Annotated in this window: 104 protein-coding genes and 1 tRNA gene (2 of these 105 cut by a window edge); 44 read left to right on the top strand and 61 right to left on the bottom strand. The window is 34.1% G+C overall.

Features of this window, described 5'->3' with window-relative positions; genetic code table 11:
• The 6 genes from J2W95_RS10920 to J2W95_RS10895 all read right to left on the bottom strand — a co-directional run.
• Positions 1–917, bottom strand: the 5' portion of a protein-coding gene (locus tag J2W95_RS10920; protein WP_310006849.1) for a quinol:cytochrome C oxidoreductase. It extends 460 nt beyond the left edge of the window; the window shows 917 of its 1377 coding nt (coding positions 1–917); its start codon is at positions 915–917; the stop codon falls past the left edge of the window.
• Positions 918–947: 30 nt separating this feature from the next.
• Entirely contained in the window at positions 948–1496 is a 549-nt protein-coding gene (locus tag J2W95_RS10915; RefSeq protein ID WP_310006846.1) for a c-type cytochrome, read from the bottom strand.
• 8 nt (positions 1497–1504) lie between these two features.
• Complete coding sequence (locus tag J2W95_RS10910; protein WP_111409729.1) at positions 1505–2029, bottom strand: DUF3341 domain-containing protein; 525 nt, start codon at positions 2027–2029, stop codon at positions 1505–1507.
• Positions 2022–3425, bottom strand: a complete 1404-nt coding sequence (nrfD, locus tag J2W95_RS10905) for an NrfD/PsrC family molybdoenzyme membrane anchor subunit (protein WP_077371512.1) — start codon at positions 3423–3425, stop codon at positions 2022–2024. Before nrfD ends, J2W95_RS10910 begins: the two co-directional genes overlap by 8 nt.
• Positions 3426–3461: 36 nt before the next feature.
• Positions 3462–6524: a TAT-variant-translocated molybdopterin oxidoreductase gene (locus J2W95_RS10900; protein ID WP_310006842.1), complete on the bottom strand. Its 3063-nt coding sequence runs from the start codon at positions 6522–6524 to the stop codon at positions 3462–3464.
• A gap of 108 nt (positions 6525–6632) precedes the next feature.
• Positions 6633–7970, bottom strand: coding sequence for a c-type cytochrome (locus tag J2W95_RS10895; protein WP_310006840.1), 1338 nt, complete (start codon positions 7968–7970; stop codon positions 6633–6635).
• 217 nt (positions 7971–8187) lie between these two features.
• On the opposite strand from J2W95_RS10895, the gene J2W95_RS10890 reads away from it, so the two are divergent.
• Positions 8188–8577 (top strand): SPOR domain-containing protein, encoded by a 390-nt coding sequence (locus J2W95_RS10890; protein ID WP_310006838.1) that lies wholly within the window; start codon positions 8188–8190, stop codon positions 8575–8577.
• 30 nt (positions 8578–8607) lie between these two features.
• On the opposite strand, the gene J2W95_RS10885 is transcribed toward J2W95_RS10890, so the two are convergent.
• The 4 genes from J2W95_RS10885 to rimP all read right to left on the bottom strand — a co-directional run bounded on the left by J2W95_RS10885 (position 8608) and on the right by rimP (position 14398).
• Complete coding sequence (locus tag J2W95_RS10885) at positions 8608–9363, bottom strand: 5'-methylthioadenosine/adenosylhomocysteine nucleosidase (protein ID WP_310006836.1); 756 nt, start codon at positions 9361–9363, stop codon at positions 8608–8610.
• Positions 9364–9669: 306 nt separating this feature from the next.
• Positions 9670–12576, bottom strand: coding sequence for a translation initiation factor IF-2 (gene infB / locus J2W95_RS10880; protein WP_310006834.1), 2907 nt, complete (start codon positions 12574–12576; stop codon positions 9670–9672).
• Between the two features lie 90 nt (positions 12577–12666).
• Complete coding sequence (gene nusA, locus J2W95_RS10875; protein WP_310006832.1) at positions 12667–13920, bottom strand: transcription termination factor NusA; 1254 nt, start codon at positions 13918–13920, stop codon at positions 12667–12669.
• A gap of 13 nt (positions 13921–13933) precedes the next feature.
• Positions 13934–14398: a ribosome assembly cofactor RimP gene (rimP, locus tag J2W95_RS10870; protein ID WP_310006831.1), complete on the bottom strand. Its 465-nt coding sequence runs from the start codon at positions 14396–14398 to the stop codon at positions 13934–13936.
• A gap of 175 nt (positions 14399–14573) precedes the next feature.
• Here rimP and J2W95_RS10865 point away from each other — a divergent pair, with 175 nt between their 5' ends.
• A complete protein-coding gene (locus J2W95_RS10865; protein ID WP_310006829.1) occupies positions 14574–15398 on the top strand; it encodes a universal stress protein in 825 nt (274 codons plus the stop codon).
• 95 nt (positions 15399–15493) lie between these two features.
• On the opposite strand, the gene J2W95_RS10860 is transcribed toward J2W95_RS10865, so the two are convergent.
• Positions 15494–15564, bottom strand: a tRNA-Gln gene (locus J2W95_RS10860).
• Between the two features lie 263 nt (positions 15565–15827).
• On the opposite strand from J2W95_RS10860, the gene J2W95_RS10855 reads away from it, so the two are divergent.
• Complete coding sequence (locus tag J2W95_RS10855; RefSeq protein ID WP_310006827.1) at positions 15828–19103, top strand: glycosyltransferase family 117 protein; 3276 nt, start codon at positions 15828–15830, stop codon at positions 19101–19103.
• Positions 19104–19198: 95 nt separating this feature from the next.
• Positions 19199–19849: a polysaccharide deacetylase family protein gene (locus tag J2W95_RS10850; protein ID WP_310006826.1), complete on the top strand. Its 651-nt coding sequence runs from the start codon at positions 19199–19201 to the stop codon at positions 19847–19849.
• A gap of 17 nt (positions 19850–19866) precedes the next feature.
• Here J2W95_RS10850 and J2W95_RS10845 read toward each other — a convergent pair whose 3' ends face one another.
• Together J2W95_RS10845 and J2W95_RS10840 are read right to left on the bottom strand one after the other, a co-directional pair.
• Complete coding sequence (locus tag J2W95_RS10845; RefSeq protein WP_310006824.1) at positions 19867–20163, bottom strand: thioredoxin family protein; 297 nt, start codon at positions 20161–20163, stop codon at positions 19867–19869.
• Between the two features lie 72 nt (positions 20164–20235).
• The gene (locus J2W95_RS10840; RefSeq protein ID WP_310006822.1) at positions 20236–21471 is read right to left on the bottom strand and encodes a metallophosphoesterase; all 1236 of its coding nucleotides are present in this window, start codon (positions 21469–21471) and stop codon (positions 20236–20238) included.
• Positions 21472–21602: 131 nt separating this feature from the next.
• Here J2W95_RS10840 and polA point away from each other — a divergent pair, with 131 nt between their 5' ends.
• Entirely contained in the window at positions 21603–24464 is a 2862-nt protein-coding gene (polA, locus tag J2W95_RS10835) for a DNA polymerase I (RefSeq protein WP_310006820.1), read from the top strand.
• A 238-nt stretch (positions 24465–24702) separates the two neighbouring features.
• The gene (locus J2W95_RS10830) at positions 24703–25134 is read left to right on the top strand and encodes a hypothetical protein (protein WP_310006819.1); all 432 of its coding nucleotides are present in this window, start codon (positions 24703–24705) and stop codon (positions 25132–25134) included.
• 80 nt (positions 25135–25214) lie between these two features.
• On the opposite strand, the gene J2W95_RS10825 is transcribed toward J2W95_RS10830, so the two are convergent.
• Entirely contained in the window at positions 25215–26234 is a 1020-nt protein-coding gene (locus J2W95_RS10825; protein WP_310006817.1) for a LacI family DNA-binding transcriptional regulator, read from the bottom strand.
• Positions 26235–26586: 352 nt separating this feature from the next.
• Here J2W95_RS10825 and rplM point away from each other — a divergent pair, with 352 nt between their 5' ends.
• The 4 genes from rplM to tsf all read left to right on the top strand — a co-directional run bounded on the left by rplM (position 26587) and on the right by tsf (position 29496).
• Positions 26587–27042: a 50S ribosomal protein L13 gene (gene rplM, locus J2W95_RS10820; RefSeq protein WP_077371476.1), complete on the top strand. Its 456-nt coding sequence runs from the start codon at positions 26587–26589 to the stop codon at positions 27040–27042.
• Complete coding sequence (rpsI, locus tag J2W95_RS10815; RefSeq protein ID WP_077371473.1) at positions 27042–27428, top strand: 30S ribosomal protein S9; 387 nt, start codon at positions 27042–27044, stop codon at positions 27426–27428. The genes rplM and rpsI overlap by 1 nt, the downstream gene beginning before the upstream one ends.
• A gap of 174 nt (positions 27429–27602) precedes the next feature.
• Positions 27603–28397, top strand: coding sequence for a 30S ribosomal protein S2 (rpsB, locus tag J2W95_RS10810; RefSeq protein ID WP_077371470.1), 795 nt, complete (start codon positions 27603–27605; stop codon positions 28395–28397).
• A gap of 136 nt (positions 28398–28533) precedes the next feature.
• A complete protein-coding gene (gene tsf, locus J2W95_RS10805; protein WP_310006813.1) occupies positions 28534–29496 on the top strand; it encodes a translation elongation factor Ts in 963 nt (320 codons plus the stop codon).
• 381 nt (positions 29497–29877) lie between these two features.
• Here the strand turns inward: tsf and J2W95_RS10800 are convergent, their stop codons facing one another.
• On the bottom strand, positions 29878–31116 hold the full coding sequence (locus J2W95_RS10800; protein WP_310006811.1) for an MFS transporter: 1239 nt from the start codon (positions 31114–31116) through the stop codon (positions 29878–29880).
• Positions 31117–31338: 222 nt separating this feature from the next.
• Between J2W95_RS10800 and J2W95_RS10795 the strand changes: the two genes are divergently transcribed.
• From J2W95_RS10795 to J2W95_RS10785, 3 genes are all read left to right on the top strand, one after another.
• Positions 31339–32397, top strand: coding sequence for a Ppx/GppA phosphatase family protein (locus J2W95_RS10795; RefSeq protein WP_310006809.1), 1059 nt, complete (start codon positions 31339–31341; stop codon positions 32395–32397).
• A gap of 148 nt (positions 32398–32545) precedes the next feature.
• Positions 32546–33250 carry a hypothetical protein gene (locus tag J2W95_RS10790; protein WP_310006807.1) on the top strand — a complete coding sequence of 235 codons (705 nt, stop codon included), beginning with the start codon at positions 32546–32548 and terminating at the stop codon, positions 33248–33250.
• On the top strand, positions 33247–33813 hold the full coding sequence (locus J2W95_RS10785) for a DNA-3-methyladenine glycosylase I (protein ID WP_310006805.1): 567 nt from the start codon (positions 33247–33249) through the stop codon (positions 33811–33813). Before J2W95_RS10790 ends, J2W95_RS10785 begins: the two co-directional genes overlap by 4 nt.
• Positions 33814–33920: 107 nt before the next feature.
• Here J2W95_RS10785 and aat read toward each other — a convergent pair whose 3' ends face one another.
• The 3 genes from aat to J2W95_RS10770 all read right to left on the bottom strand — a co-directional run bounded on the left by aat (position 33921) and on the right by J2W95_RS10770 (position 35963).
• The gene (aat, locus tag J2W95_RS10780; RefSeq protein WP_310006803.1) at positions 33921–34559 is read right to left on the bottom strand and encodes a leucyl/phenylalanyl-tRNA--protein transferase; all 639 of its coding nucleotides are present in this window, start codon (positions 34557–34559) and stop codon (positions 33921–33923) included.
• A 121-nt stretch (positions 34560–34680) separates the two neighbouring features.
• Positions 34681–35055: a DUF3127 domain-containing protein gene (locus J2W95_RS10775; RefSeq protein WP_310006800.1), complete on the bottom strand. Its 375-nt coding sequence runs from the start codon at positions 35053–35055 to the stop codon at positions 34681–34683.
• Between the two features lie 32 nt (positions 35056–35087).
• A complete protein-coding gene (locus tag J2W95_RS10770; RefSeq protein WP_310006798.1) occupies positions 35088–35963 on the bottom strand; it encodes a flavin reductase family protein in 876 nt (291 codons plus the stop codon).
• A 280-nt stretch (positions 35964–36243) separates the two neighbouring features.
• Between J2W95_RS10770 and J2W95_RS10765 the strand changes: the two genes are divergently transcribed.
• Entirely contained in the window at positions 36244–37389 is a 1146-nt protein-coding gene (locus J2W95_RS10765) for a sensor histidine kinase (RefSeq protein ID WP_310006873.1), read from the top strand.
• Between the two features lie 4 nt (positions 37390–37393).
• On the opposite strand, the gene J2W95_RS10760 is transcribed toward J2W95_RS10765, so the two are convergent.
• The 3 genes from J2W95_RS10760 to greA form a co-directional block, all read right to left on the bottom strand.
• Positions 37394–38560: a transglutaminase domain-containing protein gene (locus J2W95_RS10760; protein ID WP_310006796.1), complete on the bottom strand. Its 1167-nt coding sequence runs from the start codon at positions 38558–38560 to the stop codon at positions 37394–37396.
• Positions 38561–38641: 81 nt separating this feature from the next.
• Positions 38642–39031, bottom strand: a complete 390-nt coding sequence (locus J2W95_RS10755) for an HIT family protein (RefSeq protein ID WP_310006794.1) — start codon at positions 39029–39031, stop codon at positions 38642–38644.
• A 66-nt stretch (positions 39032–39097) separates the two neighbouring features.
• Positions 39098–39574, bottom strand: a complete 477-nt coding sequence (gene greA / locus J2W95_RS10750) for a transcription elongation factor GreA (protein ID WP_310006792.1) — start codon at positions 39572–39574, stop codon at positions 39098–39100.
• 167 nt (positions 39575–39741) lie between these two features.
• Here greA and J2W95_RS10745 point away from each other — a divergent pair, with 167 nt between their 5' ends.
• Positions 39742–40158 (top strand): Rieske (2Fe-2S) protein, encoded by a 417-nt coding sequence (locus J2W95_RS10745; RefSeq protein WP_310006791.1) that lies wholly within the window; start codon positions 39742–39744, stop codon positions 40156–40158.
• A 142-nt stretch (positions 40159–40300) separates the two neighbouring features.
• Here J2W95_RS10745 and J2W95_RS10740 read toward each other — a convergent pair whose 3' ends face one another.
• The 6 genes from J2W95_RS10740 to J2W95_RS10715 all read right to left on the bottom strand — a co-directional run bounded on the left by J2W95_RS10740 (position 40301) and on the right by J2W95_RS10715 (position 47396).
• Positions 40301–42517 (bottom strand): TonB-dependent receptor, encoded by a 2217-nt coding sequence (locus J2W95_RS10740; protein ID WP_310006789.1) that lies wholly within the window; start codon positions 42515–42517, stop codon positions 40301–40303.
• Positions 42518–42786: 269 nt separating this feature from the next.
• Positions 42787–43188, bottom strand: a complete 402-nt coding sequence (arfB, locus tag J2W95_RS10735; RefSeq protein WP_310006786.1) for an alternative ribosome rescue aminoacyl-tRNA hydrolase ArfB — start codon at positions 43186–43188, stop codon at positions 42787–42789.
• A 1-nt stretch (position 43189) separates the two neighbouring features.
• Positions 43190–45316, bottom strand: a complete 2127-nt coding sequence (locus tag J2W95_RS10730) for a DUF4301 family protein (RefSeq protein ID WP_310006784.1) — start codon at positions 45314–45316, stop codon at positions 43190–43192.
• Positions 45265–45900, bottom strand: coding sequence for a nicotinamide riboside transporter PnuC (pnuC, locus tag J2W95_RS10725; RefSeq protein WP_310006782.1), 636 nt, complete (start codon positions 45898–45900; stop codon positions 45265–45267). Before pnuC ends, J2W95_RS10730 begins: the two co-directional genes overlap by 52 nt.
• A 60-nt stretch (positions 45901–45960) precedes the next feature.
• Positions 45961–46674, bottom strand: coding sequence for a phosphoglycerol geranylgeranyltransferase (locus J2W95_RS10720; protein WP_310006780.1), 714 nt, complete (start codon positions 46672–46674; stop codon positions 45961–45963).
• A gap of 65 nt (positions 46675–46739) precedes the next feature.
• The gene (locus tag J2W95_RS10715; RefSeq protein WP_310006778.1) at positions 46740–47396 is read right to left on the bottom strand and encodes a 4'-phosphopantetheinyl transferase family protein; all 657 of its coding nucleotides are present in this window, start codon (positions 47394–47396) and stop codon (positions 46740–46742) included.
• Between the two features lie 223 nt (positions 47397–47619).
• On the opposite strand from J2W95_RS10715, the gene ahcY reads away from it, so the two are divergent.
• From ahcY to J2W95_RS10690, 5 genes are all read left to right on the top strand, one after another.
• The gene (gene ahcY / locus J2W95_RS10710; protein WP_310006776.1) at positions 47620–48936 is read left to right on the top strand and encodes an adenosylhomocysteinase; all 1317 of its coding nucleotides are present in this window, start codon (positions 47620–47622) and stop codon (positions 48934–48936) included.
• 282 nt (positions 48937–49218) lie between these two features.
• Entirely contained in the window at positions 49219–51537 is a 2319-nt protein-coding gene (locus J2W95_RS10705; RefSeq protein WP_310006775.1) for a patatin-like phospholipase family protein, read from the top strand.
• Between the two features lie 184 nt (positions 51538–51721).
• On the top strand, positions 51722–52255 hold the full coding sequence (locus J2W95_RS10700; RefSeq protein WP_310006773.1) for a hypothetical protein: 534 nt from the start codon (positions 51722–51724) through the stop codon (positions 52253–52255).
• A 35-nt stretch (positions 52256–52290) separates the two neighbouring features.
• A complete protein-coding gene (locus J2W95_RS10695; protein ID WP_310006771.1) occupies positions 52291–53184 on the top strand; it encodes an alpha/beta hydrolase in 894 nt (297 codons plus the stop codon).
• Positions 53185–53498: 314 nt separating this feature from the next.
• The gene (locus tag J2W95_RS10690) at positions 53499–54776 is read left to right on the top strand and encodes a PQQ-dependent sugar dehydrogenase (protein ID WP_310006768.1); all 1278 of its coding nucleotides are present in this window, start codon (positions 53499–53501) and stop codon (positions 54774–54776) included.
• A gap of 60 nt (positions 54777–54836) precedes the next feature.
• On the opposite strand, the gene rpmA is transcribed toward J2W95_RS10690, so the two are convergent.
• Positions 54837–55097 carry a 50S ribosomal protein L27 gene (gene rpmA, locus J2W95_RS10685; protein ID WP_116761547.1) on the bottom strand — a complete coding sequence of 87 codons (261 nt, stop codon included), beginning with the start codon at positions 55095–55097 and terminating at the stop codon, positions 54837–54839.
• A 22-nt stretch (positions 55098–55119) separates the two neighbouring features.
• Positions 55120–55551: a 50S ribosomal protein L21 gene (rplU, locus tag J2W95_RS10680; protein ID WP_310006766.1), complete on the bottom strand. Its 432-nt coding sequence runs from the start codon at positions 55549–55551 to the stop codon at positions 55120–55122.
• A 250-nt stretch (positions 55552–55801) separates the two neighbouring features.
• On the opposite strand from rplU, the gene J2W95_RS10675 reads away from it, so the two are divergent.
• Together J2W95_RS10675 and J2W95_RS10670 are read left to right on the top strand one after the other, a co-directional pair.
• A complete protein-coding gene (locus tag J2W95_RS10675) occupies positions 55802–57103 on the top strand; it encodes a M16 family metallopeptidase (RefSeq protein WP_310006871.1) in 1302 nt (433 codons plus the stop codon).
• A 59-nt stretch (positions 57104–57162) separates the two neighbouring features.
• Positions 57163–58545, top strand: coding sequence for a M16 family metallopeptidase (locus tag J2W95_RS10670; RefSeq protein WP_310006764.1), 1383 nt, complete (start codon positions 57163–57165; stop codon positions 58543–58545).
• A gap of 125 nt (positions 58546–58670) precedes the next feature.
• Here the strand turns inward: J2W95_RS10670 and J2W95_RS10665 are convergent, their stop codons facing one another.
• Both J2W95_RS10665 and J2W95_RS10660 read right to left on the bottom strand, forming a co-directional pair.
• Positions 58671–60215 (bottom strand): Rne/Rng family ribonuclease, encoded by a 1545-nt coding sequence (locus J2W95_RS10665; protein WP_310006762.1) that lies wholly within the window; start codon positions 60213–60215, stop codon positions 58671–58673.
• Between the two features lie 391 nt (positions 60216–60606).
• Positions 60607–60897, bottom strand: coding sequence for an HU family DNA-binding protein (locus tag J2W95_RS10660; RefSeq protein ID WP_035634379.1), 291 nt, complete (start codon positions 60895–60897; stop codon positions 60607–60609).
• Positions 60898–61030: 133 nt separating this feature from the next.
• Between J2W95_RS10660 and mutY the strand changes: the two genes are divergently transcribed.
• The 4 genes from mutY (at position 61031) to gldD (ending at position 64618) form a co-directional block, all read left to right on the top strand.
• Positions 61031–62068, top strand: a complete 1038-nt coding sequence (gene mutY / locus J2W95_RS10655; RefSeq protein WP_310006756.1) for an A/G-specific adenine glycosylase — start codon at positions 61031–61033, stop codon at positions 62066–62068.
• 219 nt (positions 62069–62287) lie between these two features.
• Positions 62288–62728 carry a single-stranded DNA-binding protein gene (locus tag J2W95_RS10650; protein WP_310006754.1) on the top strand — a complete coding sequence of 147 codons (441 nt, stop codon included), beginning with the start codon at positions 62288–62290 and terminating at the stop codon, positions 62726–62728.
• Between the two features lie 23 nt (positions 62729–62751).
• On the top strand, positions 62752–64047 hold the full coding sequence (locus J2W95_RS10645; protein WP_310006752.1) for a gliding motility-associated protein GldE: 1296 nt from the start codon (positions 62752–62754) through the stop codon (positions 64045–64047).
• Between the two features lie 7 nt (positions 64048–64054).
• Complete coding sequence (gldD, locus tag J2W95_RS10640; protein WP_310006750.1) at positions 64055–64618, top strand: gliding motility lipoprotein GldD; 564 nt, start codon at positions 64055–64057, stop codon at positions 64616–64618.
• 60 nt (positions 64619–64678) lie between these two features.
• Here gldD and J2W95_RS10635 read toward each other — a convergent pair whose 3' ends face one another.
• Entirely contained in the window at positions 64679–65059 is a 381-nt protein-coding gene (locus tag J2W95_RS10635; protein WP_310006748.1) for a heavy-metal-associated domain-containing protein, read from the bottom strand.
• 108 nt (positions 65060–65167) lie between these two features.
• On the opposite strand from J2W95_RS10635, the gene J2W95_RS10630 reads away from it, so the two are divergent.
• Positions 65168–66034, top strand: coding sequence for a DMT family transporter (locus J2W95_RS10630; protein WP_310006870.1), 867 nt, complete (start codon positions 65168–65170; stop codon positions 66032–66034).
• Positions 66035–66162: 128 nt separating this feature from the next.
• On the opposite strand, the gene J2W95_RS10625 is transcribed toward J2W95_RS10630, so the two are convergent.
• Positions 66163–66924 carry an SIMPL domain-containing protein gene (locus J2W95_RS10625; RefSeq protein ID WP_310006746.1) on the bottom strand — a complete coding sequence of 254 codons (762 nt, stop codon included), beginning with the start codon at positions 66922–66924 and terminating at the stop codon, positions 66163–66165.
• A 64-nt stretch (positions 66925–66988) separates the two neighbouring features.
• A complete protein-coding gene (locus tag J2W95_RS10620; RefSeq protein ID WP_310006744.1) occupies positions 66989–67432 on the bottom strand; it encodes a nucleoside deaminase in 444 nt (147 codons plus the stop codon).
• Between the two features lie 38 nt (positions 67433–67470).
• Between J2W95_RS10620 and J2W95_RS10615 the strand changes: the two genes are divergently transcribed.
• On the top strand, positions 67471–69255 hold the full coding sequence (locus J2W95_RS10615; protein WP_310006742.1) for a 1-deoxy-D-xylulose-5-phosphate synthase: 1785 nt from the start codon (positions 67471–67473) through the stop codon (positions 69253–69255).
• A gap of 40 nt (positions 69256–69295) precedes the next feature.
• Positions 69296–70306 carry a DUF3078 domain-containing protein gene (locus tag J2W95_RS10610; protein ID WP_310006740.1) on the top strand — a complete coding sequence of 337 codons (1011 nt, stop codon included), beginning with the start codon at positions 69296–69298 and terminating at the stop codon, positions 70304–70306.
• Positions 70307–70377: 71 nt separating this feature from the next.
• Here the strand turns inward: J2W95_RS10610 and J2W95_RS10605 are convergent, their stop codons facing one another.
• The 7 genes from J2W95_RS10605 to J2W95_RS10575 all read right to left on the bottom strand — a co-directional run bounded on the left by J2W95_RS10605 (position 70378) and on the right by J2W95_RS10575 (position 78242).
• Entirely contained in the window at positions 70378–71721 is a 1344-nt protein-coding gene (locus J2W95_RS10605; RefSeq protein WP_310006738.1) for a deoxyguanosinetriphosphate triphosphohydrolase, read from the bottom strand.
• Positions 71722–71846: 125 nt separating this feature from the next.
• On the bottom strand, positions 71847–72551 hold the full coding sequence (locus J2W95_RS10600; protein ID WP_310006737.1) for an AAA family ATPase: 705 nt from the start codon (positions 72549–72551) through the stop codon (positions 71847–71849).
• 224 nt (positions 72552–72775) lie between these two features.
• Positions 72776–75199, bottom strand: a complete 2424-nt coding sequence (locus tag J2W95_RS10595; RefSeq protein WP_310006735.1) for a ribonucleoside-diphosphate reductase subunit alpha — start codon at positions 75197–75199, stop codon at positions 72776–72778.
• A gap of 14 nt (positions 75200–75213) precedes the next feature.
• On the bottom strand, positions 75214–75342 hold the full coding sequence (locus tag J2W95_RS10590; protein ID WP_310006733.1) for a hypothetical protein: 129 nt from the start codon (positions 75340–75342) through the stop codon (positions 75214–75216).
• A gap of 144 nt (positions 75343–75486) precedes the next feature.
• On the bottom strand, positions 75487–76467 hold the full coding sequence (locus J2W95_RS10585) for a ribonucleotide-diphosphate reductase subunit beta (RefSeq protein ID WP_310006731.1): 981 nt from the start codon (positions 76465–76467) through the stop codon (positions 75487–75489).
• A 262-nt stretch (positions 76468–76729) separates the two neighbouring features.
• Positions 76730–77302 carry a DUF3109 family protein gene (locus tag J2W95_RS10580; RefSeq protein WP_310006729.1) on the bottom strand — a complete coding sequence of 191 codons (573 nt, stop codon included), beginning with the start codon at positions 77300–77302 and terminating at the stop codon, positions 76730–76732.
• A 94-nt stretch (positions 77303–77396) separates the two neighbouring features.
• A complete protein-coding gene (locus J2W95_RS10575) occupies positions 77397–78242 on the bottom strand; it encodes a hypothetical protein (protein ID WP_310006727.1) in 846 nt (281 codons plus the stop codon).
• Positions 78243–78456: 214 nt separating this feature from the next.
• On the opposite strand from J2W95_RS10575, the gene J2W95_RS10570 reads away from it, so the two are divergent.
• The 3 genes from J2W95_RS10570 (at position 78457) to J2W95_RS10560 (ending at position 79981) form a co-directional block, all read left to right on the top strand.
• Positions 78457–79035 carry a MarC family protein gene (locus J2W95_RS10570; protein WP_310006725.1) on the top strand — a complete coding sequence of 193 codons (579 nt, stop codon included), beginning with the start codon at positions 78457–78459 and terminating at the stop codon, positions 79033–79035.
• A gap of 128 nt (positions 79036–79163) precedes the next feature.
• Complete coding sequence (locus J2W95_RS10565; protein ID WP_310006723.1) at positions 79164–79370, top strand: hypothetical protein; 207 nt, start codon at positions 79164–79166, stop codon at positions 79368–79370.
• 2 nt (positions 79371–79372) lie between these two features.
• Positions 79373–79981, top strand: coding sequence for an FAD-dependent oxidoreductase (locus tag J2W95_RS10560; RefSeq protein ID WP_310006721.1), 609 nt, complete (start codon positions 79373–79375; stop codon positions 79979–79981).
• A gap of 29 nt (positions 79982–80010) precedes the next feature.
• Here the strand turns inward: J2W95_RS10560 and J2W95_RS10555 are convergent, their stop codons facing one another.
• From J2W95_RS10555 to J2W95_RS10545, 3 genes are all read right to left on the bottom strand, one after another.
• Positions 80011–81594 carry a S41 family peptidase gene (locus J2W95_RS10555; protein ID WP_310006718.1) on the bottom strand — a complete coding sequence of 528 codons (1584 nt, stop codon included), beginning with the start codon at positions 81592–81594 and terminating at the stop codon, positions 80011–80013.
• 6 nt (positions 81595–81600) lie between these two features.
• Positions 81601–82032, bottom strand: a complete 432-nt coding sequence (locus tag J2W95_RS10550) for a deoxycytidylate deaminase (RefSeq protein WP_310006716.1) — start codon at positions 82030–82032, stop codon at positions 81601–81603.
• A 90-nt stretch (positions 82033–82122) separates the two neighbouring features.
• Entirely contained in the window at positions 82123–82716 is a 594-nt protein-coding gene (locus J2W95_RS10545) for a HupE/UreJ family protein (protein ID WP_310006868.1), read from the bottom strand.
• A 189-nt stretch (positions 82717–82905) separates the two neighbouring features.
• Between J2W95_RS10545 and J2W95_RS10540 the strand changes: the two genes are divergently transcribed.
• Positions 82906–83337 carry a tellurite resistance TerB family protein gene (locus J2W95_RS10540; RefSeq protein ID WP_310006714.1) on the top strand — a complete coding sequence of 144 codons (432 nt, stop codon included), beginning with the start codon at positions 82906–82908 and terminating at the stop codon, positions 83335–83337.
• A 55-nt stretch (positions 83338–83392) separates the two neighbouring features.
• On the opposite strand, the gene fbp is transcribed toward J2W95_RS10540, so the two are convergent.
• Positions 83393–84412 carry a class 1 fructose-bisphosphatase gene (fbp, locus tag J2W95_RS10535; protein ID WP_310006712.1) on the bottom strand — a complete coding sequence of 340 codons (1020 nt, stop codon included), beginning with the start codon at positions 84410–84412 and terminating at the stop codon, positions 83393–83395.
• Between the two features lie 170 nt (positions 84413–84582).
• Here fbp and J2W95_RS10530 point away from each other — a divergent pair, with 170 nt between their 5' ends.
• The 4 genes from J2W95_RS10530 to J2W95_RS10515 all read left to right on the top strand — a co-directional run bounded on the left by J2W95_RS10530 (position 84583) and on the right by J2W95_RS10515 (position 91251).
• Positions 84583–85065, top strand: coding sequence for a GNAT family N-acetyltransferase (locus J2W95_RS10530; protein WP_310006710.1), 483 nt, complete (start codon positions 84583–84585; stop codon positions 85063–85065).
• A 57-nt stretch (positions 85066–85122) separates the two neighbouring features.
• Entirely contained in the window at positions 85123–86379 is a 1257-nt protein-coding gene (locus tag J2W95_RS10525; RefSeq protein WP_310006708.1) for an aspartate kinase, read from the top strand.
• A gap of 193 nt (positions 86380–86572) precedes the next feature.
• Complete coding sequence (locus tag J2W95_RS10520) at positions 86573–90004, top strand: hypothetical protein (RefSeq protein WP_310006706.1); 3432 nt, start codon at positions 86573–86575, stop codon at positions 90002–90004.
• Between the two features lie 155 nt (positions 90005–90159).
• Positions 90160–91251, top strand: a complete 1092-nt coding sequence (locus tag J2W95_RS10515) for a glycosyltransferase family protein (protein WP_310006704.1) — start codon at positions 90160–90162, stop codon at positions 91249–91251.
• A 2-nt stretch (positions 91252–91253) separates the two neighbouring features.
• Here J2W95_RS10515 and J2W95_RS10510 read toward each other — a convergent pair whose 3' ends face one another.
• The 9 genes from J2W95_RS10510 to J2W95_RS10470 all read right to left on the bottom strand — a co-directional run bounded on the left by J2W95_RS10510 (position 91254) and on the right by J2W95_RS10470 (position 100734).
• Positions 91254–92153: a DUF481 domain-containing protein gene (locus tag J2W95_RS10510; RefSeq protein ID WP_310006702.1), complete on the bottom strand. Its 900-nt coding sequence runs from the start codon at positions 92151–92153 to the stop codon at positions 91254–91256.
• A gap of 251 nt (positions 92154–92404) precedes the next feature.
• Positions 92405–93085, bottom strand: a complete 681-nt coding sequence (gene phoU, locus J2W95_RS10505) for a phosphate signaling complex protein PhoU (protein ID WP_310006700.1) — start codon at positions 93083–93085, stop codon at positions 92405–92407.
• Positions 93086–93195: 110 nt separating this feature from the next.
• Positions 93196–93954 carry a phosphate ABC transporter ATP-binding protein PstB gene (pstB, locus tag J2W95_RS10500; protein ID WP_310006698.1) on the bottom strand — a complete coding sequence of 253 codons (759 nt, stop codon included), beginning with the start codon at positions 93952–93954 and terminating at the stop codon, positions 93196–93198.
• 66 nt (positions 93955–94020) lie between these two features.
• A complete protein-coding gene (pstA, locus tag J2W95_RS10495) occupies positions 94021–94965 on the bottom strand; it encodes a phosphate ABC transporter permease PstA (protein WP_310006696.1) in 945 nt (314 codons plus the stop codon).
• 2 nt (positions 94966–94967) lie between these two features.
• Positions 94968–96164 (bottom strand): phosphate ABC transporter permease subunit PstC, encoded by a 1197-nt coding sequence (gene pstC / locus J2W95_RS10490; RefSeq protein ID WP_310006694.1) that lies wholly within the window; start codon positions 96162–96164, stop codon positions 94968–94970.
• A gap of 75 nt (positions 96165–96239) precedes the next feature.
• Entirely contained in the window at positions 96240–97073 is an 834-nt protein-coding gene (locus J2W95_RS10485) for a PstS family phosphate ABC transporter substrate-binding protein (RefSeq protein WP_310006692.1), read from the bottom strand.
• A gap of 181 nt (positions 97074–97254) precedes the next feature.
• Positions 97255–98571, bottom strand: coding sequence for a porin (locus J2W95_RS10480; protein WP_310006690.1), 1317 nt, complete (start codon positions 98569–98571; stop codon positions 97255–97257).
• 194 nt (positions 98572–98765) lie between these two features.
• A complete protein-coding gene (locus J2W95_RS10475) occupies positions 98766–99851 on the bottom strand; it encodes a sensor histidine kinase (protein WP_310006688.1) in 1086 nt (361 codons plus the stop codon).
• Between the two features lie 199 nt (positions 99852–100050).
• Positions 100051–100734, bottom strand: coding sequence for a response regulator transcription factor (locus J2W95_RS10470; RefSeq protein ID WP_310006686.1), 684 nt, complete (start codon positions 100732–100734; stop codon positions 100051–100053).
• A gap of 237 nt (positions 100735–100971) precedes the next feature.
• Here J2W95_RS10470 and J2W95_RS10465 point away from each other — a divergent pair, with 237 nt between their 5' ends.
• The 4 genes from J2W95_RS10465 to J2W95_RS10450 all read left to right on the top strand — a co-directional run bounded on the left by J2W95_RS10465 (position 100972) and on the right by J2W95_RS10450 (position 106964).
• Complete coding sequence (locus tag J2W95_RS10465) at positions 100972–103767, top strand: TonB-dependent receptor (RefSeq protein WP_310006684.1); 2796 nt, start codon at positions 100972–100974, stop codon at positions 103765–103767.
• Between the two features lie 193 nt (positions 103768–103960).
• Positions 103961–105376, top strand: a complete 1416-nt coding sequence (locus J2W95_RS10460; protein WP_310006682.1) for a hypothetical protein — start codon at positions 103961–103963, stop codon at positions 105374–105376.
• 132 nt (positions 105377–105508) lie between these two features.
• A complete protein-coding gene (locus tag J2W95_RS10455) occupies positions 105509–105847 on the top strand; it encodes a T9SS type A sorting domain-containing protein (RefSeq protein ID WP_310006680.1) in 339 nt (112 codons plus the stop codon).
• Positions 105848–105983: 136 nt separating this feature from the next.
• Complete coding sequence (locus J2W95_RS10450) at positions 105984–106964, top strand: LuxE/PaaK family acyltransferase (RefSeq protein WP_310006678.1); 981 nt, start codon at positions 105984–105986, stop codon at positions 106962–106964.
• A 20-nt stretch (positions 106965–106984) separates the two neighbouring features.
• Here the strand turns inward: J2W95_RS10450 and tyrS are convergent, their stop codons facing one another.
• Positions 106985–108283, bottom strand: a complete 1299-nt coding sequence (tyrS, locus tag J2W95_RS10445; protein ID WP_310006676.1) for a tyrosine--tRNA ligase — start codon at positions 108281–108283, stop codon at positions 106985–106987.
• Between the two features lie 141 nt (positions 108284–108424).
• Here tyrS and J2W95_RS10440 point away from each other — a divergent pair, with 141 nt between their 5' ends.
• Positions 108425–109414 carry an NAD-dependent epimerase/dehydratase family protein gene (locus tag J2W95_RS10440; protein WP_310006675.1) on the top strand — a complete coding sequence of 330 codons (990 nt, stop codon included), beginning with the start codon at positions 108425–108427 and terminating at the stop codon, positions 109412–109414.
• 6 nt (positions 109415–109420) lie between these two features.
• Here J2W95_RS10440 and J2W95_RS10435 read toward each other — a convergent pair whose 3' ends face one another.
• From J2W95_RS10435 to J2W95_RS10425, 3 genes are read right to left on the bottom strand one after another with little or no spacing between them, the layout of a single operon-like run.
• The gene (locus J2W95_RS10435) at positions 109421–109915 is read right to left on the bottom strand and encodes a DUF4296 domain-containing protein (RefSeq protein ID WP_310006673.1); all 495 of its coding nucleotides are present in this window, start codon (positions 109913–109915) and stop codon (positions 109421–109423) included.
• A gap of 10 nt (positions 109916–109925) precedes the next feature.
• Positions 109926–111266 (bottom strand): dihydroorotase, encoded by a 1341-nt coding sequence (locus J2W95_RS10430; RefSeq protein ID WP_310006671.1) that lies wholly within the window; start codon positions 111264–111266, stop codon positions 109926–109928.
• Positions 111267–111279: 13 nt separating this feature from the next.
• Positions 111280–112005 carry a polyprenol monophosphomannose synthase gene (locus J2W95_RS10425; RefSeq protein ID WP_310006669.1) on the bottom strand — a complete coding sequence of 242 codons (726 nt, stop codon included), beginning with the start codon at positions 112003–112005 and terminating at the stop codon, positions 111280–111282.
• Positions 112006–112105: 100 nt separating this feature from the next.
• Between J2W95_RS10425 and J2W95_RS10420 the strand changes: the two genes are divergently transcribed.
• Both J2W95_RS10420 and J2W95_RS10415 read left to right on the top strand, forming a co-directional pair.
• Positions 112106–112777, top strand: a complete 672-nt coding sequence (locus tag J2W95_RS10420) for a DUF4271 domain-containing protein (protein WP_310006667.1) — start codon at positions 112106–112108, stop codon at positions 112775–112777.
• Between the two features lie 14 nt (positions 112778–112791).
• Positions 112792–113541, top strand: coding sequence for a uroporphyrinogen-III synthase (locus tag J2W95_RS10415; RefSeq protein ID WP_310006665.1), 750 nt, complete (start codon positions 112792–112794; stop codon positions 113539–113541).
• Positions 113542–113654: 113 nt separating this feature from the next.
• Here the strand turns inward: J2W95_RS10415 and J2W95_RS10410 are convergent, their stop codons facing one another.
• The 3 genes from J2W95_RS10410 to leuS all read right to left on the bottom strand — a co-directional run.
• Complete coding sequence (locus tag J2W95_RS10410) at positions 113655–114335, bottom strand: zinc metallopeptidase (protein WP_310006664.1); 681 nt, start codon at positions 114333–114335, stop codon at positions 113655–113657.
• A gap of 92 nt (positions 114336–114427) precedes the next feature.
• Positions 114428–114613 (bottom strand): hypothetical protein, encoded by a 186-nt coding sequence (locus J2W95_RS10405; protein WP_310006662.1) that lies wholly within the window; start codon positions 114611–114613, stop codon positions 114428–114430.
• Between the two features lie 114 nt (positions 114614–114727).
• Positions 114728–115343, bottom strand: the end of a protein-coding gene (gene leuS, locus J2W95_RS10400; protein WP_310006660.1) for a leucine--tRNA ligase. Its footprint extends 2249 nt past the window's final position; 616 of the gene's 2865 nt are visible here — the last part of the coding sequence; the start codon falls outside the window, past its right edge; its stop codon occupies positions 114728–114730.

Here is a 115343-nt window from a genome sequence, read left to right as displayed (position 1 = left end):
GAATTTACATTTTCTAAATATCCTCTAGATTTTAAATATACTGTAACCATTGCAATCATTGTAATTCCACTTACAAAGAAACTAGCAAATACATACCATCCAAACAAAGTACTAAACCAGTGTGGATCGATAGACATAATCCAGTCCCAAGACATAATAGATTCAGTAACGATAAAGAAAACTAAGAATCCAGCTGAATAATTAAAATTCTTTTTGTAGAAACTATTATCATCAGACTCATCTTGAGCCAAACAATTTTTTCTTGAATAGTAACGGTATAAATTCCAACCTAACAAAAACACTGCAGCTCTAACAATCCAAAAAGGAAAATTCAAGAAACCAGCTTTTGTCTGAATAAGTTCATCGTGTTTTACTACTTCAGGATCCAACCAAATAAACAAATGATTAAAGTGTAGTCCACAAAGAACTAATATAATGAAGAATATCACTGAACCTACAGGCAAGTAAGCAGTAATTCCTTGCATAACTCTAAATAAAACCGGAGACCAACCTGCTTGTGCCACTTGTTGAATAGCGTAAAAAGCTAAAGTCCCTAAAGAAAGTAACATAAAGAAAATACAAGCAACATATAATGCCGCCCATGGTTTGTTACTTAATTGATGAAGCACATGCTCTAAATGTTCTTGGTGCTCAGTATCTGCTTTTACTTCATGCTTAGCAGCCTCAACTTTACCATGTTCCGATGCCACTGCTTCATGAGCAGTTTCAGATTCATGAGCTACAGAAGCTGTTTCATGATTTCCTTCACCATGTCCTCCATGTGAGTCAGCGGCAAGAAGAGCTTCAACTTCTTGAATATTTTTTGGTGCAGTCAAAAAACCATATCCAATTCCCAAAAGGCCAACAGCCATTAAGACGAAAGAAAAAGTTTTTAATTTACTTGAAAATGTATACATATCTATTACGATCAGTTTGTTCAACAATTATTATTGTGCTTTTAGTTTAAGAACATAGTCAGCAACTAACCAACGTTCGTGAGCACTCATTTGATTAGCATGTGATCCCATGGCATTCAAACCAAAAGTCTCCACATAAAAAATACTTCCTTCAGTAATGTCTCTGTCTTTGTAATTAGGAACACCAAGAAATTTTTCTCTCTCTACTAATTTTCCTTTACCATCACCAGCTGCACCGTGACAGCTAATGCAATAAATTTCATAAAGTTCTTTTCCTTTGTCAGAACCTCTGTCTAATGAATCCAAAGGAGACTTTAAATTAGCTTTCGCCAAAGCATATCCTTCTGGAGTATTTTCATATTCAAATGGCTCAAAACCTCTGTTTATTGAACCAACAGCAGGAAGTTGACCTTCTTTACCGTTTTTGAAAACATCAACTGGTGCAGAAGCATAAGTTTCAGCACTTACAGCTTCATACATATTTGGAAAATATTGATAATTCGGTTTATCTTTATTAAAACAAGATGAAACCGTTACCATTAAACCCAATACAAGTGTTATTTTATATAAACTTTTCATATCTACAATTAATGCTTTTCAATTACTTTAACTTCTACTGCACCTGTACCCTCAAAGAAAGAAACTAATTCCTCTTCATTATTGTTAACCGCTACTTCCATCAAAAAGTGATCATCAGTAGTTCTTACATCAGGATTTTCGGCTTCTTTAAATGGCCATAACCTACTTCTCATATAAAAAGTAATTACCATTAAGTGAGCTGCAAAAAATACGGTTTCTTCAAACATAATAGGCACAAAAGCTGGCATATTATCAATATAACTAAAACTTGGTTTTCCACCAATATCTTGAGGCCAGTCTTGAATCATAATATAATTCATCATCCAAGTACCAAAAGACAAACCACACAAACCATAGATAAAAGCACATATCGCTAAACGTGTAGGTGCAAGTCCCATTGCTTTGTCCAATCCGTGAACTGGGAAAGGTGTAAATACTTCTTCAATATGGTGATGAGCTGCACGTGTCTTTTTTACGGCATCCATCAAAATATCATCGTCATTATAAATGGCGTATATAACTTTATTACTCATGATGTGAATGTTTATTAGCTTCTCTTTCTTTAATATATTGTTCTCCTGTAGCTTTCAATATTGTTTTAACCTCGGCTTGAGCAATAACAGGGAATGTTCTTGCATACAATAAGAATAACACAAAGAAGAAACCTATTGTTCCGATAAAAATTCCAATATCAACAAATGTTGGAGAGAACATAGTCCATGAAGATGGTAAATAATCTCTATGTAATGAAGTTACGATAATTACAAATCTTTCAAACCACATTCCAATGTTTACAACAATCGAAATTATAAAAGAAAACATAATACTTGTTCTTAATTTTTTGAACCACATAAATTGTGGAGAGAACACGTTACATGTCATCATAGCCCAATATGCCCAAGCATAAGGTCCAGTTGCTCTGTTCAAGAAAGCATATTGTTCGTATTCTACTCCAGAATACCAAGCAATAAATAACTCAGTAATATAAGCAACACCAACGATAGAACCTGTAATCATAATTACAATGTTCATTAATTCGATATGCTGAATAGTGATATAAGCTTCAAGATTAATAACTTTTCTCATAATGATAAGCAAAGTGTTAACCATTGCAAATCCAGAGAAAACCGCTCCAGCAACGAAGTACGGAGGGAAAATCGTAGTATGCCATCCTGGAATAACAGAAGTAGCAAAGTCCATAGATACAATAGTATGCACAGAAAGTACAAGTGGAGTTGCTAAACCTGCAAGAACTAATGAAACTTCTTCGAAACGTTGCCAATCTTTAGCTCTACCACTCCATCCAAAACTCAAGATAGAATATACTCTTTTGTTAAAAGGTGTAACAGCTCTATCACGCAACATTGCAAAGTCAGGCAACAATCCAGTCCACCAGAAAACTAATGAAACCGAAAGATAAGTTGAGATAGCGAATACGTCCCAAAGTAATGGAGAGTTAAAATTCACCCAAAGAGATCCAAATTGATTTGGAATTGGTAATACCCAATACGCCAACCAAGGACGTCCCATGTGTATAATTGGAAATAAACCTGCTTGTATTACAGAGAAAATTGTCATTGCCTCTGCAGAACGGTTAATCGCCATTCTCCATCGTTGACGGAATAATAAAAGTACTGCAGAAATAAGAGTTCCTGCGTGACCAATACCAACCCACCAAACGAAGTTAGTAATATCCCAAGCCCAACCAACTGTTTTGTTTAATCCCCAAGTACCAATACCTGTAGACACTGTGTATATAATACAGCCTAATCCCCAAAGGAAGGCTATTAATGCGATTGAAAATACAATCCACCATTGTTTATTTGCTTTACCTTCTATAGGCGCGGCTACATCTACAGTTATATCGTGATACGATTTATCACCTATAACTAAGGGTTTTCTAATGGCTGCTTCGTAGTGAGACGACATAATCCTTTATTTGATTCTTAATTAATAATTTTTGTACTAGGTATTTCTAACTTTAACGTGGTATACAACATTTGGTTTTGTACCAACATGCTCCAATAAATGATAACTTCTTTCGTCTTCTGCTAATTTACTAACAACAGCTTCTTTATCATTTACATCTCCAAATATCATTGCTCCAGTAGAACAAGCATTTGAACAAGCAGTTTGGAATTCACCATCTTTTATTGTTCTTCCTTCGTTTTTAGCTTTCAAAATTGTTGCTTGTGTCATTTGAATACACATTGAACATTTTTCCATTACACCACGAGAACGAACATTAACATCTGGATTTAAAACCATACGTCCTAAATCATCATTCATATGATAATCAAATTCACTGTTTTTGTTGTATAAGAACCAGTTGAAACGACGTACTTTATAAGGACAGTTGTTAGCACAGTAACGAGTACCAACACATCTGTTATAAGCCATTTGATTTTGACCTTGACGACCGTGTGAAGTTGCAGCAACAGGACAAACAGTCTCACAAGGAGCATGATTACAATGTTGACACATTACAGGTTGGAAAGAAACTTGTGGATTATCCCCAGCTTTTTCCATTTCATTAAAAGTAGATAACGAACTAGACAAACCAGCTATATTATCTTTTCTTTCATTATCACCTTCAAATGTGCTTTCAGAAGAATAGTATCTATCAATACGCAACCAGTGCATATCTCTACTTCTTCTAACTTCAGATTTACCAACTACAGGAACGTTGTTCTCAGCATGACATGCAATTACACAAGCCCCACATCCAGTACAAGCATTCAAATCAATAGACAGGTTAAAATGATGTCCCGTAGAACGATCAAATGAACCCCATAAATCTACAGAAGTAGCATCAACTTCTTTGTGATCTAAAGAAACCTTTGGTTTTTCATTCCAAATTTCAGCATCTTTAGTATTGAAAATTTCAAGAGTAGTTTCTTTAATGATATCTCCTCTTCCCATTAATGTTTTCTGACCTTGAACACAAGCAAATTCGTGTTCTCCGCTAGCTTTCACTACTGAAACAGATTGTACATTATTGAATCCTGCATATAAAGCGTAAGCATTAATACCTACTTGCATTTCTTCTTTTAAAGCTGCTTTACGACCATAACCTAAAGCCATTCCCACAGTTCCAACAGCTTGACCTGGTTGAACAATTACAGGAACATTCTCAAGTTTAACGCCATTAGCAGTCAAAGTAACATAGCTACCATTTAATCCACCGTTAGCAACGATTTCATTTGTTAATCCCCATTTCTTTGCATCAGCATTAGAAACAGTTACATAGTTATCCCAAGATACTCTTGTTAAAGGATCTGGAAACTCTTGCAACCATGGATTGTTAGCTTGTTGACCATCTCCCATTCCAGTTTTAGTATACAATACTAATTCAAGACCAGCAGATTTTGCTTGAGCCAATGCATTTGCAGCACCGTTATAATCAGCAGTACCAGCAGCTGATGTTGATACAACACCAACATAAATACCATCATGCAAAACTTTATTCCAAGATGAACCTGCAATTACTGAAGCTGAAAATGCTTTCAAATAATCATAATAAGTTCCAGGAATGCCGTTAATAGACAATAAAATATCTTGTAATTGCTTTGTATTGAATAATGGACGAATAGTAGGTTGAGTAATACTATATGTTCCTTTTGTCAAAGCTAAATCTCCCCAAGCTTCCAAATAATGAGGAACTGGAGCAGCGATTGTAGACAATGAAGCAGTTTCATCTTCTTTTAATGATAATGAAACCGAAGTTTTTACTTTTTTTAATCCTTCAACAAATGATTTGCTGTCAGCTAAAGTATAAACAGGGTTAACACCGCTCATGATCAAAGTATGAACACTTCCAGCATTCATATCTTTTACTAATTGAGTAACTTTCTCATTAGATCCTTTACGGATTTGTCTAGTTCCAGAAGTAGTAAAAGCTTCACTTGCCAAAACTTGATTAATAGCAAGAACTAATAATTGAGCATTTTTATCTTGAATACCGGACACTAAAACTCCTTTAGAACCAGCAGCTTTCAATTGTTGAGCCGCTTTAGTAATATCTGCTTTGAAAGCAGCATCTAATGAAGTAGCAACAGATGATCCAGTAATTACATTAAAAATATGAACCAATGCTTGTTTTTGATTAGCAGTTGACATAGCAACACGCTTATCAGCAGCAGCACCAGATAAAGTCATATTAGACTCTAATTGTACGTGTTTTGATATTGTTTTCTTTCCAACCGTACCTGATGGAATTCTTCCTTTAGCATAACCTGAATCATATCCTCCACCTTGCCAATCTCCAAGGAAATCAGCTCCAACAGAAACAATAACTGAAGCTTTAGAAAAATCATAATCTACTAAAGCTCTTTCTCCATAAACAGTTTCAAAAGCATCTAAAGCTTCTGAAGAAGAAACAGCATCATATATTACATGTTTTGCATTAGGATTCTTTGCAACGAAATCAGCAATTAGTTTTTCAGTAGAAGGACTTGCCAATGTATTTGTCAAAAATACTACCTGCCCACCTTTTGCTTTAGCATCAACAATACTAGATTTTATTTTTGAATCAACTGCAGACCAAGTAGAATTTTTAGCATCTAGCTTTGGCTCTTTCAAACGCATATTATCATATAATGACAATATAGAACCATGAATTCTAGCATTAGCTGTAAACTTAGCTCCAGCAATAGTGTTGTTATCTATTTTAATTGGACGACCTTCACGTGTTTTTACCAAAAGGTTTGCGAAATCAAATCCATCAAAAACTGAAGTTGCATAATAATCTGCTACTCCAGGAATAATTTGTTCTGGTTGCAGCACATAAGGAATTGACAAATGCACAGGACCTTCGCACGCAGCTAAAGAAGCCGCAGCTGTACTAAAACCAACGTACTTTAAAAAGTCACGACGTGTAGTTGAAGAAGAAGACAAAGCAGCTTCATTTCCTAAAAATTCATCTGTAGGAATCTCTTCAACAAATTCGTTATTTCTAAGCGCCTCAACAATAGAACTATTTCCGTCTAGTTCTTCAACACTTTTCCAGTATTTTTTGTTTGATGACATATTATATATAAATATTAATCTTAATAATTTTTTTTAGTTTCAAGCTTTCTTTGTCTCAAGTTTCAAGTTATACAAAAACAACTTGAAACTTAAAACCTTAAACTCTTTTTAGTAGTGACATTTACCACATTCTAATCCACCCATTTGAGCAGCGGTTAACTTATCTACTCCATATTTTTTAGAAAGCTCTTCATGTATTTTTGTATAATACTCATTACCTTCCATTTTAACATCAGTTTTTCTATGGCAATTCACACACCACCCCATTGTTAAAGGAGAGAATTGTTTCATGATTTCAAATTCCTGAACTGGACCGTGACATGTTTGACATTCAATTCCAGCCACAGTAACGTGTTGTGAGTGATTAAAATAAACAAAGTCAGGTAAATTATGAATACGAACCCATTTTACAGGTTCTGTTTTTCCAGTATATGACTGAGAAGCAGCATCCCACCCCACAGCTTTATATAATTTTTGGATTTGTTCATCATAAAAAGCTTTGCTGTATTCTGGAGTTGCAGTAGTTTCAGCAACTTCACTAATACTTTTATGACAGTTCATACAAACATTCAAAGAAGGAATACCTGCAGTTTTACTTACACGTGCAGCAGAGTGACAATATTTACAATTAATTTCATTATCACCAGCATGTATTTTATGAGAATAATGTATCGGCTGAATTGGTTCGTAATTTTGATCTACACCAACTTGCATAAAAAATCCGTAAACCAAATAAGCACCTGAAAGCAATAAGAATATAGCAGATACCAAAACCAAAAACTGATTTTTAACAAAAGCCTTCCAAATTGGCAATGTAGGCTCTTTAGCAACTACTTCAATACCATTTGCAGCGGCTACTTTTCTTAATACTTTGTTGACCAAAACCAACATTACAATAAGGATTGCCATTACTAATGACAAAGCACCCAATATTACATTATTAGAAATACCATCCTCTTGAACTGTACCAGGAACACCAGCAGTAGCAGTAGTACCAGCTGCAGCAGTAGCAGCAGCTTTTGGCTCAGAAGTATAAGCTATAATATTATCAATATCCCCTTCAGACAACTGAGGAAATGAAGTCATTGGTATTTTGTTATTTTCTTCAAAAACCTTAACAGCAGCAGCATCACCAGATTTAATTAAATCCGAACTATTGTGAACCCACTTATAAATCCAAGAAATCTCATGTTTAGAAATAATATCTCTAAGAGCTGGACCCGTAGATTTCCCATCTAATTTGTGACATGCTGCACAATTGGCATTAAAAAGCTCTTTACCTTTTGCCGCATCACCTCCAGAACTCGCCGCTGGAGCTGCTGCAGTTGCTTCGGCAGCAACGGGAGCTGCATCTTGCGCAAATGAAGCTACGGAAATACTCAACATTAATGCTAAGCTTAAAAATAATTTCCTTGAATTCGAATTATGGTTACCCACCTTTTTCATATTAATATATTGATTATCTACTAAAAAATTGTTCGCTTGTTATCTAAAATTTAGAAAACAAAACGAACCTTATTTAAAAACTTGCACAAAAATACGACTTAAGAACTATTCTCAAAACCTTAAAATAATCTTAATTATAATTTATATTAAATCTAAATAATAAAATCATAACGATTTCCTGTTAAAAAACTATTTTTGCAGAATAAATAATCAGATTATGAGATTTTTAAGAAACATTAAAGCATTGTTGCTATTTATTTTATTTTTCACAATAACAAACAGAACGACAGCTCAAAACTCAAATTTAAGCATAAATCAAGACCCTAAATTCGAGCAATTATTGAATGAAAAAAGAAAATCCAACTCCAATTTATCCTATTCCGACCGTTACAAAATCCAAATTTTTAACGGAGCGAGCGACGGTGCTAAAAAAACTTTAAATGAGTTTCGCCAAGAATTTAAAAACTTAGACGGAACTATTATTTTCAATACACCAAATTATAAAGTTTGGGTTGGTAATTTCAGAACCCGAATGGAAGCTGAACGAAATCTTGTTGATATTGAAAAGAAATACAAAAATGTATTTTTAATAAAGCCAAACAAATAATCCAAAACAAAAAAACAGCCCTTTTAAGGGCTATTTTTTTAGTAATTTTTTAATGATTTCAACGCCAAATCGGGAAGCAACCTGAAAAACAAATTCTTTAAAATCTACAACAGAATTATCATTTGCCTCATCTGAAATAGTTCGAATTATTACATAAGGAATATTGTATTCAAAGCAAACTTGTGCTACTGAAGCACCTTCCATCTCAACACATAATACTTCAGGAAGTATTGTCAAAAGATTTTCCTTATCCTCACTACTCGCAAAAAAATGATCTCCACTGGCAACTTGACCAACAACCATTTTGGACTTCGACATAGAAAACATTTCTCTTTGTTTTGGAGAAAGCAAATGAATTAAACTTTCGTCCCTTATTAATTCATTAACACTCTGTATTGCCTTATCCAACATCTCTTTTGGAGGACAAAGAATTGTTTTTCCCAACAAAGGAATTTCAAATCGATTCATTATTGGACGAGCATCCAAATCATGCTGAATTAAACTATTAGCAACAACAATATCTCCAATATTTAAATCTGAATTAATAGCACCTGCAACTCCAGTAAAAATCAGTTCCGTTATCCCAAACTCAACAATTAAATGAGTAACTGTGGTCGCTGATGCAACTTTTCCCCAACGAGAAAACACCACTACAACTTCAAAATCATTTATCGTCCCTAAATAATAAGTACGCATTCCCTTTACAACTTCTGTTTTGTCCTTTAACAAAGAAACAATCCCATTTATTTCTTCCGGCATTGCACCGAGAATTCCAATTCTTTTCATAACTATTTAAAATTTTGATCTGATTTTAATTATTAATATTTATCAATTAGATAATGGCAAAAAAGTAAAAACACTGTCTTAAGCCCAGATTGAAGTGAAAATCTTTTGTGCTGGTATTCGGTACAAAAAATCACAACGAAAAACGAGACGATCACAACAAATAAGCTAAATATTTCTGATTCCAAAACTAATAATATAACTACAGTTTACTTGCTATTTTTAAAATTACCTAACAATAAAATCATCACTATATAAACAAAAAAAATCCCAACGAATTGGGATTTTTAAGTATAAAAATACGAAATATTATTTCAATTTCTTTTTGATTGCTACTTCATGGTATGCTTCAATAACATCTCTCTCTTCGATATCATTGTAACCTTTTATTTGAATACCACAATCATATCCTTTAGCAACTTCTTTCACATCGTCTTTGAAACGCTTCAATGCAAGTAGTTCACCCGTGAATACAACAACCCCATCTCTAATGATTCTGATTTTGGCATTTTTGGCAATTTTACCATCCATAACCATACAACCAGCGATTGAACCAACTTTAGAAATTTTGAATATCTCTCTGATTTCAGCAGTACCAAGTACTTCTTCTTTCATTTCAGGAGCTAACATTCCTTCCATTGCATCTTTTAAATCATCGATAGCTGCATAGATGATAGAGTAATAACGGATATCGATTTCTTCTTTATCAGCCAATTGTCTAGCATTTCCAGCAGGACGAACGTTAAATCCGATAATGATTGCATCGGAAGCAGAAGCCAACATAACATCAGTTTCTGTAATTGCACCAACTCCTTTATGAATAATGTTAATTTGAATTTCTTCAGTAGATAATTTAGAGAACGAATCAGATAACGCTTCAACAGAACCATCCACATCTCCTTTAAGGATAATATTCAATTCTTTAAATTGACCCAACGCAATTCTACGTCCAATTTCATCTAAAGTAATATGTCTTTGTGTACGTACTGATTGTTCACGCATCAATTGAGAACGTTTAGCAGCAATTTGTTTTGCTTCTTTTTCGTCTTCAAAAATATTGAATTTATCACCAGCAGTAGCAGCACCATCAAGACCTAAAACCGAAACCGGAGTCGAAGGACCTGCAACAGTAACTGTATTACCTCTTTCATCATGCATGGCTTTAATTTTACCATGGTGTTTTCCAGCCAACATATAGTCTCCAATTTTAAGAGTACCATGTTGTACTAATATAGTAGAAACATATCCTTTTCCTTTATCCAAGAAAGCTTCTACAACAGTACCTTGAGCAGCTTTATTTGGATTTGATTTTAAATCTAAAATTTCAGCTTCTAATAATACTTTTTCCAATAATTCTTTAACACCAGTACCTACTTTTGCAGAGATATCATGAGATTGAATTTTTCCACCCCAGTCTTCTACCAAAAGGTTCATACCCGCTAATCTTTCTTTTACTTTTTCAGGATTAGCATTTGGCTTATCAATTTTATTGATTGCAAAAATAATTGGAACTCCAGCTGCTTGAGCATGAGAAATAGCCTCTTTGGTTTGTGGCATGATATCATCATCAGCAGCAATTACAATAATTGCAATATCTGTTACTTGAGCACCACGAGCACGCATCGCCGTAAAGGCTTCGTGACCTGGTGTATCTAAAAATGCAATTTTTTGACCGTTATCTAAAGTTACTCCGTAGGCACCAATATGTTGTGTAATTCCACCAGATTCACCAGCGATAACATTTTCTTTACGAATATAATCCAGCAAAGACGTTTTACCGTGATCGACGTGACCCATTACAGTAACAATAGGAGCTCTGAATACTAAATCTTCTTCCTTGTCTTCAACTACTTGAATAGCCTCTTCAATATCTACAGTAATAAACTCAACTTCATAACCAAATTCATCAGCTACAATAGTTAATGTTTCAGCATCCAAACGTTGATTCATGGTAACCATGATTCCAAGTGACATACAAGTTCCAATCACTTTAGTAATTGGCACATCCATCATGATTGCAATTTCACCTACAGTAACAAACTCAGTAACTTTAATAGTTTTACTTCCTTCGTCTAAAGCTCTTTGTTCATCATCAGATTTCTGACGGTGTGTATCTCTTTTATCTCTTCTGTATTTTGCAGCTTTTGATTTACCACCTTTACCTTGAAGTTTCTCCAAAGTTTCACGGATTTGGTTTTTAACCTCTTCCTCAGTTGGCTCAACTTTTGCAACAATTGCAGGTCTATTTCCTTTTACAAATCCAGGTCTTGCACTTCTATTTGCATTAAAACCTCCACCACCAGTATTAGGTGTGATTTTGTTTGGATTTGGCGCTCCAGGAACTCCAGGAGTTGCAGGTGGTCTAGGCGCACCTGGTTTTGGAGCAATTCTTTTGCGTTTGTTTTTATTCGCATTATTAGCACCAACTGCTGCTCCAGGAGCACCAGGTTTATTAGGCGTAATTTTTGGATCCTCTTTTTTCTTTTTCGGCTTATTGAATTGAGACAAGTCGATAACTTGACCCGTTAAAGTTGCCCCAGAAAGTTTTTGATATTGAGTTGTAATAGATTCTTCGACTGGAGTTTCACCTGAAGTCGCTTCAGTTTTTTTCTCTTCTACTACTTCTTGTTTTTCAATATTTTTAACTTCCTTAAACTTTGGCTTATCTTTTACCTCAGAAACAGGAATTTCCTTTTTATCTTTTTCAACTGGCGCTTCAGCTTTGACAACATTCTCGACAGTTTCTTTTTTAACTTCTTCTTTTAGAACATGCTTGTCTTCTGGAACTACATCTTTAGGAGCAATTACTTTTTCAGCAACAACAGGTTCTGGAGCAGCAGTAGGCTTTTTAGGATTAAGATCAATTTTACCAACTTGTATTGGTCCCGACAAAACAGCTCTAGCTTTTATAACTTCTTGTTGTTTCAAACGCTCTTCTTCTAATTTGCGTTTGTCTTCCACTTCTTTTTCACGTTCAATACGCAAAGCTTCTTTTTCTTTCCTTTTCTCCTCGCCTACTTCCTTAGAAGCTTCTTTATTCCCCTTATCGCCTGCAAACTGACTTTGTAGGATATTAAATTCCTGCTCAGAAATTTTTGTGTTTGGGTTTGATTCAATAGCAATACCCTTATCTTTTAGATAATCCACAGCTCTTTCTAACGAAATATTTAATTCCCTTAAAACCTTGTTTATTCTAATAATTCTCTCTTCAGACATAAAACCTTTTTATTTTTACCTTATTCGTTGTTCTACTTATATTTTATAATAAAAATAGAAATTTATTTTATATGAGGAATTAATAGTATGTTAACTATCAAACTCTTCATTTAATATTCTCATTACATCTAAAATCGTTTCCTCTTCTAGGTCGGTTCTTCTAACTAAATCTTCTACATCATGTTTCAAAATACTTTTAGCAGTATCTAAACCTATTTTTGCAAATTCCTCAATTACCCACTCTTCAATCTCATCTGAAAACTCAGTCAATTCAACATCATCATCATCTGCAATTGCTCCAGCTACATCACCTTCACGTATTACATCCAATTCATAACCAGTCAACAAACCAGCTAAACGAATATTATGACCTCCTCTACCGATTGCTTTAGAAACCTCTTCCAATTTCAAAAACACTTCAGCTCTCTTTGTCTCTTCATTAATTTTGATTGAAGAAACTTTAGCAGGGCTCAATGCTCTAGTAATATACAATTGAACATTACTAGTATAATTGATAACGTCAATATTTTCATTACCCAATTCACGTACGATTCCATGAATACGAGATCCTTTCATACCCACACAAGCTCCAACTGGATCAATACGATCATCATAAGAATCTACAGCTACTTTCGCTTTTTCACCAGGAATTCTCACAACGTTTTTAACCATAATCAAACCGTCAAAAACTTCTGGAATTTCTTGTTCAAATAATTTTTCCAAGAACTTATCTGAAGTTCTAGACATAATAATTTGAGGTTTATTTCCTTTTAGTTCAACACTTTCAATTATACCTCTCACATTATCTCCTTTACGGAAGAAATCTGAAGGAATTTGTTTTTCTTTTGGTAAAATGATTTCATTTCCGTCATCATCCACCAAAATTACAACTCTTGGACGTACATGATGCACTTCCGCAGTATAAATATCACCAATAATATCTTTAAATTGCTTGTAAAGATTAGTATTATCGTGTTCGTGTATTTTTGAAATTAAATTTTGTCTTAAAGCTAATATCGCTCTTCTCCCTAAATCAATCAATTTGACCTCCTCAGAAACCTCTTCACCAATTTCAAAATCGGCTTCAATTTTTCTAGCTTCAGTTAATGTTATTTCTTCATTTTCAAAATCCAAATCCTCGTCAGCAACGATTACTCTTCTTCTCCAAATCTCCATATCTCCTTTATCAGGATTTATAATGATATCGAAATTATCATCTGAACCGTATTTTTTCTTCAATGCATTTCTAAATACATCTTCCAAAATTGCCATAAGCGTTACACGATCAATAAGTTTATCATCTTTAAACTCTGAAAATGAATCGATTAATGCTAAATTTTCCATGCGAATTCTTTAATTAAAATGTTACTGTAACAATTGCTTCTTTAATATCTGAGTAAGGTATTTGTTGTTCTTTTTGAACCATCTCTTTTCCTTTACCAATTTTTTTCGGTTCTCTAGCTTTCCAAGACAAAATTATAAAAAGATCATTAGCTTCAACTAATTCTGCTTCAATATTTTCGGTATTTGTCTTAACAATTAATGTTCTACCGATATTTTTTTTATACTGTCTAACCAATTTTAATGGAGAACCAACTCCTACAGAAGCTACTTCCAAAGAGTAATCTTGCTCCTCTCTATCCAAATTATTCTCAACAGCACGACTTATATCAATGCAATCCTGTAAAACCACACCATTATCCCCATCAATCCCAATAATAATTTTAAAACTGTCCGTTATGGCCAAGTCAATTAAAAAAACAGATGGCTTTTCAAGAAGAGCCTCTTCTAATACTTGCTTTACTTTTTCTTTAAATGTCATATCTTTATAAAAAGAGGCACGCTATGCGTGCCTCATTATCTAGTATATTAATAAATAACGGTGCAAATATAGTGTTTTTTTATAAATCAAAAAAATTGATTACTATTAAAAAAATTTATATCTTTAATGTACAAAATTAGTCCTGTTTTACTGAATAAATTAAACCCCAAACATCATGAAAAGAATTTTAATCCCAACTGACTTTTCTAAATATGCTGATGAAGCAATAGGAGTTGGCGCAGAAATTGCAAAAAAAAACGACTGTGAAATCATTTTAATTCACATGCTTGAACTACCAGGCCAAATGAATGACGCCATCAAAGGAGAAACAAGCATTCCTGAAATCATGCTCTTCAAACGTAAAGCCGAAGAAACATTAAAAAACATCAAAAACCGTCCTTACCTCGCCGGCATCAAAATAACCGAAGTAGTACGACTTGATAGCGCTTACCAAGGAATAAACAATTACATCAAACAAAACAACATGGATTTAATTGTTATGGGGTCTCACGGAGCATCTGGAATTAATGAAATCATCATTGGATCTAATACCGAAAAAGTAGTAAGACAATCCGAAACGCCTGTTTTGGTCATCAAAAACAAAATTGACAATTTCAAAGTTCAAAATATAATTTTTGCTTCTGATTTTTCAAAAGAAATCAAAAAACCATTTCAAAAAATGCTTGATTTCACCAAATTATTTGGATCAAAATTAAAACTAGTAATGATTTGCACACCAAACAGTTTCAAAAGCACTTCGGCTGCACGTAAAATCGTAACCGACTTTGTCGCCGATTTTGACATGCCAGAATATACATTTGAAACATACAATGAAAGCAATATAGAAAATGGGATTATTAACTATTCCAATGAAAAAAATGCTGACTTAATCGCATTTTGCACTCATGGAAGAACCGGCCTTAACCATTTCTTCACTGGAAGTATTTCTGAAGATCTAGTAAACCACGCCACAAAACCCGTATTAACATTTAGAATATAAATAAAAGAAAGCCTCTCAAAAATTTGAGAGGCTTTCTTTTTTTCGACACTCAATCAATGCCATAAAAAAAGCCCTTCAAACTTGAAGGGCTTCCGTTGGTCTACAAGGACTCGAACCTTGAAAGACTGCACCAAAAACAGTTGTGTTACCATTACACCATAGACCAGCTTTCTTGCTAACATTTCTGCTAAGCGAGTGCAAATTTAAAACAAATTCCAAGCTGTGCAAACTTTTTTTGCCTTTTTCTTCAAAAAAAATGAAACAAATTTCAATTTAAAAATCAAAATCTGATTAAAATACTGAAAGACAAAGCATTTGCCGAAACGATTATTTTCAATAAAATTATATTAATGCGACTAAACATTAAAAAAAAAAACATTTTCTTTGTAACACTTTTTAAAACACATAAAAAAAACAGAAGACTAGTATATGACATCATTCAATTTCAACAAATGGAATACAATTACAGGTTGGTTTGCCTTTTCAATAGCATTAATAACTTATACACTTACTGTTGAACCTACAATGAGTTTTTGGGATTGTGGTGAATACATCGCTACAGCCGCCAAACTTGAAGTTGGTCACCCACCAGGAGCACCATTATTCCAAATGATTGGCGCTTTTTTTGCAATGTTTGCGATAGATAATGAACACATTGCTTTAATGGTGAATATGACTTCTGTATTTTCAAGTGCCTTTACTATATTATTTATGTTTTGGTCATCAACAATGATCTTAAAAAAAATAATTGGACAGTATTCAGAAATCAATACAAACAATTCAATTGTCATCCTTGGAAGCTCTTTAGTCGGTGCTTTAGCCTATACCTTTTCAGATAGTTTCTGGTACAATGCAGTTGAAGCCGAAGTTTACGCAATGGCTACTTTGCTAATCTCTCTACTATTGTGGTTGGGATTACGCTGGGAACAAGAAATGAACACTCCAAGAGGAAATAGATGGCTTCTTTTAATTTCTCTGGTAGTTGGATTATCTTTCGGGGTACACTTTATGTCGCTACTGACTATTCCTGCAATTGGGTTTTTATATTTTTTCAAAAACTATAAAGTAGTCACCGTTAAAAACTTCATTATAGCCAACATTGTTGTGGTATCTATATTGCTTTTTATATTCAAATTATTACTTCCGTTAACGATGGCATTCTTTGGTAAAACAGAAGTATTCATGGTTAATTCAATGGGATTACCATTTAATTCGGGAACTATATTTGTAACACTTCTTCTTATAGCTTTCTTTTATTTTGGATTAAATTACACTCATAAAAAAGGATTAATACATTACAACACTCTTATATTATGTGTTCTTTTTATATTAATTGGATTCTCAACTTGGTTAATGTTGCCAATTCGTGCTAATGCGAATACGGTTATCAACGAAAACAAACCATCGGATGCTGCCGAAGTTCTTGCGTATTACAACAGAGAACAATATGGTGTAAATCCATTATTTTACGGACCACAATACACCGAAACTTTTGCAGGATTGGATCCTGACAAACCATATTTAGACAAAGCTCCCAATTACGAGAGAGATTATAAAACCGGAAAATATGTAATTGTTAACAACTACAAAAATGCCGAGCAAAATAGTGATGATAGTCAAAAAACTATTTTACCAAGAATGTGGAGTTCTGAACACATTGAAAACTACATGAATTTCACAAATCCTCCAGCATTTAGAATAAACCCTAACTATGACTATGATGAGGATTTAGTAAAATACGGATTAGATCCAAGTCAACTTAGCGAAGAAGATTATAATAAAGCTATTGCTCAATTAAAAAACGAAACTGAAAAAACGATAGCAGAGTTCAGACAGGCTTACGCGCAAAAACAAATTGACAATGAAGGTTACGTTTCATTCCTTAACCATTATAAAGACTATTTAATTGTTGAAAAACCAACTACTGCCGACAACTTCAGCTTCATGTTTGAATACCAATTCGGCTATATGTATTGGAGATATTTAATGTGGAATTTTGTCGGAAGACAAAACGACAATCAAGGAAGATATGACTACCTTGACGGAAACTGGATAAGCGGAATTACATTCCTTGACAATTTACATTTAGGCTCACAAGAGAATCTACCTTCAGATGTATTAAACAACAAAGGCCGTAATGTGTATTTCTTCTTGCCATTTATACTTGGGCTTATCGGAATCATGTATCATGCAGGCAAAGACAGAAAAAGTTTTTATGTTTTATTGGCTCTTTTCCTTTTCTTGGGAATTGCGTTGAAAATCTACCTAAACGAACGACCATTTGAACCTCGTGAAAGAGATTATGCCTTAGTCGGCTCATTTTACGTATTTGCAATATGGATCGGATTTGGAGTATATGCATTATACGAAAGCGCACAAAAATATCTTGCCCCAAAAATTGCAGGACCTGTGCTTATTGGCGGATGCTTATTAGCAGCACCAATGCTAATGGCTTACCAAAACTGGGATGATCATGATCGCTCCGGAAAATATACGGCAACCGCAATGGCAAAAGCATATCTTCAATCCTGCGACCCTAACGCCATTTTATTCACTATTGGAGATAACGACACCTTCCCTCTTTGGTACGCCCAGGAAATAGAAGGCATTCGTACTGACATCAAGATTGTCAACACCAGTTTATTCATGACGGATTGGTACATTGATCAAATGAAAAGAAAAGCATACGAATCGAATTTATTACCAATTTCGTTTACACACGATGAGTATGTTGGTGATAAACTAGACTATGTAGCATACATACAAAAAACGGAAAGCCGTTGGGATTTAAAAGATTTTATTTCATTTATAAAAAACCCAAAATCAACAGTAGAAATGCAAAACGGGCAAACTATCCATTTCTACCCTACAAATAAAATCAGAATCCCAATAGACAAAGCAAATATCTTAAAGAATAAGGTAGTTGATCCTAAACTTAGCGACTCTATTGTTCCGTATATTGATATTGATATCAAAGGAAGCGCTATCTACAAAAACAGATTGATGATGTTGGATCTAATTAGCAATAATAATTGGAAAAGACCGGTGTATTTTAGTGGAGGAGCATTTGATGCAGAAGATTATTTATGGATGAAAGAGTATCTTCAATTAGAAGGTATGGTTTATAAATTAGTTCCAATAAAAACTGCATTACCGAAGGATTCAGGTCAGATGGACATGGGCCGAATTGACACGGATAACATGTACAATAAAATAATGAAATGGGATTGGGGTAATAGCGAAAGTGATAAAATATACCACGACCCAGAAACACGCAGAGAAAGCCTTACTTACAGAATGAATTTATCTCGTTTGATGAACAAACTCATAGAAGAAGGAAAGATTGATAAAGCCAAAAACATCATTGATTTGGCTATGAAAAAAATGCCTTTGGAGAAATTTGGCTATTATTCACTTTTGGAACCATTTGCCAAAGGATATTATGATGTTGGAGAAAAAGCAAAAGCACATGATTTACTTAATAGACTAGTGGACAAATACAAGGAAAACCTTAATTATTACGCCAAATTAGCACCATCTGAACAATCTAGCATCAGCATTGAAATCATAACCGACTTAGAACGCTACAGAGGTTTATTGATTGTTATGAAAGACAGTAATGACATGGATTATTACAATTCAAGCAAAAAAACTTTCAATACCTATATCGAAATTTTTGCTCGATTTGGACGTGAAAAAGAATAATCATAAGATTTAAAAAACATCTCTTAAAAATGCAGTGTAATTAAAAAAACACTGCATTTTTTTATTTAAATTGCATTGAATTGTGCTATAGAATCATGAAACCCTATTGGATAAAAACAAATAAGCTCATAAAAAAAATATTCTCCAATTACATTTGGGACATTCCAAATGCGGAGAATAAAATCTACCTTACTTTTGACGATGGACCAACTCCAGAGATCACAGAATGGGTTTTGGAAGAATTAAAAAAGTACCAAGCCAAAGCCACCTTTTTCTGCATTGGTAAAAACATAAACAATCACCCAGCTATTTTTTTAAGAACCATCGATGAAGGACATTTCATTGGAAATCACACCTACAATCATTTGAAAGGATGGAATACCTCGACTGAAGATTATTTAGACAATATTGCCTTATGTAAATCTGAAATCGACAACCTAGACCCTGTAATCTGCAACCCACAATCTCCCCTATTCCGTCCGCCTTACGGCAAAATAAAAAAAACGCAATTTAAAGAATTGCAACAATTAGGTTATAAAATAATCATGTGGGATGTACTCAGTGCTGATTTTGACCAAACCATAACACCAGAAAAATGTCTAGAGAATGTATTACAGAATGTACAATCAGGAAGTGTAATAGTTTTTCACGACAGTGTAAAAGCATTCAAAAACTTAGAATACACACTACCCAAAACTCTGGAAATTTTAAAGCAAAGAGGATTTGTTTTTGAAGTAATTCAATAATCTAAAGAAACTAAAGATTATAATTGCTCTTGTACTAATCCAATTAAAGTATTGGCATCTAACTCCCCAGACTGCCTCCAGATCATCAAACCTTCTTTATAAATCATCAAAGTAGGCAAGCCTTTTATGCGTAAAGCATCGGCTAGTTCTTGATTTTTGTCCACATCTATCTTGATCACCTTTACTTTATCACCAAGCGCTGCGGCTACATCTTTTATAACAGGATGCATCGATACCGAAGATTCGTTCCAATCTGTGTAAAAATCTATTAACACAGGAACTTGAGCATTTATAAGTTCTCCAAATTTTGACATAAAACCAAAATATTTAATTTCTATTACTTTCGAAAAGAGATATCATCTTGCAAATTTAGCATTTTAAACTAATTATGCTAATTTTTCTCCCTTTATTAGTTGAATTACTGTTATTTCCGGCATAATCCCAACCCTACCAGGATAGGCATGAAAACCAAATCCACGATTTACATAAACGTACCTTCCCACGTTTTCATACAATCCCGCCCACTGTTTGTAAACATATTGTGCCAAACTCCATTTAAAAAAACCTGGAATCTCAATACCAAATTGCATTCCATGGGTATGGCCAGACAAAGTTAACTGAAAATGCTTGTCGTCATGTTGTACGACTTCGTTCCAATGGCTTGGATCATGGGTCATTAAGATTTTGAAATCCTCTTTACTTAAATGTTCTGATGCTTTTTTTAAATCTCCAGCCTGCTTGAAATTTTTACCCCAATTTTCAACACCAACCAATGCAATTTTATCACCATCTTTTTCGATAAAAGTATGCTCATTCAACAGCAACTGAAATCCTATTTGTCCATACAATTTTTTTATATCTTCAAAATTTTCATCCTTAGCAGATTGTGTCGGCCAAGTCACATATTCCCCATAATCATGATTACCAAGAACCGAGAATTTCCCATATTCATGTTTCTTAATTTTATTAAAAGTATCAATCCAAGGATCCATTTCTTTGGCATGTGTGTTGACAATATCACCCGTAAACAAAATCATATTCGAGTTTTGTTCGTTTACCAAATCAATAGCATAACTGATTTTTTCAGGATTATCGAAACTCCCGCTATGCACATCCGAAATTTGAGTAATTGTAAAACCATTAAAAGCATCTGGTAAATCAGGAAAATATATAGCCTGCTTTATCACTTTATAATTATATCTTCCTTCAAATATTCCATAGATCAAAGACAAGAATGGAATGGAAGCCAACCCTAAACCAATTTGGCTGACGAATTTACGTCTTGAAGGCAAAAAATCCACTTTGCTGTTATTATCTATAAAATAATTGATTGAACCGGCTGCCAATCGAAAGACATCTTCTCCTAAAAGAATAACCGTCATTACAATTTTAGGAAGATAAACCACCAACATCAGTCCCATGGTAAACATCGTCTTATGTGTTTGTCCAACAGAACGGTCAAATTGCGTAAAAGAGTAAAGAATAAAAACCAAAAGCAAGAGACTAATAACAGAATAAGCCAAAAGCATCCATCTTAGTTTTATTAAAGTTTTAACCGCTTGATAAGCATATATTTCAATAACTAAAAGGAATAAACAAAAAAACAATAACCTTAAACCCATTTTTAAAAATTTTACACAAATTAACAAATTTTAAAAAGGATAGCGATTTAATTAATTAAAAATTAACGCTAGCTATCCCCATTCAATTATGTTTGATTATTTTTACCCTTCTAAAAAATACATATTATTTTATGTCAGCTCAAAAAAGACTTTTCCTCCTCGATGCCTATGCACTTATCTTTCGCGGATATTTTGCATTTATAAAAAACCCAAGAATCAATTCCAAAGGAATGGACACATCTGCCATTATGGGATTCATGAACGCCTTGATGGATGTTATCAAACGTGAAAAACCAGACCATTTGGCCGTTGCTTTTGACAAAGGAGGAAGTACCTACCGTTACGAAATGTACCCAGAATACAAAGCCAATCGAGACGAAACTCCTGAAGCTATCAAAATTGCCGTTCCTTATATTCAGGAATTATTGAAGGCAATGCATATTCCCATCATTGAAGTTCCAGGTTTTGAAGCTGATGACTTGATTGGAACTTTGGCCAAACAAGCTGAAAAAGAAGATTTCAAAGTTTTTATGGTTACTCCTGACAAGGATTTTGCACAATTGGTTTCCGAAAATATTTTTATGTACAAACCAGCCCGAATGGGTAATGACATTGAAATATGGGGAATTCCAGAGGTTTTGGCAAAATTCGAAATAGAGCGTCCAGAACAAGTTATCGATTACTTGGGAATGATGGGCGATGCGGCCGATAATATTCCAGGATTACCTGGTGTTGGCGAAAAAACAGCCAAAAAATTACTAAAAGAATTTGGTTCAATGGAAAACCTCTTGGCCAATACTGACAAACTGAAAGGTGCCATTAAAGATAAAATAGAAGCCAACGCAGACAAAGGAATTTTGTCTAAAAAATTGGCCGCTATTATACTCGATTGTCCCGTTCAATTTAATGCAGGTGACTACGAATTATCTAAACCCGATGTTGAAAAAACGGATGAATTATTCCAGGAATTGGAATTTCGTCAAATGAAAGCCCAGTTCGACAAATTTTTTGGAACCGGAAAAGAATATGACGAAATCGACACTAACGGAAATGGAACTTCTGTTGAGTCACCACAACCTGCTAAAAAAGCCCCAGCAAAAAAATCCAACGATGATCAATTTGATTTATTTGGTTTTTCTGATGAAGAAAGCGGAGAGGTAAAATCAAGTTCGCATTATACAAATCTTGAAAACACAGAACATTTTTATCAAAGTATTCAAGGAGATTTTGCCGTAAAATTGCTTTTACAAAACTTAATGAACCAAACTTCGGTTTGTTTTGACACCGAAACTACCGGAATTGACGCTTTGAATGCAGAACTGGTTGGAATGTCATTTTCTTTCGAAAAAGGAAAAGCTTTCTATATTCCGTTTCCAGAAAACAGAGATGAAGCACAAATTTTGGTTGACAAATTCAAACCTTTTTTCGAAAATGAAAACATCGAAAAAATTGGTCAAAACGTTAAATACGATTTAAAGATTCTTTCAAATTATGGTGTTCAAATAAAAGGCAAGTTATTCGACACGATGATTGCCCATTATTTAATCAATCCTGATATGCGTCACAATATGGACGTTTTATCAGAAACCTATTTGAAATATTCGCCAAAATCCATTGAAGATTTAATTGGCAAAAAAGGGAAAGGTCAAAAAACAATGCGCGAAGTACCATTGGAAGACATTAAAGAATACGCAGCAGAAGATGCTGATGTTACTTATCAATTAAAACAAAATTTCAGTCCGATTCTCGACAAAGCCGAAACTAAAAAACTATTTGACGAAATCGAAATTCCATTAATACCAGTTTTGGCTGCTATGGAATTGGAAGGAATTAATCTGGACGTTCCTTTTTTAAAATCGATGTCGGTTGAAATGGCTTCCCAAAGCAATGCATTGGAACAAAAAATCTATGAAACTGCTGGGGAGAAATTCAATTTGGCTTCTCCAAAACAACTCGGCGATATTTTATTTGACAAATTAAAAATCGGCGGAGCGAAACAAAAGAAAACCAAAACAGGTCAATATGCCACCGGCGAGGAGGTTTTATCGTATCTGGCCAATGATAACGAAATTGTTCGCGATATTCTTGAATGGCGACAAATGGTGAAATTGCAAAGTACATATATTGATGCATTACCTAACCAAGTTGACATAAAAACAGGACGTGTCCACACTGATTACATGCAAACTGTCGCAGCAACGGGACGTTTAAGCTCAAACAATCCAAACCTGCAAAACATTCCAATTCGTACCGAAAGAGGACGATTGATCCGAAAAGCATTTATTGCCCGCGATGAAAACTACACCTTAGTTTCTGCGGATTATTCGCAAATAGAATTACGCATTATTGCAGCTTTATCTGGCGAAGAAAATATGATCAAAGCTTTTCAAAACAACGAAGATATCCACAGAAGTACAGCAGCAAAAGTATTCAATGTCCCATTAGAAGAAGTAACCAAAGAACAGCGTAGCAATGCCAAAACGGTAAATTTCGGAATTATTTATGGTGTTTCGGCCTTTGGATTAAGCAATCAAACTTCGCTTTCGCGAAAAGAAAGTGCTGAACTGATTGATGCCTATTATGCAACCTATCCAAAACTAAAATCCTACATGTCTAATCAAGTTGATTTTGCCAGAGAAAATGGTTATGTACAAACGGTTTTAGGAAGAAGACGCTACTTAAAAGACATCAATTCTGCCAATATGATGGTAAAAAGCGGTGCCGAACGAAATGCAGTTAATGCACCAATTCAAGGTTCTGCCGCCGATATCATCAAAATTGCTATGATTAACATTCATAAAAAATTAGTTTCAGAAAACTGGAAATCAAAGATGTTACTACAAGTACATGATGAGCTTGTGTTCGACGTTCACAACAGTGAATTAGAAAAAATACAGCCGATGATTAAACATGAAATGGAAAATGCCTTTAAAATGGATGTTCCGCTGGATGTTGAAATTGGGTTAGGGAAAAATTGGTTGGAAGCACATTAAGGAATACTTATACAACAGTTTTTAATATTCAGTCCAGAATCAAGAAACAAAAAAAAGAGCAGTAATCGTAAATAGAAACTTATCGATTCCTGCTCTTTTGTTTTGAACCTTACTCATAAATTTAATTCTTCCAAGATTGAGAAAATATTGATTAAAGAAATCGAAAATCTTTAAAACTATTTCACTACCTTTAATACTTTGATTTTTAAACAATTGTACCAACCAAAAAAATCTTATTATGAGAAGAACGATCAAAACGGTTATTTTGTTTTTTGTGTTTTTTATAGTAGCAGACAACTATACTGCAACTGCCCAACCACCTGCTCATGCAAAAGCACATGGTGTAAAAAAGAAATACAGATACTATCCGGAAGCCAATGTTTATTTTGACCCTATAGGTAAAAGATACACATACATGAATGGAGGTAGATGGGTTTCTGGCGCCACTTTGCCGAACACTATTCGCTTAATCGGTGCCTTTAGTGATTTTGATTTTGACGGAGACGATCCTTGGAAAGAAAATTCCCAACACAAACAAAAATACAAACCGGTTAAACAAACAAAAACAGTTAATACTGTAAATACTAGTGATGTGAAAAAAGTTGAAAAAACAATCAACAATAACTCATACGATTCAAAATCGAATAAAGGTGGCGGGAAAAAGAAATAAAACCTAGCAAAACAACACCCACTTTTTGACAATAAAAAAGGCAATCAACTTTTAGTTTCGATTGCCTTTGCTTTTTTATATTATTTGGTAGATTCTCTTTCCTTCAATTGCGTTTTAATGACAACGGTTTCATAAGGCTTGTGCTCTTCTTTAGATTCCAATCGGTCGATTAACAATTTTACTGCTACTTCACCAATTTCAATTCCGTGTTGACTTACGGTAGTCATACTAGGAGATAATCGTCTTGAAGCAAGAATACCATCAGCAAAACCAATAATCTGAAGATCCTTAGGTATTTTGTATCCTTTCTTTACTCCGACTTTTAAAGCGGCAACTGAATCATTTTCTTCTAATGCAAAAACGCCGTCCACAAGATTATTAGAATATAAGTCGTTAATTTTATCTATCAGATCTATTTCGGAATCAGTTCGTAAAATAATATTATCATTAACCGCTACATTATTATCTTCCAATGCTTTTAAATATCCATCGGCTCTTAATTTACCAACACTCAAATTATCCACAGTCGAAATTAGTGCAATATTTTTGCATCCTAAATCAATCAAACGTTGCGTTGCGTTGTACCCTGAATCGAAATCATCCACAATAACTTTGTCGCATTCCACTTCATCGGTAGTTCTATCAAACATCACTATTGGAGTACCATCATTTATAATAGAATTAAAATGACTATAATCCTGGAGTTTTTGAGCTTCTTCAGAAATTGACAGAACAAAACCGTCTATAGTTCCGTTACTCAACATCTCAAGAGTATGGGCTTCTTTATCCAAAGATTCATTGGAAATACACATAATAACATTATATCCATTTTCATCAGCTACTTTCTCAATACCGCTGAAAACTTTAGCAAAAAATGAATTTAAAATATTAGGAATAATTACACCGATTGTTTTAGTTTTTCGATTTTTAAGGTTCAAACCAATAACATTAGGCTTGTAATTTTTTAATTTAGCGTACTCTTTTATTCTAATTTTTGTTTGTTCACTTATTTCAGGACTATCGTTAAGTGCCTTAGAAACAGTAGAAACCGAAACGTCAAGTTCTTTTGCAATTTGTTTTAATGTTGCTTTTGCTTTCATTGGAGAAATGGTATTTTGTACTATATTAAAGTTCTTGAAAAAATTAGAAGAACATAGAGATTAAATTAAACTTGCCAAAATTTTACTAAATATATAAATTTTAATGGTCTTTCGAAAGGATAAAAGCGAAAATTACAAAAAAAATGCAACATCAAAAAAAATATTTTAGTAAATTATTTTAAAAAAATAAAACTCAAACTAAATGTTATTTGGCTAAATCCAAATATACAATTGATAATCAGATGAAATCCGATAAAAAAATATTCAAATAAGCTATTTGTATTTAAAATAATTAATTGTACTTTTGCAACCCCTTTATTGGGGATGGAATGTTTAATTAAAATATATTATTGTGAACGCATTAAGCTACAAGACAATTTCAACAACAAAAGCCAATTCTACAAAAGAATGGATTGTTGTAGATGCTGACGGTCATAACTTAGGTCGTCTTGCTTCAAAAGTCGCTATGATTTTAAGAGGTAAGTACAAACCAAGTTATACGCCACACGTGGACTGTGGAGATAACGTAATTGTTATCAACTCAGAAAAAATCAACCTAACAGGTAACAAACTGGATGAAAAAACATACATCCGTCACACTGGTTACCCTGGAGGACAAAGAACTTTAACTGCTAAAGTATTGCAAGCAAAAAACCCTGCATTATTAGTAGAAAAAGCGGTAAAAGGAATGTTACCTAAAAACAAATTAGGAGCAGAACTTTTTAGAAATTTAAATGTTGTTGTAGGATCTGAGCACAAACAAGGAGCTCAAAAACCTAGAACTGTTAACCTAAACGATCTTAAGTAATGGGAGTTATTCACAAAATCGGTAGAAGAAAGACCGCTGTTGCACGTGTTTATGTTTCTGAAGGAACAGGAGTTATCGTTGTAAACAAAAAACCATTCGCAACTTATTTCCCAACTGCTACTTTACAGTACAAAGTTTTGCAACCAATGTCTATGACAGAAAATGCATCTAACTTTGACGTAAAAGTAAACGTTTATGGAGGTGGTTCAACTGGACAAGCAGAAGCTGTAAGAATGGCATTGGCACGCGTTATGTGTGAAGTAAATGCTGAAAACAGAGCTATCTTGAAACCAGAAGGTTTATTAACTAGAGATCCAAGAATGGTTGAACGTAAGAAATTCGGTCAGAAGAAAGCTCGTAAGAGATTCCAATTCTCTAAACGTTAATATTGCCTGTCTTGTATTATTCATACAAGACATTCTAGAATGTATTAAAAAATTTAAAACAATGTTGTTGTTGTCCCATCGAGGTGGGAAATTAGTTTAGCATCTAAATGTATACAGCCGAGCAATCGCCATTTATACATTGCTAATTCAACAGAACGTAAACTAGTACAAAAAATGTCAAACAAAGTAGAAGTAAAAGAATTACTAGAAGCAGGTGTTCATTTTGGACACATGACTAGAAAATGGGATCCAAACATGGCTCCTTACATTTATATGGAGCGTAATGGTATACACATTATCAATCTATATAAAACTGCAGCAAAAATTGAAGAAGCTAATGACGCTTTGAAAAAAATCGCTGCATCAGGTAGAAAAATATTATTTGTTGCTACCAAGAAACAAGCAAAAGACATCGTTGCTGATAAAGCAAAAGCTGCAAACATGCCTTACATCACTGAAAGATGGCCTGGTGGAATGCTAACTAACTTCGTAACTATCCGTAAAGCTGTTAAAAAAATGGCTACTATTGATAAAATGAAGAAAGATGGTACATTCATGACCCTTTCTAAAAAAGAGCGTTTACAAGTTGATCGTCTTCGTGCTAAACTAGAGAAAAACTTAGGTTCAATCGCAGATATGTCTAGACTTCCTGCAGCATTGTTCGTAGTAGATATCAAAGCTGAACACATCGCAATAAAAGAAGCTCAAAAATTAAACATTCCAGTTTTTGCAATGGTTGATACTAACTCTGATCCACGTGAAGTAGATTATGTTATCCCTGCAAATGATGATGCTTCTAAATCAATTGATAAAATTTTATCTTTAGTAACTGCTTCAATTATTGATGGTCTTGCAAACAGAACTTCTGATAAAGAAACTGATGCTACTGAAGTTGTTGCTGAAACTGAAGCTCCTGTAGCTGAAGCTCCAGCAGTTGAAGCTGCTCCAGCTCCAGCAACTGAAGAATAAATCAAATTTTAAATTCCAATTTTAAATTCCAAATTCCATAAAAAATTAGAAACTATATGTTGATAATTTAATAAAATTGGAATTTGGGATTTAAAGATTGGAATTTTTATTTTTATAACATTAAACACATTATATTATGGCAACAATTACTGCTGCAGACGTAAATAAATTAAGACAAACTACAGGTGCCGGAATGATGGACTGTAAAAAAGCTTTAGTTGAAGCTGAAGGAGATTTCGATAAAGCTATACAAAACCTTAGAGAAAAAGGACAAAAAGTTGCTGATAACCGTTCTGACCGTGAGTCTTCTGAAGGAGCTGCTGTTTCTTTTATCAATGCAGACAAAACTAAAGGAGCTATCATCACTTTAAACTGCGAAACAGATTTCGTAGGTAAAAATGAAAGTTTCGTAGCTTTAGCTAAAGAATTGGTTGAAAAAGCGATCAATTTCTCTTCTAAAGAAGAATTCTTAGCTTCAGATTTCAACGGAATTACTGTTGCTGAAAAACTAATTGAGCAAACTGGTGTTATCGGTGAAAAAATCGAAATCGGTGGTTTTGAAATCGTAGAAGGTGCTTTCGTTGGATCTTACGTTCACGTTAACAAAATTGCTGCATTAACTGCTATTTCTGCAGCTGTTGACAATGCTGATGTTTTAACTAAAGACATTTCTATGCAAGTTGCTTCTATGGGAGCTGACACATTATCTTACAAAGATTTTGATCCAGCTTTCGTTGCTTCTGAACTTGATGCTCGTATTGCTATCATCGAAAAAGAAAATGAAGAAGCAAAACGTTTAGGAAAAACTTTGAAAAATGTTCCTAAATATATTTCTTTCTCTCAATTGACTGAAGAAGTTATAAAACAAGCTGAAGAAGATGCTAAAGCTGAATTAAAAGCTGAAGGAAAACCAGAACAAATTTGGGATAAAATTCTTCCAGGAAAAATTCTACGTTTCATCTCTGACAATACTACTTTAGATCAAGAAAAAGCTTTACTAGATCAAAACTTCATCAAAGATGATAGTAAAAAAGTTGGTGATTACGTTAAAGGATTCAACGTTGAAATTACAAATTTCAAAAGAGTTACTTTAGGATAATCAATTAGATTACATCAACGAGATTCTAATTACAGATTTTCGTTTACTTATAAAGTCCCATTTCACCACGAAATGGGACTTTTTTATGACGTTAAACTATTACAAAACCAACTCTTCAATAATATCAAATTAACACTTAAAAGGTCTTAAAAATGACTTACAAAAAAAATATCTACTGGAAGAATGATTATAACTTTAACCAAAAGTTTTAAAAAATCAAATTATCACAGAGAGTCTAAAAACAAAAAAAGTAGCAGCAAACAAAATGTTTACAGCTACTTTAATTTTTATTCTATTTTTATAATTCCACAACAACTTTTAGAATAGGTAGTTCATAATAATGCACTACAAATACAAAAGATTATCTACAGAATAATCGAACTATTTATTCTCGTTACTTTCTACAGGTATCATTCCTTCTTTCAATTCTTCTTTTGCTACCATTTTAGATAGTTTAAAAACAAGTAAAGTACCCACAACACCAAGAGTAGTCATGAACAACCAGTTGGACTCATATCCTGAATTTTGGATGATTTCCATACCTGTTTTAGCACTTAATATATGTGCAAAACTATAACTCATAGTAAAAGCAGCCATATACTTTCCTTCTTGCAATTCATAAGATCTATCCATTGCAAATGAGTTAGCAAAAGGAAAAGTCAACATTACTCCACAAGTCATAAATACCATCATAGGAATCAAAATTGCTTCCCAAGGCAACAACAGAAGTAAAAAACTAGTTGCCATAAGTAATAGTCCTAAAGAAATAACTTTATGATTATTGATTTTATTCTTGCTTACATAATTCACAATTGGAAGTTCAAAAAGTAAAATAAGTAGTCCATTTAAACTCAAAAGCAATCCGCTATCAAATTCCGACATGTTGAATCGCTCTTTATGATACAAAGGTAAAGTAGTGAAAATTTGGAAAAATAAAATTCCCGTTATCAAACATATCACTAAGTGAAGCATAAAAGGCTTGTCTTTCATAACAGAAACCTTCTTAAGTGCTTTATCATGCTTTTTCAATTTAAAAGGTATTTTCTTTTCTTTTACAAAAAACATGAAAACAATTATTGCCAAGATGCAGGTTGCGCCATCAATATAAAAGATAAATTCATATCCCAATTGCATGATAATCAAACCACCTAATACTGGTCCAAAAAGGAATCCTAAGTTAATTGCTGCACGGGTTAATGAATAGGCACGAGCTCTGTTTTCTTTTGTGGTAAAAGTCTTTAAACACACTAGCATTGCAGGTCTAAACATATCAGCAATACTCGTCAATACAAATATCCCTATACAAAGTTCTTCAAAAGTTGTTGCATATTGCAACAAAATAAACACGATACCGCTGGCAAACAAACTGAACACCATGACTTTGTAAAATCCAATCTTGTCTGATAGTTTACCACTAAGCCAAGTTCCTACAATAGAACCGATTCCAAAGAAAACCATCACCCAGCCAATTTGACTGTAACTGAATTCTAAATTTTCTTTCATGTATTTTGAGAGAAAGGGGATAACCATTGTCCCTGCTCTGTTGATGAATGTGATTAAAGTAAGTATCCAAATTTCTTTTGGAAAATCTTTAAAATTGTCAAAGTATTTTTTTATCATAATTAATTTTTTTTGGGGCAAAAAATTTATTCATTTTGGCAAAAATAGATTTTTTTTTCAATCAACCAACAATCAAGCACTTAAAAAATTTAATAATTTTATAACAATTTGAAAGCATTTTTTAGTTAAAAAAAAAGTTATTCAAAAAAAACATTAAAAAAAAGGAATTTATATATTTTTAATATAGATTTGCAACCAGCATTAACCCCAAATACAATAATTATGAAAGAAAAATTTTACTATTTAATAATAGGCCTAATCTTTACCTACACTGCACAGGCACAACTCTATGGAGGAATAGAAATTGGAAGTAAAGGTATCAAAATGACCGTTCTTCAAGTTGAGAGCATTAAAAGAAACACTTACGATGTAAAGGAATTTTGGACTGAAAACGTAGGAATAGCAGCTGGTATCGGAATTGATGGTAATCTTCTAAAAGAAGACATCGACAAAGCTGGCACAGTTGTTTACAATAACTACAAAAGAATGCTAGGTGAATACAAAATTGAAGACAAAAATATTTTCATTGTTGCTTCTTCTGGTGTGGGTCTTGCGACAAACACAGCAGATCTAGCTGCGAAAATAAAAGAGGTAACAAATAAAAAAATAGAAATCATCTCATCTTCACTAGAAGCTAAATTGCTTTTGAGAGGTTGTATTCCACCTAAAAACTATTTAAATTCTGTTATTATAGATATAGGTGGTGGAAATACTAAAGGAGGTTTCGCTAAAGACATCAATCAATCATCTGTATTTTTCCCAATATCATGTGATCTAGGAACAGTAACTTTAACTGAAATCATCAATAAAAAGTGTAAGCAAAAAACGGTATTCGAATTCAACGAAAACTTATTTGACTACTTACCTACTATGAGAGAGACTTTCAAAAAAATGTACACAAGTAGAACAGAATCACAAGAAAAAAGTAATATTTACATCTCTGGTGGTGCAGCTTGGGCTTTTTTCACACTTTTAAACGGTACTAAAGCAGAAGAAAATTTTACTCAAGTTCAATATGATGACATTCTAGCTATCAGAACAATTGCAGAAAACAATTACCAAAGATTTGTGACAAGTGCTGAAAGTAATATCGAAATGAAAAAAGTATTGAATACTTACCAACAAAAATATTTAATCGCAGCTTTCAATCTTTTAGAAACTTCACTTGAAGTAATTCCTAACATACAAAGCAAAAAGATTTACTTCGCTAAACAAGGCCAAATTGCTTGGTTAGTTAGTTATGTATTTGATAATGCTAAAGGTGTAAAACAAATATACTAGACCAAGTGTCAAAATTTATTTCACTAAAAATCAAATCCCATTCATTATATGTTTGGGATTTTTTTTTGCACTATTCAATAGTTGTTTTTGTTAAGTTTTTAAAAAATAGCTTAAATTTGAGTAATATAAGGATTATAAAACTTTAACTATGAAGAACTTTACAATACGGTTTTTATTTATTTTTTTCGCCTCACTTGCAAGTTGTGGGAGAAACGAGCCTGAAGAAATAGAAACTAATTATACAGAGACTTCAAATATTACCACTGTAACTCCTGATACAAACACTGAGAGTGAAGAATCAAATACTGAAACCGAAAACACAGGAACAGAAGAAACCTACAATGAATCCGATTCAGGATTAGCTGCAGCTATACAAAGACAAATCCCAAATTCACAAATATCAAACGAAGAAGTTCAAAACACAACTACTAATCAAGATCAAATTCAAGTCACGATTGGAACGCCTACAGCAAAAAATGCAGAAGCTATCGTCAATACTCCCTTGAGAAACTTACTGAGAAATGCCCAAGTGGGGCAATCATACACCAAAAAAGAGCTTATTGAACAATACAAATTCCCAAAAGAGGCAGTAGATCTTATAAAACACGTAACCTGTGTAGGCCCAAACAAATTGTATTTTAAATGGGGCTCCACATGGCTTGTAGAGAAAGTTTCGGATGCAGAATTCAAAAACGACACAATGGTTTTTACTTTCAAAAAAAACAAAACTTATGTATCAGGAGGAGCTATTGGTATTAAATACAATAAAAAAATATATACTGAACTGATGCTTAATAACGGATCGGCCTATATTCCAACCGTAAAAGGCTACCACTGGGAAATAAACAAATGATGCAAAAAGAACTTATAAGATGCGGCTGGTGTAATTCCAGTGAATTATATAAAAAATACCATGACGAAGAATGGGGTGTTCCCGTTTATGAGGACCAAAAACTTTTTGAATTCCTGTTACTCGAAACTTTTCAGGCTGGATTAAGCTGGATTACTATCTTAAACAAAAGAGAAAATTTCCGCAAAGTTTTTGACAATTTCGACTATAAAAAAATAGCCACCTATTCTGAAGATAAAATTCAGGATTTGCTCCAAGATTCAGGTATCATTAGAAACAAACTCAAGGTTTATTCAGCCGTTTCCAATGCCATTGCCTTTATGAAAATTCAAGATGAATTTGGTAGTTTTTCCAAGTATATATGGGGATTCGTAGATGGAAAACCTATTATAAATAACCGTAAAAACCTAAGTGAAGTACAAGCCACAACACCTCTTTCAGACATCATCAGCAAAGATTTAAAAAAACGCGGATTTAAGTTTGTCGGTTCGACTGTCGTTTATGCTCATATGCAGGCCACCGGAATGGTCGATGATCATGTAGCTGATTGTTGGAAGAGAAATTAGACCGCAGAAAATAGATTTCAGAAAGCAGTTTTTTTTCAAAATATAAAAAACACTGCACAAGCCTTAAGTTTGAAACTACCAAATAAACAACGAATTAGACACTAAAACTATTCTCTTTTCAAAATTGCCATAAAAGTTTCTCGTTCAATTTCCCTGCAACCTAAACTTTCGAGATGTTCGTTATACACTTGACAATCCAACAAACGATAATTATCATTTTTAAGTTGATTTACCAAAGCAATGAACGCCACTTTAGAAGCATTGGAAACCAATGAAAACATACTTTCACCACAGAAAATATGTCCCAAATCAATGCCATACAAACCGCCGACAAGTTGGTCGTTTTGCCAAACTTCAACCGATTTTGCTATTCCAAGTTCATTGAGTTTACAATAGGCTTCAATCATTTCATTGGTAATCCAAGTTCCTGTCTGCCCATCACGTTTTACTTGCTGGCAATTGGAAATTACATCCCTGAAATTTTGATTAAAAGTAAATCTAAAAATGTTTCTGTTAAGGATGTTTCGCATGCTTTTGGAAACGATCAAATCATCCAAGAATAATACCATTCTAGGATTGGGCGACCACCAAATAATTGGTTCTCCTTCGTTAAACCAAGGAAAGATTCCACTACTGTAGGCTAACTCCAAACGCTCCGTGGACAAATCGCCACCAATAGCCAAAATCCCATCGCTGTCGGCGTGAGAAACTGGTGGAAAGAATAAAGCTTTGGATAAATAATACATTTTTTAATTTCAAAATTCAATTTCAATGGCAATAGTAAATCCCAAAATAAATAAAAATTCCAAATTCCAATTTATAAGTTTTTAATTGGAATTTGGAATTTAAAAATTTGAATTATATTCCTTAGAATGGCAAATCGTCTGCTTCTTCTTCGTTTAAGTTGGTTGCTGGAGCAAAAGTTGCAGCAGCTGGCATTGGAGGTGCTTGTTGAGTTGGTGCATCTGCAGCCAATCTTTCAATTCTCCAACCTTGAATACTGTTAAAATATCTTGTTTCTCCTTGTGGATTAACCCACTCTCTTCCTCTCAAATTGATAGAAACTTTTACAGCTTCACCAATATTATAACTGTTTAATAAATCACATTTGTCTTGAGTAAATTCAATCAAAATGTGCTGTGGATATTGCTCATCTGTAGTAACAACCAGCTCTCTTTTTTTGAATGCTGCACTTACTTGTTGCTCTGGATTAACAACTTTAACTTTTCCTAATACTTCCATCTTCTTTTTGTTTTATTATTGTTACTTTGATTTTATTTTTTGGCTAAAAGTACTTTCCAAGCCGAAAGAACATCATTATCTAAAAGATATCTTTTGGCTTCCAAGTGCTGTTTTTCAAGGTCATCCGAGCTCAAAACAGCCTTAACTGCAAAATTTTGATTTACAAATATACTAACTTCCTCTTTAGTAGGCAAGGCTTCAATATTCCCTAGCATCCCTAAATCATTACCATCAAAAACAGGGCTATTTTTGACAAAATCAGGGATAGCATCAACCCCAATTCCGAGTGTAGTAAGAGGTTTTGGCACTTCAAACAATCCTTGATTAGATCTAGAGTACCAATTGGCCCCCAATCTAGAAACCAAGTCAATTTTATGCTGGTCGATAGCACCATTTTCATTTAAAATAGTTTCATTGATGTGAATACGAACCACTTCGCAAAGAATTAAATTCCCAGCACCACCTTCTGTTCCCAAAGGAATTATTTGAGTCACTTTGCACTCAAACTGCACAGGTGATTCTTTTACTCGGTATGGTTTCACCACATCTGAAGGAACTGGTGTAAATCCAGATTTTAAAAATTCGTCAACACCTTCGGCATATTCTGTACTAGCCAAAGAAGTTTGCTGAACCATATCATAATTCACCACATTAATAACGACTTCGGAAGTGGCTTCGGCATTGATTAAAGTATGCTTAACCGTATTATCCCTTACACGCCTTGCAGGTGAAAAAATAAGTATGGGCGGATTGGCACTGAATACATTAAAAAAACTAAAAGGCGACAAATTAGGAATCCCGTTTTTCCCTATAGTACTGGCAAAAGCAATAGGTCTAGGTCCAACTGCACTTTGTAAGTATCCTTGCAATTTTGCAGTTTCAATGCTTTTTGGATCAATGCTAATCATAAAATTTTTATTTGGACAAAAATAACAAAATAGCAGTTAGATTATAGTTAATTCAAACAATTATATTATGAAAACAAATGCTCTAGCCATGATGGTCGAATTGCTCTCGCAATTAACTTTTTTGCTCTTTTTATTTAAAAGAGACAAAAAAAGAAATAACGGACAGCTGGAAATAGCTCCAAAAACAATTACAATTAAGGTAGTGGAAGCAATCATTTTTTTGTACCAACACAATCCTACGGCTATTAATTCGTTATATTTATACCACAAATTTACTTTTATGAATTTTTCTGAAAACAGCAACCCTATACGTTGGATTATTATTTTTATATCTTTTTTGATAATTGCCATTATTCTTTGGAATACTTATACTTTTTTTCAAATATTCAAAAATGAGGAGCGAATAAAAATGAATCTTTGGGCTACAGCCGAGAAAACATTAATCAATGCACAAGAAAATACCGAAGTGGATTTACCACTTCAGATTTTCAACAACAACACTACAATTCCGCTAATACTAACGGAAAATGACAGTATTATAAACTCCGTAAATATTGATGAGGAAATTATAAAAAACAAAAAAAAGTCCATAGAATATTTAAACGAATTAAAAAACGAAAATGAGCCTATTAAAATAATTTATGCTCCTGGAAAATCCCAAGAATTATATTATGGTAATTCTTCCTTGATAGACAAACTGAAATATTATCCAATCGCTTTGTCACTAATCATCGTTTTATGCGGCATTCTTATTTACAATTTTTACCTCAGCCATAAAATGTCTACCCAAAACAAATTGTGGGCAGGAATGGCCAAAGAAACGGCTCACCAAATAGGAACACCGCTTTCATCACTAATTGGTTGGCTTGAGATTTTAAAAATGGAAAATATTGACGAATCCATAACTCTTGAAATCGAAAAAGACATTGAACGTTTACAAACTATTACCGATCGTTTTTCTAAAATTGGTTCAGAACCCAAATTAGAATTAAAAGATGCCGTTGAAGAAACCAAACAATCCTATAATTATTTGATTTCCCGTTTTTCGGACCAAATTGAATTCTCATTTAAAGCGCCATCTAAGCCCATCAGTATCTTTCTGAATCCTACTTTGCACAGTTGGACCATAGAAAATTTAGTTAAAAATGCCATTGATGCGATGAAAGGAAGAGGAAAATTGTCCATGGAAATAGAAGAAGATAATCATCACTTAAAAATAAACGTAACCGATACTGGCAGTGGTATTCCAAAAAAAGAGTTTCATCGAATTTTTGAAACTGGTTTTACCACAAAAAAAAGAGGATGGGGACTTGGTCTTTCCTTAACCAAAAGAATTGTTGAGGAATACCACAAGGGCACAATTAAAGTTCTACATTCCGAGGTGGGAAAAGGAACAACAATGCAAATTATCCTAAAGAAAACGTAGACTTTTATCTAACCGGAATTCCGAAAAAAGTCGTCTTTGTAAACATTGATTTTCTACCTGATTTGCTTTTGTTCAAATAGTCGTTCACGAATTTCTCTTGCACTTCGATTTGCTTAAGAACATCAATTATAGAATTCTTTAATGATTTTACATTAGCAATATTATTGTCATTATAAGCACCAATCTTATAAATACGGCTTTGACAATCCAATATTTTCTGTTTTGGAGATTCAATCATTTCTTTAATAGCGTCATCCGATAAGACTGGTTTAAATCTATTATTTCGATAATAAATAAAATCATTAAACATTGCTATTGCTTGATTATAATCGTCACTGATTGCTTGCATCTTATCCATTGCTTCATTGTTTTGCATTGCATCAACTTCACTCTTTTTTAAGAAAACATTCTCTTGAATCAATTTGTTTTTTATGCCGTTCTTCTCCATTCGGATTAAAGAAGTTCTAGCTTTATCCAAATCTGACATACTATTATATTCCCTGATTTGAGTAACAAAATCAAAATTAGGCTTGGCTTTATTTAATTGTGTTTTTCCATCAATAAATTCTTGATTCGTAATTGGATAATTTAAAAATTGCCATAAATAATCAAAAGGCATATGTGACGTGATAAATTGACTTGGTACAACCTTAAAATTGAGGTTGTTTATTTTCTTAAAAAACTTCTTTTTATCTACGTAACCCGCTCCCCACGTAGGGTCAAAAAGATACCAAACATTGTCAATTATTGCTGCACACCAAGCATGTGACAGTATATCAATTTTTCCGTTTTGTTTTGTATAGCCGTGTATAATATAGGATTCGACACCTGCTTTCTTGGCGATGTCATTAAAAACCTCAGCATAATGAATGCAAACTCCTTTTTTAGTAAGTACAGCATTCTTTATTTTATCTTGAGAGATTTCTTTGTAATCAATCGATTCTATGTTCTCGATATCATACCTAATATTTGAGGCAGTCCAATAAAAAGCAGCTCTTACTTTATCATTTTCAGACTTAAAATTAGCATTGATGTATTCTGCAATTCCAACAGTTGTTTTACTTAAATCATTAGGGATTTTGTCCATTTTAGCATCAACCAAATCATAGATTCCTTTGGCTTGACCAAAACCGACAATCGTAAACATCAAAAACAAAAACATGCTTTTCATAACCATTCATTTTTTAGGTATAAAAAAACACGAACCTTTTAAATTACTTTTAAAAGATTCGTGTTCTTAGCCTTTATACTTTTATAAATTCGCTTGAATACTTTTTGCCAAAGATTCAAATTCTTCTTTTGTCAAACTTACTTTGTGCTTAAATGACATTTCCCCCATTTCATTCAAAGGAATAAGGTGAACGTGAGCATGAGGCACTTCGAGTCCTATAACCGCCACTCCTACTCTTAAGCAAGGCACAGTTTTTTCTAGAGCAATAGCTATTTTTTTTGAAAAAGCCATCAAACCAAGATACAAATCATCTTCAATATCAAAAAACTTGTCAACTTCTTTCTTAGGAATACAAAGTGTATGTCCTTTTGCATTTGGGTTTACATCCAGAAAAGCCAAGAAGTTTTCATTCTCTGCTACTTTATAACAAGGTATTTCTCCGTCGATTATTTTTTTGAAAATAGTACTCATATCGATTGGTTTATTTGTTAAATTGCTTAATCCATTAAACAAATTAACTATTAAACAATTAAAAAATTATTCTCTTGAAATTTCAAGAATTTCAAATTTCAAAACACCGTTAGGCACAGTAATTTCGGCAACTTCGCCTACTTTTTTACCCAACAAGCCTTTCCCGATAGGAGAAGTAACTGATATTTTTCCTGTTTTCAAATCGGCTTCACTTTCCGCTACCAATGTGTATTTCATTTCCATTCCATTGGTTTGGTTTTTGATTTTCACAATTGATAAAACTAGCACTTTAGAAAGGTCCAAATGCGTTTCATCAATTAATCTCGCGTTAGAATGCACCTCTTCCAACTTAGCAATTCTCATTTCCAGCATACCTTGAGCTTCTTTGGCTGCATCATATTCTGCATTTTCAGATAAGTCACCTTTATCTCTTGCATCTGCTATATCTTGAGATGCCTTTGGGCGCATCACGCTTTTTAAATAATCTAATTCTTCTCTTAATTTTTTTAATCCTTCCGCTGTGTAATAAGATATTGCGCTCATAATTTCGTCATTTATATAAAATAGAAAAAATCCCATCAGGACGGGATTTCTTTCCACAAAGATACTATATTTTTGTTTTTAGTTTACAATTATATGTTAATCATAACAGATTCAAAGTTAAATAAATTAAATTTGTTTCGCTAATAGTTTATATTTAATTTTTGATAATGAAAAAATACTTTCTTTTAATTATTACATCCCTTTTTTTCTTGGGTTGCAGCGATAACGAAAACTCCAATAAAAACCCATACTTGCCAAACTACAGCTTTTCTGTCGATCTCAACCTAAATTTACCAACATATTCTACACTGAAATATCCTAGCAACGCTATCTATTATTCTGGCGTAGGAGTTAGTGGAATTATCGTTTTCAACACAGGTAGTGGCTACAATGCTTTTGATGCCGCTTGTCCAAATCAAGAAGCAGGCAGTTGTGCCGCCATGACCATAAAGGGAGTAAATGCCCTTTGTTCTTGTGACAAAAAAGAATACAGCTTATTCACCGGACAAGGAGGCACCACCTATCCTTTAAAACAATACCGCGTGCAAATAGTAAACGAAAACCTTATTCGCGTATATAATTAAGTCTACTTGGGCGTGCCACCATAAAGGAAAGGGAGCTACTCATCACATCGGTGAGTCGCTCCCTTTCCTTTATGCTGTCAGGCTGTCCGCGTTACTTCGGTAACTTGCTTCCATCCTTCACGCGTGACCAAGATATTATTTCCTAAAACTTCAAACTTAATCCAATCAAGAAATTGATTCCTGCTTGAGGATAATAACCCGCTCCTTCAATTGTTGTTATGGCTGGTGGATTACTGTAGTCATCATCATAAGTATAGAAATACCCATTGCTTACATACTTCAAATCAAAAATATTGTTAACCAAAGCTGAAACCAAAATAGATTTAAATATACTTTTAGGTCTAAACTCATATGAAATATTCAAGTCATTAACGAAATAGCTATCCAATTTTGACCCTTCAGAATCGATGTTAGCCATATACTGCTCCCCAACAAACTTAGACAACAAGGATATTTGAAAATCTTTGATCGGCGTGAATCCCAAACGATTTCCTGCCACAATTTCTGGTGAATAGGCAATATTGGTATCTCCTAAATTTTGCAGAACACCGTCTCTCGTAAAATAGAAATCTTTATTTTTATTTTGGCTCAAAGTCACATTCGGTTGCAAGACCCATTTTTCCGAAAGCTGAAAAGTCCCATCCAATTCTAAACCAAGCCTGTAACTATCACCACTATTTGCTCTAATTGGCGCACCCACATCATTCAGCTCACCAGTCAATACCAATTGGTCTTTGTATCCCATATAATACGTATTGGCGTTCAGTTTAATTTTATCCGAAATATAACGCCATCCCAATTCAAAATCATTTAGTTTTTCTGGTTTTGGACTTCCATTTTCATAATCCGTTCTGTTTGGTTCGCGATTCGCTCTAGCATATGAAAAATATAAACTATTGATTTCGTTTAACTCATAAGTAACTCCAGCTTTTGGATTAAAGAAGTTAAAGTTATCATCTACCAGACCTGTTTCTTCCGAATTCGCTTTATAAGTTACATTTCGCAATTGCAGATCTCCAAACAAACTCCATTTATCTGTTAGTTTATAATTTGCTTTCGCAAAAACATTTCCATCCGTTTTCGTCGAAAAATCATCATAATAATGATCTCCCAACTCGCTTGTCGAAGCATATCGCGCCCAAATTACCTTTCCAAAATGATCGCCTTCATATTTATTCCATCCACCGCCTAAAATAACATCCCAATTGTCTTTTTTATAATTAGCAGAAAAAGTGGTTCCGTAAAAATCATTGTCCAACCATTTTTGACGTACAAGATCTGTTGTATTAACGGTTGGAGCAGCAGTAATTGGAGCCAAACCATAATCACCAAAATCTTGATCTTCCTTGTATTCTTCGTAATATCCTTTTCCTTTGGTATAATGAAAAGATAAGTTCGTACTCCAATTTTCAGAAATTCTTTCATTCCAATGCAACTGATAATGGTCTTGTTGATAATTATCAGTTTGATTATCATAAAAACGAATGTTACCAAACTCATCGGTAAAGATTCCAGCAGGATTGAAAGTTCTATCACTTTCCAAAGTTGCAGCATCTACACCATACCAAGATTGATACGTTTTTTCGCTTCCACCAAAAGTTAACGCCTTGATCAAAGTTGTTTTCCCGACATAAGTTCCTTGAAGAAAATACGATTTCAAATCAGAACTAGCTCGGTCGATATATCCATCTGATTTTAAAACAGACAAACGACCAGCAATTTCAAAATGGTCATTCATCAAACCTGTACTGAATTTTACGGTATTTTTAAACGTATTAAAACTTCCTGCAGCACTAGAAATTTCACCCGAAGCTTTATCTGAATAGGAATCTGTCAGCATATTCAAACTAGCACCAAAAGCAGCAGCTCCATTGGTAGAAGTTCCAACTCCACGTTGCAATTGCAAACTCTGAATTGAGGAAGCGAAATCAGGCATATTAACCCAAAAAGTTCCTTGGCTTTCAGCGTCATTGTACGGAATTCCGTTGATGGTTACATTTACACGAGTAGCATCGCTCCCACGCACACGAATACCAGTATAACCCACGCCATTTCCAGCATCTGAAGTCGTCACCACCGAAGGTAGATAATTCATCAAAATCGGAATGTCTTGACCTAAATTTCGTGTTTCAATGTCTTTTTTGTCCAAATTACTGAATGTAACTGGCGTTTTTGTGGTTACCCGTACAGCCGAAACCAATACTTCATCAAGTTGATTTACCTTTGTAGAATCTTTAACTTGAGAAAAAGAAAATAGAGAATAGAAGAAAGTAAATAGAAGAAAGCAAAAAGTCTTGAAGTTAATTGACTTAAAACCTTTGTAAGATAGTACCGCAGTACATTTAATAATAGTTTTCATCTGTAAAGAATTACAAATAAAAGGGGGAATTATTCTTTTGTTAAATTAATAAAATAGTGATTTCTACAACAAATAGTTAGCGTGCACTCTAATTTTTTGTCGTTTTTTCCCTTGGCAGCATTACCCGCCCAGGTTCTTTGGGTATGATCTCAGCTCGTTATTTGGAGCACCCCTTTGAGACGGGGCAAAGGTAGGAAAAAAGTATTAAGATGAGAGTATTATGATTTATTTTTTCAACATTCCCTAACTTTCACACTCTTACCTAAAAACTAAAACTCATGTTTTTTACGGTTTTTCTTCACCTCCGACACGTTCTTTTTGTCCTTAATTCTTTTTCGAATTGCCGCTTTTGTAATTTTGGTAGGCTTACGTTCTTTGGGAACATACAATCCTTTTTTTATAATATCCAAAAACCGCTTAGTAACGATATCTTTATTTTTGATTTGACTCCGATCTTCATCGCAATTCAAAATCAACACCAAATCTGAGGTTAATCTGTTATACAAATTTACCTCCAATAGCCGTTTTTCTTCTTCAGAAAATCCTTGAGAATTTAACAAATCAAAAGTAAGCACTACTTTGGACGAAACTTTATTTACGTTTTGTCCACCAGCACCACTGCTTCTTACAGCTTTATATTTCACCTCTGAGAGGATAGTTTGAATTTCCACGTTAAATTTGTTGATGCGCTGTTTTCAATAAATCATTTACCGTTTTAACCGGGCTGAAAGTAAACAAAGGAACCTCTACAAAAACGGTCAGCCAATTCGCCATCGCTCCATTCCATAAGCCAGGTAATTCATAGGCTTTTAAATCTATTCCTCCACTATTTTTGTGTACTATGAAACCGCTATTTGGATCAACAAACTCCTTCAAGTCGAATTTCTTATTTTGATAATTCTTCAACCCGCAAACCAAATCAACTGGGTTAAAATGAGTAGCATTTCCCAAAATTTTCAATTGCGAAGCATTATTCAAATCAATCTGTGAAGTCTCCACGATTTGCAGTGTTAATCTACCGTCTGTTCCTCTTACCCAAAATGGCCCTCCTCCAGGCTCTCCCTCGTTTTTCACCATACCGCAAACCCTAATAGGCTTGTTTAAAGCTTCTTTTAATTCATTCACTTGGTTCTCTAATTTGAATTTATGAAAACCATCATTCATCTCAATATTCAGTTGTGATTTTAAAAAAGCTAAAATCTCAGTAATTTTTTCCAAGGTAATTTCTTGACTGTCCAACGCATTTAAAAACCCGAAAAGCTGACATTGTAGGTCTAACAAAACACCTGCCAATGCTTTTTTATAAAAAGAAACTTGTTCAATATTATTTTGGCACACATTGTCAATATTTTTAATAAAAACAACATCCGTATCAATTGCATTTAGATTCTCAATTAAAGCACCGTGTCCTCCAGGCCTGAAAACCAACATTCCTTTTTCATTTCGGAAAGGATTGTTTCCTGTATCAACCGCAATAGTGTCGGTTTCTTTCTTTTGATACGAATAACTAACGGTTATGGATGAATTTGATTTAGCCTCAATTTTTCCTTTTATCTTTTCAATTATTTCTTCAAATTGAGTTTGATGATTTTCGGAAACTGTAAAATGCAAATCAGATTGGTTATTAGAAGTGGCATAAAAAGCGCATTCATTCAAGTGTTCTTGAATAGGAGTTGCTATATAGCTTTCATATTTATGAAAAGGAAGAACTCCTTTGGGTTTACTCGCAAAGTCAAAATATTCTGAAGATAGTAAAGTCTTTATGAAATAATAATTTTTATAATCACGTCCCAAAGAATCAAAATCGGGATATATCTCCTTCAACTCTTTATCTACTCCTTCAAAAAAAGGAAATTTATCCATTCCAATGATAAAAAGAGCCAATTCGGCATCTTTTTTTCTATTGATATAGGCATTGATACTTTCGTTTTCAAAATCAAATTCATTCAAAAAAGCACTCAAAAATTTAAACATCCTTGTTGCAGCACCAGAGGCTGGAACAAATTTCTTCAGTTTTAGTTTTGATATATTAGCGTCAAAATAATTAACTTTTTGTTCAAAATCAGCATCTGATAATTTTAGGATTCCACTGTCTAAAGTCGCTGGATTAACCAAAACGGTTTTTTGAATTCCTTTTTTAAAAATGTTAAATTGTGTTTTTATGTTTTCTAAAGGAATGCCATGCTCATGAATTTGTAAAAAATCAAGAGATGTAAATCCCATTTGCAAAGCCATCGTCAAATCCTCAATAATTGCAACAGCTTTTTTTAAACGGATTTCCTTATCACCAGAAATGGTAATAAAAGGTTTTTTGTTATCAATTAATGATTGTTTGAATACTTCAAAAACGGTTTCTCTTCCCTCTGGACTGTCTCTCAATCCGTCGTCTTCCCAAGGCACATCAATATCTGTCAAGAAAAATAGATCGTATTGATGAGCACGAGCCGCTTTATCTAATAATGAATCACAAAAATTATAATACAATTCCGAAAACACTTTGGTTACCAATAAATTGGTGTCGCAAAAAAGATACTTATTTGCAATTAAAGCACTTTCGTTTTCCAATTTAGTTTGTCCGTATGCGATAGGCAACATATCATCAATATCACAAATACCGCGACCACTATCTAACTTTTCCTGTAGATAATCTCGTGCGAATTCGGGAACCCAAACCGTTTTATAGTATTCTGCGAGCTGTGTTGCCAAAGTAGTTTTCCCAGTAGATTCCGGTCCAAAAATGGCAATTTTTATAATTGGTGAGGCTCCAGATTTTGCGAGCTGTTCAAGATTTTCTTCCATTCTAAATAGCCATAAACGGCAATAATTGTAAATATTATATATTGAAAACTGGTAAAAGTATATCCTTTTGCAAAATAAAGAGGTATAGAAAGTAAATCCCCTACGATCCAAAAAATCCAATTTTCAATTTTTCTTTTGGCCATCAGCCACATTCCTACAAAAAATATTGCGGTCAAGAAGGTATCCACGTACGAATACCAGCTTGTAAATTTATCAAAATAAACATACACTGCAATCACAAAAATGATGGTCAATATAAAAATAACGACCGACATTGCTTTTTCCTTATTAGTCATCACCGAAACTGGAAATTCATCAACATCTCCTTTTTTTCTCGTCCAGTGATACCAGCCGTAAATACTCATTATAAAATAATACACATTAATCATGGAATCTCCTAACAAACTCCACTGCCAAAGCAAATATGCATATATAAACGTGCTTACTAATCCTGTCGGAAAAACCAAAATATTATCTTTTTTGGCAAACCAAACACTGAGCAAACCAAAAATTATGGCCACAATTTCCAATGTAATATTAAACGTGGAATAGCCTGAGTATTGAGAAAAAAAGTATTCAATCATTGGGTTAGAGTTAACACAAATTACCACAGATTACAATCTATAAAATTTGTATTTAGGTTATCAATTAAAAAATTCGGTATCGTTTTCAAAAGCGGTTCCAATTACAACTAAATCGGCTCCTGCTTCGTAGGCTTTTTGAATGCCCTGCAAATCTATAATTCCGCCACCAACAATTAGAGGTATTTCGATATTATTTGATACTTTTCTTATCATTTCAATTGGGACAGCTTTTTTTGCACCGCTTCCCGCTTCTAGATAAATGAGTTTATGACCGAGCATCTCCCCTGCTTGGGCGGTGTGCATTGCATAATCGCTATTATTCCTATCCAATGGCCTAGTGTTACTCACTCTGGCGACCGCCGTTTCACTGCCACTTTCAATTAACATATAGCCTGTCGATATAATTTCGAGTTGGGTTTTCTTTAAAATTGGCACTGCATCTACTTGGTGGTCTATTAAATAATCTGAATTTCGGCCAGAAATTAGCGAAAGAAACAAAATCGCATCGGCATTTGCAGAAATTTGGGATGGGTTTCCTGGAAAAAGAACAATTGGCAACTTTATTTGTTCTTTTAAACGAAGGATTAATTCATCCAAAATATTATTTCGTACATGGCTTCCGCCGATGAAAACATGAGTTGCTGGTGACTGTTTTATTTTTTCGATTAAATACCCCAAATTTCCCCAAACAATTTTGTCGGGATCCAGAAGAATGGCAAGTAATTTTCGGTTTTCAGTTTTGGACTGAATTATAGCATTATAAATATTTGTCATACACAGTTACACAGAGATTAACTAAGAGGACGCAAAGCTAATCAAAGATTTAAAATTATTCTCGATTATTCAAAAGCATAAACAAGAGTGAAATTTTGTTTTAAACCATTATTATCTTTTGAATCAAATTCTTCAAAACAAACATTAAAATCTTTGATTATATCATCGAAATGAAGTTCAGCTTTGGTTTTCAAATCGTTCATTTCAAAAGCTTCCACTTTAATATGGTCTCTAAAACTGATTCCTTTTTCGTTTCTGATTTTAAAAATTGCCTCTTTTGCTCCCCAAATCACTGTCAGTTTCCTGATGTATTCTATTTTTTCCTCGGGGTTCAAATAAGAAAATTCAGTGTCAGCGAATTTATCTGCAATGCGAATAATTTTTTCCCGCTGTAATTCTATATCAATCCCAACCACTTCATCACTTAAGATAATGGCCGAAAATTGATGGGAATGGGTAATTGAAATATGTTTCCCATCATGCAAATGCGGTTTCCCGAATTCGTCATAATACAAATCAAAATCCGTATAACCTGATTCTTGAAACAATTTACGAACACTCAAGAAAGCACGTTGATGTATTTCGGATTTCATGCAGGTTAATCGATTCAGGTTACTTTCGTTAAGAGCAACTGCTTCAAAAAGCTCCTGATAGGATTCGGTTATTTCCCAAACGAGGATTTGGGTTGATGAATTTAAAGTAATTGTTTTATATAATGGCATGATGTTGTTGTGGTGTTTTTAGCCCCGATAGCAGTGGAAATCCTCATGTGCCGGTGTTCGGCATATGAGATTGTAACGAATAGCGGGATTAGCTCCGAAAAATATTTATCTAATGCTCAAAAGATTAAGACATTAAACAAAACACAAATCTCGCATAAATTAGTTTATTTCTAAACTTATTCCGTAAATTTGCAAAAATTTTATAATTACAAATATACTATAAATGAGCACAACGACTTTGCCTTATGTGGCTTTCAAAGTAAAAGACATTTCTCTAGCTGCTTGGGGAAGAAAAGAAATTGAACTAGCTGAAGCTGAAATGCCAGGATTAATGGCGCTTCGTGCAGAATATAAAAACGAACAACCACTAAAAGGTGCTCGTATTGCAGGATGTTTACACATGACGATTCAAACTGCTGTTTTAATCGAAACATTGATTGCTCTTGGTGCTGAAGTGACTTGGAGTTCTTGTAACATTTTCTCTACTCAAGATCAAGCTGCTGCTGCTATTGCTGCTGCTGGTATTCAAGTTTATGCTTGGAAAGGTTTGAATGAAGTGGATTTCGACTGGTGTATTGAGCAAACATTATTCTTTGGTGAAGACAGAAAACCATTGAACATGATTCTTGATGACGGTGGAGATTTGACTAATATGGTTATTGACCGTTTCCCTGAATTGGTTGCTGGAATCAAAGGATTGTCTGAAGAAACTACAACTGGTGTACACAGATTATACGAAAGAGTAAAAGCTGGAACATTACCAATGCCGGCTATCAACGTAAATGACTCAGTTACTAAATCTAAATTTGACAACAAATACGGTTGTAAAGAATCTGCAGTTGACGCGGTTCGTCGTGCTACAGATATTATGTTGGCTGGAAAAAGAGTAATCGTTTGTGGATACGGTGACGTAGGAAAAGGAACTGCTGCTTCTTTTAGAGGTGCTGGTTCTATTGTAACTGTTACTGAAATTGACCCTATTTGTGCTTTACAAGCCGCAATGGACGGTTTTGAAGTTAAAAAATTAGATACTGTTGTTGGAAATGCTGATATCATCATCACTACAACTGGAAATAAAGATATCGTTTTGGGTTCTCATTTCGAACAAATGAAAGACAAGACTATCGTTTGTAACATTGGTCACTTTGATAACGAAATTGATATGGCTTGGTTGAACAAAAACCACGGTGCATCAAAAATCGAAATCAAACCACAAGTTGATAAATATACTATTGCTGGAAAAGACATCATCATTTTGGCTGAAGGTCGTTTGGTGAACCTTGGTTGTGCTACAGGTCATCCAAGTTTTGTAATGAGTAACTCATTTACAAACCAAACTTTGGCACAAATCGAATTGTGGAAAAACAGCGCTGCTTACAACAACGACGTTTATATGTTACCAAAACATTTAGATGAAAAAGTAGCAATGTTGCACTTAGCAAAATTAGGTGTTGAATTGGAAACATTACGTGACGATCAAGCTGCTTATATTGGAGTTGAAGTTCAAGGTCCATTCAAACCAGAATATTACAGATACTAAATCTATTTTAGATTTACAATTTTATAACCCTTGCAGTAATGTAAGGGTTTTTTTTTGTTTTAACTGTCTAGTTCTTAAATAATGATTCAATAATATCACTATAGAATAAAACCCAAAGAAAACCAACCTCCCCCAATTGAAAATTGTTACGCAGAAAAGAAATTGAATTTAAATACACTTTTTATTGTTTCAAAAACATAATTTTCAATATCTTAGTATTTATAATTAGATATACGATAACTCGTTATACACCCCTCAATTATCAACCCAAAACAAGACGCTTTGAAAAAAAAATTCCCCCTCTTCCTTTTATTAGTTTTTTTTATAGCCTCTCAAACTATTTTTTCACAAGAGAAAAAACCCAAAGTAGTATTAGTGTTAAGTGGTGGCGGTGCCAAAGGAATTGCGCATATTCCTCTTTTACAAAAACTGGATTCATTACACATTGTTCCAGACCTTATCGTTGGGAATAGTATGGGGAGCATCATCGGAGGTTTATATGCTATGGGATATTCGGGAGACAGCATTGAAAAAATCACAAAAAGCATAGATTGGGACAAAATACTAGGCGGAGGCCAATCTCTAAAAACTGTAAGTGTTGAAGAAAAAAGAGAATACGACAGATATTTGGCCGGTATTGGAATAAAAGATGGAAAACCAAATAGCCTTAGTTCTATATTGAATGATCAAAATTTAAGAGAATACCTTTCCGAACTAACCTATCCGGTTTACAATGTGAAAGATTTTGACAAGCTTCCAATACCATTTAGAGCAATGGCAACTGATTTGGTTGAAGGAAAAGAAGTTATTTTAAGCAAAGGAAGTTTGGCTTTTGCGATGAGAGCCAGTATGTCTTTACCAGCTGTTTTTAATCCCATGAACTATGAAAAAACGGTCTTGGTCGATGGAGGAGTAATGAATAATTTTCCAACAGATATTGCTAAGCAAATGGGTGCCGACATAATTATTGGGAGCGACGTAGGAGGCGGAATGGAACCTATAGAAAAACTAAATAATTTTGCAACTGTATTGATGCAAACCAGTATGTTTCCAAGCAACATTAAAAATCCAGCAAATCGAGCACTTTGTGATATCTTGGTAGATCATTTGCCTAACTTACGCTTTTCTACCGCTGATTTTGCAGAAAGCGACGAAATTTACAAAGACGGTAAAATTGCTGCTGAGCAAAATTTGCCTGCCTTAATAGCTTTAGCAGAAAAATTAAAAGGACACCCGCAACGAACGCATGAGCTCCCAAAAATGCCCAATGAATTTATCATTGACACTATTGTCTATAAAAATATCAGTAAGGAGAATATCCCTTTGGTAATGGCTAGAACAAACATCAAAACGCATACAAAATGCACCACTAAAGATCTAATTGCTGGTATTAATAGAGCCATGGGAACTAATCTTTTTAGCCAAATCACATATACCTATTTCATAACAGATCAAGATAAACTTGGAATTGCATTGACTGGTTTTGAATATGCAAAAAACCAAGTCAATGCCTCTTTGCATTATGACACTTATAGAGGTGTTGGGCTTATTCTTAATTACACGGCAAGAAATGTTCTTGCTGAATCCTCTCGCCTTGTTTTTACGGGAGATCTTGCAGAACAGCCAAAAGTTAGAATCAATTTTCAGAAAAATTTTGGAAAGAACAAAGATTGGTGGTGGGGATCTGAGCTTTATGGAGCCTTTTTAAGTCAAGAAATTTTTATAGATGGCAGTTCTGTAGACAATATGCTCTATAACGCTTTTGAATTCAATAATGAGATAAACAGAAACTTAAATTCACTAAAAAGCTACGTTGGTTTTGGTTTTAATTACCACTTCACTAATGTAAATCCAAAATACGATACTGACTACAACAATAATTTTTTCAACATCAATAACTATAATTTTAATGATTCAGAGATAAACCTGCATTATTCCTATAACGATATGGATAAAGTTTTCTTTGCTACAAATGGAACAATTCTAAAAACCAATATAAGCCGTTCTTTATTTACAAATGCCAATATCTCATTTTCTGACCCAACCTTAACAAGTATTTCTAGCGCAACAAATGGCTATACTAAATTTGGATTTTCGGTTGAAAAGAGAGCGCTCTTAAAAAAGAAAATTACAGCTATGATAGGATTTGATTCCTATTTTATTTTCCAAGATAAACTTAAAAATGACCAAGCCTCATTTTCGGATTATGGTTATGCTTCAAAATATTTCATAGGAGGAATTATACCAAGTTCCGGCAGTAGTCGCCTTTCATTTCCCGGCCTAAATGAAGATGAACTCAATGCTACCCAATTTATGGGAATTAGGCTAGGAGCACAAATAAATGCAATGGGCAAAATATATCTAACCCCTCATTTTAATGCAGCAACAGTTGGCTTTGGCAATTTTAACGAATATATTGACAATGTATTTAGTCCAAAAGGAAATTGGGATGAAAATTTAGAAACTAGTCTTGTAATGTCAGGGGGCGCTGCTATTTCTTATCAGTCAATTTTAGGCCCCATCCATTTTGATACTTCATGGATAAATAATATCGGCAAAGTAAGATTATTTTTTAGTGTTGGTTTTTCTTTTAATCCATAAAACTAAGTACCAAATTACCCTCATAAGCATGTTTAATAAATTCAAAATAACAAATGTTAATCTGCACTATTTGAGCTAATCCCAAACTACCAATACAATAAACAACTGATTTAAAGAAAATTATTAAACTTGCATGAGTAATTAACCCAAAAAACATTCCAAATATTAACATAAACCATTTCTATTGAAAAAGACATTCATAGTTTCGTTGATATTATGCACCATTATCTCCCAAGCCCAAACCCTCAAATTGGGTGGGCGCTTTCAAAAGACGCAAGAAATGTATTGGGAAAATGGTATTTCAGCCCAATATTCTTTCGCAAAATTTAAACCTAATCAATTTTTCGTTGGGTTTGACTATGTAACTTCTAGGTTAGGATCTGCCTATAATTCAAACGCCATCAAGCAAGACAATTATATCTTTTCAGGCAGTTGGCAATTCAACAAAAGTAAACCTTACCATTTTGTCACCCGATTGAATATGGGGTATTTTTACTCGGATCTAGAGGAGGAAATTTTCGATGAAATTCCAAATACCGCCTTTCTTTTTTCCCCTGAAATTGGCTTTACTTTCGATATACCACAAGTGCCGGTCTCTCTAAATTTTGGAGCCGGATATTATATTATTACAGAAAAAGAAGGCTATTCCCCTGGAACTTTGCAGCCTCTATATTTTCATCTTGATATTTATTACACACTGTTTAAAAAACATAACTAATGAATAAATCAAACCTATTTTTCGTATTCGCTATTATGACTTTATTCTTCTCATGTAGCGACCCAACCATCACGGACGATTTGCTCGATGGCAAAGTTATCTTTGATCCTTCATTATATAATCCTGAACAATTTTTGGTCTCGGCTAAATACCCTAATCCAACACCCGAAGATTTAAGTAAACATATTATATTGGTTGTTCATGGCTATTCTGCTAGCACTTTTGAATGGCAGGAATTTAAAGATTGGTCAAACGAATCTACCTATAGAATCTCTCAAGTTTTACTCGACGGACACGGCAGAGATTATGATTCATTTAAGGCCTCAAATTGGGAAGATTGGCAATCTGCCATTACTGAAGAATATGAAAAACTAATAGCGCTTGGCTATACTAAAATAAGCATTGCGGGTTCTTCAACTGGGGGGACTCTAATTCTGGCATTAGTAAAATCAGGTTATTTCAATACTCACTTGCCTCCTAAAAATTTATTTTTAATCGACCCAATAGTAGTGTCTTCCAACAAACTTCAATCTATTATTGGCATAGTTGGGCCAATGATCGTTTATGCTGAATCGGACCAAACCTCTGCAGAAAATAAATACTGGTATCGATTTAGACCCTACCAAACAATCGATGAGCTTAATGATGTAATGAAAATTGTACGCAAAGGCTTAGAGAACGGAATAACACTTCCAATAGGAACTTACTTAAAAGTGTTTCATTCTCTGCATGATCCCGTTGCCAGTACAACAAGTACCGTATTAATCTATAAAGGTCTAAAAACAAGCACAGGCGCTCCCATTGATACACAATTAATGGATTCGGACATCCATGTATTTACAAGATTAAGCTTGCGGTCAGATGTCACGCCTTTGCAACACGCTAATCAGCTGGAGGCGTTTAATCAAATAGCGAATAAGCTAAAATAATTGTAGCAACCAACTCTTTAAAACTGGATTTCGATTATAAGTTTTTAAAGCTGAAAAAATTGCTTCACATGTTCGCTATCGCTCGCGTAGCTTTTTGCAGGCATCGTTCCACTTTTAGCTACAAACGCAATTCACTAAACTCCTATAAAAATAAAAGTATAGTGAAGTAATCGGACTAAAGGGAAATATTTTGTGTTTTTGTTTTCATTCAAAGAAAAGTCAATAGCATAATTATGCAACTTATTATTTAAATAATGATATAAGAATAACTAAATTCTTTACTATCTTCATAAGTATTTAAAAATTAGATAATTATGAAAAACATATTTATTATATTCATACTTGTATTACCTTACTTATACATAGGACAAATCACTGCCCAAACAGACTCTCTTGGTTCGCCAACAAAATCTCATGGCAATTTTTCTAAAGTTGTAGGATGGAAAGATGGAGAAACCCCAATTGCACCACCTGGATTTACTGTGACCAAATATGCAGATGGTTTTGAAAATCCACGTTGGTTGTATATAACACCAAATGGGGATATTTTAGTTGCTCAAAGCAATTCTAATTACAGCTTTCTCAAGCAAATTGGGGCAACACTGAAAGGTGTTTGGAGATCCAATAATCTAAAACACAGTGCCAATGCTATTACCTTACTTCGAGACAGCAATAAAGACGGTATTCCTGACTTGAGAGAAAGTTTTCTTACCGAAGATGAAGGTCTTAATCAACCTTTTGGGATGTTGATAATTGACAATTGGTTTTATGTGGCTAACACGAATGCCATATTACGCTATCCATATAAAGCAGGGCAAACCAAAATAACTGGCAAAGGAGAAAAAATCGTCGATCTACCGGCTGGAAAACATAACAGACACTGGTCTCGAAATATCATTGCAAACAGCGACAAATCTAAAATTTACATTGCTGTAGGTTCGGGATCGAATATAGCCGAAAATGGAATTGAAAACGAGCTTCTTCGGGCTAACATATTAGAAGTAAATCCAGACGGTTCTGATTTAAGAGTTTTTGCTGCTGGTCTTCGCAATCCAGTAGGAATGGATTGGGAACCAAAAACCAAAACACTTTGGACAGTAGTAAACGAGCGTGATGGACTTGGAGACGATCTCGTTCCAGACTATCTGACTTCGGTTAAAGAAAATGCTTTTTACGGTTGGCCATATGCCTATTTTGGCCAACATGAAGATGTAAGAGTAAAAGAAATGAAGCCTGAATTAGTAAAAAAATCTATAGTTCCCGATTTTCCATTAGGCGCACATACAGCATCCCTTGGACTTACCTTTTATACAGGAACTTCATTTCCTGAAAAGTACAGAAATGGCGCTTTTATAGCACAACACGGCTCATGGAATCGGAAAAAAATATCTGGTTATCAAATGATATTCGTTCCTTTTAAAGACGGAAAGCCATCAGGTAAATCAGAAGAATTCCTTACTGGTTTCATCATAGCTCCTGAGAAGGATATCGTTCACGGAAGACCTGTTGGCGTGATAGTAACTCCTGATGGCGACCTACTCCTTACTGATGATAAGACCAATACCATTTGGCTCATTACTGCTACAAAATGAATTCAAACAAAAAACCCGCTTCTTTCGAAACGGGTTTTGTAATAATATTTAAGCTTATGATTATGCTTCGAATGGAAGTATAGAAACATAAGATTTATTATCTTTTTTCTTTTGGAAAAAAACAACTCCATCAACTCTTGCATGTAAAGTATGATCTTTACTAATGTAAACGTTTTCACCTGGATTATGTTTTGAACCTCTTTGTCTTACGATGATGTTCCCAGCAATAGCAGCTTGACCACCAAAAATCTTAACGCCTAAACGTTTTGATTCTGATTCTCTACCATTCTTGGAACTACCGACACCTTTCTTGTGAGCCATGACGTATTAGTTTATTTTGTTATTATTCTTGTGTATCTTCTTTTTTAGCTTTTGGAGCTTTTTTTACTTTAGGAGCAACTTCTGCTTCTTCTGTAGTTGCTTCAACTGCTACTTTTTTAGAAGCTGCTTTTTTAGGAGCTCCTCCAACAGTAATACCTTCAATTACAATTTGAGAAAGATATTGTCTGTGACCATTTCTTTTTTTGTATCCTTTTCTTCTTTTCTTTTTGAAAATGATAACTTTGTCTCCTTTTAAGTGTTGTAACACTTTAGCTTCTACTGAAGCACCTTCTATAGCTGGGGCGCCTATTGTGATTGAACCGTTATCATCAACCAAATAAACTTTGTCAAAAGAAACTTTTGAACCTTCTTCATTTGCCAAACGATTAACGTAAACCTTTAGGTCTTTGCTTACTTTAAACTGTTGCCCTGCTATCTCTACGATTGCATACATACTGAATTGTTTTAATAATTTTTAAGGTTGCAAATATACAATTAAATATTTACTCTGCAATCTTTACTGAAAAAATATTTCATAGCTTTTTTTATATCTATTTCATATTAATTCTGAAGCGATTACCCTTGCAAAGCAAAATAACGTTAATATATTCCTAATGATGAATTTGCTTACTTTCTACAGCATAAAAAAAGGTATTTTTGCTCCGACAAAATCAATAAACAATTACCATTAAAAATAAACAATGATGTCAAGTGCTGTATTAACATTAGGAGGAATTGCTTCAGCTCAAAAAGTAGTTTTCGAGGAATACGATTTGGATAATGGCTTACATGTTATTTTGCATGATGATGATTCTGCTCCTGTAGTTATTACTTCTGTGATGTATCATGTAGGAGCCAAAGACGAAAACCCAGATCGAACAGGTTTTGCTCACTTTTTTGAACACTTATTATTTGAAGGCACCAAAAACATTAAGAGAGGTGAATGGTTTAAAATCGTTACTTCCAATGGAGGGACGAATAATGCAAATACTTCCGATGACAGAACTTACTACTACGAAATATTCCCATCTAATAATCTGGAATTAGGACTTTGGATGGAATCCGAAAGATTAATACATCCAATAATTAACCAAATTGGAGTCGATACTCAAAATGAAGTTGTCAAAGAAGAAAAAAGAACTAGCTACGACAACAGACCGTATGGAAATATACTTGCTGCGGTAAAAGAAAATATGTTCAAAAACCATCCCTATAGATGGACAACCATCGGTTCTATGGAACATATAGATGCTGCGACACTAGAAGAATTTCAAGCATTCAACAAAAAATTCTATTTACCGAATAATGCCGTTTTGGTAGTTGCGGGAGATTTTGAAAAAAAACAAGCAAAAGAATGGATTCAAAAATACTTTGGCCCTATTCCCAAAGGAGAAGTTGTTCCTAAAAAAAGCTTCCTAGAGCAACCAATAACACAAACTATCAAAGCTACTTACGAGGACCCCAACATTCAAATCCCGATGCTTGTAGCAAGCTACCGCACTCCATCCATGAAAAGTAGAGACGCAAGAGTATTAGACTTAATATCTTCTTATTTAAGCGATGGAAAAAGCTCCAAATTGTACAAAAAAGTGGTAGACGATAAAAAAATGGCACTGCAAATTGGAGCCGTAGGTTTTAGTCAAGAAGATTATGGCATGTATATAATATATGGTTTGCCTATGGGCGATTTCACCATCACAGATATGCTAAAAGAAATCGACGAAGAAATTGTAAAAATTCAAACCAACTTAATTTCAGAAAAAGATTTTCAAAAACTAAAAAACAAGTTTGACAACAACTTCGTGAATTCTAATGCAACTATTGAAGGAGTTGCCAATAATCTAGCTACTTATTACTTACTCTATAAAGACATCAATCTAATCAATACAGAAATTGAACTGTATCATTCCATCACAAGAGAAGAAATAAGAGAGGTTGCCAATAAATACCTTAATCCAAATCAGCGTTTACTTTTAGATTACATTCCAGCAAAGCCAATTAATTAAGCAGACTGACAATACAAAAGACAATTACAATATTCATCCTTTCATTAGCAACAGGAACTATGCAAGCAAACGATCGCACGCAACCCAAACCAAGAAAATCACCCATAATCAATATAAAAAAACCTCAAACCTTTGTTTTAGATAACGGTATGAAAGTATTGATTGTAGAAAATCATAAATTACCAAGAGTATCTTTTAATCTAACCTTAAACAATGCTCCATTTACCGAAGGCAACAAAAAAGGAGTTGATGAATTAACGAGTAATTTAATTGGTAATGGCAGCAAGATAACAACAAAAGCTGCTTTCAATGAAGAGATTGATTTTTGGGGTGTAGATATAAATTTCAGTTCTCACGGAGCTACGGCAAATTCTCTTTCCAAATATAGCGTAAGAGTTTTGGAACTGATGGCAGAAGGTGTCTTACATCCGAATTTCACTCAAGAAGATTTCGACAAAGAAAAAGCCAAACTAATAGAAGGCATGAAAGCCGAAGAAAAAAGTGTTCCAGCAATTGCAAATCGCGTTGTAGATGCTTTGGCATTTGGAAAGAATCATCCTTCGGGCGAATTTATGACCGAAGAAACATTAAATAACATAACACTTACCGATGTAGAGACAAATTACAAAACCTACTTCGTTCCTGAAAATGCCTATTTAGTAATTGTTGGCGATGTCAAATACGAAAATGCAAAAGTAGTCGTAGAAAAACTATTTAGCACTTGGGAGAAAAAAAACACTCCAAAAACAACATATGACATTCCTGTAAATACATCAAACCTACAAATCAACTTGGTAGATGTGCCTAATGCAGTCCAATCTGAAATTACACTGGTTAATACTGTAAATTTAAAAATGGGTGATCCAGATTTTTTCCCTGCCGTAATTGCAAATCAAATTCTAGGAGGGGATTTCAATAGTTATTTGAATATGAATTTGCGCGAAAAAAACGCTTGGACTTATGGCGCTAGATCCAGTATAGGCGCTGGGAAACACACTTCCAAATTTTTCGCTAAATCCGCTGTAAGAAATGCGGTTACCGATAGTGCCGTTGTTGAATTTATCAAAGAAATTAAAAGAATCCGTACCGAGAAAGTAACCGAAGAAGTACTAGAAACCGTAAAAGCAGGCTACATTGGTAGATTTGTGATGCAGGTTGAAAAACCACAAGCCGTTGCAAGATATGCGTTAAACATAGAAACAGAAAAACTTCCAGCAGATTTTTACGAGAAATACATCCAAACCATAAGCGCAGTAACCGCTGAGGATATATTACGTGTCGCCAACAAATATTTCCTAATCGACAACATCCGAATTGTAATTGCAGGTAAAGGATCCGAGATAACTCCTGGATTGGAAAAACTAAAAATTCCGATGTTTCACTTTGACAAATACGGAAATCCTCTGGAAAAACCAATTTTAGAAAAATCCCCTTCCCTATAACAACAAAATCAATCTAGATTACGTAATTGCTTGCTAATTCGTAAAATTCATATTGATTTATCTATAGAAACATTTCGCAAATACACACAAAAAAACCGCCTATCTCACGAAAGGCGGTTTTTGTTTTATTCCTTTATAACATTTCCCTTTTTATCGTAGAAATGATATTCCAAATACGTGTAAGCGTCACGCGGTATGATTTTTACCCATTTTTTGTGTTCAAAAAACCATCTTGAACGCAATGATGGAAAACCTTTACTGAGGTATGCAGCCACAAATGGATGTACATTAAGCACTACTTTATTGTGGATTTTTAAAACTCTTTCCAGATCGGAAGCAATTCTATCAATGATCAATATTGGCGCTTCAATTTCACCATTTTCATTGTTTGGATCTTCCTCTCTAGTTTTTATGTTTACTTCTGGTCTTACTCTTTGTCTGGTAATCTGGACTAGCCCAAATTTACTCGGTGGTAAGATTTTGTGTTTCGCTTTATCATCACTCATCTCTTCTCTCAAGAAGTCGAATAAGACTTTACGATTTTCAGGATTAGACATATCGATAAAATCAACTACTATGATTCCGCCCATATCGCGAAGACGCAATTGTCTTGCTATTTCGGCGGCTGCAATCATATTGACTTCCATGGCAGTATCCTCTTGGTTGGTAGCTTTATTGGAACGGTTTCCGCTGTTTACATCAATAACGTGCAAAGCTTCGGTATGTTCTATAATAAGGTAAGCCCCTTTACTCATGGAAACTGTTTTCCCAAATGAAGTTTTGATTTGTCTCTCTATATTGTATTTCTCAAAAATAGGAGTGTCTTTGGACTGATAGAACTTAACAATTGATTGTTTGGACGGTGCAATCTCTTGCAGGTAATCCTTTGTTTGGTTGTACAACTCTTCATCATCAATCTGAATACCACTGAAGGTATCATTAAATACATCTCTCAATATTGAAGAAGCTCTATTGAGCTCTCCTAATACTTTGGAAGGATGATGAGCAGTTGGTAATTTTTTACACATTGCATTCCATCTGCTGAGCAGGTTCTGCAAATCTTTTTCTAATTCTACTGTGCTTTTGCCTTCGGCTACTGTGCGAACAATAACGCCAAATCCTTTTGGTTTGACTGATTGTACAAGACGTTTCAAACGTTCCTTTTCTTTTTTGTCTTCTATTTTTTGCGAAATAGAAACTCGGTCAGAAAACGGAACCAAAACAATAAATCTTCCGGCTAGAGAAAGCTCTGCGCTTATCCTTGGCCCTTTGGTCGATATTGGCTCTTTGACAACTTGTACCAAAACAGATTGATTAGCACTAATTACATCTGTAATCGTACCATCTTTATCTATTTCTTTTTCAAACTGAAAGTTTTTTAGGGAGAAATCTTTTATTTTACCTGCGCTTACAAGTTTTATGAATTTCAGTTGGGAAGCTAAGTTAGGTCCTAAATCGTGATAATGTAAAAAGGCATCTTTTTCGAAGCCAACATTTACAAAAGCAGCATTAAGTCCAGCAACGGGTTTCCTTATTTTGGCAATAAAAATATCACCTACTTGAAAGTTGCTTTTCTCTTCTTCCTTGTGTAATTCAATTAGTTTTCCATCTTTTAATAAGGCAAAATCTACGAAATCAGAACTAGATCGAATGATTAATTCTTTATTCATTTGTAAATTTTTATCTGTATTTTTAGATAAAAGAGAATAGATAATAGAGAATAGACTTTTAAAAGTCTAAAATCTGAAATCTGAAATCTGAAATCTTATTTACAGATGGATTAAACAATAATTTAACAGGTATTGTACCCGGGAGGAATCATAGATTGCAATTTTAAGAGTTTATACTGCAGTTTTACACTGCCTTCTAAAAACTGAATTCTGCGGACTATTCTTCCAAATTTCAATGAACTTAAAAAAGAAAAAAGTAGTTTAAAACTACTTTTTCTTTTTGTGACGGTTAGCTCTCGCTCTTTTTTTACGTTTGTGCGTCGCTACCTTATGTCTCTTTCTTTTTTTACCACTTGGCATATCTAATAGATTTTATGATTAATTAATAGTGTTATTTTGCTTCGTTGTTCACTTTAACTCCTTCAACAAAAACTTTTGCAGGTTTAAAAGCAGGAATGTTGTGTGCTGGAATTTTAATAGTGGTATTTTTGGAAATATTTCTTCCAGTTTTTTCAGCTCTTGTTTTAACGATAAAACTACCGAAACCTCTTAGGTAAACATTATCACCAGTTTCTAGTGAGTTTTTTACTTCGTTCATAAAAGTCTCTACGGTTGCTTGCACATCCCCTTTTTCAAGACCTAATTTTTCTGAAATTTTCGCTACGATATCTGCTTTCGTCATTTTCTTTCCTTTTTATTATGTTGTAATAATTTTTTTGAGTTTGCAAATATATGAATTTAAAAAACAATAAATCAACCTAATTCGTTAAAATTTAATTACATAAACAATTACTTTTGTTTACAATTATTTTACAATGAAATTTCACAACACATTAATTAAGTGGTACTTACAAACCAAACGCGATCTACCTTGGCGAAAAACAACCGATCCATACCCAATTTGGCTCTCCGAAATTATGCTGCAACAAACAAGAGTTGCGCAAGGAACGCCGTATTTTCTGTCTTTTACAACAGCTTTTCCAACTGTTTTTGATTTGGCAAAAGCCAATGAAGAGCAAGTTCTAAAACTTTGGCAAGGATTAGGGTATTATTCACGTGCCCGAAATCTACATAAAACTGCCCAAACTATCGCTTTTGAAATGAACGGCATTTTCCCGGATAACTATGCCGATTTACTAAAACTAAAAGGAATTGGAGAATATACAGCCGCCGCAATTGCTTCCTTCTCCTATAATGAATGTGTTCCCGTGGTCGACGGAAATGTGTTTCGGGTACTTTCGCGTTATTTCGATCTAGAAACCGACATTGCACAGGCTTCCGCCAAAAAAGAATTCGCTGCATTGGCTTTCGAACTAATGCCAAAAGATAACCCAGCACAATTCAATCAAGCCATAATGGAATTTGGCGCACTGCAATGCGTTCCTAAAAATCCAAATTGCGAAGAATGTGTCTTTAATAATAGCTGTGCCGCTTTGCAAAAGAAGAAAGTGGGTCAATTGCCTATAAAATCAAAGAAAACTAAAGTCCGCAATCGTTTCTTTAATTATATAGTAGCCGTCGATAATCTAGAGAACACTATCATTCAGAAACGCACCGCTAAAGGAATTTGGCATAATCTATATGAGTTCCCTCTGATCGAAACCGATAAAGTCGAAGATTTCGAAACCGTAGCCCAACAAATCAATCAAAACTTTTTCCAGGATAACAAAATAGAAAGCCTATTAGAATATAATGAAGATAGTATCATCCATAAATTATCGCACCAGCATTTACACATCAAGTTTTGGAAGGTAAGTTTAAAAGGCATAATCGAAAATGGTATCGATCTCGAAACAGCCAAAACTTTTCCATTTCCCATAGTGATTCATAACTTCATTGAAGAGAAGCTGTAGATTCTGAACAGAAGCTAAAAACGACGAAGCTTTCCAAACAAATACTAAATGTTCAGCAGCTTGTGGCAAAACAAATTCAAGGAAGAAGTAGCGCACTGTCAAATTTGGAGGGTTATATATTAAGGTAAGAAAAAGTGTTTATCTAAATTTATTTTATAAAAATCCAATAAAAAAAGTTTTCAAAAAATAATGTACCTTTGATATAAATACCACCAAATCATGAATGGATCATTAAATAAAGTGATGCTTATAGGCCATCTTGGCGACGATGTCAAAATGCATTATTTCGACGGAGGAAATTGCATCGGCAGATTTCAATTAGCTACAAATGAAGTCTATGTCAACAAAACAACAAACGAAAAAATCACTTCGACAGAATGGCATAATCTAGTTGTACGCAACAAAGCGGCCGAAATCTGCGAAAAATATCTTTCGAAAGGAGATAAGATTTACGTAGAAGGCCGGATAAAATCAAGACAATGGCAAGCCGAAGACGGCTCTACCAAACATACAATGGAAATTCAGGTAACTGAGTTTACTTTTTTGACCACCAAAAAAGATACCGAAAGCAATAAGGCATTAAATTCTTCGGAATCCACAAAAAACACTAACTTTGACGCTCAAAATAACGACTTGCCTATCAACGACTTGCCGTTTTAATTGTTTAACTAATTTATAAGAATTTGGACCCAGAGCCCAGTTTAGAGATTGCATCTCAAGTTGACCTTACCTTAATTTTCGGTTTTATCGGAATTATTATTTTGCTATTTTGCTCAGCAATAGTTTCAGGCGCAGAAGTAGCGTTATTTTCCTTATCACAAAAAGATTTAGATGATTCCATTCAGGAGAATAACTCCAAAGGAAGGATAATAGCCAACCTTTTGGAAAAACCAAAAAAACTCTTAGCTACACTACTAGTAGCGAACAACTTCATTAACATTGCCGTAGTTATTCTGTTCTCTTTTGTAGGAAAGGACCTTTTTTCAGCTATACAATCTCCCGTTTTAAAATTCATAACCGAAGTGATTTTAGTCACTTTCCTGTTATTGCTTTTTGGCGAAGTCTTGCCAAAAGTATACGCCAGCAGAAACAATATAAAGTTTGCCCAATTAATTGCTTATCCCGTTTCTGGATTAGATAAAATATTGTCACCAGTAAGCATTCCTATGCGTTCAATAACCCTGTATTTGCAGAATAAATTAGGGAAACAAAAATCAAATTTCTCGATAGACCAACTATCCCAAGCTTTAGAATTAACGGCTACCGATGAAACTTCGACTGAAGAACAAAAAATACTGGAAGGAATTGTTTCTTTTGGAAACACTGACACCAAACAGGTAATGAGTCCGAGGATAGACATTTTTTCTTTGGAAGTCACCGAGCCTTTTGCAACAATTTATCCAAAAATAATAGAAAAAGGATTCTCTAGAATTCCTGTTTATCGAGACAATATTGACCAAATCGAAGGCGTTTTGTTTGTCAAGGATTTACTTCCGTACATCAACGACATCGAGTTTGATTGGACCTCATTGTTAAGAGAGCCGTTTTTTGTTCCCGAAAATAAAAAACTAGACAATTTACTAAAAGATTTTCAAAGCTTAAAAAGCCATTTGGCCATAGTGGTTGATGAGTATGGAGGAACATCAGGATTGGTCTCATTAGAAGATGTCATTGAAGAAATAGTTGGAGAGATCAGTGATGAATATGATGACGCACCCGTTAATTTTTCTAAACTTGATGATAAAAATTATATTTTTGAAGGCAAAATAAACCTAAAGGATTTCTATAGGATTATTGATGTAGATGAAGATTTATTTGAAGAACGAAAAGGAGAAGCAGAAACCTTGGCAGGATTTATTCTTGAGATTTTAGGCAATTTTCCAAAAAAAGGACACAAAATAGTTTTTGAAAACTGTACGTTTGTCATCGAATCGGCGGACCAAAAACGTGTTAAACAAATTAAAGTAACGATTGAATAAAATTAAAATGCTTAAAAAAATCACAGCTATAGCGCTACTTTTTACATTCTTTTATACTGTAGTTGGATGTAAAAAAGATGTTTTACCTAAACCAGCCAGTTATTTAAGGTTAGATTACCCCGAGGCGGAATATGTTTCCCTAAAAGGTCATTGCCCATTTGAATTTGACATGAATTCCAAAGCAATTGTAAAAGAGGACAAAGATTGTGGATACTCAATTACGTATCCAAAGATGAAAGCAACGATTTACCTGACCTACAAGCCAGTAAACGGCAACATAAAAAACCTGCTTAGGGATGCCCAAAAATTAACATACGAGCACGTCATCAAAGCGGATGATATCTTAGAACAACCTTATCTAAACCCTGATAAAAAAGTATACGGAATGTTTTATCAGGTCGATGGAAATGCGGCTACCAATTCACAATTTTACGCAACTGACAGCATTAAGCATTTTGTTACGGGTTCGGTTTATTTTTATGCCAAACCCAATTTTGATTCCATTATGCCGGCGGCGAGTTATATCAAAAATGATATGCAGCGACTGATGGAAACCATAAAATGGAAATAAAGAGCATAAAAAAAGCATTCGCCAATAACGAATGCTTTTTTTTATAGAAAACCAGTCTGTTTAAGACTTGATATTAGAAACTTTATATGTTTTTCCGTCACCAGTTTCTTGAACTACTTTAGTTAAGTTTTCTGGAGTTTGAACGGTTTTGTCAAAAGTCACAGTTGCCAGTTTTTTGTCAAAATCTACTTTGGCCTCTTGCACTCCATCCAATCCAGTTAATTCTTCTTGGATTGTTTTAGCACAACCAACAGCACAAGTCATTCCTTCGATATTGAAGCTTGCAGTTTGCAGATTGGCAGCAGCAATTTCTTTTTTAACTTTTGGGGCTGCTACTTCATTTGAAGCGGTTTCGGCTTTAACTTCAGCCTTGCTATCTTTACAGCTTGCAAAAAGCAATCCTGAAAGCGCTATAATTGCGATTGATTTTGTAAAATTCATTATGCTATTATTTTAATTGATTTATTTTCTTGTGATTGGCTACAAAATTAATGAAAAAAGAGGTGGAAGTTTTTAAAATTTTCACAATTTTGCAGCAAAATAGTGTTTATTATGACAAAGCAGTTGAAGTGGATATATTTATTAGTTTTATCCCTAATTTGGGGAAGTTCTTTTATATTGATAAAAAAAGGATTAATTGGATTGACTGCTTTTCAATTGGGATCTTTGCGCATTATTTTTGCAGCACTTTTTCTGTTGTTGATTGGGTTTAAAAGTTTGTTGAAGATTCCACATCATCAATGGAAATATATTGCGCTGACTTCACTCTTCGGAACATTTGTCCCAGCTTATCTTTTTGCCATAGCCGAAACCCAAATCGACAGTTCGATTACTGCGATTTTAAATTCTTTGACACCGCTAAATACATTAATTTTAGGAGCCGCTTTTTTTGGGATTACTTTCAGAAGAAGTCAAATCTGGGGAGTAATCATTGGCCTTTTGGGGAGTATGCTTTTGGTTTTTAACGGAGCAGTAAACCATCCCGAACAAAATTACTATTATGCCATTCTGGTTTTGATTGCATCTATTTGTTATGCTGTAAACGTCAATTTAATCAAAAGATACTTATCGGACTTGACGCCTTTGAGCATTACGACTGGGAATTTTTTAATTTTGCTTTTTCCTGCTTTGGGAATTTTGTTTTTCTCTGATTTTTTTGATGTGATTCATGTCGAAAAAGTACAACATTCCCTTTGGTTTATATTGATTCTGGGAGTGGTTGGGACAGGAATTGCCAATGTAATATTCTTTAAATTAATCCAGGCTTCGTCACCTGTTTTTGCAACTTCGGTAACTTACTTAATTCCAATTGTTGCTTTTTTCTGGGGATTACTTGACAATGAAGTATTGACATTTGTTCAATGTATTGGCGCTTTTGTAATTTTGGTTGGCGTTTATTTATCCGCTAAAAAGTAGAATTTAGATATCTGATTTCTACTTTCTAAATTCTGCTACATGCATTCTGTTTTTTTTTGAGAAAAATAAAAAGGATTTCTGTTACTATCTAGGCTATAAAATTCGTTTTCAATAGAAATCACTCTTTATTAATCCAACTCATATTCTAATCGAACTGTTATTCTTGCGGTTTTATTTTTACTTTCAGTATCATTAATTCCGCCATAACTATCTTCTTCTGTTGAGCCTTGTCCTGTTATTTGAAAAACTCCCATGCTCGCATTTTTAAGTTTTCCAATTGTACCATTGGCCGTTTTTACAATTTTATTAGCACGTTCACTTGCGTCTTTGGTTGCTTTTTCAATCAGGCTTTGTTTCAAGCTAGGCAAACCAGAATATGTATATTGTACCGTATTGGAAGTTAATTCAATTCCTGAATTAATTAATTCAGAAGTTTTACTAGAGACTAATTCAATCCGTTTCATCAAATCTGGATTTTTCTTGGCTACAAATACAATAGATTGTGTTGCTTGATAACCGTCAAATATTTGCTCGTGTTTTTTATCATATTGATTTTCAGAATTTTCAATAGTAATTTGACGGTATTTTTTTTGAAAATTAACAGCCCCAAAACTAAACTCTGAAGATTTAAATCCTTTATTAACAAAAAAAGCAGAAACAATTTTTTGGTCGGATATGATCTTACTGTAAGCTTCTTTAATATCCATGTTTGCAGCAGTATAACTGCCAGACCATAATATTTCATCTGAAACAAAATCCTTTGTTCCTAAACCAATTACGGATATTGCATCCAAATTTTTATTTCTGTTTTGAAAAGAACTTCCTAATATCCAACCCGTTACAATTATTCCAAGACAAATAATTATTGATGATTTTAATTTACTTTCCATATAGTTAAAAATTAATTAGTTAGCCAAACAAATATAAGTAAAATATTATATTTAATTTCGAATTTTACTTTCTTCTAGCAGAAAAAAATCGCTTCATCAACTCTGAAGCCTCATTGGCCATAACACCCCTAACAACAACGGTTTTGGGATGCAATTTAGTTCCCATTTTCACAAAACCACGATTTTCATCGCTAGCTCCATAAACAATCTTCGTAATTTGGCTCCAATACAAAGCGCCGGCGCACATCTGGCAAGGTTCCAGTGTTACGTAAAGTGTGCAATCTTTGAGGTATTTCCCACCAAGGAAATTAGCTGCAGCGGTAATGGTCTGCATTTCGGCGTGGGCTGTGACATCATTAAGCAATTCGGTTAAATTATGGCCTCGGGCAATAATTGTATTATTAACCACAATAACGGCTCCCACAGGAATTTCGCCTTTGTCAAAAGCCATTTCGGCTTCCTGCAAAGCTTTCTTCATGAAATACTCGTCGGTGAAAGGATTTATCATAGTTACAAAAATAAGAATTCAATTCGTACATTTGCTTTATGCCTGACTATTTACTTGAACATATCAACAATCCCGTCGATTTACGCAAACTAGACGAAGTTAAACTTCCTCAATTGGCTCAAGAATTGCGCGATTTTATAATCAATATTGTAGCCACCAAAGAAGGTCATCTTGGCGCTAGTCTCGGCGTGGTGGAACTCACGATTGCTTTGCATTATGTTTTTAACACTCCTGAGGATTTATTGGTTTGGGATGTTGGGCATCAAGCCTACGGACATAAAATCCTGACCGAACGAAGAACCATTTTTCATACCAACCGCCAATTGGGTGGTATCTCCGGTTTTCCAAAAAGAAGCGAAAGTATTTATGACACTTTTGGCGTAGGCCACTCCTCCACTTCTATTTCTGCGGCTCTGGGAATGGCAATTGCCTCCAATTTAAAAGGCGATTTCGAAAAACAGCACATAGCAGTCATTGGCGATGCTTCGATAGCATCAGGGATGGCATTTGAAGGACTGAATCACGCAGGAGTTACCGATGCAAATTTATTGGTAATCCTCAATGATAACGCAATCGGAATTGACCCGAGTGTAGGTGCTCTCAAAAAATATCTCACTTCAGTAAAAGAAGGGAAAAACCCGAAACAAAATAATATGATTCGGTCACTGAATTTCGATTATTCGGGACCGATTGACGGTAATGATCTTTTTGCGGTGATCAAAGAATTAAAGCGTTTGCAAAAAATAAAAGGTCCCAAATTTTTACACCTAATTACCACCAAAGGCAAAGGCCTTCAACAAGCCGAAGAAAATCAGGTGAAATACCACGCTCCTGGTAAATTTGATGCCACAACCGGCGAAATCATACCAAAATCGGAAGAAAATTTACCTCCAAAATACCAAGATGTTTTTGGGTTAACCATTTTGGATTTAGCTAAAAAGAACGAAAAAATTGTTGGGATTACTCCTGCAATGCCTTCGGGAAGTTCTTTGAAATTTATGATGGATGCCTTTCCTAAACGCGCTTTTGATGTTGGAATCGCAGAACAACACGCTGTTACGTTATCGGCTGGAATGGCTACCCAAGGAATGATCGTGTATTGCAATATTTATTCTACTTTTTTACAAAGAGCTTATGATCAAATAATCCACGATGTGGCTTTACAAAATTTACCTGTTATTTTTTGTCTTGACCGAGCAGGTTTGGTTGGCGAAGATGGCGCCACGCATCACGGAGTTTTTGATTTGGCTTACTTGCGCTGTATCCCAAACATGATAATTTATGCACCTCTAAATGAGATTGATTTACAAAACATTTTATATACTGCGCAATTAGGCTTAAATCATCCCATTGTCATTCGTTATCCACGAGGAAGAGGCGTGACCAATGATTGGCAAAGATTGCATTTAGGCAAATACGAAAAAATCGAAATCGGAAAGGCAAAACTCCTGAATAGTGGATCAAAAACAGCTGTTTTATCTACTGGTGCAATTGGGAACAATGTCACATTAGCCCTAGCTAGAACAAAAAGCCCGGAAAATTTTGCACATTATGATTTTCCTTTTGTCAAACCATTAGATGAAAAAGAACTTCACACTATCTTTAATCAATTCGAAAACATTATAACTGTTGAGGACGGAGTCATTAAAGGTGGATTTGGAAGTGCAATTCTGGAATTTGCAGCAACTCATAGCTATAATACTACCAAAATAAATATTTTGGGAATTCCAGATGTCTTTATTGAACAAGGTTCTATTGATGAGCTACAACAATATTGCAAAATTTCCGTTGATAGTTTAGAAATAATTTTTTCAAGTTATTGAAATTAACTATTTTGCAAACTTAAAATACCTCTGAACTATTATGACTTTTCTAACCAAACCAATTGCTGTTTTATTCTTATTGTTTTCGATATGTGGTTTCTCACAAATTAAAATAATCACCAGTAAGCCAGATAACATAAACGAAAACAAGATTGATCAGGCTCTAACAACCATCATAACTTCAAAACCGGACACTATTTCATATTGGTCAAACAAAAACATTTTAGGAATAGACATTTCAGAAATTGCCTTTGTTAACTGGAGTGCTGGGGGTACCAGCTCCATAACAGGGCTAGTAAGAGGTCATCTTCAACGAGATTATAAAGACGATAATCAAATGTGGTCAAATGAACTTATTTTCAGGTATGGTATGAACAAACAAGAGGGAGTTGAACTCAGAAAAACAGATGATGTTTTTAAAATAAACTCCACATATGGATATAGAAAGGATACTTTATCGAATTGGTATCATTCTGCAAAATTTAACTTCAATACCCAATTCACTGATGGATACAATTATCCAAATACCAAAGATCCTATTTCAAAACCATTTGCTCCTGCCTACACCTTTTTAGGTATTGGGTCTGAATACATTTATAAACCCGAAAAACTAAATGTCTATTTATCACCATTAACATTAAAGAACACAGTGGTACTTGATCAAACTTTGGCTGATTCCGGCGCATATGGTGTAAAAAAAGCTGTTTATGATGAAGAAGGAAATATAATTTCCAAAGGAGAACAATCGAAAACAGAACTTGGCATACTAGTATCTTCTTATTTCGAAAGAGAAATCCTTACCAATATTACAATAAAAAATCGCCTAAGCTTGTACACTGATTATCTGAATAATTTTGGCAATATTGATGTTGATTGGCAATTATATGCTGATTTAATCGTAAATGAATATGTAAAAGCGAATGTAGGATGCAATTTAGTTTACGATGAAGATATTGATGTCATTAAAGAAGAAAACGGCGTAAAAATCAATGAAGGCGCAAAAGTACAGCTAAAACAAGTATTAGGAATAGGCCTTGAATATGTTTTTTAAATCAAAAAAATAAAATGCCCTCAAACAGTTTGTTGTTTGAGGACATTTTATTTAAACATTTCTTTCTTTATCTAACTTTTAGCTGCAGTTATTGTTTTATAAAACAACAACGCATTCCCATCTGTCAACATCGAAACAAAATGACAAATATGAAGCAATCTTTCGTATAGATTTTCTTTCTCCAAATGATGTTTTTCGGGTAGCATTTTCAAGATAAGATTATCATAATTGGACATTTTTCCTTCGTATTTATTATTGAAAGCCGTTACGAATTTATCCAAAAGCGTTTGTATGATTTGGTAACCAACGATTTCCTTCTCCACCACTTCACGGCTTTGATAGATATTTTTCACACTGATTTTGATTATATCGTCCATTTGGGCTTTGTACTTGCTTTTATCCGTTAAGGAAAAAGGGAATTTTCCTTGTAAAATAGCCTCTTCATTTTCAACAAAAACTTTTACGGCATCGTTGATTAAACTTCCGATTGCCAATGCGCGTAAATAACTGATTCTATCTTCTTTGGTTTCTAGTGTCTTGTATTTTGAAGTATCAATGCTGTCTTTTACCAATTTGATTAAATATTCCAAAGCAAAATCTTCGGAAACCAAACCTAAGTTGATTCCGTCTTCAAAATCTATTATGGTATAGCAGATATCATCTGCTGCTTCTACAAGATAAGCAAGTGGATGTCTTTCAAAACCAATATCATTCCCTGTTTTATTGGCTATCATCCCCATATCCGAAGCGACTTCCTGAAAGAAAGCTTTGTCAGTTTGAAAAAAACCATACTTTTTATCGGCTATGTTTTTAGTTGGCTTTTTAGGCAAACTTTCTTTTGGGTATTTCATAAAAGCACCAAGAGTAGCATAGGAAAGTCTAATCCCGCCTTCAACACCAGGACGCGAACTATTCAAAACCGAAAATCCATTGGCATTTCCTTCAAAATCAATCAGGTCTTGCCATTCTTTGGCTGATAATTGATCTTTGTATTTCAATCCATTTCCTATCGAAAAATACTCCCCAATGGCTTTTTCTCCAGAATGTCCAAAAGGTGGATTTCCGATATCGTGTGCCAAAGATGCCGCGGCAACAATAGCTCCAAAATCATTCATTTGGTAACCGTGAACTTCTTGTAAATGTGGATATTTTTCTAATATTTTTTTTCCAACCAATCGTCCCAAAGAACGTCCAACAACCGAAACTTCCAAACTGTGTGTTAAACGAGTGTGCACAAAATCGGTTTTGGAAAGCGGAATCACCTGTGTTTTGTCCTGTAAACTTCTAAAAGCAGACGAGAATATGATTCGGTCATAATCGACTTCAAATCCCAAACGGGTTTCATCTTGCTCGATTCTTAGTCTTTTGCCTGTATCTCCTTGTCGTTTTAGTGATAATAGTTGTTCCCAGTTCATGATGTATTTTTCGGATTTGTTTTCAAAGATAGAGAAATAGATAGATTTTAAAAACAAAAGTAATTTTACAATCAACAAATGTTTTTGTACCAAAACCTTCGAATTACATACTATTCAACTTGAAGTTATTGTTGTTTTTTAATCTCTGCCTGAATGATGTTATTTTTCACTTCTTTGAGTAAATGATTTTTCGCTTCCGCAAAAGTAACATCATAGATTCGGGTTACTTCCTGAAATTCCACAGGATATTTGGAAAGCAATTTTGTGTAGTAATTATCCAAAACATCTTTGGTCGGAGCGGTAAATTCTAGTTCCATTTCAAAGCGGCGTACCAGGGCTTCGTCTATCATCTGGATTTGGTTGGTAGCGGCCAATAATACTGAACGATTGGGAAAATTATCAATTAACTGAATAATCGAGTTCACCACCCGCTTCATCTCCGTACTGTCTTTGTTGTCATAATCCCGTATTTGACCCAAGGAATCAAATTCATCGAAGAATAAAACTGAACTTTCGTATTGCACTTCTTTGAATAATCCTTCAATATTTTTGGAGGTTTCCCCTAATTTGGAAGAAACAATTCGGGAGAGATTGACAATGATTAGCTTTTTGTCCAGTTTTCTTGCAATCGCTTTGGCAGTCATTGTTTTGCCACAGCCTGTTTTGCCGTGCAACAATATTTTATTGACCACAGGCAACTCGTATTGCTCCAAAACCTGACGGAATTGATATTCCTTCAAGAACTGATTGATTTGCTCTGAAACGGCTTCATTGAATACTACATCTTCAAGATGAACAATGCTTCGGTCTGTAAAATATAATAAACTCAAGGGAAATGGTTTTTAAATATTGCTTCTTCAGAAATGAATCCCGCAAATTTAGACAAATTTAATTATGGAAACGAATGTCTTTTAGCCCCGATTAAAGTGGAAATCCTTTTTATTTTTTCTTTAAAAATAAAAAGATTGCAACGGAAAGCGGGAAATAGCTCCTAAAAAAAAACAGCCATCATTACTGACAGCTGTTTCTCTTTATTCTAAAATCTATTTTCTAATTAAGATCCACACATTTCGCAATCTTCAGGACCAGCATTTTTAGCTAATTCAATCATTGCTCTGTATTCTTCGGTACTCATTGGAGTTGCATCTACTTCCACCGCTTCAAGAACTCTAGCTTGTGGTTTAGATTCTGGAATTGCTTCCTCTTTTTTATCGTTGTTTAGCGTAAATTTAATCGCATCTACAGCTGCTTTGGTTCTTAAGTAGTACATTCCTGTTTTCAAACCAGATTGCCAAGCATAGAAATGCATTGAAGTCAATTTAGAATAATTGGCATCTTGCATAAACAAGTTCAATGATTGTGACTGATCTACAAAATATCCTCTTTGACGAGACATATCAATAATGTCTTTCATTGACATTTCCCAAACGGTTTTGTATAATTCTTTCAAGTCTTGCGGAATGATATCAATATTTTGAACCGATCCGTTGTGACGCATGATTTCTTGTTTCAAGTTCTCATTCCACAATCCAAGTCTTACTAAGTCATGTAATAAATGTTTGTTTACCACAATGAATTCTCCAGACAATACACGTCTTGTGTAAATATTAGAAGTATATGGTTCGAATGCTTCATTGTTACCCAAAATTTGAGAAGTCGAAGCTGTTGGCATTGGCGCAACTAATAATGAGTTACGAACACCGTTTTTCACTACTTCTTTTCTAAGCGAAGCCCAGTCCCATCTTCCTGATAATTCTTCGTCTTTCATTCCCCAAAGGTTGTGTTGAAACTCTCCGTTTGACATTGGAGATCCTTTGAAAGTAGAATATGGTCCTTCCTCGATTGCCATTTCCATAGATGCGGTACAAGCTGCGAAATAAAGGGTTTCGAATATTTCTTGGTTTAATGTTTTGGCATCATCACTTGTAAAAGGCAAACGCAACATTATAAAAGCATCGGCAAGTCCTTGCACTCCAAGACCAATTGGTCTGTGACGCATATTGGAATTTTCAGCTTCTTTTACAGGATAGTAATTTCTGTCGATTACTCTGTTCAAGTTTCGAGTCACACGTTTGGTAACATCGTATAATAATTGGTGATTGAATTTTCCGTTTTCAACGAACATTGGCAACGAAATAGAAGCCAAATTACAAACCGCTACCTCATCACTTGAAGTAAATTCCATAATCTCAGTACATAAATTCGAAGAACGAATAGTACCTAGATTTTTTTGGTTTGATTTTCTGTTTGCTGCATCTTTATACAACATATAAGGAGTTCCAGTCTCAATTTGAGATTCTAGAATTTTCTCCCATAATTCACGCGCTTTGATGGTTTTTCTACCTTTTCCTCTAAATTCATAATCAGTATACATAGCTTCGAATTCATCACCATATACATCATACAAACCAGGACATTCGTTAGGACACATTAAAGTCCAAGTAGAATCTTCCTGTACACGTTTCATAAATAAATCTGAAGTCCACATTGCAAAGAACAAATCTCTTGCACGCATTTCTTCCTTACCTGTATTCTTTTTCAAATCCAAGAAATCAAAAATATCGGCATGCCAAGTTTCAATATAAATAGCAAAACTTCCTTTTCTTTTTCCTCCTCCTTGATCCACATAGCGAGCAGTATCATTAAACACTCTCAACATTGGTACAATTCCGTTTGAAGTACCGTTTGTACCGCGAATGTAAGAACCTGTTGCACGAACATTATGAATAGAAAGTCCAACTCCACCTGCTGATTGCGAGATTTTTGCTGTTTGTTTTAAAGTATCATAAATACCGTCAATACTGTCATCCTGCATTGCCAAAAGGAAACAAGAAGACATTTGAGGTTTTGGAGTACCAGCATTGAATAAAGTAGGCGTTGCATGAGTAAAGAATTTTTTGGACATTAAGTCGTAAGTTTCCAATACTGATTTCAAATCACCTAGGTGAATCCCCACAGAAACACGCATCAACATATGTTGTGGACGCTCTACAATTTTTCCGTTTATTTTCAATAAATACGAACGCTCCAGTGTTTTAAAACCAAAATAATCGTAGTTAAAATCCCTGTTATAGATAATATGTGAATCCAAATATTCAGCATTTTCCATAATCACTTTATGAACCTCTTCGGCTAATAAAGGCGATTCTTGGTTCGTTCTTGGATTGATATAATGATACATTTCATTCATCGTTTCCGAGAATGATTTTTTGGTATTTGAATGTAAGTTTGATATTGCAATACGAGCAGCCAATTGTGCATAATCCGGATGAGCAATAGTCATTGACGCAGCAGTTTCAGCAGCAAGATTGTCAAGCTCAGATGTGGAAACCCCATCATACAAACCTTCAATAACTCGCATAGCAACTTTAACTGGATCTACCAATTCATTCAAGCCGTAGCATAACTTTTTGATTCTCTCTGTAATTTTATCAAACATTACAGGCTCTTTGTGACCGTCTCTTTTTACTACAAACATACTTTTATCAATTTTTAAATTAATGAATTGTGATTTACGAATAGTAGGAATTCATAATCCATTTTTTTACTCATAGTCAATCCATAAGCCATTTCGATATTTTGTTTCATCGCATAAAATGAAATGAAACAAAACGCCGTCATTTGTCCTGAAATTAATCAGGCTGAATTAACTTAGTTTTTTTTTAGATTTGGGGATCTTACAAAAACTATTTAATTATAATTATTCTTTATTTTTTTTAATATTATCAAATACTATAGAAAATATTTGAAATTCAAAACTGCATTCTAAAAATCGGCATCAAAGCTAATTTTTTGGGAATCGCCACCTTCGGTAACTTTAACCCCTGATTTTTGGTATTCAGCAACTTTTTTCTCAAAGAAATTAGTTTTTCCTTGAAGAGAAATCATATCCATGAAATCAAACGGATTGGCAACATTGTATTCTCTGTCACAACCCAATTCTACTAATAATCTATCGGCAACAAATTCTAAATATTGAGTCATTAAACCTGCATTCATTCCAATCAAACTTACTGGAAGTGATTCAGTAATAAACTCTCTTTCGATATTCAAGGCATCAACAATAATGCTTCTTATTCTTTCTTTTGGTACTTTATTAATCAAATGGTGATTGTGTAAATGCACAGCAAAATCACAGTGAACTCCTTCGTCACGAGAAATAAGCTCATTAGAGAAAGTCAAACCTGGCATCAATCCACGTTTTTTCAACCAATAAATAGAACAAAATGCACCAGAAAAGAAAATTCCTTCTACCGCTGCAAAAGCAATAAGTCTTTCTGCAAAAGAATCAGATTCAATCCATTTTAAAGCCCAGTCTGCTTTTTTTCTAATGGCAGGAAAAACATCCAAAGCATTGAATAAATCTGACTTTTCGGTCTCGTCTTTTACATAGGTATCAATCAAAAGTGAATAGGTTTCACTATGAATGTTTTCCATCATAATTTGGAAACCATAGAAAAATTTAGCTTCAGCATATTGCACTTCATTAACAAAATTCTCAGCAAGATTTTCATTTACAATTCCATCAGAAGCTGCAAAAAAGGCTAAGATGTGTTTTATAAAGTAACGTTCGTCATCACTCAGCTTATTATTCCAGTCATTTAAATCTTGCGACAAATCAATTTCTTCAGCAGTCCAGAAACTAGCTTCCATACTTTTATAAAACTCCCAAATATCTTGGTGCTTGATAGGAAAAATCACGAAACGATTCTTATTTTCTTGTAAAATTGGTTCTATTTGAGACATTTGATTGTGTTTGTTTTTTTTTGATTTTTATACTGAAAATAGATCTGAAATCTGAATTACAAAGATTGTGAATTAATGCGGTTATTAAAAGCCAAACTTATTCACAATCCTTCATAGTTTTTAACAAATAAGAAAAATTCCTTATTTTATTATCACATAATTAACATATTGATTTACAATACTTTAATTATTACAAAAAGAAGTAAACTCCAGTAAAATATAGAAATTTTAAAAGATCAGAAATAGAAATTAGTGTTAGATTTTACAAACCTTTTTTTAAGTCTTCAGCCACTTTTTCAAGTTCCAAATACCAGTCTTCACCAAAGCGACGAATAAGGGCTTCCTTGACAAATTTGTATACCGGAACTTCGAGTTCCTGCCCTAAAGAACAGGCAGCATCACAAATATCCCATTTGTCATAGTTGACAGCTGCAAACTCAGTGAAATCTTTAACACGTATTGGATATAAATGACAAGAAACAGGTTTTTTCCAATCTATTATACCTTGATTATAAGCTTGCTCAATTCCACAAAGAGCTGTTTTTCCGTCAAAAATGACGTAGGCACAATCTTTATTGTCAATTAGAGGTGTTTCAAGATCCCCATCCGCACCATTTACCCAAGTTCCTTGAGCTTCTATGGCTTCAATTCCCTGTTTTCTTAAAAATGGTTTTACTTTTGGATATATTTCCTCCAATATCTTTGTTTCTGCCAAACTCAACGGCGCTCCAGCATCGCCATCGACGCAACAAGCTCCTTTGCAAGCTGACAAATTACAAACAAATTCTTTTTCGAGTATATCCTCTGATACGATGGTTTTTCCTAGTTGAAACATTTTGCAAAGGTAACCAAAGATTCAAGAAATAAAAACCATTCACTCAAACATAAGCTCACTAACCAGTCTAATTAACACATTGCAACAATTTTACTTACATAAATTTATAATCCGCTTTATTGAATACATAAGCACTTTTCTCCAAACTAATGCATTTCATAGTAGTCACTTTTCCTTTGTTTTTCAAATCTTTCATACTCATATCCATCAGCAACGTTTTTTCATCTGGCTTGAGATAACCTGCCAAAGCATCAGGCATTTTCCAATTTTTTTGATTTTTAAACATATCACTAAAACTCACTTTCGTCTCAGTTGTGTAATAAAAAACAATGTCATACTCATCATTTGTAGCCTGGATTCCTTTGCAATTATATCCTAGATATGTTTTATTCGGCAATGTCTTATAAGTGAATTTCGATTTCTCACCTTCTTTTTTACTCATTTCGGAATAATCCGGCATTTTGGAAGCCGAGGCCATTTTTTCCTTTCCATTACCAAAACTAGTCACCGTAATCTTGTTCTTCATATCCATGACCATAAACATATTTTGTCCTTCGCCCTGCGACACATTAAACCCAAAATAAGACACATTGGGTTCCAAAAAATAATCTGCATTCATCGCTTTTACATCATCACTTTTAATTTCCATAACGTATTTCCAGCTAAATGCATACGAATTTGGAACTTCTGAAGCATCTACTTTATTTTTGCCGTAACCCAAAATCGCTTCATTCATGTTTACATTTTGGTTTACACTCTCTCCAATAGCTTTATCTGCCTCATCTAAAGCCTTATCAGTTGCAATATCCGCTTTTTGGGAAGCTTTATTCAGAGCTTTTTGCTCTGCTGCTTTTTGAATCTGTTTCCAAAATTGAGCCTGTGAATTTTCAAAAGAAAGCAACAGAATCAAGGATACAATAACAAAACCAATCTTTTTCATAGCTCAAATATTTAAAATTACAAACAAATTTAGCAATTGATTTTCAAGTAGTTATATATTTTAACTTTTGATTTATTCTATTTTTATAATTCAATAAAAAGCAAAAAAAACTAACACCACAATCATTTAATAATAGAATTCCCAAAATGAAAAAAATAACCGTATTTTTGAAATGAAAATTTTTTTTACCCTAACTTTTCACAAATCAATGCTTATGATGGATTTCAATTTAAAGGAAATAATAACGGTAGGAATGGTACTTTTCGCTGTAATTGATATAGTCGGTTCTATTCCAATTATAGTGGGGCTGAGAGCCAAACACGGTCATATCGAATCAGAAAAAGCAGCTTTGGTTGCTGGATTGATTATGATATTGTTTTTATTTATTGGTGAAGAATTTTTAAGTCTAATAGGAATTGATGTCCATTCATTTGCAGTGGCAGGTTCGTTCGTATTATTCTTTTTGGCATTGGAAATGATTTTAGGCATTCGTATTTATCGAGACGAAGAAGCAAGTTCCGCCTCGATTGTTCCTTTGGCATTCCCATTAATTGCAGGCGCTGGAACAATGACCACTTTACTTTCTTTACGTTCACAATTTCACACCTTAAATATTGTCCTTGCAATTATATTAAATATTGTTTTGGTTTATATTGTTCTGAAATCATCAGGAAAAATTGAAAAAATGCTAGGACAAAATGGACTTGGCGTAATTCGTAAGACTTTTGGTGTAGTACTTTTAGCTATAGCTGTTAAATTATTCGCCGCTAATGTTAAAGGTTTGTTTGTCTAAAAAAAAAAATTATAAATTTACCCCCTAAATATTTTATTCGTCAAAGATTACAGCCCATTTTAAGCAATTTTATTTCAAAATTTGACTCAAAAAATACTTTGGCATTTTTTATAAAAAAAATTAAACCTATGAAAACTTTCACTAACATTTTAGTGCTTTTGGCAGTTGCGCTTCTTATTTTCAACATTACTTTAATTGATTTTCAAAATCCATTTAAAGGAGATAGCGTAGTGGCATTCGTTGGTGTAGTCGCTTCATTTTGTGCAGTATTAATTCTTCTAATTTTTAGAATGTCTAAAAAAATAGTTGAAAAAATGAACGACAACAACGCATAACTGTGTTTGATGTATTAATTATAGGCGGTGGCGTTTCCGGTATATCATGTGCTATGGTATTGGGTTCTGCTAAAAACAAAACTTTCGTTTCGTCAAAGAAAATCGGAATTTTCACTCACCAAAAGACTTCATCACTTCAAGAGGCACTTTTTAACAATGCATACGGAATTCCTGCTGGAAAATTAGGTTCGGAATTACTAATTGAAAGCATCCATCATTTATCCAACACTTATCCCCATATTGTTCAAATCGCTGAGGAAAAAGTATTGAAAATTGAGGGTCACTATCCCGAATTTACAGTTGTCACCAATAAAAACTCATACAAAACTGTCAATATCGTAATTGGTATTGGCTCAGCCAACACTTTTGCCATAGAAGGCTTAATGCAGTTTGTAGAACCACACAAAAAAGCCCTTCCCGAAAAACAAAGAATCCAACTTAAGAATATTGATCATAAAGTAGCCGATGGCATTTATGTTATAGGAACCCTTGCGGGATGGCGAAGCCAATTAGCTATTGCTGCTGGAAGTGGTGCCGCTGTCGCTACAGATTTACTTACTTTGTGGAACGAGGGAATTCAGACTCATTCTCACGATAGTATTAGAAAATAAACTACCGTAAATACTTCTTTAAATTTACTTTAGAGTTTTGAATTTTGCTTCAAAACCGATTTTATCATAGCATCTTCTTTCAAAACAACTTCATAATAATAAGTATCACCAAACAATTGTCTTGCAAACTCAGCATTGACATATCTTTTTACCAATGGTTTATAATTATCTAAATTAACCTTTAATCCATTTTTGGAAAGGTATTTCTGGAAAGCATTAAAATACGAATTTGTTTCATTGATTTTAACTTTAAATTGTTCGAAAGTCAATTTCGCAAATGCATTTCTGTCTTTGTCTAATTCTTCAAAAACAAAATGTCCTACGATTCCTGATTGCAATAAATACGAAATATTCTCTGCTCCATGTTCCGCTTCCAAAGGCACGAAAACATCAGGTACGATTCCACCTCCGCCGTAAACAATCTTACCTTTTTTAGTTTTAAACTTTAGGGAATCAACCACTTTTATACTGTCTTTTTTATAGAGCTCACCGTGAAGAAAACGAGAATCCGATTCGTTGAAATATTCCTCATTTCCTTTGGAATAAGGCTTCTGAATAGACCTTCCTGTTGGTGTATAATATCTTGCAATGGTCAGTCGAACAGCCGATCCATCATTAAAATCCATTTCACGTTGTACCAATCCTTTACCAAATGAACGTCTGCCAACAATCGTTCCTCGATCATTATCTTGAATAGCTCCAGCCAAAATTTCACTCGCCGAAGCACTGTTTTCATCAATCAAAACAAATACATTACCTGTTTCAAAACTACCTTGCTCTGTGGCATACGTTTTTTCGGTAGGCTCTTTTTTACTTTTGGTAAAAACTATTAATTCTTTGTCTTTCAAAAACTCGTCGGCAATAGCAATGGCTTCTTCCATATAGCCTCCCCCATTATCACGAACATCAATCACTAAAGTTTTAATTCCTTGTTTTCTCAAAGAAGTCAAACCTTTTTTAAACTCTTGAGAAGTGGTTCCGGCGAAACGATTAATCTTGATATAACCTGTTATTTTATCTAAAAGCATAGCAACATCAACACTTTTTAAAGGAATAACATCACGCTTTATCGTTATCTTCATTTTTTTGCGTTCGGATTTTCTGTAAACTGTCAATTCAATTTGCGAACCTGCTTCACCTTTTAGCGTAGCAAACAAACTGTCATTAGTCAATTTCCGACCAAACAATTTGGTTTTATCTGCATACAAAATGCGATCTCCCGCTTTGATTCCCGCTTTTGCCGAAGGGCCATTTTTAACTGGAGTTATAATCGCTAAAGAATCATTATGCATATAAAAATTGATTCCTATTCCCACAAAGTCACCTTTCATAGTCTCGGCAATTTCAGCCTGTTCACTTGGCGGAATATACACTGAATGAGGATCTAATTTTGCCAGAATATTGTTCACGGTAAGACTCACAATAGAATCCGTATTGACATCATCTACATATTCGTTATCAATGAAATCAATAAGTTTGTTGAGCTTTTCTTTAGTATTCTTTTTGGTCATAAAAGATTTCGACGAAGGCGTACCCGACAAACTACCAATAAAAATTCCGAGGGCAAAAATGCCTCCAATAAGTATGGGTAAATATTTGTTGTCGAATTTCATTTTCTCTTAATCTTCTAAAACGGGAATATGTTCTACTTCTATACCAGCCTTCATTAAAAATTGTATTCCAGAATCATCACGGTATCCATTATGGAACACCACTCTTTTTATCCCAGATTGATGAATCAATTTACTGCATTCCTTACAAGGCGATAGCGTGATATACAAAGTTGCCCCTTCACAGGATTGAGTTGATCTAGCCACTTTCAATATCGCATTTGCTTCAGCGTGAAGAACATCCCAACGCGTCAAACCATCTTCGTCTTCACAGCAATTTTCAAATCCTGAAGGTGTCCCATTATAACCGTCTGAAATAATCATACGGTCTTTTACAATAATGGCGCCTACTTTTTTTCTTTGGCAATAAGACAACAAACCCCATTCTGTAGCAATTCTAAGATAGGCTTTGTCGTATTTATTTAATTTAATTTTATTCATATATGTAAACCATATTTATTAGAATCGCCTTTTGTTTATTGGTATTTATTTGCAATAAACTTGTTCTTAATGGCGATTTCATATTTTGAATTATCTTTTCCAGATTTCACTCTCTATTATCATTGGCAAAACCACTCCAATTATAAATGCAGACATCACTAATGTCCAATCACGTTTTGAAAAACGAAATACCGTTTGTACAATATACGACAAAATCAACACTACAATTACTACTACAATTTGGGCAGCTTCAATTCCCAGTGCGAATTCGGCCATTGGTAATAATTTTGAACTTGGACTACCTCCCAATATTGTTTTAAAATAATTGGAAAATCCTAATCCATGGATGATTCCAAAGAAAAGTGTTATTATAAAAACCAAATTGACATTGCCATTTTTACTGTTTTTACCGGCGGTGAACAAATTATAGAGAGCCGTTATTAATATTGTAATCGGGATGAGTAATTCTACCACATTTACTTTGACAGCAATAATTCCAAAAACTGAAAGAAACAGTGCTGTTGTATGTCCTAAAGTAAACACAGTCACCAAAAGCAAAATTCTTTTCCAGTCATTGAAAGAGAAAGGAACAGACAAAGCAATTAAAAATAAAACATGATCATAGGCATGTATGTCTAATACATGTTTTAATCCTATTTGAAAGTAAATCAAAAATTCTGACATCATAAATTAATTAGTTGATATGGGATTGTAAACTTACGATTAATTTTGAAAATGGAATATTTGATTAAATAAATCATTCTCTAAAAAAAATAAAAAAATAGAGGTCAATCGTACAAAAAAGTCATTAAAAACAAAAATCATTACTAAAAAATTAATTATCTTTATATCAAACCATTAAACATCACGATTATGCCGTTTTCAGATTTATTCAACAGCGAGAACATCCAAAAAGCCAGAGGTCATTTTTCAGCAATTGTACGCGTTGCTAATGCTGGCGGCAATATCACAGAACAGGAGCAAAAATTCTTGGATAAATTAGCTGTGAGTCTACAAATTTCGGATTCAGAATACAAAGAGATTTTAAAAGATCCTTCTAAACACGAAATCAATGCTCCATACTTATATGTAGAAAGACTTGAAGCTCTTTATAAACTAGCAAGAATTGTACACCGTGATCATCAATTAGGAGATTTACAAGAGCATTTAATGGTGAAGTTTGGTTTGGCTTTAGGTTTTACTCCTAGCAATGTAAATTACATAGTTGACAAAGCACTAAAATTAGTGGATAAAGAAGTCGATGAAGAAACCTTTATATACGAAATGAAAAATATGTATAAATAAAAATAGCTCCTAAATGGAGCTATTTTTTTGGTTTAATATTTGGTTTTTACTCGGTTTAATATTTACTCAATTTTGCTTTATACATAAACTCTTCTGCCTTTTCAACCATGTTTAAACTTCCACAAAAGAATGGCACTCTTTCATGCAACTCTGTTGGTTGAATTTCCATTATTCTATCAAAACCATCAGAAGCTTTTCCTCCGGCTTGCTCTACAATAAATGCCATTGGATTGCATTCGTACAACAAACGCAATTTCCCTTTTGGAGCTTTGGAACTTGTTGGATAAATATAAATACCTCCTTTTATCATATTTCTATGAATATCAGACACCAAACTTCCTATATAACGAGAAGTATAAGGACGATCTTCTTCTTCCAACTGACAATATTTAATATAATCTTTCACTCCTTGCGGGAAATGAACATAATTCCCCTCATTGATGGAATATATATTTCCGTCTTCCGAGAATTTCATGTTGGGATGCGAAAGATAAAAAGTTCCAATAGCTGGATTCAATGTAAATCCGTTTACACCGTGTCCTGTTGTGTACACTAGCATTGTTGATGTTCCATAAATTACATAACCCGCAGCTACTTGTTGAGTTCCTGGTTGTAAAAAATCCTCTAATGTAACGGGAGTTCCTATAGGTGTTACACGTCTATAAACTGAGAAAATAGTTCCTACTGAAACATTCACATCTATATTTGAAGATCCATCTAATGGATCCATCAAGACAACATATTTATTATTATGACTGTTATCACTTCCTTCAACAGTTATAAAATCATCATTCTCTTCTGATGCTATACCACAAACAATCTCACGATTGATCAAAGTTTGGATAAAAATCTCATTGGCATAAACATCCAGTTTTTGCTGATCTTCACCTTGAATATTTTGTTCTCCGGCTGCACCAACAATATCGACTAATCCAGCTTTGTTCACTTTGTAGTTGACCACTTTCGCAGCCAAACGAATTGAGTTGATAATTCTCGACAGTTCACCCGATGAATACTGAAAGGCTTTTTGGTTTTCAATAATAAATTCCCCTAGTGTTTTGTTTCTTTCTTCCATTACGAAATCGATGTAGTTAGTTTGAAGTCACAAATATCGTTTTTTTTGTGAAATTGAAAAGAATAATACTTAGATAGTTTGACAGTATTGTATATTTGCTACATATTTCATAAAAACTAGTTACTATTTGACTGTTTTTTAATAGAATTCAAGAATAATAATACGAAATCATGAAAATACGCAAAGGAGAAAAAGAGGACATGCATGGTGTTTTAGCATTAATTAAGGAGCTGGCAGTATTCGAAAAAGAGCCAGATGCTGTTTTAATAACCGAAGAAGATTTGGTTCGTGACGGTTTTGGAACAAATCCATTATTTCATGTTTTTGTTGCCGAGGTTGCGAATGAAATTGTAGGCATTGCTTTGTACTATTACAGATATTCAACCTGGAAAGGAAAAACAATCCATTTGGAAGATTTAGTAGTCAAAGATAGCATGCGCGGAACTGGATTGGGTTATGCTTTGTATTCTGAAATTATCAAACAAGGGAAGAAAGATCTAGTTCGAAGAATCGAATGGAATGTCTTGGACTGGAACACACCAGCAATTGATTTTTATGAAAAATCGGGAGCAAAAATATTAGATGAATGGCGCGTTGCTCAAATGGACGAAAATGCAATTAACTTTTTTGTAGACAACAAATTAAAAAATTAAAATATGATTTTGTTTTAGACAAAAAATCTAAAACCTAAAATCTAAAATCTGAATAAAATGAGGGTATTTAAATTTGGTGGTGCTTCTGTTAAAGATGCAGCCGGTATCAAAAACGTTTACGACGTTTTGCAACAAGTGGGTTATGAGGATGTATTAGTCATTGTTTCGGCAATGGGGAAAACGACTAATGCTTTAGAAGAGGTTATCAAAAATTATTTTGATAAATCTCCAGAATTGAATTCATCGGTACAAGAAGTGAAAAAATACCACAATCAAATCTTATTGGATTTGTTTGAAGATGATAAAAATGAAGTTTTTACAGCAGTTAATGAGCAATTTTCTGATTTAGAATATTTCTTATCTCATAATAAATCTCCAAATTATAATTTTGTTTACGACCAAATCGTAAGCTTTGGAGAATTAATTTCGACTACAATTTTGAGCCATTTTATGTCTTTCAAAGGTATTCAAACTCAATGGTTGGACGTTAGAAACTTTGTGAAAACAGATTCAACTTACAGAGATGCAGAAGTAGATTGGGAGTTGACACAAAAAAATATTTCCAACAACGTTAAACGCAAAATCTTGAACATCACTCAAGGATTCTTGGGTTCTGATGAAAACAATTTCACTACTACTTTAGGTCGTGAAGGTTCGGATTATACCGCTGCTATTTTTGCATATTGCCTTAATGCCGAAAGCGTAACCATCTGGAAAGATGTACCTGGAGTTATGAATGCCGATCCAAGATATTTTGAAAATGCAAGTTTGCTGAATCAAATTTCATATCGTGAAGCCATCGAATTGGCATTTTACGGAGCATCGGTTATTCACCCAAAAACATTACAGCCTTTACAGAAAAAAGAAATTCCATTATATGTAAAATCGTTTATCAACCCATTATTGAAAGGAACTTCGGTTTCCAAAGGTGTTGATTTGGAACCTTACTTACCTTGTTTTATTGTAAAAAGAAACCAATTATTGATTTCATTGTCTTCGATAGATTTCTCTTTCATCATGGAAGAAAACATCAGCGAAATCTTTGGTTTATTCCACCAATTCAAACTTAAAGTAAACTTAATACAGAATTCTGCAATTAGTTTTTCGGTTTGTGTGGAAGATAAATTTGGAAATTTCAATGAATTAAATGCTATTCTTTCGAAAAAATTCAAAGTAGATTTTACCGAAAATGTAACGTTATATACAATCAGACATTTTAATGAAAACGCCGCTCAAACGGTTGAAGAAAACAAAACGGTGCTGCTAAAACAAGTGAGTAGAGAAACAATGCAAATTGTAACTAAAGAGAATTAATATACTATCCAAAAACAAATTACCATTAAAAATGGGAGCTTCGGCTTCCATTTTTTTTTAGTTTTAAATGTGCCTTATTCTCTAAAATTCAAACCGTAAAATCATTTTCAATATCTCGAATTACGACATCGACTAATTAACACATTATAAAAATAATAAACACTATTTTTGACACTTTGGAGTTATACTGTTTATGCTAAAAAAGGTATTATTTTGGGTTGTCATTTTTTATTTTTCTGGGCTTCAGGCTCAAGAAATAGATTCGACTTACACTACCAAAAAAATAGCTTTTACTACCGACACTATTCACTTGGAATCCGTAAGCATCAACTCCAGTTATTTCAAAGTATTGGACACAAAAAATCAAGTCATCGACAGTACTTTATACCAAATCAACTTTTCCAAAGGTTATCTTTTACTCAAAAACCAAAACTTCTCGCCTACTGATTCCCTAACGGTTCATTATCTAAAGCTACCGGATATTTTAACCAAAGAATATACCATTTACGACAGTAGCAAAATCATTGACAACGATGCCACCACTCAGAATTTGTACAGAATGGAGAGTATTTCGACTCCAAAAAACGTTCCATTTGATGGTATTTTAGCAACAGGAAGTCTTTCCCGAGGCGTTACCATTGGTAGTAATCAAAATGCGGTAGTCAATTCAAATCTAGATTTTCAAATCACTGGAAAAATATCCGAAAAAGTCAGTATTCGAGCTTCAATTCAGGACACGAACATTCCGGTGCAGGAAGGCAGTTATTCACAACGGCTGAATCAGTACGACAATGTTTTTATGGAGCTTTTTACCGATGATTGGAATGTTCGTGCCGGTGATGTTTTTATAGGAAACAATACTACCCGCTTCCTCACTTTCAACAAAAAAATTCAAGGATTATCGGCTACGGTCAATTTTGGAAATGAAGACCGAAAGACCAATGTTTTTGCATCGGGCGGACTTGTTACGGGGAATTATGCCAGCAGTAATTTCAAAGGACAAGAAGGAAATCAAGGGCCATATAAATTGGTTGGACAAAATGGTGAATTATATGTTTTAGTCATCATCGGTTCGGAGCGGGTTTATGTCAATGGCGTTTTATTAAAAAGAGGTGAAAACTTCGATTACATTATTGATTATAATTCTGGAGAAATTGTGTTTAACTCTCAATTCCCTATTACTTCCGAAATGCGAATAGTTGTCGAATACCAATATTCCGAGAACAATTACACGAGATTCATCACTTATGACGGCGCTAGTTATACAGACAAAAAATGGAATTTTGGAGCCGCTGTATATTCTGAAAATGATTTAAAAAACCAACCCGTCCAGCAAAATCTTTCAAGCGAACAAGCTCAAATTTTGGCGGAAGCAGGAGACAATCCCAATATGATGATTGCTCCATCAGCCGTTCCCGACACCTATGACGAAAAGAAAATACAGTATAAAAAAACCATTCTGGGAACAACCGATATTTATGAATATTCCACAAACCCCGATGACAAATTGTACAATGTTCAATTTACTTTGATCGGTCAAGCCAAAGGCAACTATATATTATCAAATCCTACCAGCGTTGATAGAATATTTGAATATGTTGAACCAATTAATGGAATCCCACAGGGAAACTATGAAGCTATCATACAATTGGTCGCTCCTGTAAAAGCGCAAGTGGCAACTTTCTTTGGAAAATACAACCCTTCAGAAAAAACGGTTGTTGATTTTGAATTAGCGGTTAGCAACAGCGATAAAAACTTATTTTCTACAATAGATGACAATAATAATCAAGGATTGTCGGGCGAAATTAACGCCAAACAGCGACTGTATTCCAAAAAATGGAATGTTGATGCGTTCGTAGATTTTCAGAGCATTCAAGCCGAGTTTAAACCCGTTGAGCGCATCAACAGTATAGAATTCTATCGCGATTGGAATGTAAACACAACATCAACTGGTGACCAAAGCTTATTGGGAACTGGCTTGAATTTTAATTTAATCCCAAGTACAGACTCAACAAAAGTTGCAACAATTACTTATGCTTTTCAGAAACTAGCGCTTACCAATACTTATTCGGGTGTAAAAAACAACCTCAACGCAGGGTTTGAATTTAACCATTGGAACATTAAAAACGACGGAAGCTATTTAAAAAGTGATGACGTAGAAAACACCTCGAAATTCCTGAGAAACTTTTCACATGTTCGTTATAATTCCAAAAAAAACTGGATTGGCAGTACGCTCCGTTTTGAAGACAATCAAGAAAAAAACAAAGCAACTCAACAATTCTCTTTGCTAAGCCAGCGCTTTTCGGAATACGGAATATATGCCGGACATGGCGACAGTACCAAAGTTTATGTCCAATTGGGTTATGCAAAAAGAGTAAACGACAGTGTTCAAAACGGATTACTTCAAAGAGTAAACACATCAAACAGCTATAATTTACAAACCAAATTATTCACGACAGAAAGTAGGGATGTATCTTTATTTGTCAATTACAGACAATTAAATTACACCGATCCAGCCCTAAAAACAACACCTTCTCTAAATGCAAAAATGTTGTACAACGACCAATTTTTCAATAAATTGATTCAAAGCAATACACTCTACCAAACCAATTCCGGAACCATGCCTTTTCAGGATTACACTTATGTAGAAGTTCCAGCCGGACAGGGAAAATATACTTGGAATGATTATAACGGCAATGGAATAAAGGATTTGGAAGAATTTGAAATCGCGCCTTTTTCGGATTTAGCGACCTATACCAGAATCTTTTTACCTAATCAGATTTATATCAAAACCAACCAAAACAGATTTTCTCAGTCCTTCATAATCAATCCTATTGTTTGGCAAAATAGCAGTCCATTCAAGAAAGCGCTATCCTATTTTTATATGCAAACTTCCTTTATTATGGATCAAAAGATTAAAAATAACGAAGAACATTTGGCACTAAATCCATTTGAATCGTCTTCTGAAGACATTTTAGGACTTATCAAAACCTTCACCAATAGCCTGTCGTACAACAGAGGAAAAAGAGACAATTCCGTTACCTATACTTTCACCAAAAACGAAACCCAAAATTTATTGTCCATTGGAACCATCCAAAACAAAAACAGTTTCCATCAACTGCAATACCAACACTTATTACAAAAAAGCTGGCTATTTGACATACTCGCCAAAACCATCCAAACCGCAACAGAATCCCAAACATTTGCCGAAAAAAACTATACAATCGAAGGTTATTTATGCATTCCTAAAATCAGTTACCTTTTCTCCGAGAAAGTCAGTTTAGACCTTTTTTATGAATACATAAACAAAGAGAATCAAATTGGCACTTTAGATACTTTAACCCAAAATCGTTTTGGCACTTCTTTTAGCTACGTTGGCACTTCCAAGTTTAACGTAAACGGAGAAATCTCATTGTACGAAAATGACTTTGTGGGCAATGAGTTTTCTTCCGCTGGATACCAAATGTTGGAAGGATTGCAAAGAGGACAAAATGTAACTTGGAGAACACTTTTTCAAATGAATCTGACTAAGTTTTTGGATTTAAATTTTGTATATCAAGGCCGAAAAAGTGAAGTAAGCGATGCAATTCACACTGGAAGTGTGGAGCTAAGAGCTTATTTTTAATCACATAATAAAATCATCTGCACTATTTTGTAGTAAAAAACAATGTATAAAATCGCATTTTTTTTAATTAAATAATCTTTTAGTAATACATTGCAAACATTAAAAAGCAAAGCATCCCGTATTTTCGCCTTACATTTAAACTGTAAGACTCACACATGAATTTAGACTCCGAAAATAAAACTATTTTGATTACTCCATTAAATTGGGGACTGGGTCATGCTACCCGTTGCATTCCTATTATCAAAGCGTTACAGGAAAATAATTTCACCCCAATTATTGCTTCAGATGGAATTGCTCTTGAGTTGCTTCGAAAAGAATTTCCCTATTTAAAAACCCTTGAATTACCTTCTTACCAAATTGAATATGCCAAAAACGGCAAAAATTTCAAATGGAAACTGATAAAAAGCCTCCCAAAAATGATTGAAGCCATTAGGGAAGAAAAAAGAATCGTAAAAAAATGGATTCAGAAATATAAAATTAACGGCATCATATCCGATAATCGATTAGGCGTTATCAGCCACAAAATTCCGTCAGTATTTATTACACACCAATTGAATGTAATGACTGGAAATACCACCTGGATTACCAGTAAATTACACCAAAATATCATCAAAAAATACAACGCCTGCTGGGTTCCCGACGTAAACGGAAAATTGAACCTAACCGGAAAGCTCGGCCATCTGGAAAGCAACTCGCTCAACTTACGTTACCTTGGCCCATTAAGCCGTATGCACAAAATGGCATTACCCATTCAGTATGACTTAATGATTATTCTGTCTGGGCCTGAACCGCAACGCGGATTACTGGAAGCTCATCTTACCGAAGAAGTAAAACGTTTTGACGGAAAAGTAGTTTTCGTAAAAGGAATTATCGAAGCTGAACAAAAAAAGGAACAAATAGGAAATGTAACTTATTACAATTTCATGAAAACCCGCCAGTTGGAACAAACCTTCAACGAAAGCGAAAAAGTGCTTTGCCGTTCTGGTTACACTACGATTATGGACTTGGTCAAGCTCAACAAAAAAGCCTTTTTCATACCCACTCCCGGACAATACGAACAAATCTATCTTGCCGAAAAACTGCAAAAAGAAGGTTTAGTTCCTTATGCAACCCAAGATAGTTTTAGAATTGAAAATCTTTCACAAATAGAACAATTCAAAGGGCTTCCGCAATTGGACAGTACCCCTAACTGGGAAGAGTTATTCAAAGTGTTTTCAAATAAAAAAAAATATTTAAGTTTTGTCTGAAATCAATGTTTTAATTTCCAACCAAAACCAGTTGAAAAAACATAATCCAATTTTTCGGTATCTTGATAAGGCTGATTGTCAAAATTTGCGTTGATGGACGCTTTTATATAAAAATCCAATGGTAAATCATATTTGAATGAAAAATCAACATCGGTTCTAAACCTACCTTTTTCAGACAAACTGGGAAACATTGAAACGGAAGTATTTATATTGATATCATCAAAATTAAACATGTTAAATTGAGTGGTAAAGACCAATTCAAATGAATTCTTATCGGTTGTGGAATCAAAATATTTTTCAATATTGTAGGTCAAACCTCCACCGGCCAGAAAATATAATTTGTTATTTCTTACCAAATAATTACCCATTCCGAAACTTGGACTAAACCTTCCTTTTATGGACTGACTCGTGTTTGACAAAAAGGAAAAATTCGAATTAAAAAACCAATTATCTCTATAATATTTTTTTGTATCCAATTCCCATTCGACCCTTTCAATATCTTCAACATCATCTTGAACATTGAATAATTGATCATATTTGACGGTATGAATCCATTTTTCGCTGATATAATTCAGTTGCAATGCCAAAGTCAATTGTTTACTGTTATTGGTTTTTGTAAAATTATATCCAAAATCAAATGAGCCTGTAAAATGTTTCCAAAACCCGCTTTCAATCTTATTCAAACTCACTATTTTACTAACCGATACATTCTGAATAGTATCTCCACTAGTAATTGTGACCTCATTATCTTTATTCGATTTTAATGTACCGTAAAAACTACTCCCATCTACCAAATAAATGGAATATTTATTGACCAAAATTAGTTTTATGATTTTATCAAATTCAATTTTAAAATCTTGATCACTGAATTTAGTTTCGGCTATTAGTATATTGTTTGACATACTTTTTACCTCACCAACCATCATTTCTTTGTTCTTAAAATACAAAGTGTCATTTTGGCCATGGAGCCCAATACAAAACAGAAAAAACAATGAAAGCAGAAAACATTTCATATAGATTAAATAGAAGTCAAAATATAAAGTTAAGCAATTGAATTTAAATAAAATAGACTCATTTCAAAAAGCAAAAAAGTCGGAACCGTTTATCAGCTCCGACTTTTTAAAATTTATAAATTTTCAACTTCTGAAAGCAACTATTCTTCGGGCAAAATATCATCCAGTTTATCATGTTTGATAATTTTGGCATTGACCGTAAAGTAAACATACTCCGCTATATTCGTGCAATGCTCCGAAATGCGCTCCAAATGCTTCAAAACAATCACCAGATTAGTCCCGGAAACCACAGCTTTGGAATTGACCTTCATTTCATTGATAACATCATGAATGGCATCCTCGCAGCTATTTGTAATATCCTTGTTTAGAACAAAAATCTCTCCGGTAGCTTTACCATCTTGTGTGGCAAAACATTTATTGGTTTTAACGGTAATCAATTCGACTTGTCTGGCAATATCGGCAATGTCGAACTTTTCGATCAAATCAAGTTTTTCCTTTATGTTTTTTGATTTTTTCATGATACTAATAGACAAATCCCCAATTCGTTCTATCTCATTACTTATTTGCATTGCAGACATAATAAATCTCAAATCGGAAGCGACAGGTTGCTGCAAAGCAAAAATACTTTGGCAAACCTCATCTATTTTGATATCTAATTTATCTATTTTATTCTCGGTTTTTTTTATAATTTTCCCTCCAGCGGCTTCAGGTTCCTGCAAAAGTATTTTGACAGCTTCGCTCACTTGACCTTCCGCCAATTTCCCGATTTTTTTAATAATGCTTTTTAAATTATCTAATTCTATTTCGAAACGTGTTGCCATTTTTTTCTAATTTAAGTATTAAAGATTAAAAAAATTAAAGATATATGAACTTATATTCATCACTAAAGGTTTTTATAATCTTTGCATTTTACAATTTTTCAATTATTTTATTATCCAAATCTACCCGTGATGTAATCTTCGGTTTGTTTCTCCTTTGGTTTTGTAAAGATAGAATTTGTCTTCCCCATTTCTATTAAATTCCCCATATAAAAAAAGGCTGTATGGTCACTAGTTCTCGCCGCTTGTTGCATATTGTGCGTTACGATAATGATCGTGTATTGCTCTTTCAATTCATGTATCAACTCTTCAATTTTTGAAGTGGAGATTGGATCCAATGCACTTGCGGGTTCATCCATCAAAATAATGTCTGGGCTTACCGCCAAGGTTCTTCCAATACACAAACGCTGTTGCTGTCCCCCTGAAAGTCCTAATGCCGAATCATCCAAACGATCTTTCAACTCATCCCAAATAGCGGCTTGACGCAAAGATGTTTCCACAATTTCATCCAATTCTGTCTTATTTGTTATCCCGTTGATGCGAGGCCCATAAGCTATATTCTCGTAAATGGATTTCGGAAAAGGATTAGACTTTTGAAAAACCATTCCAATCTTTTTTCGGATATTGACTACATCAACATTTTTATCATAAATATCGACATCTTCCACCAGCATTTTACCAGTAATGGAAACACTAGGAATTAAATCATTCATCCTGTTGATACATCTCAGAAAAGTGGATTTCCCACAACCCGAAGGTCCAATTAAAGCAGTCACCTTGTTGGCTGGAATATCCATTGTGATTTCGTTCAGCGCCTTTTTTTCACCATAGTATAGTGACAAATCATTAACTTTTATTTTTATGTCCTTCATTGTTTTTTATTGTTTTATAAAAGAGATAATCCTATAATTACCCCACAAAATCTGCAATCAAAAATTTTACTTTGCTCTTCTTCTAATTCTTGATCTAATGATTACGGCAACAACATTTAGTGATAACGTCAAAATTAACAACACTAATGTGGTAGCAAACTGTATTGGCATGGTTTTCTCCACATCCGAAGATTGAGTTGACATAATATAAACATGGTAACCCAAATTCATAAATTGGTCGCTCAAAGAACCCGGTAGCGTAGCCAAATAATAGGCTGCACCCGTAAATAATATTGGAGCTACCTCACCGGCACCTCTACTCACAGCAAGAATAGTTCCTGTCATAATTCCGGAAACAGAACCCGGAAGCACTACTTTTTTGATGGTTTGCCATTTGGTTGCGCCAAGTGCCAAACTAGCTTCCCTTAATTCGCGTGGAATAGTTTTCAAAGCTTCTTCAACAGAAACGATGATAACAGGCAAAGTCAACAAAGACATTGTTAAACTCGCCCAAAGAATATTGGGTTGTCCCCAGCGCAATTCTCCTCCATTAAAAACAGTATCGGCACCAGCTCCCAAAAATTGGATAAAAAACCCTAGCCCAAAAAGTCCGAATATAATGGATGGCACAACCGCTAAAGTACGAACCGAGAATCGTACCGCTGCTGCAAATTTGGAATTCTCGCTGGCATATTCCGTTAAGTAAAGCGCCGTAATAGTCCCGAATGGAACTGCCGCAATAGACATTACGATTACTAAAATAAAAGTACCTATCAAGGCTGGAAAAATCCCTCCCTCGGTCATTCCATTTGTAGGGAAAGCAGAAATAAATTCCCATGAGAATTTGGATCTCCCCTCGTAAATGATAATTCCCAAAATAACAAAAAGAATAGTCATAATAAGGATTACGGCCAATTGGGTCATCCCGATGAAAATTTTCCCCTTCATTTCTGAAGCACTTTTTTCACTCGAAAAAAAGTGCTTTTCTGATTCATTTATAACTTTTTCCATAATTATTTTCCTTGGAATTTTTTCAACAATTTGCCCTTTATATAAAACTCGGCTATTGCATTTAATGCAAATGAGAAAACGAAAAGCAGCGACCCTATAAAGAACAAAACACTGTAATGGGTTTCTCCAAATACCGTTTCGGCCATTTCAGAACCAATAGTTGCGGCAAAAGTTCGCACACTTTCAAAAGGATTAGCAGAAAGTAAAGCAGCATTTCCAGTTGCCATCAAGGCGATCATTGTTTCCCCAAATACTCTTCCAACTCCCAGCAACAATGCCGCAAAAATACCAGGCGTTGCCGCCGGCAAAACCACAAAAAAAGCAGTTTGCCACTTACTAGCCCCCAATGCCAGACTCGCTTCGGTATAGGTCTTTGGAACCGAAGACAATGCATCTTCTGAAATAGTATAAATAATTGGAATAGCAGCCAAAGCCATCGCAATTCCTCCGATGAAAGCATTTAATCTGGAATCATATCCAAACCCATTCTGAAAAAAACTGGCCAAAACCATCAATGCAAAAAAACCAATAACCACAGATGGAAAAGCAGCAAGCATTTCGATAATAGGTTTTATGATTTCCTTGATTCTTTTGGAGGCAAAACAAGAAGTATACAAAGCGGCAAAAACCGCCAACGGACCCGCAATAAGCATGGCTATAATAGTCACTTTCAGAGTTCCTATCAACAAACCGATTAATCCAAATCTGGGATTATCAGAAACAGGAACCCATTCTGTACTGAAAAAAGTATCCCAAGTTTTATCTGATCCTTCTTGATTTTGGGGAGCCACATCTATTGTTTCGTCTGCCGATGTAACTGTCAAGTCTACTATTGGAGTATCTCCATAGCTTTCGGGTTTAAGTTCCTCTGTAGATTCTGTCCCGTAAGATTCGGGTTTTAACTCCTCAGTTGACTCAGATCCGTAAGACTCAGGTTTCAAATCTTCTGAAGCTGCATCGTAAGATTCTGGTTTATTTACTGCAGATGCGTGAATTTCTGATTTGTTCTTATCATCGCTTCCTAGACTAAATAATGGCAATGATTCTTTGAATACAAAAATGAAAATCAAGAAAATAACCGCTATTGACAAAAAGGCAATCGATGATATGATCTTTTCTGCCAAGAACTCAGAAAGCCTGAATTGTTTCTTTAAACTTTCCTTCGTGAAAGCTTGATTAATGGGTAATTGTGAATGCATCTTACTTTTTTATAAATACGTATAGAATAAACATAAATATCCCTCACTTGTAAATGAGGGATATTTTACTTTGTATTATTTTAAAGGATAATACCCCACTTCTTGAACATAAGCTTGGCCAGCAGGACTCAAAATCCAATCAATAAAAGCTTTGGTTTCCCCTTTTGGTTTCGATTTCAAATACATGTACAAATACCTTGTAATAGGATAAGAATTGTTTTTAACGGTTGCAACGGTTGGTAAAACACCTTTGCTCTTGGCATCTTTTTTCACCTTACAGTCTTTTACCCCTTCGGCATAAGCAGACCCACCATATCCTATGCTATATTTATCTTTTTTAACTGCATTTACAATAGCTGCAGTACCAGGTAAAGTTTGACATCTTGGTGAAAAATCTGTTTTAACTACGTGTTCTTTAAAAAATTCAAATGTCCCCGAACTGCTCTCTCTTCCATACAATTGTATATTTTCATCTGCGCCACCTACTTCTTTCCAGTTCGTTATTTTTCCGGAAAAAATATCCCCAATCTGTTTTATCGTAAGCTCCGAAACAGTGTTTCCTTTATTTAAAAAAACAGATAAACCATCTTTGGCACAAGGAATTTCAATTCCCATAGTACCATACTTTTCTTTTAATTTCCCTACTTCAGAAGATTTAATTGGACGACTTGAGTTGGCAATATCTGTAGAACCATTAATCAAAGCAGCCAAACCCACTCCAGATCCACCACCTGTAACCTGTATCGCGGTTCCTGGATTTTTCTTCATATACACTTCTGCCCATTTTTGCGACAGAATCACCATCGTGTCCGAACCTTTAATAGTTATCTTATTCAATGCTGTAAACGAATATCCAACAGTCATTGTAACCAATACTATTGCCGCTATTTTTAATTTACTTTTATTCATTTTTAAAGTTTATTTAAATTTACGACAAAAGTAAAGGCCTAACGTTAACTTTATGTTAAGCCAGTATTATTCAATCTTTATCCTTTACGTGGTTTTTACAATAATTTTACAATAAAAAAACCGCCAATGGCGGTTTTTTTATTAAACAATACTAAATTATTATGATATTTATATTTTCTTTTTAGAAATTAAATTGCGCTTGTAATCGTAGTAAATTTCCTTGCTGTCTGTTATCTCTTTTGGCGCTATCCTCAAAAGTTCTGTCAGATACAACCCATTCTGCAACTAATTCAAATGCTTTAAGAGGTTGCCACTCCAATCCAAATTCATAGTCCCTTACCATATAACTTCTCGCATCTTTTTCAAATTTCTTTCCTCCATCATAATATTGAAATTTAGCAAACGGGTATAACAAATGATGCCTTGGTAAATCCCATTTGTAATTCAGTGTTATATATCCGCCCTGTAAACTTTCAGATTGTATTGTATTGGTAGTTTTGTCATAACGAGGTCCTTCTCCAATATTGTACTCTGTTTGAATCCCAAAGGGTTTTGGATATAGGACAAAACTCGCACCCACTCTTTGGTCAGTGACATACTCTGTATTCAAGGGGGTGGTTACACCAGAAGAAATTTCACTAGTAAAAGCCCACTTACCGGTATAAGCCTGTATTCCTGGCTCAATAATTTGGTTACCAATTACGAAAGGATATGTTAGCCTAGCGACCACATGTAAATCTCTATTCGCTTCCAACTTATTAGGTGTTTGCCCATTATAGGCTCCAAATGCAAATACACCATAATCTCCAGAACCTTTGTAACCGTCTTTAACGAGCATTGCAAAACGTTCTCTTATTTCACTTGGCGCCCACATAAAGAAAATCCCCAAATCTCGTTCATTAGCAACGGCACTGTTTAAACCATCATTACGATCCAAAGTCAACCTATTTTGACTTGATTGCAAATTTTCGAATCCATAAGGCACTTTACTTTGACCAATTCTAACTCTATATTCTTTTTTCTTATCGAATGACAAATCAACATAGGCATCTCTTAATTGCACAAAATTAATCACTCCAGTAGAAGGGGAACTTGCAAAGTCTGGCTGGATATAAAAAAATACGTTTGGATGTATTTGCCCAGAAAAAACGATACGCGCTCTTCTAATAAAAAAACCATTATTAGATTTTGCATCAGGATCTGAAGATGTTGTACCCCAAGACTTATCGCATTGATCACAAGAAACCTTATCGTTGGTAGAGAACAAACCATTATATCTTACTTGAACATATCCACGAATGGAAAACATATCGTACCATTTCTCCTTTTTCTCCGTTTCTTTAATTTCAACAGGCTTTGCTTTATTAACAGAGTCCATATAGTGAGCAACCGCTTTTTGGATTTGATCGTTGGTGACTTTTGGGTTATTGGTAATCTCTTGAGCATTGCTCAAGCCAATCGTCAACACCATTAATGCTATTATAACTCTTCTTATCATTATGTTAATTCTAAATGTTAATTTTATGCAAAGTTGAGGTTACAATGTTAAGTTAAAGTTAACAGAATGTTATTTAGACGATAATTTAATGTTAACAGGGTTTTCCTTAAGAAAAATTTTGCACTTAAATCTCGTTAATTTTGACACATGAATTTGATAGTCAAATACTTATTTATTATTCAAATATAATAAATCTATTTCTTTTTTAAGCCAAATTGATCTGTAATATATGTCTTTTCAAGAGTAAAAGAGAACTCTGAACCTATTCCAAATTCACTTTCGACATATATTTTTTCTTTATGAGCTTCTATAATGTGCTTCACAATGGAAAGTCCTAAGCCAGAACCTCCTTCGGTACGGGAACCGCTTTTGTCCACCCTGTAAAATCGCTCAAAAATTCTAGAAATATTATGAGGTTCTATTCCTTCTCCGTTGTCGCTAATTCGAACCAAAACTTTTTTATTGGTTAAATTCACAATCGAAATTTCAGTCAAACCGCCTTCTTTTCCATATTTTATGGAGTTTACAAGCAAATTTTCGACTACTTGCTGAATTTTATCTTTGTCGCCGTTTACAAAAACGGGCAGAATATTATCATTTTCGAATGCCAAAGTGATGTTCTTTTTATCCGCTTTCATCTCTAGCAAATCAAAAACATTCCGAATGAGTTTTACTAAATCAAATTTTGTGAAATCAAGATTCAAATCCCCCGATTCTAATTTGGTAATCATATCCAAATCTTCCACAATATAAATCAATCGCTCTACTCCTTTTTCGGCACGTTTCAAGTATTTTTTTCTGATGGTTTTGTCTTCCATGGCCCCGTCAATAAGTGTCGACAAGTAACCCTGAACCGTAAATAATGGGGTTTTAAGTTCGTGAGAAACATTTCCTAAAAACTCTCTTCTATACTCTTCACGTATTTGAAGCATTTCTATTTCGAGTTTTTTATCGGTTGCAAACTTCTTCACTTCACGTGTTAAAGTCTCCATATCAGTGGTGATGGGCTTATTTATAAAAGTACTCGATTCCAAGAGCGCCACATCGTCGTAAATTTTCTTTACCCTTCGATAGATAAATCGCTCCACTCTGTATTGTAGAACAAAAAATGAAAATACATAAACAAAAAACAGGCTAATAAAACCAAACAACAACATGTTCGTAAAAGAAGATTTGAACAGTATTACGGATAAAGTCATGCAAAATCCTGAGACAAATAAACTGATATACAAAGCCGATTTTATAGCAAACTTGTAACTTTTTTTGAAATTGATTTTCATTATTGATTTAACACAGGCATTATGGTTATTAAATAAGAGGCTAAGATACTAAGTTGATAATATTCTAAGAAAAAGTTTGATGTTCTTTTTCTAAACGCAGGTATATTAATTCTCATTTTTAGAAACAATTACTTCGTCTTTTTAAATTGCCAGCATAAAAACTTATTTTCTTAGTAGCTTAGAATCTTAGGTTCTATATTTAAACTTCAAATTTATACCCTACTCCTTTTATGGTTTTGAAAAGATCATCACCTATTTTTTCACGAAGTTTTCTAATGTGTACGTCGATAGTTCTACCACCAACAACTACATCATTTCCCCAAACTTTATCCAAAATTTCTTCTCGTTTGAAAACTTTTCCAGGTTTTGAAGCTAATAGATAGAACAATTCAAACTCTTTTCTTGGCAAAGCAATTTCAAGATTGTCTTTTACAATTTTATATTCTTCACGGTTGATTTCGATTCCCCCCACATTAAGTGTTTCACTGTTTTGATCTTGTTCTTTCAATCTTCGCAACAATGCTTTCACTTTGCTAACCAATAATTTTGGTTTTATCGGTTTAGTAATATAATCATCGGCACCGGCATCAAATCCAGCCACTTGAGAATAATCTTCACTTCTTGCTGTCAAAAATGTAATGATAACATTATTCAACTCGGGTATTCTTCTAATATGTTCACAAGCTTCCATTCCGTCCATTTCTGGCATCATGACATCCATTATAATAAGGCTTGGTATTTCTTTTTTTGCTTTTTCAATAGCTTCTTTACCATTGATAGCTGTAACAATTTGATACCCTTCTTGCGCTAGGTTATAGCCTACAATTTCTAAAATATCCGGTTCATCATCAACCAGAAGAATCTTTGTGTTTCTTTTCTTCATATTTAAAGCAAAAATTAAGTTTTTCGATTGTATTTATCTCTTAATTAAATACAATGACTTTTTATTGCAATGTAAAAGTAATAATAAACGGTAAGTATCAATATAAAAAAAGAGGTCTTAACCTTAATTTAATATGTTAACAATTTCATAATAATTATGATATCCATTCATAACCTGATGTTAACACAAAGACTAGAATCCTGCCATTTATTTGCAGAAAAATTAATACTACTAAAAATGAAATTAAAATTTCTATTCTTTACACTATTTATTTGTGCGATTGGTTTCTCTCAAAACAAAGGAACAATAACAGGTATTTTATTAGACAAAGATTCCAATAATCAATCCTTACCATTTGCCAATGTGCTGATCAAAGGAACAAAAATTGGTACCAACACTGATGTAGAAGGGAAATACACAATTGCGATAGCCCCGGGAAATTATACTGTGCAATTCAGTTTTGTGGGTTATGAAACTACAGAAGTTCCTGTAACTGTGATTGCCAACGAAACTGTAACAGTAAATAGTTCATTGGGTTCTGGAAGCTACAAACTAAAAGATGTTGTTGTAAAATCAAGTGGTGGACGTGAAAAAGAAACCGCTTTATTATTAGAACAAAAAAATGCCGCTGTTATTAAACAAAGTATTGGTGCCCAAGAAATGTCCAGAAAAGGTGTTAGCGATGTTGAAGAAGGTTTAACCAAAATAACCGGAATCACAAAAGTAGGTTCAAGAGGTTTATTCGTTCGTGGACTGGAAGATCGTTACAATAATTTATTGATTAATGATTTGGCTGCTCCAACAAACAATCCGTTTTTAAAAATCATTCCTTTAGACTTATTCTCTACAGACATTGTAGGAGTTATTGAGGTTTACAAGACATTTAGCCCTAACATTTACGGAGATTTTGCTGGCGGGACATTTAACATTCAAACTTCAAAAGGATCAAAGAGTGTTACAAAAATCAACATCGGAACAAGCTATACAGTAAACAGTAACTTAAAAACCTTTTCGCTTTCTAAAGATGCTGATTCAGCTGAAGGTTTCTTTGGTTTGACTGCAGATAACAGAGACTTGCCTGCGTTATTAGGTGATACTCCATCAAGTCATGTTTTCACTCCAACAGAATCTTTAAATTCATTTCAAAGCGGTTTTGACGTTTCAGAAATAAAAAGCCCATTAAATACTAGTATCGGTCTTTTACATTCAGAAAAATTTAGTTTAACTGATGGAAAAAACTTCTCTTATCTTTTCTCTATAAATGCAGAAAATAGTTTTAGTATCCAAGAAGGTGTAGACAGAACATTTCGCTATCAAAGTACTGGTATCGACTACAAAACTGATTTCGTAACCACAGACAGCCATTATAAAACAGCTTTAACTGGTTTGCTGGGTTTAAATTATAACACAAATCGTTTGAAGTTAACTCTCAATAGTCTTTTTATAAAAACTACAGACAATTTAATCAAAGACCAATATGGTGTTGCCAACGCCGAAACAGGAACAGGAGAAAACAAAACACTCATTCGTACCAATCAATTAGACCAATCCATTTATTGGAACAATCAATTAGGAGGAGAATTCGCTTTGACGGAAGACAAAAACCAAACTATAAAAGCCGGCATATCTTATGCTGTAACAAAATACGATCAGCCGGACAGAAAAGCTTTTTCTGGAGCGAAAACTCCAAATAACGGAATACTTGCTTCGATTGCAGGTAACAACTTCATTAAGCAGTATTTAGAAATTACAGGAAATACTTATTTATCCGGATTGGCTGAATACAGTTTAAAATTTGGAGGAGTAGATAAAAACAACAAATTGACTGTTGGATATAATGGCAACACTTCTGACATGGAATCTTCTTATCGTTTTATTTCTCCAACAGCAGGTCCAAATATCGATGCGCCACTTAACAGTATCGATGAGCAATTAAATGCATATATAGCTTCTGGTGCTTTTCATTTTAAGGAAAGTTCCAATTCAACATATAAAGCAATATTAAATGAAGGCGCGAATGCAGGATATGCCAATTTGCTTTATAAATTCAACGAAAAATTGGAAGCTAATGCTGGAGTAAGAGTAGAAAGTACCAATAGAGAAACGAAATACAGACAACAAGGTTCTTTTGACGAACCATTCGAAACTCTAAAATATGATAAAGTCTATTTCTTACCTTCCTTGAACTTAAAATACGGGCTAAATGAAAATTCAAATATTCGTTTTGCAGGTGGGGTTACTTATACAAAGCCTGTGATAATGGAAGCTTATCCTATTGAATATGTCAATGCCGATGGAACTTCAATGAAAGGAAACCCGTTTTTAGTGAATAGTGATAATTATAATCTTGATTTGAAATACGAACTTTTCCCAACTTCAAAAGAAATGTTTGCTGTAGGTATTTTTGGAAAGAAAATGGAAAGTCCTATTGAAAGAACGTTTACTTCAAATGCTGCGGGTTCCACTATCATTACCTATTTAAATTCGGATAACGCAATTTTATATGGTGCCGAAATTGAGTTTATTTATGATCTAGGTCGTATAAATACAAACCTTTCAGATTTTTCATTAGGGTTTAACACATCATTAATGAGTACTAAAGTCGAAGTAAGTCCATTTACAACAAATCCTGATGGATCTCAGTCAGAATCTATAGAAACTCATCAAACAAGAGATTTACAAGGAGCTTCGAATTGGCTGATTAATTCCGATTTAAAATACCAGTTTGATTTTAGCCAATCATGGAGCAATACTGTTTCATTAGTTTACTCCGTATTTGGAAAAAGAATATATGCGGTAGGAACAAACAATTTAGATCATATTTATGAATTGCCTGTACAACAATTGGATTTTGTTTGGAGCAGTAAATTATCAGAACATTTTGATCTAAAATTCTCTGCCGACAATTTAATAGATCCATCACGTGAATTCGAATTGGGAGACAACAGTACAGTACCGGTTATAGGAAATCCATTGACAGACAGCTATAAAAAAGGAAGAGGATTTTCTTTAAGCCTAGGATATACTTTTTAAGAAAAACTGAGTTTCAATAGCTTGAAAGCCCTATTAATTTAGGGCTTTTTTTGTAGCATAAAGCCAAATAATCTCTTAACATTTTATTTACACTTTAGGGCTTTTATAATAACAGTATTGTAATAATTAGCTAACGTGCAGATTGAATTCCTAAAGTATTTTTGTTTCAAGAAATAACTATTAAACAACAATTATGAAAACTAAATTTTTCGCCTTAGCAATGTCTTTAGGTTTATTAATCTCATCATGTAGCAGTAACGATGATGACACCGTTCCATTTACAGTTGCCCCTTTAACAGGAACTGAAAGTATTATTGTAGGAGGAACAACAATTTTTACAAGTACAACAACTGGTGGAACATTTACCAGTTCTACTCCAGCTGTTGCAACTGTTAATGCTACAAGTGGAGAAATTGTAGGGGTTTCAGTAGGAACTTCAACAATTACATATACCGCTCAAACAATTTCAGTGACAAAAACAGTAACTGTATCAGCAATACCAGCTGCCACTGGAGAAATAACAGGACCAATAACAGCAAACAAAACTTATGCTTACGGAAATTACACTATGAAAGGTGTTGTAAAAATTAACGATGGTGTGACATTAACTTTTGAAGCTGGTTCAACTATTACAGTTGATAAAACAACAGGGGATAATGCATTAGTTGTATTGAAAGGTGGTAAATTAATCGCCAACGGTACCGCTGACAAACCAGTTGTATTTACTGAAAAATCTGGAATTGCAGGCTCTTGGGGAGGTATTATCATGTATGGTGACGCTCCGATCAATGCTATTAACGGTGTTAAAACTTCAACCTCTGAAGATGGAAACGCTTTACCTTATGGTGGTACAAATGATGCTCACAATGGTGGTTCGTTAAAATACGTTAGAGTAGAATATGCTGGATCAAAATTAGCTGATGGTACAAAAGAATTAAACGGATTCTCTTTCTATTCAGTTGGTTCTGGAACAACATTAGATCATTTAGTTTCTTATAAAGGTGCAGATGACGGATTTGAGTTCTATGGTGGAACTGTAAGTTTAACAAATGCAATCTCTTATGGTAACACAGATGATTCATTTGACTGGCAAGATGGCTGGAACGGTCAAGCAAGTACAAACTGGTATGCATATCAAGCTGGAAAAGGAAATTTTGGAATGGAAATTGAATGTGTAAAAAACAACAACGCTTATTTTCCAAAAGTTACCAATATTACTTTAAGAAGAGCAGCTGGAACAACTCCAGAAGCAGTTGGTGATGTTCAAGTTGATGCTATCCAATTTAAAAATGAAGGAAATGGTGACTTCAGTAACATTATCATAGAAGGTTATGGTGATTACACTGAAGCAGGAACTTTATACACTGGTGCTGCAATAAAAATCCAAGATGCTGGAACAAATACAAATCAAGTAAATGGTTCTAAAATAAAAATTACAAACGTTAAAATATCAGGAACTTCTAAAAATGTTTTAGGTGTTGTAAAATCTCCTTGGGATGGAGTTGTAACATTCCCAGCTGCAAATTTCGTAATTAGTACTACAGCAACTGGTGCTTCTTTAACAGCTGGTGCATGGGCAACAGTTAATGGCGTAGACTTGACTAAATAGTTTTTTACCATAAAAAAGTAAATTTACCAAAGTAAGCCCTGATTTTGAATTAGTTAAATACCTCTCACTTTTTGGGAGGTATTTTTTTTTGTAAACTATTTTTGCTACATTTACAATGTATTTATAATGCGAATGAAAAAAAACTACTTTTATATTATTATTTTAATGGCCATTTTTTTTACTACTAGTGCAACTGCACAAGACAGTAAACAGTCGCCAAAGATACAAGAAAGCACTTCAATTGAAGGGTTAAATTTGTATCCAAACCCTGTGACTAATGGTAAAGTCTACATTTCTTCAAAAAACGATTTAGAAAAAGAAATCATAATTTTTGACGTATTAGGAAAAAAAGTATTGCAAACTATTATTAGCACCAAAGAACTAAACGTTTCTAATCTTTCTCCGGGAGTTTATATCATCAAAATCACTGAAGAAAGCGCAACGAGTAGTCGAAAATTAATAATCCAATAATTCTTCTTAAAATATTCATAAAAGTTCCAATTTTCATTGGAACTTTTTTTTTTGAAACTTTTCAAAGCCACAAACATCTAATTTTCTCAAAAAAAGGTTCCAAAATAATAATACCTTTGTCCTCAAAAAAAAGAACTTGATTACAGCCAGCGACATATTTACCATTTCGAGTCAGAAGCAATTTGAAAAAATAGCTTTAAAAGTGTTCCGATTTCAATACGAGAACAATTTGGTCTACCAAGAATTTTGTGATTTGCTAAAAACGAATCCGCAAAAAGTAAAATCGTTGCATCAAATACCTTTTTTACCCATTCAGTTTTTCAAAAGCCATAATGTTGTATCAAACAATAATCCAATTCAGGCAACTTTTACCAGTAGTGGAACAACAGGAACCATAACAAGCAGACATATCGTTACTGATGTTTCTATTTATGAAGAAAGCTATCGCAAAGGTTTTTCCCAATTTTACGGAAATATTGAAGACTACGTTGTCTTAGCCTTACTTCCCTCCTATCTTGAAAGAGAAGGATCCTCATTGATTTATATGGTTGAAGATTTAATACAATTGACTAACAACAGCGAAAGTGGATTTTATCTCAACAATCACGAGGGACTAATCCAAAAACTGATTGAGTTGGACCAAGCAGGACAAAATGTTATTCTGATTGGGGTTACCTATGCTTTATTGGATTTAATTGAAAAACATACCTTCCAACTGCAGCACACCATTATTATGGAAACCGGAGGAATGAAAGGAAAACGCAAAGAAATGATTCGGGAAGAATTACACGAACAACTTTACGACGGATTTGGCGTCACAGCCATCCATTCTGAGTATGGAATGACCGAATTACTATCCCAAGCTTATTCGTTAGGAAATGGCGTATTTGAATGCCCTTCTTGGATGCAAATACACATTCGCGATACCGAAGATGCCTTGACATACATTAACGATGGAAAAACGGGCGGAATTAACGTTATCGACTTAGCTAATATCAATTCCTGTTCATTTATTGCTACGCAAGATTTGGGCAAAAAATATCCCAATACAACTTTCGAAGTATTGGGACGTTTTGATAATTCTGATATTCGTGGTTGTAATTTGATGGTTGTTTAGATTGTTGAATCGTTAAACTTTTAAACAACCCTAATCACAAAATAATTTTTCTTACCGCTTTGCAACAGCACAAATTGATTATTTATCAAATCTTTTGTAGAAAGCACAAATGTTTCATTCACTTTTTCTTTGTTCACCGAAATAGAGTTGGCAGTCAAAGCCCTTCTTGCCTCTCCATTCGATTTGAAGAATCCTGTTTTTTCATTCAAAACTAGAACAATATCCAATCCTACTTGAACGTCGTTTCTTGAAATTTCAGCTTGAGGAACTCCGTCAAAAACCTCTAGAAAAGTAGTTTCATCCAATTGTTTCAAATCATCGGCAGTAGCATTTCCAAAAAGAATATTCGAAGCTTTAATCGCTTTCTCCAATTCTTCAGCTGAGTGAACAAAAACAGTTAACTCTTCAGCTAATTTTCTTTGTAAAACTCTTAAATGCGGAGCTATTTTATGCTCTTCAATTAAAGCGTCTATAGTTTCTTTGTCCAAGAAAGTAAAAATCTTGATATATTTCTCAGCATCTACATCTGTAGTATTCAACCAAAATTGGTAAAATTTATAAACTGAAGTTTTATCTGCAGTTAACCACACATTTCCTCCTTCGGATTTTCCAAATTTAGAACCATCGGCTTTGGTAATTAACGGACAAGTCATCGCAAAAGCTTTGGCTTCTTCACCAACGTTCATTCTTCTAACCAACTCGGTTCCTGTGGTAATATTCCCCCATTGATCCGAGCCTCCCATTTGCAACAAACAATTGTATTCTTTATGCAAATGGTAAAAATCGTACCCTTGAATCAATTGATAAGTAAATTCAGTAAATGACATCCCTTCTCCTTCTCCAGACAATCTTTTCTTAACAGAATCTTTGGCCATCATATAATTTACCGTAATACGCTTACCGACATCACGAGCAAAATTAATGAATGACAACCCTTTCATCCAATCGTAGTTATTAACCAAAACCGGAGCATTTGTAGCAGTATCATTAAAGTCTAAGAAACGAGACAAAACTCCTTTTATACCTTCAACGTTATGATTTAAAGTGGCTTCATCCAATAAATTTCTCTCATCTGATTTTCCGGAAGGATCTCCAATCATTCCAGTCGCACCACCTACCAAAGCAATTGGTTTATGCCCAAAATTCTTAAGGTGAACCAATAAAATAATTGGCACCAAACTACCAATATGCAATGAATCTGATGTGGGATCAAACCCAATATAAGTAGCCGTCATTTCTTTTAAAAGTTGTTCTTCAGTCCCTGGCATGATGTCGTGTACTAAACCACGCCATTGTAATTCGGAAATAATATTTTTCATCTATAAAATAATCAATTTTGAGCAAAGATAAAACTTAATGTTGATTTGCTTATTTGTTTAATCGGTTAATCGAAAAAAAGTTTTACCAAATAAACACTTAAACGATTTAACCAATCAACATAAAATAATATATTTGTAAATATGGTATTAGTCACAGGAGGAACAGGTTTAGTTGGCGCACATCTTTTAATTCACCTATTGGAGAAGGGAGAAAATGTACGTGCCCTCTATAGAAATTTAGACAATACCCATAAAACAAAAGCGCTGTTTTCATTGTACAAAAAAGAGGCTCTTTATGATTCTATCCAATGGATTCAAGGCGATATTCTAGACATTCCAACTTTAGAGAATGCCTTTCAGGGAATAGAGCAAGTATACCATTGTGCAGCGATGATTTCCTTTGATCCAAAAGAAGAAGATCTCGTTCGAAAAATCAATATTGAAGGAACAGCAAACATTGTAAACTTTTGTTTATCCAAAAACGTCAAAAAACTTTGTCATGTGAGCTCCATAGCAGCTCTTGGCGACTTGCCGGAACATGAATCCATTATTACAGAAGAAACCGAATGGAATCCTGAAAAACCGCATAGCGATTACGCCATTTCAAAATATGGTGCCGAAATGGAAATATGGCGCGGTCTACAAGAAGGACTTGAAGTCGTGGTTGTAAACCCTGGTGTCATTATTGGTCCGGGCTTTTGGAATCAAGGAAGTGGTGAACTTTTTACAAAAGTAAAAAACGGATTAGCTTTTTATACCAAAGGATTGACAGGTTTTGTAGCCATTTCGGATGTGGTGTCTATAATGCATCAGCTGATGAAAAGTCCCATTCATGGCGAACGATTTACGCTAATAAGCCAGAACATCATTTTTCAGGATTTCCTATACTCCATTGCCGATGCCTTAAAAGTCAAAAGACCTAAATACCATGCCACTCCACTAATGATGAATATTTTATCAAAACTGGATTGGGTTGCTTCCAATGTTTTTGGTCAAAAGAGACAACTCAGTAAAGCCTCTGCCAGATCTTCTTACACAACCGATTTATATTCCAATGAAAAAATAAAAAACGCCTTGAATATTACATTCATAGACGTTCATAATTATATAAAGGAAATTACAAATCTGTAATTGTTTCTATTTTTTAGATTTTATTTCTTGATTTTTTTGAGCAATAGAATCTTTTTCTTTTTTGACTTTCAAATCCTTGATTTTCTTGGCCTTTTTTATAGAATCCTGTACCTTCTTTGCTTTCGCTTTTTTAAGTGCAGCTACTTTTTTTGATTCTTTTTTGACAATCAAATCTACAGTCTTTTTTTCCTTAATCAAACGATCGTTAAGAGCATCGTACATTTTTTTGTATTCTCTATAATCAGCGGCATAATAGGCATTGCTTTTTACAAACTGAATGCTGTCAATTTTATATTTTTTATAAATATAAGACTTCGGGTTAATCCCGTTCTTGTATAAGGAATTAGGATTCTGATACTTTAAAGCTTCCAAAATCGACATATCATAAAGAATATCTCCCATCACTTTTTTATCAATAAGATTATCTGGTTTTTCAACCAAATCCTTATTGCAACTCAAAAACAAGGTAACTAAAGCAAAAAGAGATATTATTTTTCTCATCTAATATATTTTATCTGTCGAACGATAATCTTTGACCGGCACGAATATCTTTAACCTTAAAGCCAGAGTAAACCAGCTTACCATTTACAAAAGTATGTGTAATCCTTGATTTAAAAGTAAACTTTTCAAAAGGAGACCATCCGCATTTAGAAAGTATATTTTCTTTCTTAACGCTCCAAGGTAATCCTGCATTGATGATTACCAAATCGGCAAAATAGCCTTCTTTAACAAAACCTCTTTTTTCAATTTTGAAAATTTTGGCTGGGTTATGACACATCTTTTCGACAATTTTCTCCACACTTATTTTCCCTTGATGATGTGCTTCAAACATAGCCACAAGTGCATGCTGAACTAATGGCCCACCTGATGGAGCTTGTAGGTATTTTTGTTTTTTCTCGTCTAATGTATGCGGAGCGTGATCGGTCGCAATGACATCAATTCGCCCATCATTAAGTGCTTCCCACAATACTTTCCTATCGTTTTCAGTTTTTACTGCTGGGTTCCATTTAATCAAATTCCCTTTTGTAGCATAATCATCATTGGTAAACCACAAATGGTGCACACAAACTTCGGCTGTAATTTTTTTCTCCTCAAGTGGAATTTTATTGCTAAACAATTCCATTTCTTTAGCAGTCGAAAGATGGAAAACGTGTAATCTTGCTCCTGTTTTTTTGGCTAGAGCAACTGCTTTTGAAGAAGAAATATAACAGGCATCTTCACTACGTATAAGATGATGTGCAGTTACTGGCACATCTTCACCAAATTCTTCTTTGTATTTTTCTAAATTGTTTTTAATTGTCATTTCATCCTCACAATGAACCGCAATCAGCATTGAAGTACAAGTGAATATTTTTTCCAAAACCGCTTCATTGTCCACCAACATATTCCCGGTAGAAGAACCTAAAAATATTTTGATTCCAGCAACATTCTTTGGATTTGTTTTCAGTACTTCCTCTAGATTATCATTGGTAGCGCCCATCATAAAAGAATAGTTGGCAAAAGATTTTTCGGCCGCTATTTGATATTTTTCTTCTAGAATTTCTTGCGTAACAGCATTGGGAACAGTATTTGGCTGTTCAATATATGAAGTAATCCCTCCTGCAACTGCAGCTTTAGACTCTGATTCAATATCTCCCTTATGAGTAAGTCCCGGCTCTCTAAAATGCACTTGATCATCGATGACACCAGGCAAAAGATAATTTCCTTCTGCATCAATAATCATACAATTAGAAGATTTCAGGCTAATATTCTCTGCAACCTCAACAATAAGGTCATTCTCTACCAGCACGTCCCCTTCAAAAATAACTCCTTCATTTACTATTTTAGCATTTTTAATCAAATATCTATTCATAGTATCTTTTCTTTTACAAACTGTTAACTAACTTTTTTAAACGCAACATAATAACCCCAAATACGGCTTCAACAATTATCGAATTACTCATTTTAGACTGCCCTTTGGTTCTATCAGTAAAAATAATAGGCACTTCTGAAATGGCAAATTTCTTAGAATACGTTCGGTATTTCATTTCAATCTGAAAAGCATAACCAACAAACTTAATTTTGTCCAAATTAATTGACTCCAATACTTCTTTTTTATAACAAACAAATCCAGCAGTAGCATCATGAATTTTCATTCCGGTTATCATACGCACATAAACCGATGCAAAATAGGACATCAATACACGACTTAAAGGCCAATTTACAACATTTACTCCAGTTACATAGCGAGATCCAATAGATAAATCAGCATCACCAAAATGACAAGCATCGTATAATTTTTCTAAATCATTTGGATTGTGGGAAAAATCAGCATCCATTTCAAAAATGAAATCATAGTTATTTTGCAATGCCCATTTAAAACCGTGCACATAGGCAGTCCCTAGTCCCGATTTTTTAGTTCTTTTCTCCAAAAACAACCTACCATTGTACTCTGACTGAAGCATTACCACTTTATCCGCAGTATGATCCGGGGAGTTATCATCAATAATTAAGACATGGAAAGGTTTGTGTTGAGAGAGCACTGCTCTAATAATGCTTTCTATGTTTTCAATTTCGTTATAGGTGGGGATTATAACAATGCAATTGTTCATGTTTCGCGTAATTTCCGTGCAAAAGTAACCTTTTATGCCATTTGATTATTATAAAATTATAATAAATAATGTTATAAAAATCACTAATTTTGCTCTAATTATGACTGAACATGTACTTCATCCTAGAATAACTGACACTAACGACTGGATAACAATCGTTTTTATTTTGTCATTTGGCATCATTGCATTAACCAAATCGATCTATGAAAATCGCTTTGAAGATTTCACAAAGCTCATTTTTTCAGACAAATACGTTAGAATATACAGAGACAGCAGTCACTTGATGGGAATGTTTTCAATATCCTTATTCGTGGTTCAAATTATTTCCTTTTCCCTCTTTATTCAAATTTTACTGAATCATTTCGGTTATGGTTCAAAAACAGATTGGATCTTATTTATTCAAATATTTACTTTTATCATTTACTTCATTTTATCGAAATTTTTAATCGAAAAAATCATTGCAACAACATTTAAAATAGAAGAACTTCTTGAACAATTTAATTTGCAAAAAGTTACTTATCGAACATACGTAGGCTTATTATTACTACCAATCGACATCATTTTATTTTATTATGAATCTATCTTAAAAAATATTCCACTACTGGTTTTGTATAGCATATTAGTTTTGAACGTGTTACTTTATGCATACTCCATAAAAAACTACAGAAAAGAAATTTTCAGTAAGTTGTTTTATTTTATTTTATATCTTTGCACTCTTGAAATAGCACCCTATTATTTTATGTATTATTGGTTTACAAAAGGTAGCGTTTAGAAATTATTTAAAATATGAAAGTGAAAACAATTTTGGTATCACAACCAGAACCTAAAGTGGAAAATTCTCCATACTTTGAGCTTCAACAAAAGCATAAAGTAAAAATTGATTTCAGACCTTTTATTCACGTAGAAGGGGTAAGCGCAAAAGAGATTAGACTTCAAAAAATCGATCTTAACAACTACTCTGCTATTATATTAACAAGCAAAAATGGTGTGGATCACTTTTTTAGAGTGGCAGATGAGATGCGCTATAAAGTTCCAGAAGGATTAAAATACTTTTGTCAATCTGAAGCAATTGCATTCTACCTACAAAAATACGTAGTATACAGAAAACGTAAAATTTATGTAGGCCCTAAAGATTTTGCTGATTTGTCGCCTTTAATTAAAAAATATAAAGACGAAAAATTCTTGCTACCGGCATCTGATCAATTAAACGCCGACATTCCAGTAACTCTAAATGGTTTAAAAGTAGACTGGACTCCAGCCACTTTTTACAAAACTGTTATGAGTGACTTATCTGATTTGGCCGATGTTTATTACGATGTATTGGCTTTCTTTAGCCCAACTGGAATTAAATCATTATATAAAAACTTTCCCGATTTTGAACAAAACAATACTCGAATAGCCGTTTTTGGCAGTACTACTCAAAAAGAAGCTTTAGATCACGGATTGCGAATAGATATTATGGCTCCAACACCTGGAACTCCATCAATGACAATGGCTTTAGAAAAATACATAACTGAAGCTAACAAAGCAAAATAGACTTCTCTGAAATATCAATATCAATTGCAATTTCAATGACAATAAAAAAAATCCCAAATCCCAATTTTACGATTGGAATTTGGGATTTTTTATTTAGAATTTCCTCTTTTTAACTACCTTCTATTCATATAAATAGAAACGTAATACAATAAAGTAGCAATAGATCCCAATGCAGCAACAACATACGTTCTAGCAGCCCATTTCAAGGAATCTTTTGCTCCAGCATGTTCTTCTCTCGTTAGCATATTTTTATTCTCCAGCCAAGCCAAAGCTCTATTACTCGCATCATATTCTACTGGTAATGTCACAATCGAAAACAAAGTCGTTGCGGCAAAAATCACTATTCCAATCAACAAAAGTGACGGAAAGGTATTAATCATCAAGATTCCAGCCAACAAAATCCATTGCATATAAGACGAAGCCACATTTACAATTGGCACTAACTGAGAACGCAAAGTCAGCATACTATAAGCAGTGGCGTGCTGCACCGCGTGTCCGCATTCGTGCGCCGCAACTGCTGCTGCTGCCGCATTTCTTTGATTATAAACGGCCTCGCTCAAATTAACAGTTTTGTCCACCGGATTGTAATGATCTGTCAATTGCCCTGGCGTCGAAATTACTCTTACATCACGAATACCGTGATCGGCAAGCATTTTCTCGGCGATTTCGGCACCGGACATTCCGTTTTGCAAACGGACTTTAGAATAAAACTCGAATTTACTCTTTAGTGTAGAACTCACTAACCAGCTTGCAAGCATAATACCACCTGCAAGAATCAAATAACTCATTCCCATATTTTTGTTTTTTTTATTTTATGTTTAAAATCTATAAATTAAACATCAAATTCTGAACCAAATTGTTTTTGTGTCATTTTGGCATTTACAAATTACCTACAAATTGTAATAAAGGCTATCAATTCTGCGCCTTCATAATACGTAAAAGAAACATCTACAACCTCATACCCTTCAGAAGATTTAGTATTCAAGAAAATCTCCACCTCTTTTGATAATTCTTCTTTCATACCGGAAAAACCAGCCTTCTTTTTCAAAATGTGAATTTCGTGTTTTTTCATTTTTATGTTTTTTATATTGGTTATAGAAACTCGAAAAATGTTACACAAAAAAAATCCCAGACTCCAATCGTAAAATTGAAATTTGGGATTTTTAATATTGATTTTTTTTAAAGGTTACCCCACCAAATTGATGATTTTCCCCGGAACTATAATCACCTTGTTTGGCGTTTTACCGTCCAATTGTTTGATGGTTCTTTCGTCTTTCATTACGATTTCCTCGATTTGTTCTTTGGTTAAATCCAAAGGCAAATTGATGGTGAAACGCATTTTTCCATTGAAAGAAACTGGATATTCCTTATCACTTTCCACCAAATGAGCCGGTTCAAATACCGGGAACGTTACTGTAGCAATAGAATCTGTATTTCCTAATAACGACCACAATTCTTCAGCAATGTGAGGTGCATAAGGCGAAATCACAATTGCCAATGGCTCCAGAATAGCACGAGAATGACAATTTTGAGCTGACAATTCATTCACGCAAATCATGAACTGCGAAACCGAAGTATTGAAAGAGAAACTCTCGATATCCTCAGCCACTTTCTTAATGGTTTTGTGCAATGATTTTAAGTTGTCTTTTGTTGGCGCATCGTTGGTTACAATCAAACCATTTTCGTCAAAGTACAAACGGCACAGTTTTTTCAAAAAACCAAAAACTCCTGAAATTCCTGCAGTGTTCCAAGGCTTAGCTTGTTCCAATGGACCTAAGAACATTTCATACAAACGCAAAGTA

This window comes from Flavobacterium granuli (assembly GCF_031456055.1).
GTDB classification, from domain to species: Bacteria; Bacteroidota; Bacteroidia; order Flavobacteriales; family Flavobacteriaceae; genus Flavobacterium; species Flavobacterium granuli_A.
Note: the sequence above shows the minus strand (reverse complement) of the source record. Positions and strands in the feature narration are given on the sequence as shown.

Coding starts and splice junctions, on each gene's coding strand:
- J2W95_RS10915 (WP_310006846.1), bottom strand. CDS start 1,496: ATGAAAAGTTTATATAAAATAACACTTGTATTGGGTTTAATGGTAACG.
- J2W95_RS10910 (WP_111409729.1), bottom strand. CDS start 2,029: ATGAGTAATAAAGTTATATACGCCATTTATAATGACGATGATATTTTG.
- nrfD (WP_077371512.1), bottom strand. CDS start 3,425: ATGTCGTCTCACTACGAAGCAGCCATTAGAAAACCCTTAGTTATAGGT.
- J2W95_RS10900 (WP_310006842.1), bottom strand. CDS start 6,524: ATGTCATCAAACAAAAAATACTGGAAAAGTGTTGAAGAACTAGACGGA.
- J2W95_RS10895 (WP_310006840.1), bottom strand. CDS start 7,970: ATGAAAAAGGTGGGTAACCATAATTCGAATTCAAGGAAATTATTTTTA.
- J2W95_RS10890 (WP_310006838.1), top strand. CDS start 8,188: ATGAGATTTTTAAGAAACATTAAAGCATTGTTGCTATTTATTTTATTT.
- J2W95_RS10885 (WP_310006836.1), bottom strand. CDS start 9,363: ATGAAAAGAATTGGAATTCTCGGTGCAATGCCGGAAGAAATAAATGGG.
- infB (WP_310006834.1), bottom strand. CDS start 12,576: ATGTCTGAAGAGAGAATTATTAGAATAAACAAGGTTTTAAGGGAATTA.
- nusA (WP_310006832.1), bottom strand. CDS start 13,920: ATGGAAAATTTAGCATTAATCGATTCATTTTCAGAGTTTAAAGATGAT.
- rimP (WP_310006831.1), bottom strand. CDS start 14,398: ATGACATTTAAAGAAAAAGTAAAGCAAGTATTAGAAGAGGCTCTTCTT.
- J2W95_RS10865 (WP_310006829.1), top strand. CDS start 14,574: ATGAAAAGAATTTTAATCCCAACTGACTTTTCTAAATATGCTGATGAA.
- J2W95_RS10855 (WP_310006827.1), top strand. CDS start 15,828: ATGACATCATTCAATTTCAACAAATGGAATACAATTACAGGTTGGTTT.
- J2W95_RS10850 (WP_310006826.1), top strand. CDS start 19,199: ATGAAACCCTATTGGATAAAAACAAATAAGCTCATAAAAAAAATATTC.
- J2W95_RS10845 (WP_310006824.1), bottom strand. CDS start 20,163: ATGTCAAAATTTGGAGAACTTATAAATGCTCAAGTTCCTGTGTTAATA.
- J2W95_RS10840 (WP_310006822.1), bottom strand. CDS start 21,471: ATGGGTTTAAGGTTATTGTTTTTTTGTTTATTCCTTTTAGTTATTGAA.
- polA (WP_310006820.1), top strand. CDS start 21,603: ATGTCAGCTCAAAAAAGACTTTTCCTCCTCGATGCCTATGCACTTATC.
- J2W95_RS10830 (WP_310006819.1), top strand. CDS start 24,703: ATGAGAAGAACGATCAAAACGGTTATTTTGTTTTTTGTGTTTTTTATA.
- J2W95_RS10825 (WP_310006817.1), bottom strand. CDS start 26,234: ATGAAAGCAAAAGCAACATTAAAACAAATTGCAAAAGAACTTGACGTT.
- rpsI (WP_077371473.1), top strand. CDS start 27,042: ATGGGAGTTATTCACAAAATCGGTAGAAGAAAGACCGCTGTTGCACGT.
- rpsB (WP_077371470.1), top strand. CDS start 27,603: ATGTCAAACAAAGTAGAAGTAAAAGAATTACTAGAAGCAGGTGTTCAT.
- tsf (WP_310006813.1), top strand. CDS start 28,534: ATGGCAACAATTACTGCTGCAGACGTAAATAAATTAAGACAAACTACA.
- J2W95_RS10800 (WP_310006811.1), bottom strand. CDS start 31,116: ATGATAAAAAAATACTTTGACAATTTTAAAGATTTTCCAAAAGAAATT.
- J2W95_RS10795 (WP_310006809.1), top strand. CDS start 31,339: ATGAAAGAAAAATTTTACTATTTAATAATAGGCCTAATCTTTACCTAC.
- J2W95_RS10790 (WP_310006807.1), top strand. CDS start 32,546: ATGAAGAACTTTACAATACGGTTTTTATTTATTTTTTTCGCCTCACTT.
- J2W95_RS10785 (WP_310006805.1), top strand. CDS start 33,247: ATGATGCAAAAAGAACTTATAAGATGCGGCTGGTGTAATTCCAGTGAA.
- aat (WP_310006803.1), bottom strand. CDS start 34,559: ATGTATTATTTATCCAAAGCTTTATTCTTTCCACCAGTTTCTCACGCC.
- J2W95_RS10775 (WP_310006800.1), bottom strand. CDS start 35,055: ATGGAAGTATTAGGAAAAGTTAAAGTTGTTAATCCAGAGCAACAAGTA.
- J2W95_RS10770 (WP_310006798.1), bottom strand. CDS start 35,963: ATGATTAGCATTGATCCAAAAAGCATTGAAACTGCAAAATTGCAAGGA.
- J2W95_RS10765 (WP_310006873.1), top strand. CDS start 36,244: ATGAATTTTTCTGAAAACAGCAACCCTATACGTTGGATTATTATTTTT.
- J2W95_RS10760 (WP_310006796.1), bottom strand. CDS start 38,560: ATGAAAAGCATGTTTTTGTTTTTGATGTTTACGATTGTCGGTTTTGGT.
- J2W95_RS10755 (WP_310006794.1), bottom strand. CDS start 39,031: ATGAGTACTATTTTCAAAAAAATAATCGACGGAGAAATACCTTGTTAT.
- greA (WP_310006792.1), bottom strand. CDS start 39,574: ATGAGCGCAATATCTTATTACACAGCGGAAGGATTAAAAAAATTAAGA.
- J2W95_RS10745 (WP_310006791.1), top strand. CDS start 39,742: ATGAAAAAATACTTTCTTTTAATTATTACATCCCTTTTTTTCTTGGGT.
- J2W95_RS10740 (WP_310006789.1), bottom strand. CDS start 42,517: ATGAAAACTATTATTAAATGTACTGCGGTACTATCTTACAAAGGTTTT.
- J2W95_RS10730 (WP_310006784.1), bottom strand. CDS start 45,316: ATGGAAGAAAATCTTGAACAGCTCGCAAAATCTGGAGCCTCACCAATT.
- pnuC (WP_310006782.1), bottom strand. CDS start 45,900: ATGATTGAATACTTTTTTTCTCAATACTCAGGCTATTCCACGTTTAAT.
- J2W95_RS10720 (WP_310006780.1), bottom strand. CDS start 46,674: ATGACAAATATTTATAATGCTATAATTCAGTCCAAAACTGAAAACCGA.
- J2W95_RS10715 (WP_310006778.1), bottom strand. CDS start 47,396: ATGCCATTATATAAAACAATTACTTTAAATTCATCAACCCAAATCCTC.
- ahcY (WP_310006776.1), top strand. CDS start 47,620: ATGAGCACAACGACTTTGCCTTATGTGGCTTTCAAAGTAAAAGACATT.
- J2W95_RS10695 (WP_310006771.1), top strand. CDS start 52,291: ATGACTTTATTCTTCTCATGTAGCGACCCAACCATCACGGACGATTTG.
- J2W95_RS10690 (WP_310006768.1), top strand. CDS start 53,499: ATGAAAAACATATTTATTATATTCATACTTGTATTACCTTACTTATAC.
- rpmA (WP_116761547.1), bottom strand. CDS start 55,097: ATGGCTCACAAGAAAGGTGTCGGTAGTTCCAAGAATGGTAGAGAATCA.
- rplU (WP_310006766.1), bottom strand. CDS start 55,551: ATGTATGCAATCGTAGAGATAGCAGGGCAACAGTTTAAAGTAAGCAAA.
- J2W95_RS10675 (WP_310006871.1), top strand. CDS start 55,802: ATGTCAAGTGCTGTATTAACATTAGGAGGAATTGCTTCAGCTCAAAAA.
- J2W95_RS10670 (WP_310006764.1), top strand. CDS start 57,163: ATGCAAGCAAACGATCGCACGCAACCCAAACCAAGAAAATCACCCATA.
- J2W95_RS10665 (WP_310006762.1), bottom strand. CDS start 60,215: ATGAATAAAGAATTAATCATTCGATCTAGTTCTGATTTCGTAGATTTT.
- J2W95_RS10660 (WP_035634379.1), bottom strand. CDS start 60,897: ATGACGAAAGCAGATATCGTAGCGAAAATTTCAGAAAAATTAGGTCTT.
- mutY (WP_310006756.1), top strand. CDS start 61,031: ATGAAATTTCACAACACATTAATTAAGTGGTACTTACAAACCAAACGC.
- J2W95_RS10650 (WP_310006754.1), top strand. CDS start 62,288: ATGAATGGATCATTAAATAAAGTGATGCTTATAGGCCATCTTGGCGAC.
- gldD (WP_310006750.1), top strand. CDS start 64,055: ATGCTTAAAAAAATCACAGCTATAGCGCTACTTTTTACATTCTTTTAT.
- J2W95_RS10635 (WP_310006748.1), bottom strand. CDS start 65,059: ATGAATTTTACAAAATCAATCGCAATTATAGCGCTTTCAGGATTGCTT.
- J2W95_RS10625 (WP_310006746.1), bottom strand. CDS start 66,924: ATGGAAAGTAAATTAAAATCATCAATAATTATTTGTCTTGGAATAATT.
- J2W95_RS10620 (WP_310006744.1), bottom strand. CDS start 67,432: ATGATAAATCCTTTCACCGACGAGTATTTCATGAAGAAAGCTTTGCAG.
- J2W95_RS10615 (WP_310006742.1), top strand. CDS start 67,471: ATGCCTGACTATTTACTTGAACATATCAACAATCCCGTCGATTTACGC.
- J2W95_RS10610 (WP_310006740.1), top strand. CDS start 69,296: ATGACTTTTCTAACCAAACCAATTGCTGTTTTATTCTTATTGTTTTCG.
- J2W95_RS10605 (WP_310006738.1), bottom strand. CDS start 71,721: ATGAACTGGGAACAACTATTATCACTAAAACGACAAGGAGATACAGGC.
- J2W95_RS10595 (WP_310006735.1), bottom strand. CDS start 75,199: ATGTTTGTAGTAAAAAGAGACGGTCACAAAGAGCCTGTAATGTTTGAT.
- J2W95_RS10590 (WP_310006733.1), bottom strand. CDS start 75,342: ATGACGGCGTTTTGTTTCATTTCATTTTATGCGATGAAACAAAATATC.
- J2W95_RS10585 (WP_310006731.1), bottom strand. CDS start 76,467: ATGTCTCAAATAGAACCAATTTTACAAGAAAATAAGAATCGTTTCGTG.
- J2W95_RS10580 (WP_310006729.1), bottom strand. CDS start 77,302: ATGTTTCAACTAGGAAAAACCATCGTATCAGAGGATATACTCGAAAAA.
- J2W95_RS10575 (WP_310006727.1), bottom strand. CDS start 78,242: ATGAAAAAGATTGGTTTTGTTATTGTATCCTTGATTCTGTTGCTTTCT.
- J2W95_RS10570 (WP_310006725.1), top strand. CDS start 78,457: ATGATGGATTTCAATTTAAAGGAAATAATAACGGTAGGAATGGTACTT.
- J2W95_RS10565 (WP_310006723.1), top strand. CDS start 79,164: ATGAAAACTTTCACTAACATTTTAGTGCTTTTGGCAGTTGCGCTTCTT.
- J2W95_RS10555 (WP_310006718.1), bottom strand. CDS start 81,594: ATGAAATTCGACAACAAATATTTACCCATACTTATTGGAGGCATTTTT.
- J2W95_RS10550 (WP_310006716.1), bottom strand. CDS start 82,032: ATGAATAAAATTAAATTAAATAAATACGACAAAGCCTATCTTAGAATT.
- J2W95_RS10545 (WP_310006868.1), bottom strand. CDS start 82,716: ATGTCAGAATTTTTGATTTACTTTCAAATAGGATTAAAACATGTATTA.
- J2W95_RS10540 (WP_310006714.1), top strand. CDS start 82,906: ATGCCGTTTTCAGATTTATTCAACAGCGAGAACATCCAAAAAGCCAGA.
- fbp (WP_310006712.1), bottom strand. CDS start 84,412: ATGGAAGAAAGAAACAAAACACTAGGGGAATTTATTATTGAAAACCAA.
- J2W95_RS10530 (WP_310006710.1), top strand. CDS start 84,583: ATGAAAATACGCAAAGGAGAAAAAGAGGACATGCATGGTGTTTTAGCA.
- J2W95_RS10525 (WP_310006708.1), top strand. CDS start 85,123: ATGAGGGTATTTAAATTTGGTGGTGCTTCTGTTAAAGATGCAGCCGGT.
- J2W95_RS10520 (WP_310006706.1), top strand. CDS start 86,573: ATGCTAAAAAAGGTATTATTTTGGGTTGTCATTTTTTATTTTTCTGGG.
- J2W95_RS10515 (WP_310006704.1), top strand. CDS start 90,160: ATGAATTTAGACTCCGAAAATAAAACTATTTTGATTACTCCATTAAAT.
- J2W95_RS10510 (WP_310006702.1), bottom strand. CDS start 92,153: ATGTCAAACAATATACTAATAGCCGAAACTAAATTCAGTGATCAAGAT.
- phoU (WP_310006700.1), bottom strand. CDS start 93,085: ATGGCAACACGTTTCGAAATAGAATTAGATAATTTAAAAAGCATTATT.
- pstB (WP_310006698.1), bottom strand. CDS start 93,954: ATGAAGGACATAAAAATAAAAGTTAATGATTTGTCACTATACTATGGT.
- pstA (WP_310006696.1), bottom strand. CDS start 94,965: ATGGAAAAAGTTATAAATGAATCAGAAAAGCACTTTTTTTCGAGTGAA.
- pstC (WP_310006694.1), bottom strand. CDS start 96,164: ATGCATTCACAATTACCCATTAATCAAGCTTTCACGAAGGAAAGTTTA.
- J2W95_RS10485 (WP_310006692.1), bottom strand. CDS start 97,073: ATGAATAAAAGTAAATTAAAAATAGCGGCAATAGTATTGGTTACAATG.
- J2W95_RS10480 (WP_310006690.1), bottom strand. CDS start 98,571: ATGATAAGAAGAGTTATAATAGCATTAATGGTGTTGACGATTGGCTTG.
- J2W95_RS10475 (WP_310006688.1), bottom strand. CDS start 99,851: ATGAAAATCAATTTCAAAAAAAGTTACAAGTTTGCTATAAAATCGGCT.
- J2W95_RS10470 (WP_310006686.1), bottom strand. CDS start 100,734: ATGAAGAAAAGAAACACAAAGATTCTTCTGGTTGATGATGAACCGGAT.
- J2W95_RS10465 (WP_310006684.1), top strand. CDS start 100,972: ATGAAATTAAAATTTCTATTCTTTACACTATTTATTTGTGCGATTGGT.
- J2W95_RS10460 (WP_310006682.1), top strand. CDS start 103,961: ATGAAAACTAAATTTTTCGCCTTAGCAATGTCTTTAGGTTTATTAATC.
- J2W95_RS10455 (WP_310006680.1), top strand. CDS start 105,509: ATGAAAAAAAACTACTTTTATATTATTATTTTAATGGCCATTTTTTTT.
- tyrS (WP_310006676.1), bottom strand. CDS start 108,283: ATGAAAAATATTATTTCCGAATTACAATGGCGTGGTTTAGTACACGAC.
- J2W95_RS10440 (WP_310006675.1), top strand. CDS start 108,425: ATGGTATTAGTCACAGGAGGAACAGGTTTAGTTGGCGCACATCTTTTA.
- J2W95_RS10435 (WP_310006673.1), bottom strand. CDS start 109,915: ATGAGAAAAATAATATCTCTTTTTGCTTTAGTTACCTTGTTTTTGAGT.
- J2W95_RS10430 (WP_310006671.1), bottom strand. CDS start 111,266: ATGAATAGATATTTGATTAAAAATGCTAAAATAGTAAATGAAGGAGTT.
- J2W95_RS10425 (WP_310006669.1), bottom strand. CDS start 112,005: ATGAACAATTGCATTGTTATAATCCCCACCTATAACGAAATTGAAAAC.
- J2W95_RS10420 (WP_310006667.1), top strand. CDS start 112,106: ATGACTGAACATGTACTTCATCCTAGAATAACTGACACTAACGACTGG.
- J2W95_RS10415 (WP_310006665.1), top strand. CDS start 112,792: ATGAAAGTGAAAACAATTTTGGTATCACAACCAGAACCTAAAGTGGAA.
- J2W95_RS10410 (WP_310006664.1), bottom strand. CDS start 114,335: ATGGGAATGAGTTATTTGATTCTTGCAGGTGGTATTATGCTTGCAAGC.
- J2W95_RS10405 (WP_310006662.1), bottom strand. CDS start 114,613: ATGAAAAAACACGAAATTCACATTTTGAAAAAGAAGGCTGGTTTTTCC.